The sequence below is a fragment of the Enterococcus mundtii genome, assembly GCF_002813755.1.
Taxonomy (GTDB): Bacteria; Bacillota; Bacilli; order Lactobacillales; family Enterococcaceae; genus Enterococcus_B; species Enterococcus_B mundtii.
Genome location: NZ_CP018061.1, coordinates 2,015,758 through 2,131,100, shown reverse-complemented (window position 1 = coordinate 2,131,100; position 115,343 = coordinate 2,015,758). Strand labels below are relative to the sequence as shown.

General features: G+C 39.1%; 112 protein-coding genes, 3 tRNA genes, 1 pseudogene, 1 riboswitch and 1 other annotated feature (2 of these 118 only partly in view). Of the genes and pseudogenes, 98 read left to right on the top strand and 18 right to left on the bottom strand.

All coding sequences use genetic code 11. From position 1 onward, the window contains the following. A protein-coding gene (locus tag EM4838_RS10075; RefSeq protein ID WP_071867323.1) for an ABC transporter permease crosses the window boundary here: on the top strand, positions 1-646 show its 3' portion. It extends 617 nt beyond the left edge of the window; only the last 646 of its 1,263 coding nucleotides appear in the window; the start codon falls outside the window, past its left edge; the stop codon is at positions 644-646. 253 nt (positions 647-899) lie between these two features. After that, positions 900-2,798, top strand: a complete 1,899-nt coding sequence (locus EM4838_RS10070; RefSeq protein WP_071867324.1) for a fructose-1,6-bisphosphatase — start codon at positions 900-902, stop codon at positions 2,796-2,798. A gap of 95 nt (positions 2,799-2,893) precedes the next feature. On the opposite strand, the gene EM4838_RS10065 is transcribed toward EM4838_RS10070, so the two are convergent. Beyond that, complete coding sequence (locus EM4838_RS10065) at positions 2,894-3,613, bottom strand: gamma-glutamyl-gamma-aminobutyrate hydrolase family protein (RefSeq protein WP_071867325.1); 720 nt, start codon at positions 3,611-3,613, stop codon at positions 2,894-2,896. A 218-nt stretch (positions 3,614-3,831) separates the two neighbouring features. Continuing rightward, positions 3,832-3,879, top strand: a sequence feature (sodium ion sensor (DUF1646 type); this cis-regulatory element may regulate processes involved in with the transportation of sodium ions). Between the two features lie 100 nt (positions 3,880-3,979). Between EM4838_RS10065 and EM4838_RS10060 the strand changes: the two genes are divergently transcribed. The 10 genes from EM4838_RS10060 to EM4838_RS10015 all read left to right on the top strand — a co-directional run bounded on the left by EM4838_RS10060 (position 3,980) and on the right by EM4838_RS10015 (position 14,225). Then, the gene (locus EM4838_RS10060) at positions 3,980-4,312 is read left to right on the top strand and encodes a hypothetical protein (protein ID WP_233433731.1); all 333 of its coding nucleotides are present in this window, start codon (positions 3,980-3,982) and stop codon (positions 4,310-4,312) included. Continuing rightward, on the top strand, positions 4,299-6,293 hold the full coding sequence (locus tag EM4838_RS10055; protein ID WP_071867327.1) for a V-type ATP synthase subunit I: 1,995 nt from the start codon (positions 4,299-4,301) through the stop codon (positions 6,291-6,293). Before EM4838_RS10060 ends, EM4838_RS10055 begins: the two co-directional genes overlap by 14 nt. A gap of 23 nt (positions 6,294-6,316) precedes the next feature. Then, positions 6,317-6,787: a V-type ATP synthase subunit K gene (locus tag EM4838_RS10050; RefSeq protein ID WP_010734843.1), complete on the top strand. Its 471-nt coding sequence runs from the start codon at positions 6,317-6,319 to the stop codon at positions 6,785-6,787. A gap of 16 nt (positions 6,788-6,803) precedes the next feature. Then, a complete protein-coding gene (locus tag EM4838_RS10045; RefSeq protein ID WP_071867328.1) occupies positions 6,804-7,388 on the top strand; it encodes a V-type ATP synthase subunit E in 585 nt (194 codons plus the stop codon). 14 nt (positions 7,389-7,402) lie between these two features. After that, a complete protein-coding gene (locus EM4838_RS10040) occupies positions 7,403-8,389 on the top strand; it encodes a V-type ATPase subunit (RefSeq protein ID WP_071867329.1) in 987 nt (328 codons plus the stop codon). Further along, positions 8,379-8,690: a V-type ATP synthase subunit F gene (locus EM4838_RS10035; RefSeq protein WP_071867330.1), complete on the top strand. Its 312-nt coding sequence runs from the start codon at positions 8,379-8,381 to the stop codon at positions 8,688-8,690. Before EM4838_RS10040 ends, EM4838_RS10035 begins: the two co-directional genes overlap by 11 nt. Positions 8,691-8,710: 20 nt before the next feature. Then, the gene (locus EM4838_RS10030) at positions 8,711-10,492 is read left to right on the top strand and encodes a V-type ATP synthase subunit A (RefSeq protein ID WP_071867331.1); all 1,782 of its coding nucleotides are present in this window, start codon (positions 8,711-8,713) and stop codon (positions 10,490-10,492) included. After that, on the top strand, positions 10,485-11,861 hold the full coding sequence (locus EM4838_RS10025; RefSeq protein WP_010734848.1) for a V-type ATP synthase subunit B: 1,377 nt from the start codon (positions 10,485-10,487) through the stop codon (positions 11,859-11,861). The genes EM4838_RS10030 and EM4838_RS10025 overlap by 8 nt, the downstream gene beginning before the upstream one ends. A gap of 7 nt (positions 11,862-11,868) precedes the next feature. Further along, complete coding sequence (locus tag EM4838_RS10020; protein ID WP_071867332.1) at positions 11,869-12,504, top strand: V-type ATP synthase subunit D; 636 nt, start codon at positions 11,869-11,871, stop codon at positions 12,502-12,504. 374 nt (positions 12,505-12,878) lie between these two features. Continuing rightward, on the top strand, positions 12,879-14,225 hold the full coding sequence (locus EM4838_RS10015) for a TrkH family potassium uptake protein (RefSeq protein WP_019723165.1): 1,347 nt from the start codon (positions 12,879-12,881) through the stop codon (positions 14,223-14,225). An 83-nt stretch (positions 14,226-14,308) separates the two neighbouring features. Here the strand turns inward: EM4838_RS10015 and gloA are convergent, their stop codons facing one another. Then, positions 14,309-14,683: a lactoylglutathione lyase gene (gloA, locus tag EM4838_RS10010; protein WP_071867333.1), complete on the bottom strand. Its 375-nt coding sequence runs from the start codon at positions 14,681-14,683 to the stop codon at positions 14,309-14,311. A gap of 133 nt (positions 14,684-14,816) precedes the next feature. Between gloA and EM4838_RS10005 the strand changes: the two genes are divergently transcribed. Continuing rightward, on the top strand, positions 14,817-15,260 hold the full coding sequence (locus EM4838_RS10005; protein ID WP_071867334.1) for an NUDIX hydrolase: 444 nt from the start codon (positions 14,817-14,819) through the stop codon (positions 15,258-15,260). 73 nt (positions 15,261-15,333) lie between these two features. On the opposite strand, the gene yidA is transcribed toward EM4838_RS10005, so the two are convergent. From yidA to EM4838_RS09980, 5 genes and pseudogenes are all read right to left on the bottom strand, one after another. Beyond that, positions 15,334-16,143 carry a sugar-phosphatase gene (gene yidA / locus EM4838_RS10000; RefSeq protein ID WP_071867335.1) on the bottom strand — a complete coding sequence of 270 codons (810 nt, stop codon included), beginning with the start codon at positions 16,141-16,143 and terminating at the stop codon, positions 15,334-15,336. 14 nt (positions 16,144-16,157) lie between these two features. Further along, the gene (locus EM4838_RS09995) at positions 16,158-17,528 is read right to left on the bottom strand and encodes an HD domain-containing protein (protein WP_071867336.1); all 1,371 of its coding nucleotides are present in this window, start codon (positions 17,526-17,528) and stop codon (positions 16,158-16,160) included. A 184-nt stretch (positions 17,529-17,712) separates the two neighbouring features. Further along, positions 17,713-18,912, bottom strand: a complete 1,200-nt coding sequence (locus EM4838_RS09990) for an RNA-guided endonuclease InsQ/TnpB family protein (RefSeq protein WP_179948062.1) — start codon at positions 18,910-18,912, stop codon at positions 17,713-17,715. Then, positions 18,848-19,010, bottom strand: a pseudogene (locus tag EM4838_RS17165) (IS607 family transposase); the annotation flags it as partial. The pseudogene EM4838_RS17165 and the gene EM4838_RS09990, both read right to left, overlap by 65 nt. A 364-nt stretch (positions 19,011-19,374) precedes the next feature. Next, entirely contained in the window at positions 19,375-20,187 is an 813-nt protein-coding gene (locus EM4838_RS09980) for a lipoate--protein ligase family protein (protein WP_071866724.1), read from the bottom strand. A 207-nt stretch (positions 20,188-20,394) separates the two neighbouring features. On the opposite strand from EM4838_RS09980, the gene EM4838_RS09975 reads away from it, so the two are divergent. From EM4838_RS09975 to EM4838_RS09960, 4 genes are all read left to right on the top strand, one after another. Continuing rightward, a complete protein-coding gene (locus EM4838_RS09975) occupies positions 20,395-20,826 on the top strand; it encodes a YwiB family protein (protein ID WP_071866725.1) in 432 nt (143 codons plus the stop codon). A 75-nt stretch (positions 20,827-20,901) separates the two neighbouring features. Then, a complete protein-coding gene (gene rpoE, locus EM4838_RS09970; protein ID WP_071866726.1) occupies positions 20,902-21,516 on the top strand; it encodes a DNA-directed RNA polymerase subunit delta in 615 nt (204 codons plus the stop codon). Between the two features lie 283 nt (positions 21,517-21,799). Next, positions 21,800-22,198, top strand: coding sequence for a hypothetical protein (locus EM4838_RS09965; protein ID WP_081367424.1), 399 nt, complete (start codon positions 21,800-21,802; stop codon positions 22,196-22,198). 304 nt (positions 22,199-22,502) lie between these two features. Next, on the top strand, positions 22,503-23,132 hold the full coding sequence (locus EM4838_RS09960; RefSeq protein WP_071866727.1) for a hypothetical protein: 630 nt from the start codon (positions 22,503-22,505) through the stop codon (positions 23,130-23,132). Positions 23,133-23,240: 108 nt separating this feature from the next. Here EM4838_RS09960 and EM4838_RS09955 read toward each other — a convergent pair. Beyond that, positions 23,241-23,312 (bottom strand) — tRNA-Arg (locus tag EM4838_RS09955). 59 nt (positions 23,313-23,371) lie between these two features. On the opposite strand from EM4838_RS09955, the gene rpoN reads away from it, so the two are divergent. From rpoN to EM4838_RS09910, 9 genes are all read left to right on the top strand, one after another. Next, on the top strand, positions 23,372-24,700 hold the full coding sequence (gene rpoN, locus EM4838_RS09950; RefSeq protein WP_071866728.1) for an RNA polymerase factor sigma-54: 1,329 nt from the start codon (positions 23,372-23,374) through the stop codon (positions 24,698-24,700). 152 nt (positions 24,701-24,852) lie between these two features. Beyond that, the gene (locus tag EM4838_RS09945) at positions 24,853-25,944 is read left to right on the top strand and encodes a sugar-binding transcriptional regulator (protein WP_171844984.1); all 1,092 of its coding nucleotides are present in this window, start codon (positions 24,853-24,855) and stop codon (positions 25,942-25,944) included. A gap of 40 nt (positions 25,945-25,984) precedes the next feature. Further along, positions 25,985-26,986, top strand: a complete 1,002-nt coding sequence (gene gap, locus EM4838_RS09940) for a type I glyceraldehyde-3-phosphate dehydrogenase (RefSeq protein ID WP_010734862.1) — start codon at positions 25,985-25,987, stop codon at positions 26,984-26,986. 105 nt (positions 26,987-27,091) lie between these two features. Continuing rightward, entirely contained in the window at positions 27,092-28,282 is a 1,191-nt protein-coding gene (locus tag EM4838_RS09935; RefSeq protein WP_065095695.1) for a phosphoglycerate kinase, read from the top strand. Positions 28,283-28,376: 94 nt separating this feature from the next. Further along, on the top strand, positions 28,377-29,132 hold the full coding sequence (gene tpiA / locus EM4838_RS09930) for a triose-phosphate isomerase (RefSeq protein ID WP_019723102.1): 756 nt from the start codon (positions 28,377-28,379) through the stop codon (positions 29,130-29,132). Between the two features lie 116 nt (positions 29,133-29,248). Continuing rightward, positions 29,249-30,547, top strand: coding sequence for a phosphopyruvate hydratase (gene eno, locus EM4838_RS09925; RefSeq protein WP_010734865.1), 1,299 nt, complete (start codon positions 29,249-29,251; stop codon positions 30,545-30,547). 803 nt (positions 30,548-31,350) lie between these two features. Further along, positions 31,351-31,845, top strand: a complete 495-nt coding sequence (locus tag EM4838_RS09920; RefSeq protein ID WP_071866729.1) for a hypothetical protein — start codon at positions 31,351-31,353, stop codon at positions 31,843-31,845. A 544-nt stretch (positions 31,846-32,389) separates the two neighbouring features. Next, positions 32,390-33,853, top strand: a complete 1,464-nt coding sequence (locus EM4838_RS09915; protein WP_065095697.1) for a helix-turn-helix domain-containing protein — start codon at positions 32,390-32,392, stop codon at positions 33,851-33,853. 205 nt (positions 33,854-34,058) lie between these two features. Next, positions 34,059-35,126 carry a WxL protein peptidoglycan domain-containing protein gene (locus tag EM4838_RS09910; RefSeq protein WP_071866730.1) on the top strand — a complete coding sequence of 356 codons (1,068 nt, stop codon included), beginning with the start codon at positions 34,059-34,061 and terminating at the stop codon, positions 35,124-35,126. Positions 35,127-35,172: 46 nt separating this feature from the next. Here the strand turns inward: EM4838_RS09910 and EM4838_RS09905 are convergent, their stop codons facing one another. Both EM4838_RS09905 and EM4838_RS16615 read right to left on the bottom strand, forming a co-directional pair. Then, positions 35,173-35,580, bottom strand: a complete 408-nt coding sequence (locus EM4838_RS09905; RefSeq protein ID WP_071866731.1) for a hypothetical protein — start codon at positions 35,578-35,580, stop codon at positions 35,173-35,175. A gap of 209 nt (positions 35,581-35,789) precedes the next feature. Next, a complete protein-coding gene (locus tag EM4838_RS16615; RefSeq protein WP_169823217.1) occupies positions 35,790-35,966 on the bottom strand; it encodes a hypothetical protein in 177 nt (58 codons plus the stop codon). Between the two features lie 322 nt (positions 35,967-36,288). Here EM4838_RS16615 and EM4838_RS09900 point away from each other — a divergent pair, with 322 nt between their 5' ends. The 10 genes from EM4838_RS09900 to EM4838_RS09855 all read left to right on the top strand — a co-directional run bounded on the left by EM4838_RS09900 (position 36,289) and on the right by EM4838_RS09855 (position 42,459). Continuing rightward, on the top strand, positions 36,289-36,654 hold the full coding sequence (locus tag EM4838_RS09900; RefSeq protein ID WP_373865793.1) for a hypothetical protein: 366 nt from the start codon (positions 36,289-36,291) through the stop codon (positions 36,652-36,654). Continuing rightward, on the top strand, positions 36,651-37,034 hold the full coding sequence (locus tag EM4838_RS09895) for a hypothetical protein (protein WP_071866733.1): 384 nt from the start codon (positions 36,651-36,653) through the stop codon (positions 37,032-37,034). The genes EM4838_RS09900 and EM4838_RS09895 overlap by 4 nt, the downstream gene beginning before the upstream one ends. Positions 37,035-37,172: 138 nt before the next feature. Further along, positions 37,173-37,577 carry a hypothetical protein gene (locus EM4838_RS09890; RefSeq protein WP_071866734.1) on the top strand — a complete coding sequence of 135 codons (405 nt, stop codon included), beginning with the start codon at positions 37,173-37,175 and terminating at the stop codon, positions 37,575-37,577. A gap of 250 nt (positions 37,578-37,827) precedes the next feature. Further along, the gene (locus EM4838_RS09885; protein ID WP_019723974.1) at positions 37,828-38,202 is read left to right on the top strand and encodes a hypothetical protein; all 375 of its coding nucleotides are present in this window, start codon (positions 37,828-37,830) and stop codon (positions 38,200-38,202) included. 139 nt (positions 38,203-38,341) lie between these two features. After that, positions 38,342-38,734, top strand: a complete 393-nt coding sequence (locus EM4838_RS09880) for a hypothetical protein (protein ID WP_071866735.1) — start codon at positions 38,342-38,344, stop codon at positions 38,732-38,734. Positions 38,735-39,135: 401 nt separating this feature from the next. Continuing rightward, a complete protein-coding gene (locus EM4838_RS09875; RefSeq protein ID WP_081367425.1) occupies positions 39,136-39,534 on the top strand; it encodes a hypothetical protein in 399 nt (132 codons plus the stop codon). Next, entirely contained in the window at positions 39,527-41,101 is a 1,575-nt protein-coding gene (locus EM4838_RS09870; protein ID WP_071866736.1) for a cutinase family protein, read from the top strand. The genes EM4838_RS09875 and EM4838_RS09870 overlap by 8 nt, the downstream gene beginning before the upstream one ends. Positions 41,102-41,114: 13 nt before the next feature. Next, positions 41,115-41,408, top strand: coding sequence for a hypothetical protein (locus EM4838_RS09865; RefSeq protein ID WP_071866737.1), 294 nt, complete (start codon positions 41,115-41,117; stop codon positions 41,406-41,408). 3 nt (positions 41,409-41,411) lie between these two features. Then, entirely contained in the window at positions 41,412-41,738 is a 327-nt protein-coding gene (locus tag EM4838_RS09860; protein WP_071866738.1) for a hypothetical protein, read from the top strand. 100 nt (positions 41,739-41,838) lie between these two features. Then, positions 41,839-42,459: a sugar O-acetyltransferase gene (locus EM4838_RS09855; protein WP_071866739.1), complete on the top strand. Its 621-nt coding sequence runs from the start codon at positions 41,839-41,841 to the stop codon at positions 42,457-42,459. Between the two features lie 164 nt (positions 42,460-42,623). Here EM4838_RS09855 and EM4838_RS09850 read toward each other — a convergent pair whose 3' ends face one another. Both EM4838_RS09850 and EM4838_RS09845 read right to left on the bottom strand, forming a co-directional pair. Then, positions 42,624-43,202, bottom strand: a complete 579-nt coding sequence (locus tag EM4838_RS09850) for an ECF transporter S component (protein WP_071866740.1) — start codon at positions 43,200-43,202, stop codon at positions 42,624-42,626. Between the two features lie 6 nt (positions 43,203-43,208). After that, the gene (locus EM4838_RS09845; RefSeq protein WP_071866741.1) at positions 43,209-44,183 is read right to left on the bottom strand and encodes a nucleoside hydrolase; all 975 of its coding nucleotides are present in this window, start codon (positions 44,181-44,183) and stop codon (positions 43,209-43,211) included. Positions 44,184-44,206: 23 nt separating this feature from the next. Further along, a riboswitch (PreQ1 riboswitch) is annotated at positions 44,207-44,251 on the bottom strand. 291 nt (positions 44,252-44,542) lie between these two features. On the opposite strand from EM4838_RS09845, the gene EM4838_RS09840 reads away from it, so the two are divergent. The 24 genes from EM4838_RS09840 (at position 44,543) to EM4838_RS16610 (ending at position 62,043) form a co-directional block, all read left to right on the top strand. Beyond that, entirely contained in the window at positions 44,543-45,508 is a 966-nt protein-coding gene (locus EM4838_RS09840; RefSeq protein WP_177187660.1) for an alpha/beta hydrolase, read from the top strand. A gap of 90 nt (positions 45,509-45,598) precedes the next feature. Continuing rightward, positions 45,599-45,874: a GNAT family N-acetyltransferase gene (locus EM4838_RS09835; RefSeq protein ID WP_019724263.1), complete on the top strand. Its 276-nt coding sequence runs from the start codon at positions 45,599-45,601 to the stop codon at positions 45,872-45,874. Positions 45,875-46,074: 200 nt separating this feature from the next. After that, on the top strand, positions 46,075-46,311 hold the full coding sequence (gene secG / locus EM4838_RS09830) for a preprotein translocase subunit SecG (protein ID WP_010734881.1): 237 nt from the start codon (positions 46,075-46,077) through the stop codon (positions 46,309-46,311). A 202-nt stretch (positions 46,312-46,513) separates the two neighbouring features. Then, positions 46,514-47,260 carry an alpha/beta hydrolase gene (locus EM4838_RS09825; RefSeq protein ID WP_071866743.1) on the top strand — a complete coding sequence of 249 codons (747 nt, stop codon included), beginning with the start codon at positions 46,514-46,516 and terminating at the stop codon, positions 47,258-47,260. Positions 47,261-47,262: 2 nt separating this feature from the next. Continuing rightward, positions 47,263-49,626 carry a ribonuclease R gene (gene rnr, locus EM4838_RS09820; RefSeq protein ID WP_071866744.1) on the top strand — a complete coding sequence of 788 codons (2,364 nt, stop codon included), beginning with the start codon at positions 47,263-47,265 and terminating at the stop codon, positions 49,624-49,626. Between the two features lie 33 nt (positions 49,627-49,659). Then, positions 49,660-50,124, top strand: coding sequence for an SsrA-binding protein SmpB (smpB, locus tag EM4838_RS09815; RefSeq protein WP_071866745.1), 465 nt, complete (start codon positions 49,660-49,662; stop codon positions 50,122-50,124). A 301-nt stretch (positions 50,125-50,425) separates the two neighbouring features. Further along, positions 50,426-51,145, top strand: coding sequence for a F0F1 ATP synthase subunit A (gene atpB, locus EM4838_RS09810; protein ID WP_010734885.1), 720 nt, complete (start codon positions 50,426-50,428; stop codon positions 51,143-51,145). 49 nt (positions 51,146-51,194) lie between these two features. Next, positions 51,195-51,410, top strand: a complete 216-nt coding sequence (gene atpE / locus EM4838_RS09805; RefSeq protein ID WP_010734886.1) for an ATP synthase F0 subunit C — start codon at positions 51,195-51,197, stop codon at positions 51,408-51,410. 101 nt (positions 51,411-51,511) lie between these two features. Further along, positions 51,512-52,036 carry a F0F1 ATP synthase subunit B gene (gene atpF / locus EM4838_RS09800; protein WP_010734887.1) on the top strand — a complete coding sequence of 175 codons (525 nt, stop codon included), beginning with the start codon at positions 51,512-51,514 and terminating at the stop codon, positions 52,034-52,036. Then, positions 52,023-52,565: an ATP synthase F1 subunit delta gene (gene atpH / locus EM4838_RS09795; RefSeq protein WP_010734888.1), complete on the top strand. Its 543-nt coding sequence runs from the start codon at positions 52,023-52,025 to the stop codon at positions 52,563-52,565. The genes atpF and atpH overlap by 14 nt, the downstream gene beginning before the upstream one ends. Positions 52,566-52,587: 22 nt before the next feature. Then, positions 52,588-54,144 (top strand): F0F1 ATP synthase subunit alpha, encoded by a 1,557-nt coding sequence (gene atpA, locus EM4838_RS09790; RefSeq protein WP_010734889.1) that lies wholly within the window; start codon positions 52,588-52,590, stop codon positions 54,142-54,144. Positions 54,145-54,157: 13 nt separating this feature from the next. Continuing rightward, on the top strand, positions 54,158-55,060 hold the full coding sequence (locus EM4838_RS09785) for a F0F1 ATP synthase subunit gamma (protein WP_010734890.1): 903 nt from the start codon (positions 54,158-54,160) through the stop codon (positions 55,058-55,060). 22 nt (positions 55,061-55,082) lie between these two features. Further along, positions 55,083-56,489 (top strand): F0F1 ATP synthase subunit beta, encoded by a 1,407-nt coding sequence (gene atpD, locus EM4838_RS09780; RefSeq protein WP_010734891.1) that lies wholly within the window; start codon positions 55,083-55,085, stop codon positions 56,487-56,489. Positions 56,490-56,502: 13 nt separating this feature from the next. After that, positions 56,503-56,925, top strand: a complete 423-nt coding sequence (locus EM4838_RS09775) for a F0F1 ATP synthase subunit epsilon (RefSeq protein WP_010734892.1) — start codon at positions 56,503-56,505, stop codon at positions 56,923-56,925. A gap of 536 nt (positions 56,926-57,461) precedes the next feature. Next, entirely contained in the window at positions 57,462-57,692 is a 231-nt protein-coding gene (locus EM4838_RS09770) for a DUF1146 family protein (protein WP_029594144.1), read from the top strand. A gap of 95 nt (positions 57,693-57,787) precedes the next feature. Further along, on the top strand, positions 57,788-59,089 hold the full coding sequence (gene murA / locus EM4838_RS09765) for a UDP-N-acetylglucosamine 1-carboxyvinyltransferase (protein ID WP_010734894.1): 1,302 nt from the start codon (positions 57,788-57,790) through the stop codon (positions 59,087-59,089). A gap of 14 nt (positions 59,090-59,103) precedes the next feature. Further along, a complete protein-coding gene (locus EM4838_RS09760) occupies positions 59,104-59,280 on the top strand; it encodes a DNA-directed RNA polymerase subunit beta (protein WP_010734895.1) in 177 nt (58 codons plus the stop codon). 213 nt (positions 59,281-59,493) lie between these two features. Continuing rightward, positions 59,494-59,769 carry a membrane protein insertion efficiency factor YidD gene (gene yidD / locus EM4838_RS09755; protein ID WP_071866746.1) on the top strand — a complete coding sequence of 92 codons (276 nt, stop codon included), beginning with the start codon at positions 59,494-59,496 and terminating at the stop codon, positions 59,767-59,769. Between the two features lie 32 nt (positions 59,770-59,801). Further along, entirely contained in the window at positions 59,802-60,251 is a 450-nt protein-coding gene (locus EM4838_RS09750) for a GNAT family N-acetyltransferase (protein WP_071866747.1), read from the top strand. A gap of 65 nt (positions 60,252-60,316) precedes the next feature. After that, positions 60,317-61,201, top strand: coding sequence for an ROK family protein (locus tag EM4838_RS09745; protein ID WP_071866748.1), 885 nt, complete (start codon positions 60,317-60,319; stop codon positions 61,199-61,201). 74 nt (positions 61,202-61,275) lie between these two features. Continuing rightward, positions 61,276-61,509, top strand: a complete 234-nt coding sequence (locus EM4838_RS09740; RefSeq protein WP_071866749.1) for a DUF2969 domain-containing protein — start codon at positions 61,276-61,278, stop codon at positions 61,507-61,509. An 87-nt stretch (positions 61,510-61,596) separates the two neighbouring features. Next, positions 61,597-61,677: transfer RNA gene (locus EM4838_RS09735), tRNA-Tyr, on the top strand. A gap of 6 nt (positions 61,678-61,683) precedes the next feature. Then, positions 61,684-61,755: transfer RNA gene (locus tag EM4838_RS09730), tRNA-Gln, on the top strand. Between the two features lie 117 nt (positions 61,756-61,872). Then, positions 61,873-62,043 carry a hypothetical protein gene (locus EM4838_RS16610; RefSeq protein ID WP_010734900.1) on the top strand — a complete coding sequence of 57 codons (171 nt, stop codon included), beginning with the start codon at positions 61,873-61,875 and terminating at the stop codon, positions 62,041-62,043. A 52-nt stretch (positions 62,044-62,095) separates the two neighbouring features. Here the strand turns inward: EM4838_RS16610 and EM4838_RS09725 are convergent, their stop codons facing one another. Next, positions 62,096-62,704, bottom strand: a complete 609-nt coding sequence (locus tag EM4838_RS09725; RefSeq protein ID WP_081355916.1) for a TetR/AcrR family transcriptional regulator — start codon at positions 62,702-62,704, stop codon at positions 62,096-62,098. Between the two features lie 173 nt (positions 62,705-62,877). Between EM4838_RS09725 and EM4838_RS09720 the strand changes: the two genes are divergently transcribed. Next, positions 62,878-67,107 (top strand): 2-hydroxyacyl-CoA dehydratase, encoded by a 4,230-nt coding sequence (locus EM4838_RS09720; protein WP_071866751.1) that lies wholly within the window; start codon positions 62,878-62,880, stop codon positions 67,105-67,107. Positions 67,108-67,345: 238 nt separating this feature from the next. Continuing rightward, positions 67,346-68,053 (top strand): GntR family transcriptional regulator, encoded by a 708-nt coding sequence (locus tag EM4838_RS09715; RefSeq protein ID WP_010734905.1) that lies wholly within the window; start codon positions 67,346-67,348, stop codon positions 68,051-68,053. A gap of 83 nt (positions 68,054-68,136) precedes the next feature. Here EM4838_RS09715 and EM4838_RS09710 read toward each other — a convergent pair whose 3' ends face one another. Next, positions 68,137-68,781: a YigZ family protein gene (locus tag EM4838_RS09710; protein WP_071866783.1), complete on the bottom strand. Its 645-nt coding sequence runs from the start codon at positions 68,779-68,781 to the stop codon at positions 68,137-68,139. Between the two features lie 131 nt (positions 68,782-68,912). Between EM4838_RS09710 and EM4838_RS09705 the strand changes: the two genes are divergently transcribed. From EM4838_RS09705 to EM4838_RS09570, 27 genes are all read left to right on the top strand, one after another. Continuing rightward, positions 68,913-69,203: a DUF7662 domain-containing protein gene (locus EM4838_RS09705; protein WP_010734907.1), complete on the top strand. Its 291-nt coding sequence runs from the start codon at positions 68,913-68,915 to the stop codon at positions 69,201-69,203. Between the two features lie 263 nt (positions 69,204-69,466). Next, positions 69,467-70,792: a DEAD/DEAH box helicase gene (locus tag EM4838_RS09695; RefSeq protein ID WP_071866753.1), complete on the top strand. Its 1,326-nt coding sequence runs from the start codon at positions 69,467-69,469 to the stop codon at positions 70,790-70,792. Next, the gene (locus EM4838_RS09690; protein ID WP_071866754.1) at positions 70,773-71,474 is read left to right on the top strand and encodes a ComF family protein; all 702 of its coding nucleotides are present in this window, start codon (positions 70,773-70,775) and stop codon (positions 71,472-71,474) included. Before EM4838_RS09695 ends, EM4838_RS09690 begins: the two co-directional genes overlap by 20 nt. Positions 71,475-71,610: 136 nt before the next feature. Then, the gene (gene hpf, locus EM4838_RS09685; protein WP_010734910.1) at positions 71,611-72,162 is read left to right on the top strand and encodes a ribosome hibernation-promoting factor, HPF/YfiA family; all 552 of its coding nucleotides are present in this window, start codon (positions 71,611-71,613) and stop codon (positions 72,160-72,162) included. Positions 72,163-72,378: 216 nt separating this feature from the next. Further along, on the top strand, positions 72,379-74,913 hold the full coding sequence (gene secA, locus EM4838_RS09680) for a preprotein translocase subunit SecA (protein WP_071866755.1): 2,535 nt from the start codon (positions 72,379-72,381) through the stop codon (positions 74,911-74,913). Positions 74,914-75,300: 387 nt separating this feature from the next. Continuing rightward, a protein-coding gene (prfB, locus tag EM4838_RS09675; protein WP_179948045.1) for a peptide chain release factor 2 occupies positions 75,301-76,399 on the top strand; the annotation gives its coding sequence in 2 pieces (ribosomal slippage) (positions 75,301-75,372 and positions 75,374-76,399; 1,098 coding nt in all). Between the two features lie 110 nt (positions 76,400-76,509). Then, positions 76,510-77,196 (top strand): cell division ATP-binding protein FtsE, encoded by a 687-nt coding sequence (ftsE, locus tag EM4838_RS09670; protein WP_071866757.1) that lies wholly within the window; start codon positions 76,510-76,512, stop codon positions 77,194-77,196. After that, on the top strand, positions 77,189-78,073 hold the full coding sequence (gene ftsX / locus EM4838_RS09665) for a permease-like cell division protein FtsX (RefSeq protein ID WP_307725285.1): 885 nt from the start codon (positions 77,189-77,191) through the stop codon (positions 78,071-78,073). The genes ftsE and ftsX overlap by 8 nt, the downstream gene beginning before the upstream one ends. A 224-nt stretch (positions 78,074-78,297) precedes the next feature. Further along, positions 78,298-79,746, top strand: coding sequence for a cardiolipin synthase (cls, locus tag EM4838_RS09660; protein WP_071866759.1), 1,449 nt, complete (start codon positions 78,298-78,300; stop codon positions 79,744-79,746). Positions 79,747-80,093: 347 nt separating this feature from the next. After that, the gene (locus EM4838_RS09655) at positions 80,094-80,948 is read left to right on the top strand and encodes a phosphate ABC transporter substrate-binding protein PstS (RefSeq protein WP_071866760.1); all 855 of its coding nucleotides are present in this window, start codon (positions 80,094-80,096) and stop codon (positions 80,946-80,948) included. Between the two features lie 115 nt (positions 80,949-81,063). Next, positions 81,064-81,984 (top strand): phosphate ABC transporter permease subunit PstC, encoded by a 921-nt coding sequence (gene pstC / locus EM4838_RS09650; protein WP_034687410.1) that lies wholly within the window; start codon positions 81,064-81,066, stop codon positions 81,982-81,984. After that, positions 81,984-82,868, top strand: coding sequence for a phosphate ABC transporter permease PstA (pstA, locus tag EM4838_RS09645; RefSeq protein ID WP_071866761.1), 885 nt, complete (start codon positions 81,984-81,986; stop codon positions 82,866-82,868). Before pstC ends, pstA begins: the two co-directional genes overlap by 1 nt. A 14-nt stretch (positions 82,869-82,882) precedes the next feature. Beyond that, positions 82,883-83,689: a phosphate ABC transporter ATP-binding protein PstB gene (gene pstB / locus EM4838_RS09640; protein WP_071866762.1), complete on the top strand. Its 807-nt coding sequence runs from the start codon at positions 82,883-82,885 to the stop codon at positions 83,687-83,689. A 15-nt stretch (positions 83,690-83,704) separates the two neighbouring features. Continuing rightward, entirely contained in the window at positions 83,705-84,463 is a 759-nt protein-coding gene (pstB, locus tag EM4838_RS09635; protein ID WP_010734920.1) for a phosphate ABC transporter ATP-binding protein PstB, read from the top strand. A 12-nt stretch (positions 84,464-84,475) separates the two neighbouring features. Continuing rightward, positions 84,476-85,162 carry a phosphate signaling complex protein PhoU gene (phoU, locus tag EM4838_RS09630; RefSeq protein WP_010734921.1) on the top strand — a complete coding sequence of 229 codons (687 nt, stop codon included), beginning with the start codon at positions 84,476-84,478 and terminating at the stop codon, positions 85,160-85,162. A 347-nt stretch (positions 85,163-85,509) separates the two neighbouring features. After that, positions 85,510-86,556 (top strand): YibE/F family protein, encoded by a 1,047-nt coding sequence (locus tag EM4838_RS09625; protein ID WP_071866763.1) that lies wholly within the window; start codon positions 85,510-85,512, stop codon positions 86,554-86,556. Further along, positions 86,556-87,314 (top strand): YibE/F family protein, encoded by a 759-nt coding sequence (locus EM4838_RS09620; protein ID WP_071866764.1) that lies wholly within the window; start codon positions 86,556-86,558, stop codon positions 87,312-87,314. Before EM4838_RS09625 ends, EM4838_RS09620 begins: the two co-directional genes overlap by 1 nt. A 111-nt stretch (positions 87,315-87,425) precedes the next feature. Then, positions 87,426-88,997 (top strand): daptomycin-sensing surface protein LiaX, encoded by a 1,572-nt coding sequence (gene liaX, locus EM4838_RS09615; RefSeq protein WP_071866765.1) that lies wholly within the window; start codon positions 87,426-87,428, stop codon positions 88,995-88,997. A 153-nt stretch (positions 88,998-89,150) separates the two neighbouring features. Continuing rightward, positions 89,151-89,456, top strand: a complete 306-nt coding sequence (locus EM4838_RS09610) for a PspC domain-containing protein (protein ID WP_010734926.1) — start codon at positions 89,151-89,153, stop codon at positions 89,454-89,456. Further along, positions 89,456-89,812, top strand: coding sequence for a phage holin family protein (locus EM4838_RS09605; RefSeq protein WP_010734927.1), 357 nt, complete (start codon positions 89,456-89,458; stop codon positions 89,810-89,812). The genes EM4838_RS09610 and EM4838_RS09605 overlap by 1 nt, the downstream gene beginning before the upstream one ends. Before the next feature lie 229 nt (positions 89,813-90,041). Continuing rightward, complete coding sequence (hprK, locus tag EM4838_RS09600; protein WP_010734928.1) at positions 90,042-90,980, top strand: HPr(Ser) kinase/phosphatase; 939 nt, start codon at positions 90,042-90,044, stop codon at positions 90,978-90,980. Positions 90,981-90,994: 14 nt separating this feature from the next. Continuing rightward, the gene (gene lgt / locus EM4838_RS09595; RefSeq protein WP_071866766.1) at positions 90,995-91,825 is read left to right on the top strand and encodes a prolipoprotein diacylglyceryl transferase; all 831 of its coding nucleotides are present in this window, start codon (positions 90,995-90,997) and stop codon (positions 91,823-91,825) included. 43 nt (positions 91,826-91,868) lie between these two features. Further along, complete coding sequence (locus tag EM4838_RS09590; RefSeq protein ID WP_071866767.1) at positions 91,869-92,882, top strand: NAD(P)H-dependent glycerol-3-phosphate dehydrogenase; 1,014 nt, start codon at positions 91,869-91,871, stop codon at positions 92,880-92,882. A 22-nt stretch (positions 92,883-92,904) separates the two neighbouring features. Further along, positions 92,905-93,837 (top strand): UTP--glucose-1-phosphate uridylyltransferase GalU, encoded by a 933-nt coding sequence (galU, locus tag EM4838_RS09585; RefSeq protein WP_010734931.1) that lies wholly within the window; start codon positions 92,905-92,907, stop codon positions 93,835-93,837. 124 nt (positions 93,838-93,961) lie between these two features. Further along, a complete protein-coding gene (locus EM4838_RS09580; protein WP_071866768.1) occupies positions 93,962-94,405 on the top strand; it encodes a DUF948 domain-containing protein in 444 nt (147 codons plus the stop codon). Between the two features lie 2 nt (positions 94,406-94,407). Next, positions 94,408-94,971: a YtxH domain-containing protein gene (locus EM4838_RS09575; protein WP_019724317.1), complete on the top strand. Its 564-nt coding sequence runs from the start codon at positions 94,408-94,410 to the stop codon at positions 94,969-94,971. A gap of 94 nt (positions 94,972-95,065) precedes the next feature. Then, positions 95,066-95,494 (top strand): GNAT family N-acetyltransferase, encoded by a 429-nt coding sequence (locus EM4838_RS09570; protein WP_071866769.1) that lies wholly within the window; start codon positions 95,066-95,068, stop codon positions 95,492-95,494. A 597-nt stretch (positions 95,495-96,091) separates the two neighbouring features. On the opposite strand, the gene EM4838_RS09565 is transcribed toward EM4838_RS09570, so the two are convergent. Beyond that, a complete protein-coding gene (locus EM4838_RS09565) occupies positions 96,092-97,195 on the bottom strand; it encodes an aminopeptidase P family protein (protein WP_066026353.1) in 1,104 nt (367 codons plus the stop codon). A 213-nt stretch (positions 97,196-97,408) separates the two neighbouring features. On the opposite strand from EM4838_RS09565, the gene ccpA reads away from it, so the two are divergent. Next, positions 97,409-98,410: a catabolite control protein A gene (gene ccpA, locus EM4838_RS09560; protein WP_023520019.1), complete on the top strand. Its 1,002-nt coding sequence runs from the start codon at positions 97,409-97,411 to the stop codon at positions 98,408-98,410. Between the two features lie 225 nt (positions 98,411-98,635). Here ccpA and EM4838_RS09555 read toward each other — a convergent pair whose 3' ends face one another. Continuing rightward, a complete protein-coding gene (locus EM4838_RS09555) occupies positions 98,636-100,981 on the bottom strand; it encodes a transglycosylase domain-containing protein (protein ID WP_065096318.1) in 2,346 nt (781 codons plus the stop codon). A 261-nt stretch (positions 100,982-101,242) separates the two neighbouring features. On the opposite strand from EM4838_RS09555, the gene EM4838_RS09550 reads away from it, so the two are divergent. Next, on the top strand, positions 101,243-102,142 hold the full coding sequence (locus EM4838_RS09550) for a deoxyribonuclease IV (protein ID WP_019723118.1): 900 nt from the start codon (positions 101,243-101,245) through the stop codon (positions 102,140-102,142). 106 nt (positions 102,143-102,248) lie between these two features. On the opposite strand, the gene EM4838_RS09545 is transcribed toward EM4838_RS09550, so the two are convergent. Further along, a complete protein-coding gene (locus tag EM4838_RS09545; RefSeq protein ID WP_023520012.1) occupies positions 102,249-103,811 on the bottom strand; it encodes an Nramp family divalent metal transporter in 1,563 nt (520 codons plus the stop codon). Positions 103,812-104,055: 244 nt separating this feature from the next. Between EM4838_RS09545 and EM4838_RS09540 the strand changes: the two genes are divergently transcribed. The 5 genes from EM4838_RS09540 to EM4838_RS09520 all read left to right on the top strand — a co-directional run bounded on the left by EM4838_RS09540 (position 104,056) and on the right by EM4838_RS09520 (position 111,305). Next, positions 104,056-104,280 carry a YneF family protein gene (locus EM4838_RS09540; RefSeq protein WP_010734944.1) on the top strand — a complete coding sequence of 75 codons (225 nt, stop codon included), beginning with the start codon at positions 104,056-104,058 and terminating at the stop codon, positions 104,278-104,280. A 214-nt stretch (positions 104,281-104,494) separates the two neighbouring features. Further along, a complete protein-coding gene (locus EM4838_RS09535; protein WP_071866770.1) occupies positions 104,495-106,246 on the top strand; it encodes an ABC transporter ATP-binding protein in 1,752 nt (583 codons plus the stop codon). Further along, a complete protein-coding gene (locus EM4838_RS09530; protein ID WP_071866771.1) occupies positions 106,246-108,024 on the top strand; it encodes an ABC transporter ATP-binding protein in 1,779 nt (592 codons plus the stop codon). The genes EM4838_RS09535 and EM4838_RS09530 overlap by 1 nt, the downstream gene beginning before the upstream one ends. Before the next feature lie 446 nt (positions 108,025-108,470). Further along, the gene (gene licT / locus EM4838_RS09525) at positions 108,471-109,328 is read left to right on the top strand and encodes a BglG family transcription antiterminator LicT (RefSeq protein ID WP_019723114.1); all 858 of its coding nucleotides are present in this window, start codon (positions 108,471-108,473) and stop codon (positions 109,326-109,328) included. Positions 109,329-109,418: 90 nt separating this feature from the next. Beyond that, positions 109,419-111,305, top strand: a complete 1,887-nt coding sequence (locus tag EM4838_RS09520; protein ID WP_071866772.1) for a beta-glucoside-specific PTS transporter subunit IIABC — start codon at positions 109,419-109,421, stop codon at positions 111,303-111,305. Between the two features lie 246 nt (positions 111,306-111,551). On the opposite strand, the gene EM4838_RS09515 is transcribed toward EM4838_RS09520, so the two are convergent. Continuing rightward, the gene (locus EM4838_RS09515) at positions 111,552-112,457 is read right to left on the bottom strand and encodes a MurR/RpiR family transcriptional regulator (RefSeq protein WP_071866773.1); all 906 of its coding nucleotides are present in this window, start codon (positions 112,455-112,457) and stop codon (positions 111,552-111,554) included. 305 nt (positions 112,458-112,762) lie between these two features. Here EM4838_RS09515 and EM4838_RS09510 point away from each other — a divergent pair, with 305 nt between their 5' ends. Together EM4838_RS09510 and EM4838_RS09505 are read left to right on the top strand one after the other, a co-directional pair. Next, positions 112,763-114,163, top strand: coding sequence for a 6-phospho-beta-glucosidase (locus EM4838_RS09510; protein WP_071866774.1), 1,401 nt, complete (start codon positions 112,763-112,765; stop codon positions 114,161-114,163). A gap of 5 nt (positions 114,164-114,168) precedes the next feature. Then, a protein-coding gene (locus EM4838_RS09505) for a 6-phospho-beta-glucosidase (protein WP_019724140.1) crosses the window boundary here: on the top strand, positions 114,169-115,343 show its 5' portion. Its footprint extends 259 nt past the window's final position; 1,175 of the gene's 1,434 nt are visible here — the first part of the coding sequence; it begins with the start codon at positions 114,169-114,171; the stop codon falls past the right edge of the window.

The following is a 115,343-nucleotide window of genomic DNA, read 5'->3' as shown; positions in this document are numbered from 1 at the left end:
AGAAAAAGGGACAAGAATCATGGAAGTGATTTTGTCTAGTACCACTGCACAAAAACATTTTTATGGAAAATTGACAGGGGTACTGCTAGTGGCAGTCACTCAAATGGCTTTATATGGCATCATCTTTGCAATAGGATTCAATCAGTTCAAAGATATGGAAATCGTTAAAAGTGTACTGGATGGGATTTCTTTAGATAGTATTTTCGGCCCATTCTTATGGTACTCTTTACTATTTATGTTCTTTGGTATTTTGATCTACGCGGTATTAGCTGCCTTATGTGGCTCATTGGTCAACAAAGCCGAAGATACAGCAAAAGCGATTTTACCAGTGACGTACCTTTCTTTAGGGGGTTATATGTTAGGATTGATCCTTGGTGCATCTGATCCGAATAATATCGTGATCCGCATCACTTCATATATACCGTTCCTATCTTCATATATCATGCCGATCCGCTTGGCAAATGAAACAGTTGAAATGAGTGGCGCATTGATTTCTTTGGTCGTCTTAGTGATCATCACATTCGTATTGATGTTCATGTCCGCAAATATGTACAAATCAAACGTGCTTGTTTACAGTGAAGGTGGTATTTGGACGTCATTGAAACAATCAATTTCAATCATGAGAAATGAACGCAAAAAGAAATAAAGGTTGAAGTTGTCACAGAAATATTCAACTCTGAGAAATAAGCCGAGACACCCGAAAATTGTTCTTCAAATTTTGGGTGTCTCGGCTTATTTTCATAAGAGTTGCTTTTGGTCGTATACCTAGAGCGCTTTTGTTTGATTTAAAAAATTCACGATTATATATGTACCTATTTTCGAATAGGTAAAGTAATTTTGTTGTAAATATCCATTGTGTGTCCTATAATTTTAGGTATACCAATTTTGGAGGCGTTTGGATGGATCAATATTTAGAATTATTGTCAGAAAAATTCCCAACAAAAGAAGAAGTCATTACGGAGATCATCAACTTAGAAGCAATTCTACAACTACCAAAAGGAACCGAATTATTTTTAAGTGATATCCATGGCGAGTTTCCAGCATTTGATCATATATTGAGAAATGGTTCAGGGAATCTACGAGAGAAAATCAAAGATTTATTTCAAGAATGTTTAAGTGAAGAAGAGATCAAGCGATTAACGATTTTTGTTGCCTATCCGGAATACGCATTAGCGACTGACTGGTACAAGAAACAAGACAAAACAACGTTGATCCATCAATTGATTGAGTTGCTGCGATTCACTTCTGTCAAGTATACGAGATCAAAAGTAAGAAAAGCCTTACCTAAAGAATATAGTTATATCATTGAGGAATTATTGTATGTTGATGATCGTGTGCAAGGGAAAAAATCTTATGTGAGTAAAATCGTTGATCAGTTGCTTGAGATGAATGAAGAAGAGCGCTTTTTAAAAAAGTTAGCGCAGACGATTCAACGAATGGTGATCGATCATGTCCACGTAGTCGGAGACATCTTTGATCGGGGGACACAAGCCGCCAAAGTGATGGACCGCTTGATGGAGATCCATTCAATCGATATCCAATGGGGCAATCATGATATTTTATGGCTTGGGGCGTATTGTGGCTCGGAAACTTGTTTGTTGACCTTATTGCGTATCGCTGCGCGGTATAATTATTTATTCGAGTTGGAAAAAGAATACGCGTTGAATCTGCGTTCCCTTTGTTCGTTTGCGACAGAAACTTATCAGACAAACCCTTTGTTTACACCTAAGAATAGCCAAGACGCGACAGAACGCGAGAGAGAAGAGATGGAGAAGATCCATCAGGCGCTTGCGATCATGCAGTTCAAACTAGAATCCCAATTACTGAAACGACGACCGGAATTTGAGATGGCGGATCGGGATATCTTAGCGAATATCGATTATGAAAAAAATGAGTTATTTCTGGATGGTCAAAAGTATACGATCCATCACCCATGTTTTCAGACGATTTCTACGCAGGAACCGGATCGTTTATCGGCAGACGAACGACGAGTGATCGATATGTTGCTGTATTCTTTTCAACATTCACTCCGAATGCAAAAACATATGGATTTCCTTTTAGAAAAAGGTAGGATGTATCTTGTCACGAACCAAAGTATCTTGTTTCATGGCTGTATGCCAGTAGATGAACATGGTGAGTTTCTAAGTTTTAAACTTGGGAGTGAGACGTATCAAGGGAAGCAATTGATGGCATTCTTTGAAGAACAGATTCGTGAAAGTGCTAAATCACTAAAGAAAAAAGAAGACTTAGCGACTGATTTGATTTGGTATGCATGGAGTGGGCCTTACTCGCCGTTGTTTGGTAAAAGTAAGATGGCGACGTTTGAGCGTTATTATTTAGCAGAAAAAGAAACGCATGTGGAAGTCAGCAATGCTTACTATCGATTACGAGACAAAGAATGGTTGAGTCAAAAAGTAAGGCGTGAGTTCGGTGTACCGGTTTATGGTTCAGTGATCATCAATGGACATACACCAGTCAAAGTGAAAAAAGGGGAATCCCCAATCAAAGCAGACGGAACAGTTTTCGTGATTGACGGTGGTTTATCAAAGGCCTATCAACGAACAACAGGTATTGCAGGGTATTCGTTGCTATGTAACTCTTATGGCTTTCAAATCGTGACCCACTATCCATTTCTAGGCATCGAGGAACAATTTGAAACAGCCAATGGCTTGGCAGAAGTGAAAAAGGTCATTGATCAACAGTTGCCACGAAAATTAAATCGTGATACGACAAAAGGGAGCGAATTACAGCGACAAATCCAGCAATTGAAACAGTTGCTTGAGTATCGTAGAAGTTAACTGCTGGTCGATGTGCCTTGCATAAAATGAATGAAGCCCGTCTAGCAGAAACAACATGTTTCTGCTAGACGGGCTTTTCATTTCGTTTGTAACGATCATAACGATTGTACAAAATAATCAAATAATTTTTGATCGAGTGGATTTTTTTGATGAATAAGCTCAGGATGCCATTGAACACCAAGTATTCGTTGGTCGGATCCTCTACTTTCAACAGCTTCCACCAATCCATCAGGAGAATACGCTGTCGCTTTTAGTGTGGGAGCAAGATCTCTGATTGCTTGGTGATGATAAGAATTCACAAAATAAGAAGTAGGTAATATTTCGTGGAGTCTACTATCTGGTTCGACTGTGATTTCATGCGTAGCAAATTGCGGTGGGGTTGGTTGTTGTTCATGTTTGACTGACCAATTTGGATATAACGTAAGGTCTTGGTAGAGATTCCCACCTAACGTTACATTCAATAATTGCATCCCACGACACACAGCTAAGATCGGTTTGTTTTGCTTCAATGCTTCATGGATCAACGCCTGTTCAAACAAATCTCGATCGAGGTTTGTTTCTGTCAATTTAGGGTGAGGCGCTTCGTTGTAGAGCGAAGGACTGACATCCTGACCACCAGCAAGGAGTAGCTTATCGACGAGCTGAATGTAGTCACGAGCGCTTTCTGTGGAAGAAATAGGGAAAAGCAAAGGCAAGCCCCCTGCTTGCTGTACCGCATTAACAAAACCTTGCGGGGTGTAAGTGACTTGATTTCCTTGAAATGTTTCTGTAGCCCGCAGTAATTGATTGGCCGCGATACCAATTTTTTGATGCATACGATTTCCTCCATTCATTAACTACTTCTATTTTAGCAATAGTTTAAAAAAAATTAAAATATTTGTTTTGGAAAACGTACGTAATTATATAATAGGTAGAATGTTTATCTAAAGTTGCTCATTTACTGTCAGTTGTGAACTTTCTGAAAGGAAAAAGGGATCTGTTAGTTGAAATTTTACCTGAATTTGTTATACTTGTAAGTAAGAAATATATAAATGGTTGGGCGCAAGCTTCAAGGATCTAGTTCTTCAAGGGGTGAGAAGAACATTTTTTTGAAAGTGCCTAAATTATCTGAAGTTATTTTTAGAGGGACATACTTTCAATGAAAAAAGAAAGGATGTCCCTCTTTTTTTTAGAGAAAGGAAGTGGGGAATGTGCTAGAAGCCTTAGAAAAAATCAAACAAGCTGAAAAAGAAAATGAACAAGCGATGAAAAAGCTTCAGCAAGAGTTAAAAGATTATAAAGAAGCAAAAGATGTCGAATTGGATCAACTTCGTGCAAGTCAAAAACAACATTTGGAACAGTTGTTTGAAGAAAAAAAACGAGCGGAACAGCAAAAAGCGATTGCTGAAAAAAATAAATTGAACGAAGACGCTAGACGATTGCAATCTATCGTACAAGAACAATATGAGAAGCAACGTCAGCAAGCGGTTGACGCGATCATTGAAAGGGTGAAAGAAACCTATGGCCGTCACTAAGATGGAAAAAGTGACTCTCATTTCCGATAAACAAAATCAGGATGCCTTATTACAAGCAATCCAAGGTATCCAAAATGTAGAGATTCGCGATCTTTTTCAAGAAACGACAAATAATCAATGGGTGGATACTTATTTTCCTAAAGCAGCGATTTTCGAAAAAGAACCGATCGTCAATGCGCTTACTAGTCGGATCATGCAAACAAGAGAAGCTGTTCAATTCATTGATCATCACGGGGACAAGCAACAAAAGAAACAACACCTCAAACGAAGAGAAGTGACCTTGCAGGAACTAGAAGCAAATTATTCGGAAGAAGATTTTACGAAGCGTTTAACTGAAATATTAGGGTTAAAGAAACAATGGGAAACATTGGCAGAACAACGAGAACAACTGTCAGAGCAGGAAGACTGGTTGACACATTGGGCAAATCTGGATGTTATACCGCAAAGCTTTCGTAGTCACCAAACAACAGTTGAGATGGGAACGATCAGTGTTGCTAATGCGATAGAATTTCGAGAAGCATTAGCAAAAGTACCAGAGGTCTACGTGGAAGAAGTTAGCGAAACAGACCACTTCGTTTACTTGACTTACGTGGTGCTCAAAACTTCAGCATCTATTGTCGATGAGATTGCTACTCGTTATGGTTTTGTCAAAGAAGCATATCCTTATAAGCAGACGCCAAAAGAACAGCTACAGGAAATCAAACAAGAGTTGCAAGCTTGTTACGAAGCACAAAAACAATTAGCGATCAAAATTGGTCGTTGTAGCAGTTACATCCAAGAATTGGAATGGGCAGAAGAAATCCTCTTGGCAATGGCAGAACGAGAAGCAGTGAAGGATCGATTTGTCATGGCGCCTTACCTGATCGTTGTCCAAGGCTGGGTCGGCGAGGACGAAAAGCAAGAATTGATCCAGCAGGTAGAAAATACGTTGTCTGCTGATGAAGTCTTTCTTAGCTTTGAAGCGCCCACCGAAGAAGAGATCGATCAAGAAGTACCAACGAAATTGAAGAACCATCCAATAGTGGCACCTTTTGAAATGCTGACGGAAATGTATAGTTTACCTAAGTATCATGAAATTGATCCGACACCATGGATGACGCCATTTTATCTTGTCTTTTTCGGGATGATGGTGGCTGATATTGGTTATGGTTTACTCATGCTTATAGGCGCAATCATTGCGCAAAAATTGTTGGTATTGCCTCGAGGGATGCAGCGATTTGCTAAGTTTTTCGAGATCTTAGCCATTCCGTCGATCATCTGGGGATTTATTTACAGTTCCTTCTTTGGCCAAGCGTTACCGACAGAAGTGTTAGGTATCCACTTACCCTTCCCATTGTTGTCTACAACAGATGATGTCAATACGATTTTAGTCTTGTCTGTCATATTTGGGCTTATCCAAATCTTAGTTGGGTTGTTTCTTGCAGCAAAAGAGCATATCAAGCGCAAAGATTACGTGGATGCGATCAATGATGGATTTGCTTGGCAAGGGATTTTAGTGGGAGTCGTCCTTTTATTGCTTGGTAGTATGATCGTCAAGAACCCGATTTTTGTTTATCTAGGTGCAGGATTAGCGATTTTATCAGCGCTATGTATTTTGGTCATTCCGATTTTCCAATCTTCATCTAAAGCCAAAGGTGCTGCAAAAGGAGCCTATAATTTGTATGGTTTGACTGGTTATATCGGTGATCTAGTGAGTTATACACGATTGATGGCTTTGGGGATCTCTGGCGGGAGTATCGGGGCTGCCTTCAATATGTTGGTTGCTTTCATGCCGCCAGCCGCACGTTTTAGTGTCGGGATCTTATTGATCATCGCTTTACATGCGTTGAATATGTTCTTGACCTTGCTTAGTGCCTACGTGCATGGCGCGAGATTGCAATATGTCGAATTTTTCGGCAAGTTTTATACCGGAGGCGGACGGGCCTTCGATCCACTGAAAACAGCGGAAAAATATGTCAATATCAATCATAAGAAAAAGTAAAAAAATTGGAGGAATTTTAAAAAATGATGGATTACTTAATTGCTCAAAATGGTGGAATGGTGTTTGCGGTATTAGCGATGGCAACAGCCACGATCTTTTCAGGGATCGGATCAGCGAAAGGTGTGGGGATGACCGGTGAAGCCGCAGCTGCATTGACGACAAGTCAACCGGAAAAATTCGGACAAGCGTTGATTTTACAATTACTTCCCGGAACACAGGGACTTTATGGCTTCGTAATCGCCTTCTTGATCTTTATCAATTTAAATGCAGATATGTCGGTTGTCCAAGGGCTGAATTTTTTAGGCGCATCTTTACCGATTGCCTTTACTGGATTGTTTTCTGGGATTGCTCAGGGGAAAGTATCTGCTGCAGGTATCCAAATCTTAGCGAAAAAACCAGAACACGCAACTAAAGGAATTATCTTTGCCGCAATGGTTGAAACTTACGCAATCTTAGGCTTCGTTATTTCTTTCTTATTAGTATTGAATGCTTAAACAAGGAGGAAAAACAATGAACGCCATTGATAATATCATTCGTCAAATGAATGAAACAGCTGAAGCAGAACGAGCGGCGTTTGAAAAAGCAGAACGTGAAAAAATCGATCAGCAGTTCAAAATCGAGCGTGCGCGTTTAGAAGCAGACGATGAAAAGCAAAAATCTAAAGAACTTGAAGAAATCGAAAAGAGTTACCGTCAATTAAGAAATCGCCAACAGGTGGAAGTGCGTCAAGCAACACTCAATGAAAAACAAGAATTTTTACATCGTTTGTTTGCTGAAGCACGTCAAGAATTAGAAAGTTGGCCAGCAGAAGATCAACTTTCCTTCATGTTCAATATGGTGCAGAATTTATCCTTATCTGGTGATGTTACTTTATTAGCCGGAGAAAAATCTGCTGCCATTTTAACTAATGAAGTAGTGACAAAGTGGAATCAACAGCTGCCTTTTACCTTGCATCTCAGTGATCGAAGGATTGCCAAAGAAGCAGGATTTTTGATTGATGACCAAGGCGTACAATACAACTTTGTCTATCGTGATCTAGTACAAGAAGTGCAAGAACAAATGCGCTTTGAAATTGCGAAGCAACTATTCGAGTAAGGAGGGATCGGTGAATGGAGTATCATGAATTAAATCCCTTGATTCGTGGAAGAGAATTAGAACTTTTATCAAAAGAAGACTTTGATCGCATGATCCAGACGAAATCATTGGACGCATTAGGCGAAATGTTAAAAACAACGATTTATCATCCTTATATCTACGAAGGTTTTGAACGGGACTTTGAGGAAAATCTGTTGGCTGAATCGGGCAAACTATTTACCTGGTTGAAAGAGTCGGCGCCAGAACCTGAAGTCGTTTGGGTCTATACGATGCGTTATACGTTCCATAATTTAAAAGTATTGACAAAAGCTGAGATGACGGGCAAAAATCTGGATCACCTGTACCGTAACGATGGGTTTTATTCATGCGAAGCGTTAAAGCAAGCAATCCATACACAAGCCTCTACAGAATTGCCTTCGCAGTTGATGGATAGTATTCGTGAAGTCCATGAATACTGCGAAGAATCCTCTGTGTTACAAGGAATCGATGTTATCTATGATCGCTATTTCTTGACAGAGCAACGCCGTCTTGGAGAGAAACTTGGGTATCCGGAATTACTGGAAGAAATCATTGCGTTTATTGATTTGACTAATATCACGACGATGGCACGCGGTATCTTGCAACAACGATCCAGCGGATTTATGACCGCAGTACTTTCAAGTTCTGGCAGTATCCCGAAAGAAACGTTTTTGAGTTTCGTCAAAAGCGAGTTGGATACCTATTTGAACTTTCTGCAAACAACAGATTATCGTCAATTGATCGAACCTGCAATCCATGAAGGAGAACTAGATTTTGTTCGATTAGAACAAATCAAAGACGATTACTTATCTTCGCTGTATGAAGCCGCACAAACGCAGGCTTTTGGCCCGTTGCCTTTACTTGCTTTCTTGAATGCAAAAGAAATTGAGAGTAAAAATCTTCGGTTATTAGTGATCGGTAAGAAAAATCACTTTGATAATGAAACGATCAGAGAAAGGGTGAGACAAGTCTATGACGCATAAAATCGGTGTCGTTGGCGACAAAGATTCTGTTTTACCATTTAAATTATTTGGGTTTGATGTGCACTATGCGACAGAGCCACAAGAAGTGAGACGCGCAATCGAACAAATGGCAAAAAGCGCCTATGGAGTGATCTATGTCACAGAACAATCGGCGGCAATGACGCCTGAAACGATTGAACGCTATAAAGAATCGATGACACCAGCAATCGTCCTTATCCCTAGCCATCAAGGAACGATGGGGATCGGCGTGACAGAGATCCAAAAGAGTGTGGAAAAAGCAGTTGGACAAAATATCTTATAGAATGTAAAGGAGATAGTGCCTTGCAAATTGGAAAAATCATAAAAGTCTCCGGCCCTCTCGTGATGGCAAAAAATATGTCAGATGCAAGTATCCAAGATATGTGCTTAGTGGGAGAGTTAGGAGTTATCGGCGAAATCATTGAGATGCGCGGAGATGTCGCATCAATACAAGTATATGAAGAAACTTCGGGGATCGGCCCTGGTGAACCCGTTCGTTCAACAGGTGAAGCGTTATCTGTCGAGTTAGCGCCTGGGATCATTTCACAAATGTTTGATGGGATCCAACGGCCATTGGATACGTTCATGGAGATCACGCAAAGCAACTTTTTAAGTCGTGGTGTCCAATTACCCGCATTAGATCACGAGAAAAAATGGTGGTTTGAAGCAACTGCTGAAGTCGGGCAAGAAGTCAGTACCGGAGATGTTCTAGGCGTGGTGGGTGAAACAAAGATCATTCAACACAAAATCATGGTACCTCATGGTGTCAAAGGAAAAATCAAAAAAATCGAAGCCGGATCATTTACGATCGATGAAGTGGTTTGTGTCATCGAAACAGAAGATGGTTTGCGAGAATTGACGATGTTACAAAAATGGCCTGTTAGACGTAGTCGTCCGATCAAAGCAAAATTGAATCCGGACGCGCCAATGATTACTGGGCAACGTGTTATCGATACCTTTTTCCCAGTGACAAAAGGCGGAGCTGCCGCTGTACCTGGCCCTTTTGGTGCCGGTAAAACAGTTGTTCAGCATCAAATTGCTAAATGGGCGGATGTCGATATGGTCGTTTACGTTGGTTGTGGTGAACGCGGCAATGAGATGACGGACGTACTGAATGAGTTTCCGGAATTGATCGATCCTAATACAGGTGAATCATTGATGGAACGTACCGTATTGATTGCCAATACATCGAATATGCCAGTAGCCGCACGGGAAGCATCGATCTATACAGGGATCACCATTGCGGAATATTTCCGTGATATGGGCTATGATGTGGCGATCATGGCAGATTCGACCTCTCGTTGGGCAGAGGCATTGCGAGAAATGAGTGGACGTTTAGAAGAAATGCCTGGTGATGAAGGCTATCCTGCTTATTTAGGTTCTCGTTTAGCAGAATACTATGAGCGTTCAGGACGTGTCATTGCTTTAGGTAATGAAGAACGTGAAGGAAGTATTACAGCGATCAGTGCGGTTTCACCATCTGGTGGAGACGTTTCTGAGCCAGTGACTCAAAATACGTTACGTGTGGTGAAAGTTTTCTGGGGATTAGACTCCAGTTTGGCGCAAAAACGTCATTTCCCATCCATCAACTGGATTCAAAGCTATTCTCTTTATTCGTCAGAAGTGGGACGTTACATGGATCAGATCCTACGAGAGAATTGGGCAGAGATGGTGGCAGAAGGAATGCGTATCTTGCAACAAGAAGAGCAATTGAATGAAATCGTGCGTCTTGTTGGTGTCGATTCACTTTCAGATAATGATCGCTTGACGCTTGAAGTAGCAAAATCCATTCGTGAAGATTACTTACAACAAAATGCGTTTGATGAGGTGGATACATTTACTTCTAGAGAAAAACAATTCAAGATGTTGAAATTGATCCTATCTTTTGGTGAAGAAGCACGTCAGGCGATTTCATTAGGTGCTTATCTCAGTGAGATCATGAAAGGAACTGTGGGATTGAGAGAACGAATCGGTCGTAGTAAATTCGTGCCAGAAACAGAATTAGAGAAATTAGATGAAATCCAAGCGAATATCAAACCAACGATCCAAGCAATCGTTTCAGAAGGAGGAATGACCGATGATTAAAGAATATCGAACAATTGGTGAAGTGGTCGGTCCTTTGATGGCGGTCGAGAAAGTCGCTGGGGTGAAATATGAAGAATTGATCGAAGTTCGTATGCAAAATGGCGAGATTCGTCGTGGACAAGTACTTGAAGTACAAGAAGACAAAGCGATGGTCCAAATCTTTGAAGGAACTAGTGGGATCAATCTTAGAGATTCAACGGTCCGCTTTTTAGGGCATCCATTAGAGCTAGGGGTTTCTGAGGATATGATCGGTCGTGTATTTGACGGGTTAGGTCGACCAAAAGACAATGGGCCAGAAATCCTACCAGAAAAATACTTGGACATCAATGGAGAAGTCATCAACCCGGTGGCTCGTGATTATCCTGATGAGTTTATCCAAACAGGTATCTCAGCAATCGATCACCTGAACACTCTAGTCAGAGGACAAAAATTGCCGGTATTTTCCGGCTCTGGTTTGCCACACAAAGAATTAGCTGCTCAAATTGCGAGACAAGCGACGGTATTAGACTCTTCTGATGATTTTGCAGTTGTTTTTGCTGCCATTGGAATCACCTTTGAAGAAGCAGAATTCTTTATGGAAGACTTCCGCCAGACGGGAGCGATCGATCGTTCGGTGATGTTCATGAACTTAGCAAATGATCCAGCCATCGAACGGATCGCAACGCCTCGTATGGCATTGACTGCGGCTGAATATCTCGCCTATGAAAAAGGGATGCACGTGTTAGTCATCATGACAGATATGACCAACTATGCCGAAGCATTACGAGAAATCTCTGCTGCCCGTCGTGAAGTACCAGGTCGTCGCGGCTATCCAGGGTATCTTTATACGAATTTAGCGACTTTATATGAACGTGCTGGTCGAATCCGTGGGTTGAAGGGTTCTGTTACACAGATCCCGATCTTGACCATGCCAGAAGATGATAAGACACATCCCATCCCTGATTTGACCGGCTATATCACAGAAGGACAAATCATTTTGACAAGGGAATTGTATAAGAGCGGCATCCAACCACCGATCGATGTCTTGCCTTCACTTTCACGTTTGAAAGATAAAGGGACAGGTGAAGGGAAAACTAGAAAAGATCATGCAGCAACGATGAACCAATTGTTTGCGGCGTATGCTCAAGGAAAGCAAGCCAAAGAATTAGCTGTTGTCTTAGGGGAATCGGCGTTGTCAGATGTGGACAAAATCTATGCTAAGTTTGCGGAACGTTTTGAAAAAGAATATGTCAATCAAGGTTTTTATACCAACCGCTCGATCACTGAAACGCTGGATCTAGGATGGGAACTTTTAGCCATGCTTCCACGAACAGAATTAAAACGGATCAAAGACGATCTGCTTGACCAGTACCTGCCAGAAGGGGAGTGAGTGTCTGATGGTTCGATTAAATGTTAATCCGACACGAATGGAATTGACACGACTCAAAAAACAATTGACGACTGCAACAAGAGGACACAAATTGTTGAAGGATAAGCAGGATGAATTGATGCGTCAATTCATCCTACTGATCCGTAAGAACAATGAACTGCGCCAAGTAGTAGAAAAAGAAATGACAGCAGCTATGAGCGATTTTGTCCTTGCGAAAGCTTCATTACCTGAAGCTTTCATTGATGAATTGTTTGTACTACCGTCTGAAAATGTCGAGTTAGCTGTTATCGAAAAAAACATCATGAGCGTCAAAGTACCGATCATGAATTTTGAATATGACGAACAGCTAGGCGAAGCGCCGGTGGATTATGGCTATTTGAATTCCAATGCAGAATTAGACCGTTCGATCGATCGTTTTACCTCATTTCTTCCTAAGCTCCTTGAGTTGACAGAAATCGAGAAAACCTGTCAACTGATGGCCGGTGAGATCGAAAAAACACGGCGTAGAGTGAATGCGTTAGAGTACATGACGATCCCACAACTAGAAGAAACGATCTATTATATCAAGATGAAGTTAGAAGAAAATGAACGTGCGGAAGTTACTCGCTTGATCAAAGTGAAAAATATGGGGAACGCTGATTAGCTAAGTCATCCGTGCAAATTAGTAACGTTGTTCGTTCATCCGAGCTACAGTTCTAAGCTCCGAAGAATAGGCCGTAAATGTCGGAAAATATCTTTAACTAATTTCGGACGTTTATGGCTTATTATCAGGAGTTTTTTCTTTTTGTAGAACTCATTTGAGCATGCCTATTGTTTGTTCGAAAGCATGTGTATCAAACGAACAGGTATAAGGGAGGAAAAAGACTCAAATTCTTTGCTGGAAGAAGAAAAACAGGGTAAGATAAGGGATGAAAAGAGAGCGAGCGTTTGGCGGACTTACTTTTACATCCGTGAGAGCAATAGCTACTTCATTTGTTCGTTGCGAAGGTAGCTAACGGTCTTAGAGGAGTGATTCGAATGAAACAGAGGATAACAAAACAACTGTCACCAGTTCAATTGATTGCTGTTGGCTTTTTTCTTTTGATCTTAGTTGGTGGCAGTTTACTTACTTTGCCTTTCTTTAGTAAAAGCGGCGAACCGACGAATTATATTGATGCATTATTTACTGCAACTTCAGCCGTCTGTGTCACTGGTTTGACTACGTTGAACACTGCGGCGCATTGGAATGAAGCCGGTCAGTTTCTGATCATGGTTTTGATCGAGATCGGTGGTTTAGGTTTTATGATGATCCCCATTATTTTCTTTGCAGTAGCGAAGAAAAAAGTCAGCTTTAGTATGCGGATCTTACTAAAAGAAGCATTGAATCTTGAAATCATGTCAGGTGTTATGAGTTTGATGCTCTATATCTTGAAATTCGCAATGGTCATCCAAGGGCTGGGAGCACTTGCCTTGAGTTTTACATTTGTGCCGACTTACGGATGGACAAAAGGGATTTGGTACAGCATCTTCCATGCCGTATCAAGTTTTTGTAATGCTGGGTTTGATTTGTTAGGGGATAGCTTAGCAAATGATCAGCCAAACATCTATCTCTTAATGGTGGTCTCTGCGCTGATCATTGCTGGTGGGTTAGGTTTCATTGTTTGGCGGGATCTACTTAGTTATCATAAAGTAAAGAAAATCACTCTCCACTCAAAAATTGCATTGATTGTCACTGGTGGCTTATTGGTGGGCGGTTTTATCGTCTTTTTCTTTACCGAACAAAATGCGATCCATCTAGTTGAAGGAACTTATCTTGAACGTTTAGCAAATACGTTCTTCATGAGTGTCACACCAAGAACAGCTGGTTACTACTCCATCGACTATTTACAAATGAGTCATGCCGGCTTGATGTTGACAATGATCTTGATGTATATCGGTGGAACATCCGGTTCAACAGCAGGTGGGTTAAAAACCACCACTTTAGGAATCCTCTTGATCCAAATGCACGCAACATTTAACGGGAAAACCAGAGCTGAAGCCTTTGGGCGGACGATCCGTCCAGCAGCGGTTCTTCGCGCGTTAACATTGTTTTTCGTTACATTGTCTTTATGTATGTTAGCAATCATGGTTTTATCCGTGACTGAGACGATCCCAGAAACTTCAGGTATCGAATATATTGCTTTTGAAGTGTTCTCAGCGTTTGGAACAGTTGGTTTGACAATGGGGTTGACACCAGATCTGACAGAAGTCGGGAAACTGATTATCATGTCATTGATGTATATCGGACGTGTAGGGATTTTAACCGTCTTTTTCTCTATCCTTGTAAAAGGAAATCAAGTAGGGACGAAGTACAAATATCCAGAAGAGAGCGTATTGATCGGTTAACAGTAAGAGGTTTTAAGAACAGAAAAAAACAGAGGAAGTTGACACGCGGTGTTCACATCCTCTGTTTTTTAGTATTGCTCTATTTATTTTGTACGAATGACTTCGATTTTGTAACCATCAGGATCGACAACGAAGTAATAAGACGGAGCTGTTCCTGGCAGTCCTTTCAAGTCAGTCACGTTGAAGCCTGCTGCTTGATGTTTTTCATGAAGTGCTTCTAAGTCTTCAACTGAAATAGCGATATGACCGTAGCCGTTTCCTAAATCATAGCCTTCATGATCATAGTTGTAAGTCAACTCTAATTCGTAGTCATCTCCTGGTAAAGTCAAGTAAACTAGCGTGAACTTGTTTTCTGGAAAATCGCGACGACGACTTTCTTCAAAGCCGAATGCTGTTTGATAGAATTTTAAAGAAGCCTCAAGATCTTTAACACGGACGCAAGTGTGAGCCATTTTCATAAGTATATCTTCCTTTCTATTTTACCTTTTCCACATTATCATATCAAAAATTTCAAGTACGCTATGGGTTTGTGCTTGTTTATGAGAAAACTCTCATGTAGAATAGAAAGAAAAAGATGAAGGGACAAAACCTATGGAAAACCCAATGTTTGGCGAAAAAGACGAGTCTGCAAATTACCAAGACCGTTACGCAGCGTATATCATTGTCGAAACACATGGGAAAATCGCAATGATCGAAGCGCCAAATGGTGCCTTTTTTTTGCCAGGTGGTGAAAAAGAGGGACAGGAAACAAATGAAGAAGCGATTTCTCGTGAATTACTGGAGGAAATGGGGATCAGCGCAGAGATTGCTTGTTATCTAGGGGAAGCAGCGGAATATTTTTACTCAAATCATCGAAAAACTTACTTCCACAATCCTGGCTTTTTTTATGTAGCAAAGAGTTGGCAAAAGGTAGGGGAACCCACCGAAAAAGACCAATCGATCTGGTGGGTCACTCCTGAAACTGCCTTAGAAAAATTAAAACGAGGAAGTCATCGTTGGGCAGTGGAAAAATGGCTAGCGATGAAAGAAAATTGAACAAAAAAACAGCTCATAAGAAAGAGCCGATACTTCGGTTTTCGAAATGAGCTGTTTTTTTGTTCATTGCTTTTTATAAAACAAATTTTTTGATTGCTTCGGCCACACCGTGTTCATCGTTGGTTGCAGTAACCACATTAGCCGCTTCTTTTATCAACGGAACGGCATTTCCCATCGCCACGCCTAATCCAGCGTATTCGATCATCGACAAATCATTTTCGTTATCACCGATTGCCATGATCTCCTCTTGTTTGATTCCAAGATGTTGGGCTAAGTTAGCAACAGCAGCGCCTTTACTTGCTTCTTTGTTCAAGATTTCAAAGTAGAAAGGTGAACTCTTGACAGTCGTATATTTGTCGCGGAAAGTTTGTGGTAAACGAGCGATTGCAGCATCTAGGATCGCTGGTTCATCGATCATCATCATCTTCACGATACTCATATCAGGTGTCATTTCATCAGCTGTCCGATATTTCAATGGCATGTTGACTAAAAAAGCTTCATGGACAGTATAGGGACTGATATCACGATTCGTTGTATAGATCGTTTGATCATCGATCGAATGCAAATGACTCCCCACACGTCTTGCCATGACTTCGATCTCCAAGAAATCTTCATAAGTCAAGCCATGACGAGCAATGATCTTGCCGGATTTTGTTTGCTGGACTAACGCACCGTTATAAGTGATCACGTAATCGTTGTCTTGGTATAATCCCAATTCATTCAATTGGTTTTTGACTCCTGGAAGCGGACGACCTGTACATAGTACGATTGCCACGTTTTTTTTCACAGCGCTTGCAATTGCTTCTTTTACTTCTTGTGTGATTTCTCTTTTTTCGTTTAAAAGGGTGCCATCGATATCGATAGCGACTAATTTGATAGACATAAAATTCTCCTTAGTTAGTTTATTTCTTCAATCAATGCGCCATTATGGATATGACGCGCAAATTCTTGGTAGGTTTCATCAAAAAGATCATAGTGATTACGCAAGGTAGGATCGACCATTTCTTTCGGAAAGAAGAAGCGTTCATCTCCTTGTTCTTGCCCTGCGAGTGCAGCAACTAATTGACTGACCTCTGATAATTCTACCAAAGTTCCGTCATTTCGCAAGATTTCGATTTGTGTGCGATGTCTGCCTTCTTCTGGACGGTAAAAATCATAAGGCAGGTCGTAGCTTGAATTGATGGCTGTATAATAGTTTGGATTGTAGCCAACTTTTTCGACCAAAGAGGTCAATTCAGCAATCAGTGGTGACTGACGATCACCAGAAAACATCGCTGATTTCAATGGTTTACGATTTAAGAAGCGTTTGGCTAAGTCACTAAGGATTGGATCAGATGAATCCGTCCATTGACTGAAACACGTATTCAAGACGCCATCATCCAGCTTTAAGTACTCATCTAAACTAAATGTGCCATCTAAAAATGGCAACAGTAACTGTGAATGACGTGCAAAACTATCATCATCTTGGTGATAAAGTTCATGGGCACGATGTAGCAGATGCTCCAAAACGACTTCCATTCCCCGAGAAACTGGATGAAAGTAGACTTGGACATACATCTGATAGCGACTGACGATATAATCCTCTACTGCGTGCATCCCATTCATGGAAAAGGCGATTCCACCTTGATAGGGACGAATCACACGTAAAATCCTTGTCAAATCGAACGTACCATATTCTGTACCTGTAAAGTAGGCATCACGTAAAAGGTAATCCATGCGATCAGCATCGATTTGGCTAGAGATCATTTGGACGACTTGTGGATTTGGATACGTTTTTTTGATCACACTAGCCACTTTCTCAGGAAAACCTTCTTCCACGCGATTCAAAATCTTATAGACTTCCGTTTCTGGCGAAGTAATGATCTCTACAGTGATTGCTTCATGATTGGTTTGGAAAATATGTTCAAAGGTATGTGAATAAGGCCCATGGCCAATATCATGGAGTAAGGCGGCACATAAAGTCACGAGACGTTCCCGATCATCCCAACCAGAAGGGCCGATTTTTTCAATGGAGAAATTTCTTGAAAAAATATCACAGATGCGTCGGGAGATTTCGTATACACCGAGTGAATGAGTGAAACGGCTATGTTCTGCGCCATGGAAAGTAAATGACGAAGTACCGAGTTGTTTGATCCGCCGTAATCGCTGGACTTCTTTCGAATTGATCAAGTCTAAAATCACTTGATGTTGCACGTGGATGTAGTTATGCACCGGATCTCTAAAGACTTTTTCCATTGGTAAAAGTTTGTATTTATAAGGTTTTGTCATAAGCCAGCTGCTACTCAAAATATAGACAAAAATATCTATATCGAGATTTCTCTACCACTCACGTAGGTAGAATTACTGTTTCATCGAACGCCGCCTCGTCACTTACACACTACTACGGTTTGTCTCGTTCTCTACAGTCGTTGATTCCCGACTAAGCCATCGGTACATATACAAAGTTGCGTGCTTATGCAATTACTTTGTATTCCTTCACATCTTTCAAATTCATACTCGCATTATAATCCCTATCTGCTACATATCCACAGTTCTCACAGCGATAGGTACGCTCAGATAGCTTTAAATCCACTTTCTTATGCCCACAATCATGACATCGTTTCGAGCTAGGATAGAATCGATCGACTAGTCTTAACTCAATATGATAGACTTTACATTTATCTGCTAATTTTTTACGAAAAGCATAGAAAGATTGCTCTCTCTCAGCTTTTGAAAGATGCCGGTTTTTCATCATCCCATTGACATTCAAATCTTCAATTGTGATATAAGCTGGTTTGGTTTTTACTAGCTCTGACACAATTTTATTCACTCTGTCCCTACGGATATCTGTCAACCGTTTATGAAGTTTTTGTACTTTCAAGACTTGTTTTTCAATATTTTTGCGAGTAGCTTCTCCTCTCTTTGATTGTTTTTCGTTGACACGCTTTTTTTCGCTTTCGTATTTCCTCGACAGCTTGCGTTGTTGTCGTTTTATTTGTTTTTCGATTTTACGAATTTTTCCTGATTTATTGATATTTTTATAGGTTTTCCCCGTGGAAAGAATCGCAAAATCTTTTAATCCTAAGTCGATACCCATGCCTTCGGTAGGAGTATCGTTCAGTACTTGAGCGGTACAGTCCTGTTCCACGATGACCGACAGGTAGTACCGGTTTGCTTGTTGGCTGATCGTGCCACTCTTTATGCTATGTTTGTCATCGTGTTTAGGAATATAGCCTTTTTCTTTCAGTTTTACCCAATTCAAAGAGGGAACTTTTATCCGATGACGCTCACAACGGATGATTGTCTTTTTATCGTTCTTCACGAAATACATCGATACATCTTGGTGATTCTTTTTTTTAAATTTAGGAAAATTAGCTTTTCCTTGAAAAAACTTTCTAAAGGCTTTTTCTGTCTCCATAATCGCGTGTTTCGTTGACTTCGCATAAACAGCTTTGATCCACAGCTTGTCTGGATGGTTCGGAATGTAGTCGTTATTCAACCACTTTGAAAAATCCATACCTGAGACAAATTTCCCACCTGATTTATAGACTTCTTGGTTGTGGTAAATATAAAAGTTCTTTACAAAACGAGCAACACCAATGGTTCGATTAATGATTTCTTTTTGTTCTTCTGTTGGAAGAATTTCTGTTTTGTACGCCACTAACAACTTCATCACCTTCAATCTCATCTTTATACTTACGTAGTTCCATAAATACGGAAACTAAAAACGTGAATGATTGAAATTAAATCTTCAACTAATTCCTGTTGTGGCTATAAATCTAGGTTATTCCATAAAATAATCGTTGGAGTGAACTTTGAGCATGATTTCTTAAAAACTCCACTTGATTGTTCAAGTCATCTTTTTGTCCGACACTAGACAATTGAGCGTAAGCAATGTTCTTTTTGCCACTTGTTTTATCGCCTTTGATGTAAGTTAAATTATACTATCTTCGAATTTTTGGTGTCCGATGTACTTTGAACGTGCCATCGTTAGCCAACGTTGTAGCGTTCGCACAGAAAAACCTAATCTTTTTGCTATATTCTTTAGGTTCATCGGGATTTCTCATCTCATGGAAACCATTGCACGTATAACTACTTTTATATATATTTGTGTGTAAAAATCACTGATGTTTAGTTAGTCCTTTAGTGCATTTCGTTGGGTCATACGTTCAATTTGTCCGTGCCATTCATCTGGCGAAACATTCGCTTCTTGCCAAATGTCAGACCCCATAGAAATACTTGTTGGATAAGATGTAGTGAACGCTTGGATAAATGAATCTTTTACTTGAGCAACGGTCAACGGTGTATCGAATAACTTTTCTAGTGTCGCCATGCTTGTGGGTGTCACCGCAGGATAGCCGTTTGTACCGAATTGTTCTTTCAATGCTTGTTGATAAAATTGCCGCATCAGTTCGCCTCGTTTTTCTTGATCCCCGTTCACGCTCAGATACATCATCACAGAGATTCCATTTTTGATCCGACGTTGGGCGATTCCGGCAAATTTTTTGCCATTGATACTGAGATCGTAGGTACCAGGACAATAAGAATCTTTGATTTCATAGGCTTCTATTTTGTCTGCATAAACAGGAAAAGCCTGACGTGTCAGAGCGAGCATCTTTTCATATCCTTGATCGATCGAGATTTTGTTCTCATCTTCTTGTGGGAAGATCAACGAGATATTCAAAATCCCTTGGTCTGAAACGATCCCAAGCCCACCGGCATTGCGAATCACCGGTGCAAATCCCGCATCTTGGATGACTTTGATCCCTTCAGATAAAAAAGGGGTTCGGGTATCCTTCATACCGAGGATGATCGTCTGTTCATATTGCCAAAAATGTAGAAAAGTTTGTTGATTTTTTTTGGCATACTCTGTTAAAATATCCGTTAAAGCAAACGGAGAAAAATCATTTGTTTGGTAGACTTCTTGATCCAAAATGATGGACGTCATGCACTCAACTCCTATTTAAATCTGCTTGAGCAGTGATTGTCACAACCTCAACTCATTCTAATATACAGGAGTATCACTCCTTCTTTCTTCATTATACTCCAAAATAAGAAAGAAGAGATGAAAAAAGTTATCTGTTCTCTATACCTGTCGGTTGACAAATCAGTGGAAAGTGGGAACAATGTAGCTATGAGAAAAGGAGAATGTCAAATGGAACGATCTGGATTACCGATTTCGATACAATTACGTACAAAAGTGAAACAACAAGGAGAGCAACAAGATTTTTATTTTGATCTGAAAGGACAGATGGTCAAAATTGGCGATACCTTATACATACGCTATAAAGAGATCCAAGAAGGACAAGAAGAAATTCCTGTCACAATCAAGATCATGCCAGATGGTCACGTGCAATTGATCCGTGCTGGTGAAATGCGTATGCGTCTAAAATTTGCCTATCGGGAGCGTCTAGAAACCCATTACCGCACGCCTTATGGAATGATCCAAGTCGACACATTCACAAAAGAACTACATGTTAGTCTAAAAGATCGTCCAACGGCTGGCAAAGTCATGATCGATTACGATTTGTTCATGGGTGTCGAAAAAATAGGCGAATATGAGATGGTCTTAGATTTTACTGCATAAATAGCAAAGAAACGTTTGATTTTTTACCTGTGATTTTGTATGATAAGGAGTAGACTGTGAAAGGACGTGTCCTGATTGGAAATTAGTGTATTTGAAGGTGCAAACAAAAACGAATTATCAATGATCGAAGTCGCACACGCGATCTTAGAGCAGCGTGGTGATGTGATGGACTTTTCTGATTTAGCAAATGAGATTCAAACATATCTTGGCAAATCAGATAGTGACATTCGTGATTCACTCGCACAATTTTATACTGACTTAAATATCGACGGTAGCTTTATTTCATTAGGCGACAATCGTTGGGGCTTGCGTTCATGGTATGCCATCGATTCGATCGATGAAGAAGTCAACCATGGAATCGACGAAGAAGACGAGGATACACCACGTCGTCGTAAACGCAAAAAAGTCAATGCCTTTATCAATGATGACGAAGATGCCATCGATTATAACGATGATGACCCAGAAGATACTGATCTGTCTGACGAAGACGATGATGATCTTTTTGAAGATGAAGATGACGATGATGAAGAAATCGCTGCATACAATTCAGACTTACAAGAAATTGGTGCAGATACTGGAGACGACGAAGAAGAAATCCCAGGAAACATCGAAGAAGATCTAAGCATTATCGAAGACGATGACGAAGAAGAAGACGAAGAATTTGAAGACGAAGATTTCCCAGAAGAATAAGTAAGAGAAATCACATAGAACTGCAAGTTACTTGTAAAAGTAGCCTTGCAGTTTTTTTTGTCTTCGAACAAAAGAAAAAAGTTCTAGAGAGTAAGGCAGAACGTCAACTAGAAAACCAAAAGTGTTTCTCCTTAAGGACGAAGGCATATTTTTGTGGCTTATAGAAATGCTTCAGAGAAAAGCATTAGGGATGTCAGCGAATCTTTTTTCATTTGTTCTAAAAAAGAGTATGATGAAAGTGAAACTGAGACATGACAATCAAATATAAAAGGAGACGATCGATATGTTAGATGATCAATTAAAATGTCCCAATTGTCAGACCAAATTCTATTATAATGAAGTACGTCACATTGTGAAGCATCGAGAAAAAGAAATGCCGATCCGCTGTCCTGAATGCAATGAAGTAGTCGAACGGAAACTCTCTCATGGCTATTTCGTGTCATACAAAGAAACAGATTTTTCAAAGTTGGATCAGGAAGTGGAGGAAACACCGAAGCAATACAAGAGCTTGAAAACCGGTGCGGTGATCAGTGCAGATGAATACCGGGAAATGATTGAACGTCATGATTTATCTTTAAACGGACCAATGAGTTCGGAATTGATGGGCGGTATGAACTATTTTATTGAAAATGAAGCATTGAATAACGAAGAAAGTTACGAAGATTATGTTCCTTATGATTGATAAAAAAATGAAAAAGAATGGGACTTGAGTCCTCTTACACCACCTAAAATCGAATAAACGGCGGAAACAGAAGTAAACTCTTCGAAAAATAAGACGCCATCCACCAAAATTTGAAAAATAATTTTCGTGGATGGCGCCTTAATTTTTGAGGCTAAACACTACTGTAGTGACTTCTTGAGGAAACAGGTTATAGAATCAAGTTTGAAAATAAAAAACGGTTGTTTTTTATAAAAACTCTTTGCTTCATTGGCTATTTCCGATTATGATTATAGACAGAAGAATAACAAATAAATAGGAGTAATCAATGAAAAAGTCAATACGAATAAAAGTAATCGGTTTTCTTGTGATTTTATTTGGGGTGTTTCTCTTAGTCCATTCATCACCAAAAGAGCAAACCTCTTTAAATCTTTCAACGAAAAATGAAGAAAATACATATCGCACCATGTCCAGTAAGTTGGACTTTCAGCAACTGCTTCGTGTCATTTCGAGAGAATATCAACTAACCGAAGAAGAAGCTAAAAAACAGCTCGGCTATACTGAGCAAATGGTGCAAGGCGCAATACATAATGGGGCAATCTACCGTATCTTTTCTCAAAACATAACAGTCAATAGAGTATACCAACCAACTTTATTGCTATACTGTGAAACGAGTGAAAGTGGAAATTTCCGAGCAATCAAGTCGATTTTATCCGTTCAGTTGAAATCCGCTGATCAAGGATTGGAAAAACATTTTACAGGGGATGTATTTGCTTATTTAGAGGACCCTAACCGAATATTTTATCTCATCAATGGTGATTTTTATGATCAAAAAACAGCCACTTTAAGAAACGGTTTAACGCTTCGTCAAGGGGATGGTGTGACAGAGCGCTATAATCATGGACCTTTAACGAATCATTTCTACTATAGTTACATTGAAGATCGGTTTACTTTTTAAAATTCCATGAAAAAATCAAAAAAAGCAGTTTTCCTAGATAGGAAAACCGCTTTTTTTCTTAGAAATTTGAAAGCAAAATCTTCACAAATATGCTAAGATAACAATAGACGCGTCCTGAGGGAATCGAACCCCCGTCTCAAGAACCGGAATCTTACGTGATATCCACTACACTAAGGACGCAAGCACTGCAACAATTGTATCGAAATCAAAAATAAATTACAAGGGGAATGGACAAAAAAATGAAATTTGAACAAAATTTTTCACAAAAACAACAACAAACACAAAAACTTGCCATGACACAACAGCTCCAACAGTCCATCCAAGTCTTGCAGTATAACAGCGAAGAGCTACTGGCTTTTGTTGAAAATCAGGCGTTGGAAAACCCCTTAGTAGAAGTGATCGAACCGGATTGGCAACCCGATTACCAAAAACGTAATGCCAGTTATGAGGGAGAAGAGACGAGCTACTTGAATCAAATTCCTGATACAACAGGCTCACTTTTTGAATCATTGATCGAACAAGTCCATTTGAATTACCGAGATACTTTCTTACGTAAATTGATTTTATATTTGATCGAATATATCGACCTGAATGGTTTTTTGACTATTTCTTTAGAAGACGCCATCCAACAAACGAATGCGACGCCGATCCAAATGCTTGACGCATTGACACTGATCCAGCAGTTAGAGCCAGCAGGTGTAGGGGCGCGAAGTTTACAAGAATGTTTGATGTTACAAACTGAAAGAGACGACTATGCGCCCGAATTGGCTTACATCGTCTTGGAAGAATGGTTTGATCAATTAGTCGAACGCAAATGGAAAGAGATCGCCCAACATTTTGCGATTCCATTAAGCGACGTACAACGAATCTTTGATTATATCCAAACCCTTAGCCCAAGTCCTGGACGAGTCTTTGACCATAGTAGCGGTTTGTATATCATCCCCGATGTCAAAGTTGTCGTAACAGGTGAAGAAGTCCAAGTCATCTCAAATCGAGGCAACCAGCCGAATGTACGTTTTCAAGAAGCTTATTTTCAACAGATGCAAAAAAAAGCAGATAAAGAGACTCAAGCCTATTTGAAAGAACGAAAACAAGAATTTGAATGGCTGCAAAAAACGATTTTGCAACGTGGTGATACGATCATGCGCGTGGCGCAAATCATTGTTTCTCGGCAAAAAGAATTCTTTACAAATGTCGCACGACCGATCCGCCCATTGACCTTAAAAGAAGTCGCAGAAGAAATCGACGTCCACGAATCAACGGTCAGTCGAGCAGTCAATGGCAAGTATCTTGAAACCGATTTTGGTGTCTTCGAATTGAAAAAGTTCTTTACGACGAGACTCAAACCTACAAATGCAGAGAGTACTGAAGATCTATCAGCAGATACCGCAAAGAAAAAAGTCCAAGAACTAGTAGATGCGGAAGATAAAAGCAAACCATTATCTGATCAAAAATTAGTAGAACTACTGAAAAATGACAAAATTTCGATTTCTCGACGAACAGTTGCCAAATATCGTGACTTGTTAGGAATCCCTAGTTCATCGAAAAGAAAACGGTATGATAAATAATTGAATGGAAGACTGGAAGAATCTTAAACATTTTTCTAGTCTTTTTTTGTTGATAAATACGGACAAAACTGTTAGACTATATCATGTGAGGTTGAGATTTTCCTAGTAGAAAACGTACAAGTTGGAAAGTCCGATTTATTTTTTTAGATCACATGGGTCGTTTTGAGTCTACATTGGACGAAAAATGTCCAACTAAGGAGATCGCTATGTTAGATGAATTGAAACTGATTGAAGCTGTTGCGCCAGACATCATGGATGTTTTGCAAGAACGCTATAAGATTTTGCGCAATATTTACTGGATGCAGCCAATTGGTCGTCGTAGTTTATCGGAAAGCATGGGTATGACCGAACGTGTCTTACGAACAGAAACGGATCTGCTCAAACAACTTGAACTGATCAACGCCTCTAAAAGTGGTATGACGCTGACGAAAAAAGGAGAGGAAGTCTATCAAAGCCTCGAAGGCTTTATGGACCAACTTTTAGGAATGCATCAGATTGAAATGAAACTATCTGAGTATTTTGGAAACCAGCGCTGTATCGTTGTTTCTGGAAACAGTGAACAACAACCAAAAGTAGCAGATGCTTTTGGCGAAGCCTTAGACGAGTCACTGAATCTACTACTTCCGGAAGGCGATAATATCATCGCAGTCATGGGAGGAACGACGATGGCGATCGTTGCAGAGCAACTGACTAGCTTAGAAAATAGCAAGCGCCATAACTTGTTTGTTCCTGCGCGAGGTGGGATCGGCGAGGCGATTACTGTACAAGCGAACTCAGTCAGTGCTAGAATGGCTACAAAGGCAAATGGAAAACACCGAGCATTATATGTGCCGGAACAATTAAGCTTGGCTACTTACAATTCATTACTCAATGAGCCGTCTATACAAGAAGTTTTAAACTTGATAAGTCAGGCGAATTGTGTTATTCATAGTATTGGACGGGCGTTGCATATGGCAGCGCGACGAAAGATGAATGAAGAAGAATTGCTGATGTTGAAACAAGCCAATGCCGTTGCGGAATCTTTTGGCTATTTCTTCAATGAAAAAGGAGAAGTCGTTTATAAAGTCCCACGAATCGGCATCGAATTAAAAGACTTAGCTAAGGTCCCGATCATTCTTGCAGTTGCAGGGGGGAAAGCCAAAGCCAAAGCAATTCGAGCGTATATGAATAATGCACCAAAACAAACGTGGCTCATCACAGATGAAGCCGCTGCTAATGAGATTTTAAAAGGGGTATCCCTTTAAAATAAATATTTTTTTGATTTTCATAAGGAGGAAATCTTAAATGACAGTTAAAGTAGGTATTAATGGTTTTGGACGTATTGGACGTCTAGCGTTCCGTCGTATCCAAGATGTAGATGGAATCGAAGTAGTAGCAATCAACGATTTGACAGATGCTAAAATGTTGGCACACTTGTTAAAATACGATACAACTCAAGGACGTTTCAACGGAACAGTTGAAGTTCACGAAGGTTCATTCAACGTAAACGGAAAAGAAGTTAAAGTATTAGCTAACCGTAACCCTGAAGAATTACCTTGGGGCGAACTAGGCGTAGACATCGTTCTAGAATGTACTGGTTTCTTCACTTCAAAATCAGCTGCTGAAAAACATTTAACAGCTGGTGCTAAACGTGTTGTTATCTCAGCTCCTGGTGGAGACGATGTACCAACAATCGTTTACAACACAAACCATGAAACATTAACTGGTAAAGAAACAGTTATCTCTGGTGCTTCATGTACAACTAACTGTTTAGCTCCTATGGCTAAAACATTGAACGACAAATTTGGTGTTGTTGAAGGATTAATGACAACTATCCACGCTTACACAGGTGACCAAATGACTCTTGACGGACCTCATCCTAAAGGTGACTTCCGCCGTGCACGCGCTGCTGCTGCAAACATCGTTCCTAACTCAACAGGTGCTGCTAAAGCAATCGGTTTAGTAATCCCTGAATTGAACGGTAAATTAGACGGAGCTGCTCAACGTGTACCAATCGCAACTGGTTCATTAACAGAATTAGTTACAGTTCTTGATAAAAACGTAACAGTTGATGAAGTAAATGCTGCAATGGAAGAAGCAGCTAACGAATCTTACGGTTACAACACAGACGAAATCGTTTCTTCAGATATCGTTGGTATGACTTACGGTTCATTATTTGATGCTACTCAAACAAAAGTAATGACTGTTGGCGACAAACAATTAGTTAAAACTGTTGCTTGGTACGACAACGAAATGTCATACACTGCACAATTAGTACGTACTTTAGAATACTTCGCTAACTTATAAGATAAATCGTACAAGTGTAACCTATATCCATGTACACTTAAAAGCGGGGAAGCAATCGCGCTTCTCCGCTTTTTTTGATAAGATGTTTATTTAGGAGGAAATCAAATGGCTAAGAAAACAGTCAAAGATATTGATTTAAAAGATAAAAAAGTCCTTGTCCGTGTTGACTTCAACGTTCCTTTGAAAGACGGCGTCATCACTGATGATACACGTATCAAAGCTGCGTTACCAACAATCAATTATGTGTTGGAGCAAGGCGGAAAAGCGATTCTTTTCTCTCACCTTGGACGTGTGAAAACAGAAGAAGACAAAGAAGGAAAATCTTTGGCACCAGTTGCAAAACGTTTAGGCGAATTGCTAGGTAAAGAAGTAACTTTCGTTCCTGAAACTCGTGGTTCAGAATTAGAAACAGCAATTGCTGACATGAAAGACGGAGACGTAGTTGTTTTTGAAAACACTCGTTTTGAAGACATCGACGGCAAAAAAGAAAGCAAAAATGATGCTGAATTAGGTAAATACTGGGCTTCTTTAGGCGATGTATTTGTCAATGATGCGTTTGGTACAGCTCACCGTGCCCATGCTTCTAACGTAGGGATCGCTTCAACAGGTATCCCAACAGTTGCTGGATTCTTGATGGATAAAGAAATCAAGTTCATCGGCGAAGCAGTTGAAGAACCAAAACGTCCGATGATCGCGATCTTAGGTGGAGCGAAAGTTTCAGATAAAATCGGTGTCATCGAAAACTTGATTCCTAAAGCAGACAAAATCTTGATCGGCGGCGGAATGACTTACACATTCTACGAAGCAAAAGGCATCAAGATCGGTAACTCTTTAGTTGAAGCAGATAAAGTAGCTTTAGCAAAAGAATTGATCGAAAAAGCAGGCGACAAATTAGTTTTACCAATCGACAACGTTTGTGCCCCTGAATTTTCAAATGATGTAGAAACACAAGTCATCGAAGGAGATATTCCTGAAGGCTTGATGGCATTAGACATCGGTCCTGCTTCAGTTAAATTATTTGCTGATACATTACAAGGTGCAAAAACAGTTGTATGGAACGGACCAATGGGTGTATTCGAAATGAGTAACTTCGCTAAAGGTACGATCGGTGTTTGTGAAGCAATCGCTAACCTTGAAGATGCTACAACGATCATCGGTGGCGGTGACTCTGCAGCTGCTGCGGAACAATTAGGTTTTGCAGACAAATTCACTCACATCTCAACAGGTGGCGGTGCAAGCTTAGAGTTGCTTGAAGGGAAAGAATTACCTGGACTAGCTGCAATCAACGACAAATAAGCATAAAATCGACGAATAAATAAAATGGTGAGAGGACCATCTACAGATTGCTCAAATCTGTAGTCCTCTTACATTCTGAATAGGAGTGCATATCATGCGTAAACCAATTATCGCTGGTAACTGGAAAATGAACAAAACTGCATCTGAAGCAAAAGATTTTGCAGAAGCAGTAAAAAACAAGATCCCTTCAAATGATAAAGTAGATTCAGTGATTGGATCTCCTGCATTATTCTTACAAGAATTAATGGCTTCAGCTGAAGGTACAGAATTGAAAATCGCTGCACAAAACTCTTACTGGGAAAACTCAGGTGCATTCACTGGTGAAACATCACCAGCAGCTTTAGCTGATCTAGGTGTACAATATGTGATCATCGGTCACTCTGAGCGTCGTGAATACTTCCACGAAACTGACGAAGATATCAACAAAAAAGCGAAAGCAATCTTCGCAAACGGTATGATCCCAATTCTTTGCTGTGGTGAGTCATTAGAAACATATGAAGCAGGCAAAACTGCTGAGTGGATCGAAGGACAAATCACTGCTGGTCTTGAAGGCTTAACAGAAGGTCAAGTAAGTAATCTAGTTATTGCTTACGAACCAATCTGGGCAATCGGTACAGGTAAATCAGCAGATGCTGAAATCGCTGACGAAATCTGTGGCGTGGTACGTCAAACAGTTGAAAAACTTTACGGCAAAGAAGTATCAGAAGCAGTTCGTATCCAATATGGTGGTTCTGTAAAACCTGAGAACATTGCTGAGTATATGGCAAAAGAAAATGTGGATGGCGCATTAGTTGGCGGAGCTAGCTTAGAAGCGGATTCATTCTTAGCATTACTTGATGCTGTAAAATAATTATTGAAAATTTGTGAAAAATGCAAGAAATGTTTGCACAAAGACACAAAATTAACTAAAATCGTATATGAGGGAAATCCCTTAGGAAAAAACCAAACTCAAAGGAGAGACAAAACATGTCAATTATTACTGATGTTTACGCTCGCGAGATTCTAGACTCACGCGGTAACCCAACAATCGAAGTAGAAGTATACACAGAAAGCGGTGCTTTCGGCCGTGGAATGGTTCCTTCAGGTGCTTCAACTGGTGAATACGAAGCAGTTGAATTACGTGACGGAGACAAATCTCGTTATGGCGGTAAAGGTGTAATCAAAGCTGTTGACAACGTAAACAACATCATTGCTGAAGCAATCATTGGCTACGATGTACGTGACCAAATGGCTATCGACAAAGCAATGATCGCTTTAGACGGAACTCCTAACAAAGGTAAATTAGGTGCGAACGCTATTCTTGGTGTTTCAATCGCTGTTGCTCGTGCAGCTGCTGACTACCTAGAAGTACCTTTATACCACTACCTAGGCGGATTCAACACAAAAGTATTACCAACTCCAATGATGAACATCATCAACGGTGGATCACATGCGGATAACTCAATCGACTTCCAAGAATTCATGATCATGCCTGTTGGCGCGCCAACATTCAAAGAAGCACTACGTATGGGTGCGGAAGTATTCCATGCATTAGCTGCAATCTTGAAATCTCGTGGATTAGCAACTTCAGTTGGTGACGAAGGTGGATTCGCTCCTAACCTTGGTTCAAACGAAGAAGGTTTCGAAGTAATCATCGAAGCAATCGAAAAAGCTGGCTATGTTCCTGGTAAAGACGTTGTTCTTGCAATGGACGCTGCTTCTTCAGAATTCTACGACAAAGAAAAAGGTGTTTACGTATTAGCTGATTCAGGCGAAGGCGAAAAAACAACTGACGAAATGATCAAATTCTACGAAGAATTAGTATCTAAATACCCAATCATCTCTATTGAAGATGGATTAGACGAAAACGACTGGGATGGATTCAAGAAATTGACAGAAGTTCTAGGCGACAAAGTTCAATTAGTGGGTGACGACTTGTTCGTAACAAACACTGAAAAACTTGCTGAAGGTATCGAAAAAGGAATTGCTAACTCAATCCTTATCAAAGTTAACCAAATCGGTACTTTGACAGAAACTTTCGAAGCAATCGAAATGGCTAAAGAAGCTGGTTACACTGCAGTAGTTTCTCACCGTTCTGGTGAAACAGAAGATTCAACAATCTCTGATATCGCAGTTGCAACAAACGCTGGCCAAATCAAAACAGGTTCTCTTTCACGTACTGACCGTGTTGCGAAATACAACCAATTATTACGTATCGAAGACCAACTTGGTGAAGTTGCAGAGTACAAAGGTTTGAAATCTTTCTACAACTTAAAAAACAAATAATCAAATGATTGTAAGAATGCCCTTCTTGTGTCGTATGACATGAGAGGGGTATTTTTTTAGGCAGACGATTAATCAGAAAAAATATTTTTAGTACTTAAAGAAACGAATGATAGAAACAAATCATAGATTCTTATGAATATAAATAAAGATCATCATTCCTCATATTTTATTAGGCACAAAATAGATTAATTAGCTTTAACCAAGCTGTTCTTAATTCATCGCGTCTTTATCATGGATGATGAAAACGAGACGATTGAGAACAAGTTTGTACCTCCTATAAACTTGAAGATCGACAACTATGTGGGGTTTCTTTTTATTATATAGTGTGTTATAGTCTATTGATTATCTAAACAACGAACGATTCCGAAGAATTTCTTCTTTATCATTTGCTTCTCTTACTTCCTCAACCTAACCACCAAGTCTTTTGACGTCATCATCATATGTTGCCATATAAACAAAACCCGCATAGTGTTCGGTTCCAATATAAATAAGTTGATTTTTGATGAATGTAAGAGAATAAGTTCTCATGGAAATTTTTTTGATAACCGGATACGGATTTGGTCGAAATATCACGCCTAAAAGGTCTAATAACTCTGATCAAAGGACAAATAGGGAGCTTTTATAGAGGTAAGGAGTGAGCCTAGTCCATCTTTCCGGACAAGTTTCTATCATGTAGCAAAGAACGTAGTGAAAGATTATCCTGTTTTTAAAAAAAGAGTTGAATGTTCGGATAAACCCTATAAGGAAATTTAATGTAAACTGATTTTGTGAAAAAAATATTAAATTCCGGAGGCTATCCAACAATGAAAAAAAAGGTATCCACAACAGTTATGCTATCAACTTTGTTGTTAGTAGGTAGTAACCCAAGCTTAGTAAACGCATCCGAGGCAGTCAGTGAAAAACAAATACCGATTGAAGTCCAAGATGGAAAACTAGATATCACTTTCAATGAAGGAACAACAAGCAAAGTCGATTTCAAATTATCTGATTTTGACTTAAACTCAGATATGCGTAAACAAACGAAGGTCTTGAAAGCAACTGCTACAGTAAATAATACAAAATCACAGGATGTTTTTGTGAATATTTTTGCAAAACTTGACCAATATGGAAATGGACTAGACATTCAACCTTCAAACCCACATCTTCAAGCACAACAGGTAATGCGAATGAGTTCGGTACAGATCGAAAAAGATTTCGATGTCATTTTAGATGCAAATGATTACGTATGGCGATCAAACAGAGATGATAGCGCCAAAATCATCTTGACAGCACAAGAAGTAAATAATCCTTGGGGATAATACTCCGGACTAAAAAATAGTTATTTTCAGTTGTGAAAGGCTTGCCAGATAAAAAGAGTTAAGTGTGCGAAGATTGACAGAATACGATGGATCATAATATAGAATACGTAGATCTATCCGTCTGTCCTATAGAATATTCAAAGAAGAAATGCTGATCCAATCAATGAAAACTACTCTTGTTGATTGCCTGATCAGTGTTCCTTCTTTTATTCTTTCGTGTAGTTGCAAGCTTCTACTGTCGCTGGTTGGTCCATCAGATTTATGAATCTAGTAATACAAACAGAGAAAATTTTAATCAATAGAAATTTATTAGAAATAAGTGAAGGTGTTTAGATAATAATTCCGTAGAAAGACAAATATACATGATCAAAGCTTCACTACCTTAGTAATCAAGTCAAAATGTACAGGCAAGACCAATACAACAGCCATGCAAGTTGAACTAGGAGACATCGGTATAGTTCGCTGAAAATAAAAAATGAAACATTCTGACTAAATGAATTCTTCTTAGTATAGAATCCTCTAAAAATGAAGGTTGGTAGAAGAAATGGAATATATAATGGATACGTTTAGTAGCCGTTACTTAACAAAAAAGCAAAACGAAATGTTGCAACTGTTTACGGTTCTAGTGACAGAAAAATATTTGTCATTGAATAAATTAAGTGAGCGGTTAAACTTAACGATGTATCAAACGAAAATATTACTGGTTGAACTCGAAGAAAACTTCGAACAATTGAATTTTACATTTTCATCTTTCTTTTTACTAGAAAAGGGGACGATTGGTTTAATCGAAGGTGTTAATCAGGAACTGTTGCTTCAAGTATTTGTTAATTTGAAAAAAAAGTTTTTTAATGAATCACCTTATTTTCAATTATTGCTCTATCTCTTGAAACACCGAAAAACTCGTGTAGTCGATATTTCCGAAAAGTTGATGTTTAGTAAGTCTTATAGTTATAAATTGATCAGTCGGCTGAAAGATATCTTTCATTATCAAAAAATACCAATAACTATTAATAGTAATTTTGAATCAATTTCTTTGGAAGGCAATGAGATGTCTATCAGAACATATCATTACCTGGTACAAATCATGGCCTATAATGTTTTCGCAGATAGCCAAACAAGAGTGAATATTGACCTAGTAGGTGGACACTATGAGAGGTTGAAGACAACAAAAGCAAAGCATGACATTCTATTCTCGATACTTGAAAATGCTGTGTCACGTGGGTATATCATACAAGATTTGGACAAAACAGCGATAGAACTATTCGCTGATATGAAAGAACTGTATGAAGAGGACTCGCTAACAAAGTTGATACCAACGCGAAACATGGAAGATAGAGAAAAAGAAGTTGCATTCTTTTATTTTTGTAGACAACTTCTCATCCCTGAAACGACAAGCAAGCAGGACAAGATAGTCTTAGGCAAAAAATTCAAAGAGCATAAACAGAACGAAATCGTTGATTTTTCTATGAATGTCGTCGAAACATTATCAGAAAAATATAAGATAAATTCCGATGTGGAACATGTGATTTTATATGAAAGTGTCATCAATAGTTGGGCATACAAAAATATTTATTTCGAGAATTTAAAGGGAGTGGCTAATCAAAATAGTCCTAATAGTAGAATCCATGAAGTGAAGCAGCTACTATTGGAAATAGTCAAAAATAGGAATTTTCAAGTTGGGGATAGACAAATATTTGCGAACAAGTTAGCACATATCCTTTCGTATTATTTGCCTATCCAAAACAATGAAAGAGTGACTATTGCTATATCGATGTTGCATCATCCGGAATATGTACCAGTTATCGAAAGTAAATTACTAACGATATTTAATAAAAAAATCATTCATTTCACTTCTGACTTTACTGATGCAGATATTTTGGTGTCTGATGGGATTGTGTACCACGAAGAGTCCCAAGATTTTGCTTTTTTTAGAGACATTCACAATAAGGATCATTGGGACAATTTAAACGCGATCGTCCAAGCAAGAATTATCTTAAAGTTAGAGTAATGAATTTAATAAATATAGATAATAAAAAAATCTCGAAGGAAACTTATTCTTTTCAATTTGATCAGGGAAAAGTGAAACATTCTGATGAATCAAAATACAAAGTATGATGACAGGATAACTACTGTTGTGAAAAAGAGGAATAAGAATGATCAAGAAAAAATATAGAGATTTAAGATACTTGATAGGAAAATGAATAGGAGAAATAATGACAAAAAATAGCCAAGCCAAAGAATACAAGTTAGTTGACTTCTGTTCGCTTATTTTCGTTTTATTGATGGGATGTTTTTTTTACATACAACCAGTAGAGGCGTCCGAGGAAGATACTGCATCGATCCTAGTGGATGTGCAACCCAAAGAATATGAGATCAGAAATAGCTATCTGCAGTTTACTCCAGAACTTAATAAGAACTATGAGTTCACTGCTACGATTACAAATATAGGTGACAAAGACTTAGATGTTACTGTCTATCCATCGGTTGCTATATCAACGATGGGAAGTGTCACTTATGTTGAAAATACAGAAAATCTTTTAGATGAAAAGTATGACTTTAGTAAATACGTGAAGATAACTGATGCTAATGGCGAACTAGAAGACGGGAAAATCAAAGTTGAAGCGAAACAAAGTGAAACGATAGCAATTTTGATCAATGTGACTGAGGAACTTAATGGAGAAGTTTTAGGTGGGGTGAATTTCTCTCAGACATTAAGTGAAGAAAGTCATGAAGATGCTGTAGATATCGTTCATGTCTATGAGAAAGTGATCCTATTTCATCTCAAGATGGATGAAATAGAGGCTGAAAAAGAACAAACTTATGATGAGTTTGAGTTTGTGAGCTCACAGGATGCGATAAGGCTTGATTACTATATAGTCAACAATGATCCTGCAGTAACTTTTGCGGAAAGCGGCTCATACAAAGTAATCAATCCAAACGGGGATATCATTTCTGAAGGAGAAATTGAAGAAAGCTCAATTGCATTGACGCCAATGACTAAAACAAAGCTAAATCTACCGTTAGTTAGTGATGCAGAATTGATGTTTGGGGAATATCAGTTTATCCTAACTGTTGATGGCAAAGAAAAAGTAACTAAATTTAATTATACAAAAGAAGAGCTGGAAGGATTGATAGAGCAAACAGGTGGTTCAAACAAGATTATCGTCAATCAAGGCAGTAATATCTGGGTGATTGGTTTGTTGCTTGTTTTTTCTGCTCTGTTGATCATCACAAGTGTAATACTTTATCTTAAATATAAGAAAACGAGAATCGATAGCTAAGGCTTCGATTCTCGTTTTTCATTTCAGCCAGATGATTTTTGAAAAATTATGTGGTTTCTTTATTAGGTAAAAGTCCGAATGTATGAATGATTAACAATGTCAGGAAAGAAATTCCAGTACCAACAAAGCCAAAACACATATCAATAAGATCAGGTGTGTTTATGAATCCTAAGACAGTTTCACAGAGCGCATTTACTACGAGTAAGAGTAAAGAAAAGATGACTACATAATTGAATTTTACACCCATCAATAACCAAAAATATGGAATCAAACCTAAAATCAAACTAATTGAAAAGTTTGAGATATGAAGATAAAAATCAGGATAGATAGAGGTGAAAATCGTAACATTCCAATACTTTGATAAATACATGAATGAGCCAATAGCAATCACCACAAGATATAAAATAGAAGTCCATAACTTGGGTAAAAATTTAAAAGCGAGTTGGTTTTTCATGATAGGTCATCTCCGAATGATGTTTGAGTAATGAATATAGTGAGTTTTAATATGTATACACAGGCTTTTTATTGTTAAAAAAGAGGTGGTCAACTTCATTATAGCCTATTTACTTTATTATGTAATACATCAAACAGTAAAGGACACATCCATATCAAAAAAGACAATACCAAGACATGTCTGGTATCGTCCACAAAACAAACAATGCTTTATTCTTTTTGATTTTCCCAAATAAACAGAGGCTCTTCTGACCGATCATAATACTTTGGGTTTAATTTGATATCTCCATTGGCGTTGTTTTTCTGAACGACCGATAATAGCATCGGACTAAAACCTAAAATTGATAGAACAATAGAACCAACTACTAGTCTTGTTTTTCTTAGCATAATTATCCTCCCCCAGTAGAATGATTTGACGAAGTAAGCATTTTTTTATGATCGTATAAGACTAAAACTAACCGTATACGACGTATATGCGTCTTATCCAGTAAATTTTAATTTAAATAGGCAAAAATTACGTATAGTAATAATGAACGAAGCAGATGAGTAAATAGTAGTACAAGTAGCAAATACTAGAAAGTATTGATGTGCTGACAGAACATACACAAAAAGTATCCGAGAATTTGAAGAGTAAGGAATGAGGGATAATCAATTGGGAAAGAAAAAGTGGCTGATTCTAGTAAGTATAGGTGTAGTATTAGTTCTTTTAATGACGATAGAAGTGAAGAAGATGAGCGAACCAACAGAAAGAGAGAAACAAGTAGCTTTTTTAATTGAACACGAGGAAGAAATGGCGGAATTTGTAAAGCAGCAAAATGAAAAAGTTGATAAAGTTGTGTTTGATTGGAATTCACTAGAGCAAGAGATAGTAGGGAATGGACTTCCGCAAGGTGCCGGTGAGGTTTTTATTATTCGAATACAAATTATTGATAAGAAGGACAAGGAAATAAATTCATTTGGTTTTGCTATAGATCCTGATAATATTAATAGACCTAAGAAGATAGAAAAAATGTATACGATCAATGCTAACTATGATTACTATAGTTGCAGCCACAGAAGGGAGAAATCCTTGTGAGGAAAAAGAAGAAAATTATTGTAGTTAGTTTGACTATTACTCTAGTTCTTTTAGGAACGTTAGGAATGAAAAAAATAATGGAACCGACGGAAAAAGAAAAACAAATCGCTTTTTTAAAAGAACAGGAAGAAATAATGTCTAAGTATATAAAACAAGAAAGTCATTCAGAAATCGAAATCAAATATGATTGGGATTCAGTAGAATGTAGTCAAAGTATGGCACTCACAAGTCCAATGTTAGCGATCAAATTTGATGTTATAGATAAGAAAAAAAGTAGTGAAGAAAACTACTTTTATAAAGGAAATACTCTGATCATTGATGTAAATAAAGAGTATTCTACTATAAATGATATGTGGACTACGAATGTTATTCTAGAATAAACACTTTGAATGATGTAAATAAATCACAAATCTCGAAATCAATTTAAATGTTTATGTAAATTGATTTCGAAGGTTGCACAAAGTAAAACTAAATAGTTTTGCTTATGAATCTTTATAAAAAAATGAGGGGATAATCTATTGGGAAGAAAGAAAAAATGGTTGATTCTGGTGAGTGTAAGTTTACTATTAACACTTTTTACAACAATAGGTATGAATAAAATGAATGCGCCAACAGAAAAAGAAAAACAGCTTGCTTTTTTGAAAGAGCATGAAGAAGACTTAACCAAGTACATTAAAGAGAGAAACTCACAAATCAAGATAGCCATTATTAAATATGATTGGGAATCATTTAGGATAGAGGATAGCGGAGCTTTTACCCCAAAAATGTACATAGTTGATATTGAATTATATAGTATTGATAAAAATGAAATAGATGGCGGAGCAATTCAAGTTTTACCAAATAACTTAAAAAAACCTACTAAGATAGAAGAGATAGCGACCAATGATTTTGAAGAAGCAATGGAGGAACTAGATGATGGCTAACTTAGATAATTCATATACCATTCATGCTAATTTTGTAAATGCAAAAGATGGTTATGAAAAACCTGTTTATGAAAAACCTGTAAGCACAGTTTCCCTCTAACCCGATGCTAATGTGTGAAAGGAGTTAAAGAATTTGGAGCAATACCAGTATCAAAAGTAATGGGAAGATATGAAGTATAAATTTACGTGAAAATCCATACCAAAAAAGATTTCAAAAACTTGGACGACCAAGAGATGAGAGGATAATGAATTGGTAAAGAAAAAATGGCTGATTCCAGTAAGTATTGGCATACTATTAGCCCTTTTTACAACAATAGGTGTGAATAAAATAGATGAGCCAACAGAAAAAGCAAGACAAATCGCTTTTTTGAAAGAGCACGAGAAAAAAATAACGGAATATGTGAAAGAAAGAAATGATTACGTAATTTTAAAAAAATATCAAATTAAAAATATTGAGTATGATTGGGAAACAGTTCGAGTTGTACAGGGCATGGCGTTTAGTCGTAAGTCAATCGCTGTTACTATCTATCTTTTTGATGAAACAGATAAAAAGGTTGATGGATTTGAAATATATATTTATCCCGATAATATTTCAAATCCTACTAAAATAAAAAGCTTTGAGTAAGGTGAAATACAAATGAACATTTAATTTGGTATAGTCAGCACACTTAATCGACCATTAAGAAGAGAAATTAAGATCAAAAATATAAGTATGCTTGTAACTATTGATTCACAAAGGTAAAAGCATAAAGGAGAAAAAATATGTGAGGAAAAAGAAGAAAATTATTGTAATAAGTTTGACTATTATCTTAGTACCTTTAGGCATGTTAGGGATGAAAAAAATAATGGAACCGACGGAAAAAGAAAAACAAATCGCTTTTTTGAAAGAACATGAAAAAGAAATGACCGTATATGTAAAGTCACAAAATGATAAAATCACAAGCGTTCAATATATCTGGGAAAGTGTAGAAGTTATTACGATTGGAAATGGACTTCCTTTTGGGGCAGGAGAAGCAATCACAATTGAAGGAAAATTCAATCATATTCCTGACTCCAGTTTTTATTTACAATTCAGTCTTGAAAAAACAAATAGAATGCCAGTGATAGAAAGCATGACTGCTTTTAATTCTTTTAGAATTAAGGGAATGCTTCTATGAGAAATGTAGAGAATATCAACAATATTTATACCAATTTAGCCGGAAGCAGCTATAATAGTTCGCCTAATTCAATTTAAAAATATTTAACTAGTATGAACTAAATGGAATTTGATTATGCTATTAAAGAGATTGATTAATATAGGGATGTAACTAATGAGGAAGCAAAGCTACCCAATAACGGTAAGATGCTACCGTAAAAACAGTCAAAGAGTTAGGGAAATATGTGGTCCAAAAGTAAACAGAGGAATAAAGTACATACCAATAAATGTACACGAATAAATGATATTGCTAAAATCGATAAAGTTGTTTTGTTTTAAGGACCTGTTTAGGTAAAGTTTCGAGAGTTTGTCAGAAAGAACATAGACATAAATTAGGAGAGCTAGGAATGAGGGGATAATCAATTGGGAAAGAAGAAAAAATGGTTGATTTCAGTAAGTATAGGTGTATTATTAGTGCTTTTGATAACGATAGGAGTGAATAGAATGAGCCAACCAACAGAAAAAGAGAACCAAATTGCTTTTTTGAAAGAGCATGAAAGTAAAATGACAGAATATATTAACCAATCTGAAGGTAAAAAAGTAACAGCGATTGATTATGATTGGAACAATGTTAATCAAGTGGTTATCGGAAATGGTCTTCCTAGTGGTGCAGGTAAAAAAATTCAAATTTTTGGATTCGTAAATAATAAGCCAAATATGGATTTCAGGCTTGATATAAAATTAAATAAAAACAATATACCTGATATGTCAACTTTACATTATGGTCAAAAAATAAATTATGAGGGAGAACATCATGTCTGATTTAGAAAATACAAATAATATATATGCTAATTTTGCACAAAGATCTTATACAGGTCGTGAGATTAACTTTCCTTATGAAGAGCTTAGCTTTAGTAAAAAAAAGAAACTAGACAATAATAATTCTGTTAAATTCAATTTCCCAAATGCAAAAGATGGTCATGGAAATGATTTAAGTACAGTCTACCTCCAACCCGATACCACCGTCAAAACAGTCAAGGAGTTAGGAAACATCCGAGTCCCGAAAGTAAACGGAGGCTATGAAATACAGAGCTATGTAAAAAACACATATAAGCAAGGTCTATTAACGGATGAAAAAGCTGGATTCAATGCTTATTATGTGACGGATACGCCTAAGTTGTCGATAGAGACTAAGCATACTTATTTTGTTACTAGAGGCAGTGATGGTATTTCTTCAAGTAATTTGAATCTTAATGACTGGTGGCATAATAACCAGGCATTTACAACAAAAAATGCTTATATTCCGCAAGCAAAATTAGCAAATCAAGCCATGCACCAGAAGATAACGGAAATGACCACACAAGCACCTCATGCTACAATGTCTGTCACAGGTCATTCTCTGGGAACGATGGTGTCGATTCAGGCTGTGGCGAATCTTCCTGAAAAAGATATTGCGAAAATCGACAAAGTGGTTTTGTTTCAAGGCCCTGATGCACGTGAAAGTATCAATAGAATGTCGGAACAGGCACAAAAAAATATCCAGAAGTTGGAAGAGCATGGGAAAATCGACTATTACGTCAATGCTTTTGATATTGTTTCCATGTTGAATAGAAATAAGTCTGGGGTAGATGAAATCGGGAATGTTCGTTACTTACTACCGAAATCTTTTAACACGACGTTTGATATGGAAGATCAAAACGGTTCTAGCCATGACTTTGGACAGTTTCAAATAAATCCCGATGGTACACTTCAGGAAGCTAATTTGAAGGAACATGGCTACATTTTTGCTGCGGGGATCAAGGTTTCCCATTTGATCGATAAATATTTGACTCGTGTAGTAAAAGAAAAACCAGAAGGTGGGTTATCTTTTACCGAAGTTATAAAACTATTGCTATCTGGAGAATATAAAGATTTCGAAAAAGAATATGCCAAGATTATTGCAGAGGCAAAAGTTGCTAGTGAATGGAACGAGACGGTCAACGAATTACATAAAAGAATTTCTAATGCTTCAGGTTCTAAAAAAATCACTTTACAATCGGAGTTAGTTCAATCGATCATCCAAAAAGCGAAAAATATAGGCGAAGAGTACGAGATCATCTTTAAAAATGCACAAAAAGAATCTGAAGATGAGATTACGGCAATATCAAAAGAACTATTGGCTGGTGCGGGAGCAATCAAAAACTATTTGACTTATTGGGAAGTACAAGAGATGGTTTCACCATATGAAATAAATAATTTATGGGATAGCGGGCAAGCCGCATTAAATACGAATCAAGTGAAACAATATAAAGAGAAGCTGGAGGAGTTTAGTAATAAACTGGCGGTAGTAGCAAATCATCTTACAGAGTATGACAGACAAGCAGGAAATAATTTGTTCAAAAACAAGTGAAAGGAGTTTATCCATGGAAGATAGAGAATTACAAGAATTTCTTGAAAGACTTGGACAAGAACAAAAGGAACGGGAACGAGTAGCCATACAAGCACTGATCCTTGCAAAGGAAAGTCGCATCGCTCAGACCAAGTTAACTTCGATCGAATCCCTAAAAGAGATCTCAGAAGGAATGTATCAACAAACAAATAATGGCTTACCGTCTACTTTAAAAGGTGCTTTAGAAGGGGAAAGTGCCGTTGCAGCAGAACAGTATGTCAAACAAATGAAACAACCAACATTGGTCACACCTGTGAAAAGGGGGTAAAGAATGGGGACAGTAGAGAAACAACGTAAACTACAAGATTTAGAGGCGCAATTCTATCAAAACAAACGTCAGATACACGGTCAACAAGAAGAAATCGATCATCAGTTAGTAAACTTTAGGAAAGAAACAGGTCAATTGGTACAAAAAATCATGTATTTGACGAAGAACGATCATTGGGATAACCGACAATTCTTTCATCAAATGGAGGCAATAGATCGTAAACTGATCCATACGGCTCAAAACTATGCACGACAATTAGAAGAAAAAGAGCAAGAATTAACAAGATCCTATCGAAAAGAGATAGAGCGAATTCAGGAAAACAATTACTAGAAAAAACACCGTCACGATCTTTCACAAATCTCTCTTCCTTATAGAAAATAGACTCTCTGTTATAATACATGTAAGCAAATAAGATAATAGGGGGAGAAAGATGAGCGAAGATGATGTGAAACAGATAACTAATACAGGATTACCATACGATGATATGGACTCTAAAGTAGTACACGCACGAAATCATGCGTTGAGACAATGCAGGAGATACAATTTTCTCGTGAATTCAGAAAATCATTATAAACACCCCATTTTGCGGGCGCTATTCGCTTCAATGGGTGAGAATGTCTATATCGAGTCGAATTTTCAATGTGAGTTTGGTTTCAACATTTCTATAGGAAATAATGTTTATTTGAACCATGATATGATCATTCTTGATTGTCATGAGGTGACGATCGGAAATGATGTTTATGTAGGGCCGAGGGTTGGTTTGTATGCAGCCAATCATGCAGAAGATCCATTTGAACGTGCTGATCATGTCGTTTATGCGAAGCCGATCCATATTGGCGATAAAGTTTGGTTAGGAGCGGGAGTCCATGTTCTTCAAGGGGTGACGATTGGTGCAAATAGCATCATTGGGGCAGGAAGTGTCGTAACAAAAGATATACCAGAAAATGTGATCGCGGCAGGGAATCCGTGTAAAGTGATCCGACCGATTACGTATAAAGATCGAGAAAAAAATATTAAAGTCCAGGATAGTGCCTTGTTGATGGAACGATAGCATGCTGGCTTTAGGAAAGTTTCTTTCAGTCAAACAAGAGACAAAAACTTTTGGATAAAAAACAATACCCGAACGATGGATCAGTTCCTTCTCATAGAGATGAGAGAAACTGATTCGACGTTCGGGTTTTTGCATTTAGTGATTAGCTATAGTACAAATATTCATCAACGATTTCTTGTCTTTGCCACTACTTGGTTTGGTAATTTCAACACAACGAGTGAAACGACAAGGACCGATAGCAGCCGATCTAAATAATCTGTCGCTGCTTGAACAATCGTGACACTTACAGCTTGGTTTAGTCCTAATCCATAAAGAAGTTGGACAATGGTACTTGAACCTGATGAAGTGATACCACCAAATAATTGGATCGTGATGATCGAGGATAGTATGGTTCCAGGAGCTGAAAGGACAAACGTCCATGCCAATAATGAAAGTCTACTCTTCAAACCTTGGGCCTGTAATTTCTGTGGTAAAATCAACCCCGCTAATAACCCAGTGATGATTTGTATCGGGGAATAATACAAAGAGAACATATCCATCGTCACGCCACTAAGTAAGCTACTACTTAATCCTGTCAAAACCCCAGGAATTGGTCCGAGTAAAGCTCCTGCAAAAATCGTACCGATCGAATCAAGATAAATCGGTAAACGGAGCCATAAAGCAATCGTTCCACCGAGAAAGTTGATTCCGATACTTAGTGCCATGATTGTGATCATTCTTGTCGTGATTTTCTTTTGTGTCATCTTTTTTCATCCTATCTTTAATCTTTCCAGATCATTTTTTATCAATTCTTCTTGTGCATGTAAAAGAACGGCTAAAAACTTCCGGAAAAAAAGAGAGGTGTCGACATCTGTCATGATTAGACTGTTTGGTTTTTTCTGCCAAAAATCATAACGATCAACCAAGGTTTGTCCGCGGCTGATGCCTTGTGTTTCAACAGCAGTATAGCTAGTGAATCCTTGGCATAGTTGTTCATCGATGAAATACGCAACTGCCAAAGGGTCATTGATGACACAACCTAGGACGCGTTCTTGTTGCCAATGAAAGTCAAAGTAAAAGCGTGTGATTGCTTTTAAATAATTGCCTTCTTCGGGCGCGAGTTGGCAACAATATTCTAGGATCGTTGGTGTAAAGACGATTTCTCGTGTCACGTCTAAACCAACCATCTCAATCATTTGACCAAGATGTTCAAATACATAAGCTGCGGCATCAGGGTCACACCAGTAATTGTATTCTGCTACAGGTGAACAATTGCCGTGGCTTTTATACGTGCCACCCATCGAAACAAATCGATCCATGTGTTTGCCTATTTGTGGATTCTTTTGTAAAGCAGAAGCGATATTTGTTAGTGGCCCTAACGCGATCAGTGAAGTATCTTTTTGTTCAGCAAAATAACTCGCTAAAAAATCAACAGCGTGGATCGTTTCGGCTTGTTTGTCTGTTACTAATGGGAAGTTCGTTTCCCCTAGACCGTCCATGCCATGAGTATCTTGAGCGCTGATAAATGGCGTGTTGAGTGGTGTTGCAGAACCTTGATAGACAGGGATGTCTAAACGGTCACAACGTTCCAAACAACGGATCACATTTTCAGTTCCCAAATGTACGGGGACGTTTCCACAAACGGTGGTGATTGCGACAACTTCGATTTCTGGTGATTTTAATGCAAACAATAGCGCTAATGTATCATCGATACCGGGATCGCAATCAATAATAACTTTTCGCATTATTTCCAATCTCCTTTCTTTAGAGACACTTAGTTTTTTATCCTGGGAAGTTTCCGAACCAGTCCAAGGGGTCAACCCTTGATTCCAATGCACGGCATTAGTATACTTATTTTTATGAAGAATGTAAATGTTATGCAAACAATTCATTATCTCTTATGAGTGTTAGAAGTAGGAAAAAAAGATCGTTTGTAAGGAATAAGGTCTTTAAAATTACAGCAGATCAATGGTTCACTGTCTGTCTCTTTGATAGAACGTGGTACAATAGAAATGAACGTTGAAATACGTAGGAGAAAGATAGAGCACCATTTAGCATACTTGAATTTTTGTTTCAATCACCAAGTAGAAAGTGTGGGATGCAAGTGATTGTTTTTTATAGTTTATTAATTATGTTATTAATGATCGGTAGTTATCATTTTATTGCTTATCTGTACGCAAAGAAGTTGATCAAAACTGGATTACAACGTGGTTATGCTTGGTATGAAGAAACAGGCCATCAACTCATGGACCCTGCCTCTTTGACGACAGTCGAAGAACAACGCCAACGTTTAGAAGATCTAGCAGAAGATTTTTGGCAACAAGGAGAACCCATAACGACCAAAAGTCAAGAGGGGTTAAAATTGAAGGGTAGAATGTTCTCTACTTATTCGAACAAAGGTAAATGGGTAGTCTGTGTCCATGACTATCGCAGCACAGGGAAAAAAGACATGTCTTATATCGGGAAAAAGTATGCAGAAAAAGGCTTCAATGTCTTGATCCCTGATTTGCGTGCTCATGGAGAAAGTGAAGGGGAGATCATTGGGATGGGGTGGTTGGATCGGTTAGATTTGATACTCTGGATCAATGAGATCTTGCAACGAGAGCCAGAGGCTAAGATCATCTTACATGGAGGCTCAATGGGTGCTTCTACGATCATGATGGCTAGTGGAGAGAAGTTGCCGAGTGCTGTCAAAGGATTGATTCTTGATAGCGGCTTTGTATCCGTTTATTCAGAATTTCGTTATATGTTAAGCAAATTGACGGTTTTTCCAAAAAAAATCATTATGCGACATGCGAATCGTTACGCGCAAAAATATGCAGGTTATTCTTTGAAACAGGCATCAGCAACGAGACAGTTAGGGAGCAATCATTTACCCGTTCTGATCATCCATGGTGAACATGATCATTTTGTCCCGATGGAAGCAGCTTATACGATCCAAAATGCCACGGCAGGAGATAAAGCTTTACTGCTAGTGCCTGGAGCAGAACATTTAGAAGCAGTAAGTAAAGATCCAGAGACCTACTGGACAGTGATTTTTTCATTCATTAAGCAAAGAGTGGGTCTATAAGTACAAATGATTGTTTGAAAAAAATAGGACTGGTAAAATCAAATTGAATAAAGAAACTGTTCGTTATTTTAGGGTTGGGAGAGTGAAATGATGGAAATCAAAGAAGAAAAGAATCGCTTAGTGTTATTGGACGATGAACAAAACGAAATAGGAGAAATGACGTGGTCGGATGCTGGTCCTGATATTATGATCATTGATCATACATTTGTTGATCCTGCATTTCGTGGACAGAAATTAGCAGAAAAATTGGTTGCTACAGGAGTGGAAGTAGCCAGACGTACTGGCAGAAAAGTGATTCCGTTATGTCCCTACGCAAAAGCGGAGTTTGAGAGAAAAGCTGAATATCATGATGTTTGGCGTAAATAAGCGCCAATGGTTATCAAATAAGCATTGATTTTAGACGAGGATACAGGGGTATCGTTTGTCACAGAACCTGCAAAAAAATCGATGTGAAAAAGCCAAGAAATGTTCTTTAAAACATCGGCCATCTTATGAAACACTGTTGTCACAAGACGTGTTATGTGATAAAGTTAGAAGGACGATATTTTGAGAAAGGAGGCTGTTTGATGTATAATATTATTTTAGGGATCGTCATTGTCATCTCGATTATGATGGTCATTGCGATCATGATGCAACCAAGCAAACAAAATAGTGCAGCAAGTGCATTTACAGGTGGCGCAGATCAATTATTCGGAAAGCAAAAAGCACGTGGATTTGAAGCAGTAATGCAACGCTCGACAGCTGTTATGGGCGCTGTATGGATGATTCTGTTATTCGTACTTGCATTTTTATCTTCTAAATAAATCGTTCGAAACCAATGATCAGAAGTGATCATTTGCTTCATTTAGATTTTGAGGATACACGGATGGTTCATCGATTGTTCAAAAAAATAGAAGGTCTGGGAAACGAAATGCTCCCAGACCTTTTTTGTTGAATAGAAAAAGAACCGTTATATAAGAAGGTATTTGCTAACTATGGTAAAATAAGGCTAATGAGGTGAATAAAATGAAAAGTCTACCACAACCTATTTATGAAAAACATGGGAAGCGTGCAATCCTCTTACTGCATGCGTATTCAGGTAGTCCAAATGATGTACGGATGTTAGCCCGTTTTTTAGAGAAATCAAACTATTCGGTCTATGCCCCAATGTTTACAGGACATGGCACGCTTGCTCCAAATGAGATCTTAGAACAGGACGCTGAGACGTGGTGGCAAGATACGAAACAAGCGATCCAGTTTCTCTACGATGAGGGATTTTCTGACATCGCCGTATTAGGATTATCGATGGGCGGGATTTTTGCAGTCCGAGCATTATCAGAATTTCCGATGATAGGAGGCGGATTTTTTTGTTCGCCAATTTCTCCAGTAGAAAATCATGTGCCGGAGAATTTTGAGAATTATGTACGCCAGATCTTGAAAATTGCCGGTGAATCGGAGTCGATGATCGAACAACAAGTCGAAAGCTTTCGGCCACGAGTACAGCAACAATTAACAGATATTCAAGAACAAGCAGCAATAACAGAAAGTAAGTTATCAGATATCCAAAAACCAGTATTCATGGCTCAAGCGGGTCAAGATGAAATGATTGATCCTTATGGTGTCTACGAGACAGCAAAAAAACTTGCGCATACTGACATTTCCTTACACTGGTATCCAGAAAGTAAGCATGTGATCACAGTAGGAATAGCAAGAAAAGTGTTTGAAAAGGATGTATTGGATTTTCTAGAGAACTTACCTTGGAATGAGGAATAATAATGACAAAAGAAACATTAAAAGAAAAAATCATTTTTTTTATTGAAAGCAGTCGTAAGAAAAGTTTTTCGATGGAAGAAATCGCTGAAGGTCTTGGCTTTCAAAAAAGCGAAGATTTTAAATTACTAGTGCAAACTATCGCACAGATGGAAAGAGAACAAAGTATCGTATTTACCAAAAAAGGAAAAATCAAACTGCCACTTCAACCCATTTTGATTGAAGGAACGTTCCGCGCAAATGAGCGAGGATTTGGGTTTGTCACAATCGATCCTGAAGAAGATGATGTGTATATCCCCAAAGAAGCGACTGGCTATGCGATGGACGGGGATACTGTTGCAATCGATATCGTCAAAACGGCGGATGCCTTTTCGGATCGTGGAGCCGAAGGAAAGGTCGTTGAGATTCGTCAACGCGCAACCACACAAATTGCCGGAGAGTTCATCGCCTATACAGAAGATGAAATGGCAGAAACGGATCTTTATGGAGTAGTCATTCCAAAAGATAAAAAAATGAATCAATTCAAAGTGTACGCCGCAGCAGAAGGCGTTCGTCCAGTAGACGGAAGTATCGTGTTGATCGAGTTGACCCATTATCCAGAAAAAAGCTATGCAACGAGTTTAGAAGGAATCATCAAACAAGTCATTGGTCATAAGAATGATCCTGGCATGGATATTTTATCGATTGTCGTAGCCAATGGGATACCGACCAAGTTTCCGGATGATGTATTAAGCGAAGCAGATGCTGTACCGGATAGTATCAGCGACAAAGATTTGATTGGTCGCAGGGATCTACGTGACCAGTTGATCGTGACGATCGATGGCGAAGATGCCAAAGATTTAGATGATGCAGTCACAGTTAGAAAGTTAGATAATGGAAATTACTTTTTAGGCGTCCACATTGCCGATGTTTCATACTATGTGACAGAAGGTAGCCAATTAGATCGTGAAGCCTATGAGCGGGGAACAAGTGTGTATTTGACTGATCGTGTGATTCCGATGATCCCGCAACGTTTATCAAATGGGATTTGTTCGTTGAATCCTAAAGTTCCGCGGTTAACAATGAGTTGTGAAATGGAGATCGACCCAACAGGGAAAATCATTTCTCATGAGATTTTTCCAAGTGTGATCCAAACAACAGAGCGAATGACTTACACAGCAGTCAATCAGATCTTAGAAGAGCAAGATGAAGAAACTATGGCTCGCTATGACTCATTGGTTCCTATGTTTCAAGCGATGGGTGAGTTGCATGAGATCTTAGAGACGATGCGTATTCGTCGTGGTGCAATCTCTTTTGAAGATCGTGAAGCCAAAATCATGGTTGATCCAGAAGGTCACCCTCAAGATATCCTCTTGCGGAGTCGTGGTGTAGGAGAACGTTTGATCGAATCCTTTATGTTGGCAGCCAATGAAACGGTGGCAGAACATTATTCACGTGCGAATTTCCCTTTTATTTATCGTATCCATGAGCAACCAAAAGAAGAGAAAATGCAACGCTTCTTTGATTTTGCATCTGCTTTAGGGATTTTAGTCAAAGGAACGAAGGGCACGATCACACCTAAGGACTTACAAAAAGTGATCGAAGATGTTGAAGAAAAACCGGAGTCAGCAGTGATCAATACCATGTTGTTAAGAAGTATGCAACAAGCGCGTTATTCTGAGGATAATTTTGGCCATTACGGATTAGCAGCAGAGTACTATACACATTTCACGTCACCGATCCGTCGTTATCCAGACTTGATCGTGCATCGTTTAATTCGTTCATATGGTCAAGATCCAAGTGAAAGCAATCAGACGCATTGGGAAAATGCACTGCCTGATATTGCCGATCATAGCTCGAAAATGGAGCGACGTGCAGTTGAAACAGAACGTGAAGTGGACTCAATGAAGAAAGCCGAGTTTATGATGGATAAAGTGGGAGAAGAATTTGATGGGATCATCAGCTCTGTGGTGAAATTCGGGTTATTCATCGAACTGCCAAATACAGTAGAAGGTTTGATCCATATCAATGAATTGAAACAAGATTACTTCCACTACATTGAAAACCATCTAGCGCTCGTTGGTGAGCGGACAGGATTAACATTCAAGATCGGACAAAAAGTACGAGTGAAAGTAGTCAAGGCTGATCCTACTGAGCGAGCAGTTGATTTCGAATTAGTCTCCGCAGAGGAATTGGCACCGCTGGAAGCGCCAAAAGGAAGAAGAAAAGAAGCAAATAGAGGTTCTTCAAAACATTCAAATGGACGGCAAACGGACAAGAAAAAACGTCCGAAAAAAGCCGATAGTAAATATGGTCCAAAAAAAGAAAATGGGAAAAAAGGGAAAAAACCTTTTTACAAAGGCGTCACCAAGAAGAAAAAGAAAAAATAAATAAAAAATGGAAATGAATTGGGGGAATGTCCAATGCCAAAAGGCGAGGGAAAACTGATTGCGCAAAATAAAAAAGCTCGCCATGATTATTCGATCATCGACACAATGGAAGCAGGAATGGTTTTACAAGGTACAGAGATCAAATCTATTCGCAATAGTCGTATCAACTTAAAAGATGGATTTGTTCGTGTGAGAAACGGCGAAGCTTTTTTGCATAATGTCCATGTCAGCCCTTATGAACAAGGGAATATCTTTAATCATGATCCACTAAGAACTAGAAAGTTGTTATTGCATAAAAAGCAAATTGCGCGTTTATTGAATGAAACAAAAAATACCGGAATCACGATTGTTCCTTTGAAAGTCTATATCCGAAATGGCTATGCGAAAGTCTTGATCGGATTGGCCAAAGGGAAAAAATCGTATGATAAGCGAGAAGATCTGAAGCGAAAAGATGTGGATCGACAAATTGATCGTACATTAAAAAATTTCTCTAGATAATTTCATTATCCTTTTTCGCATATTCGGTGCTTTTAGATTTACTTAATGATAAAATTTGTTAGCATTTAATCTGATGAAACATGATTATCACAGGTTTTTTCTGAGTTTCCAGGCATCATATCATCCATGTTTTTGCTGATTTTTAGACTGAAATAAAAAAGTGTCTAATTTTCATGAAAATCCTTTGAAATTTCTATTTCGTGGTGGTATGATACCGTTTGGTTAGAAACCGATAAAGAAAAACCAGATACACACATGAAATTGATTTTATGTGAAATTCGGGGAAAAGAGGTGAAATGGATTGGATGAACGCTCGCTAACGTTCCACATTGGACCGGTTTGGTTTGATGGGACTGTTTGTTTGATGGTGTTGTTAACTTGTTTGATCGTTTTCTTTTTAGTTTACTTCTTTACAAGAAATCTAAAGATGAAGCCAACTGGAAAGCAAAATGCACTTGAATGGGTCATTGATTTTACACGAGGGATCGTTACAGATAATGTGCCTAGAAAAGAATTGAATAATTTTCATTTATTGGCATTTACCTTGTTTCTCTTCGTTTTTGTTGCGAACAATATCGGTTTAGTTACAAAAATCGTCTTACCTAGCGAAACGACACTTTGGAAAAGTCCGACAGCAGACCCGTTTGTAACTTTAACATTGGCATTTATTATGATCACACTTACTCATCTATTCGGGGTGAAGAAGCTCGGTTTCAAAGGTTACTTTGTCAACTCGTTCCTAAAACCTTATAGTTTTATGTTTCCAATGAAGGTGATCGAAGAGTTCACAAACTTGTTAACACTTGCTTTACGTCTTTATGGGAATATTTATGCGGGAGAAGTATTGCTAACTTTAATCGCAAAAATGATGACAAGTTTAGGCTGGTTCTCATTGCCTTTAGCAATTCCGTTAGAGATGGTTTGGATCGCGTTCTCATTATTTATCGGAAGCATCCAAGCATTTGTCTTTGTCACTTTATCAATGGTATATATGAGTCACAAAATCGAAGTAGAAGAGTAAAACAACTAGATTTAATTACTATTTAAACTATTTTAGGAGGAAGTAAATTATGAATTATATCGCAGCAGCAATCGCAATCTTAGGGGCAGCTATCGGAGCTGGTTACGGTAATGGTCAAGTAATTTCTAAAACAATCGAATCAATGGCACGCCAACCTGAAATGTCAGGTCAATTACGTACAACGATGTTTATTGGGGTAGCCTTAGTCGAAGCCGTTCCTATTCTAGGTGTTGTTATCGCCTTGATCCTAGTTTTTGGTGTGTAATAAAAATGCTCAGGTTGCGCGATAGTCAAAAAAGCTATCTATTATTTTATTAAATACGCAATCTAAGAAAACTGGATTCTCAGAGAAAGGAAGGCTAACCTATGCTGAATCAATTGGCAATTGCAGAAGTTGGCAATCCGATGTTAGGTAATATCATCGTTGTCAGCGGCTCATTTTTGATATTAATGGTCCTATTAAAACACTTTGCGTGGGGACCGATCAGCGATATTTTGAAAAAACGTGAAGATAAGATCGCCAATGATTTAGATTCTGCAGAACAATCTCGCATCAAATCAGCAAAATTAGAACAAGAACGTGAGCAACAATTGTTGGCTTCTCGCTCTGATGCTGCGGATATCATCAAACATGCGAAAGAAAGTGGAGAATTAAGCCGCCAAAATATTTTGAAGGAGACGCAAGAAGAAGTTGCTCGTCTAAAAAGTAAAGCCCAATCGGATATCACGATGGAACGTGATACGGCATTGAACTCAGTGAAAGACGATGTAGCTGAACTTTCTCTTCAAATCGCGGAAAAAATCTTGAATAAAGAATTATCTCCAGAAATGCACGAATCTTTAATCAATCAATATATCGAAGGTCTAGGTTCGTCAAATGAAACTAGATAAATATACAGTAGGTAGACGTTACGGAAAAGCATTATTTGAACTGGCGATCGATTCAAATAATACAGAAGAAATTTACCAAGAACTTCTTAGTCTACGTAAAATCTATGCGGATGTTCCTGAATTAGGGAGTATCCTTAGTGATGTTCGGTTGGAACCGCATGAAAAGCGATTGATCATGGACAAATTAGTCAGTGGTTATCAAGGAATCGTAAAAAACTTTTTAGAAGTCGTGTTCATGTACAATCGGATGAACGATCTACCTTTGATGATCGACGAATATGAACATCGTTACAATGAAAATAATGGTTTGTTACTAGGAAGTGTGACTACAGCAGTCCCACTTTCAGCGGAACAATTGACTAGACTTGAAGAAAATGTCGCTAAAACAATGAACTATCAAACGGTCGAATTGAAGCAACAAGTTGATTCTACGATCATTGGTGGGGCAATTGTAGAAGCAGATCATCAAGTGATCGACGGAAGCATTCGGACGCAGTTGGAAAAATTGCGTAATCAATTAAATAGATAGTACAAAGAGGTAGGTGAATCGAATGGCTATCAAAGCAGAAGAAATTAGTGCCTTGATTAAAGAACAAATTGAACATTATGAAAACGTGCTTTCAGTCGAAGAAATCGGTACAGTCACTTATGTTGGTGACGGAATCGCACGTGCGCATGGACTTGAAAATGCCATGAGTGGTGAACTACTTGAATTTTCGAACGGTTCATATGGTATGGCACAAAACTTGGAATCAAATGATGTCGGAATCATTATCTTAGGAGATTTTGAATCCATTCGTGAAGGGGATAAAGTAAAACGCACAGGAAAGATCATGGAAGTACCTGTAGGGGACGCAATGATCGGACGTGTCGTCAATCCATTAGGACAACCCATTGACGGGCTAGGAGAAATCGTAACGGACAAAACACGTCCAGTTGAAGCGATGGCACCTGGTGTTATGCAACGTAAATCAGTCAACGAACCAATGCAAACAGGGTTGAAAGCGATCGATGCGTTAGTACCGATCGGACGTGGACAACGTGAATTAGTTATCGGTGACCGTAAAACAGGGAAAACATCGATTGCAATCGATACGATCATCAACCAAAAAGGTCAAGATATGATTTGTATCTATGTAGCCATTGGACAAAAAGATTCAACGGTACGTACACAAGTAGAAACATTGAAAAAATATGGCGCAATGGATTATACGATCGTAGTCAATGCGGGAGCTTCTCAACCTGCACCATTGCTATACATCGCACCTTATGCTGGAACAGCTATGGGTGAAGAATTCATGTATAACGGCAAACATGTATTGATCATTTTTGATGATCTATCTAAACAAGCTGTTGCCTATCGTGAGCTTTCTTTATTACTTCGTCGCCCACCAGGCCGCGAAGCCTATCCAGGGGATGTTTTCTACTTGCACTCACGTTTATTAGAACGTGCAGCAAAATTAAGTGATGATCTAGGTGGAGGGTCAATGACTGCTTTACCATTTGTTGAAACACAAGCTGGGGATATCTCTGCTTATATTCCAACAAACGTCATTTCGATCACTGATGGACAAATCTTCTTAGAAAGTGATTTGTTCTATGCGGGAACTCGTCCAGCCGTAGATGCAGGGTTATCAGTTTCTCGTGTTGGTGGTTCAGCACAGATCAAAGCAATGAAAAAAGTTGCCGGAACATTGCGTCTAGACTTAGCAAGTTACCGTGAGTTAGAAGCATTTACCCAATTTGGTTCTGATTTAGATGCGGCGACACAAGCGAAATTGAATCGTGGTCGTCGTACAGTAGAAATCTTGAAGCAAAAATTACATGCACCTCTTGCAGTGGAAAAACAAGTAGTCATCTTATATGCATTGACACACGGTTACTTAGACAGTATCCCTGTAGATAGCATCTTAGATTTTGAACATGAGTTATTTGAATATCTTGAGACAAATCATGCAGATCTCTTTGAAACGATCCGTACAACGAAAGATCTTCCTGAAGAAGAAGCGTTGAACCAAGCAATTCAAGAGTACAAAGATATCTTTATGGCAACAAAAGGAAATAATTCTTCAACAGAAGACAAATTGAAATCCATTCAAAATGCATAGTGAGGTGAGATGAATGGGCGCTTCATTAAATGAAATCAAGACACGAATCGCGTCAACGAAAAAAACGAGCCAAATCACTCGTGCCATGCAAATGGTCTCAGCCTCTAAATTGACAAAATCTGAAGCTTCTTCACAGAAGTTCCAGATTTATGCCAATAAGGTGAGAGAAATCGTTACGCATCTAACAGCAACACAATTAACTGACATTGCTTCGGCTAATCCAAGAGGGGATGTCAATTATAATAGTATGCTGATCAGTCGACCAGTTAAAAAAACCGGTTATATCGTGATCACAGCTGATGGTGGGTTAGTCGGTGGCTACAATAGTTCCATATTGAAACAGACCATGTCCATCTTGGAAGAAGACCATCAATCACCAGATGAATATGTCATGATCGCCATTGGTGGTACCGGAGCGGATTTCTTTAAAGCTCGTGACATCAACTTAGCGTATGAACTGCGCAATTTGTCTGATCAACCTAGCTTTGATGAAGTTCGTAAAATCGTGAACATGGCAACGACCATGTATCAAAATGAAGTATTTGACGAATTGTATGTATGTTATAACCATCATATCAATTCATTGACTAGTCAATTTCGTGTAGAAAAAATGTTACCTATTTCAGATTTAGATCCGGGAGAAGCGAAAAGCTTTGAGCAAGAATATATTTTTGAACCTTCAAAAGAAGAAATCTTGACTCAACTGTTGCCGCAATATGCCGAAAGTTTGATTTATGGTGCGATCGTCGATGCGAAAACGGCAGAACATGCCGCGGGAATGACTGCAATGAAAACCGCAACAGATAATGCTGCGAACATCATCGATGATCTGACGGTTTCTTATAACCGTGCAAGACAAGGGGCGATCACCCAAGAAATTACCGAAATTGTTGCCGGAGCATCGGCACTAGAATAGCAAGGAGATTGGAGGAAAAAAGATGAGTTCAGGCAAGATTGTTCAAGTAATCGGTCCCGTTGTCGACGTGGAATTTTCTTTAGACCAATCCTTACCAGATATCAACAACGCATTAGTTGTTTATAAAAATGATGAGCAAAAATCAAAAGTTGTTCTTGAAGCAGCATTAGAATTAGGTGACGGTGTGATCCGTACGATCGCAATGGAATCGACGGATGGACTACAACGTGGAATGGAAGTCATCGACACAAGCAAAGCGATCTCTGTACCAGTTGGAACAGAAACATTAGGTCGTGTGTTCAACGTGTTAGGTGAAACAATCGATTTGGAAGCACCATTTCCAGAGGATGCCCAAAGAAGCGAGATCCACAAGAAAGCACCAAATTTTGATGAATTAAGCACAAGTACAGAGATTCTTGAAACTGGGATCAAAGTCATTGACTTATTAGCACCTTATTTAAAAGGTGGGAAAGTTGGATTGTTTGGGGGTGCCGGTGTTGGTAAAACCGTACTGATCCAAGAATTGATCCATAATATCGCCCAAGAACATGGGGGAATCTCAGTGTTTACCGGTGTAGGGGAACGTACCCGTGAAGGAAACGATCTGTATTACGAAATGAAAGATTCAGGCGTAATCGAAAAAACAGCGATGGTGTTTGGACAAATGAATGAGCCACCAGGTGCTCGTATGCGTGTCGCACTAACTGGATTGACGATTGCGGAATATTTCCGTGATGTCGAAGGACAAGACGTGCTCTTATTTATTGATAATATTTTCCGTTTCACCCAAGCAGGTTCAGAAGTATCTGCCTTACTAGGACGTATGCCATCAGCGGTTGGTTATCAACCAACCTTAGCGACTGAAATGGGACAACTCCAAGAACGGATCACTTCAACGAAAAAAGGTTCGATCACTTCGATCCAAGCAATCTACGTGCCAGCGGATGACTATACTGACCCAGCGCCAGCAACGACATTTGCCCATTTAGATGCAACGACAAACTTGGAACGTAAATTGACCGAACAAGGGATCTATCCAGCCGTTGACCCACTTGCTTCTTCATCAAGTGCGTTATCTCCTGAAATCGTAGGAGAAGAACACTACAAAGTAGCGACTGAAGTACAACACGTATTACAACGTTACCGTGAATTGCAAGACATCATCGCTATTTTAGGGATGGATGAATTATCAGATCAAGAAAAAATATTGGTTTCACGCGCTCGTCGAATCCAATTCTTCTTATCACAAAACTTCAATGTAGCTGAACAATTCACAGGTCTTCCAGGTTCTTACGTACCAGTTGAAGAAACTGTCAAAGGCTTCCGTGAGATTCTTGAAGGTAAATACGACGACCTTCCTGAAGAAGCATTCCGCAGTGTCGGCCGAATCGAAGACGTTGTCGAAAAAGCGAAAAAACTAGGCTACTAGAAAGGGGTGCCCCATGGATCAATATTTAACTGTAAATGTGGTTACTCCCGATGGTTTAGTTTATGATCACCATGCGGCAATCGTTGTTGCACGAACTACTGCTGGCGAACTTGGTATTTTACCACAGCATGCACCCATCATCGTGCCTTTAACAATCGATGAAGTTCGTGTGAAGCGGACAGATTCAGATACACACGTTGACTGGATCGCTGTGAACGGCGGCATCATGGAAGTTCGCGATAACTTAGTTTCAATTGTCGCAGATAGTGCGGAACGTGAACGAGATATCGACGTCACTCGAGCAGAACGTGCAAAACAACGTGCTGAACGCCAAATCGAAGAAGCCAAACAAAAAGAAGATAAGAATGAACTGAAACGGGCAACTGTTGCGTTACACCGAGCAGTGAACCGTATCAATGTATCAAAACATAAGTGATTACTATAATTAACAAGTAATTGAATTATGGAGGGAGAACCACTCCAAAAAGAAGAGATCAGGACAAACACTTATGGGTGCTAATGCAGCCACGTGTGTTTCCTGATCTCTTTTTTTTATAAACGGTCAACAGTGATGATACGGTAGGTCATCGAATAAACGGTGTTCCAGAAGCAACAATTCAGTGCTGATCGCTTCTGTCACAACCTCTGTCAGAATAACCAAGTGAAGCTAAAATGAGATTCTTCAACTAAGCGTACCCTTTAACGTATACGGTCACAGATTTAGTATACTATGTTAAAACGTTTGAGATTTTTTCCGTTAACGAAGCGTCTCTTCATTAATATTCATTCGATGTCAGAATAAAAATTATTTTTTTAGTGGAAAGAAATGATATTTTTCATCCATTTTTCAGAGTTTGTCAAGAAAATTACAGAGATTTATCATTTTTACAACCAATAATTTCTACTTTTATAAAATTTATGGTATCATCAGTGTGTTAGTTATCAAAAACATTTGTTAGAAAGGGCGTAATGATGCAAGTATATGGTATTGATGCAATCATTCGGATCGTTAGTCATTTGGCATTTATTTACTTAGCCTTTTGGTCTTTGCGTTCTTTACGCGTTGACGCTTTTTTTCGTTCAATGCATACGACACAAATTAGAATGGCAATTGTCCTTTTTTCAATTTTTTTAGGGTATACAGCGAGCAGTTTTTTCTTAGAGATCATTGCGCTATGTCGAAATCTTTTCGTCAGCCTATAATTTTAAAAAAAGGTACTATTTTAAAACAAGAAGTGATATAATAAAAAAGATTTTGAGCGAATGTATACTCAACGGATTTTTTTGGGGGGAACAACATGGAAGAGATCATCGTAAAAGGTGGCAATCAATTAAAAGGAACAGTAAAGATCGAAGGAGCAAAGAATGCGGTATTGCCGATTTTAGCCGCAAGTTTATTGGCTGAAGAAGGAACGACCGTTTTAGATAATGTGCCAATTCTTTCTGACGTGTTCACTATGAATCAAGTGATCCGTCATTTGAACGTAGATGTAGCGTTTGATGAAGAGAATAATCGTGTGACACTTGATGCATCGAGAGAATTAGAAATTGAAGCACCTTATGAATACGTAAGCCAAATGCGTGCGTCAATCGTTGTGATGGGACCATTATTGGCTAGAAATGGTCATGCAAAAGTTGCAATGCCTGGTGGATGTGCGATTGGAAAACGTCCGATCGATTTACACCTAAAAGGTTTTCAAGCCTTGGGTGCAAAAATCATTCAAAAGAATGGTTATATCGAAGCAATCGCCGATCAACTGATCGGAAATACGATCTATTTAGATTTTCCAAGTGTTGGTGCGACACAAAACATCATGATGGCTGCTGTCAAAGCAAAAGGCACGACGATCATTGAAAACGTCGCACGTGAACCTGAAATCGTTGATTTAGCGAATATCTTAAATAAAATGGGTGCGAATGTTTATGGCGCTGGTACAGAAACGATGCGTATCGAAGGCGTTGATCATTTGCATGCAGTCAACCATTCAATCGTCCAAGACCGTATCGAAGCCGGTACTTTCATGGTAGCAGCAGCGATGACTGAAGGCAATCTATTGATCGCTGATGCGATTTCTGAGCATAATCGTCCATTGATCTCTAAATTGATCGAAATGGGTGCAACGATCACTGAAGAAGACGGTGGCGTTCGTGTCATCGGACCAAAACATATTTTACCAACAGATGTAAAAACGATGCCACATCCTGGTTTCCCAACGGATATGCAAGCACAAATGACTGCTATCCAGTTGGTTGCAGAAGGTACAAGTGTTGTGACCGAAACAGTCTTTGAGAACCGTTTCCAACATCTTGAAGAAATGCGCAGAATGAATGCACATGTAAAAATCGATGGCAACATTGCAATCATGGATGGTAATCACGAATTACAAGGTGCTGAAGTCTATGCAACAGATCTAAGAGCAGCAGCAGCGCTCGTATTAGCTGGTTTGAAAGCAAATGGAATCACACGCGTTCGTAACCTAAAATATTTAGATCGTGGCTATTATAATTTCCATATTAAATTGCAACAATTAGGTGCAGATGTGGAACGTGTAAATGTAGAAGAAACACCAGTCGAAAAAACACCACAAACAATCGCTTAAGGATGTGACGAGAGATGACGAGTCCACGCTATATTTTGATAAGTTTGGTAAAAATTTTAGCTGTCATTTTACTTGTACTCCTATTATTCATCATTGGAACAATGATCGGATATGGTTTGATTGGCGGTGGAAGTCCATTCAAGGTCTTTCAACCGAGCTTATGGTTGCATATCTTCGATTTCTTTAGTTAAGTGTGTACACTAGGTAACAGATAAGAGAAGAAGAGGTTGTGGCAAAAGCGTACAGCTCCGAGAAATAAGCGCCAAAATCCGAAAATAGCTTTTCATATTTTTGGGTTTTGGCGCTTATTTCTGTAGGAGTTGCTTTTAGAACACCGTTTATCCGGTTATAGGGGATGGTAAGTGGATGTATGACCAATCCTTTTTTTATATGGAGATGAAAACATGAAAAAATTTTTGATTTATTTAGTTCGCGGATACCAGCGATTTATTTCACCTGCGTTCCCACCAAGTTGTCGGTATTATCCAACTTGTTCCAATTACATGATCCAAGCCATCCAAGTACATGGTGCGCTCAAAGGAACCCTAATGGGAACAGCACGCATCTTTCGTTGCCATCCATTTGTGAAAGGCGGTATCGATTATGTGCCTCGTCACTTTCGTTTGACGCGTAATAAAGAAGATCAATCGATGCCAGACTATAAAAAATACAAAAAATAGAGTCATTGATTTTTATCAGATAGGAGAAAGCGATGTTTCAACAATTGAACAAAAGTGACTTACCATGGGCGTTATTATTAGAAGCCGATCCTGATAAAGACAAAGTGATCGCTTATGTGACCAATGGCGATGGGTTTATCTGGAAAGAGCATGATGAAGTGATCGGTGTGCTTGTTTATGTAATCAGAGAAACGGAATGTGAGATCATGAATGTTTCTGTTGCTGCTGCACATCAAGGAAGAGGAATCGGTGGCAAGCTGATTGATCATGCACTTGAAGAGTTGAGCAAAGAATGCAAACAACCAACAAAAATATTGATCCGTACAGGAAGTATTACGAATCCAGCGTTACATCTTTATCAGAAAAAAGGCTTTAAAGAAGTATCGAGAGAAAAGGATTACTTTATCAATAATTACGCAGAACCAATCTATGAAGAGGGGATACTTCTTAGAGATCAAGTAACCTTAGCCAAAGAATTATAGGATGGAACGAAAGCGTTTTATAATAAAAATATTGTTGAAAAACTATTGAGGAGGAACAAATAATTATGGGGATTTTAGCATTCGATTTTGGCGGTTCAGCTGTCAAATATGGTTATTGGGAACTAGAAACACTAACACATAAAGGTCAGTTCACAACACCAGCTACATGGATAGAAATGAAAGCGCAATTATCATCGGTATTCCAACAATTATCACAAGAAGTAGCAATCAATGGGGTTGCCTTTAGTGCACCAGGTGTTGTGAATAGCCAACGACAAGTGATTGAAGGCATCAGCGCGATTCCTTATATCCATGGGTTTGATATTTATACTGAATTAGAGGAATTGTTTGGTCTGCCAGTCGCTATGGAAAATGATGCGAATTGCGCGGGAATGGCTGAGTTTTATGAAGGTGCTGCTCGTGGCTATCAAAATGTTGCTTTTGTAGTGATTGGTACAGGCGTGGGTGGTGCGATGTTCACTAATGGTGAATTGAATAAAGGCGCTCATCTTTATGGCGGAGAATTTGGCTTGATGTTTCTTAATGGGGAGCATACATTCAGTACATTAGGAACGGCAGTCCAAATGGCGTGGCGATACTGTGAACGCAAAGGATTAGATAAAAATACCTTTAGTGGAAAAGAAGTCTTTGAATTAGCAGAAAATGGCGATCCTCTCGCACAAGAAGAAGTTGAATCTTTTTATGATTATTTAACAAAAGGGTTATTTAGTATTCAATTTTCATTTGATCCAGAAGTGATCGTATTGGGTGGTGGAATTTCTGCAAAAGAGGGATTACTGACAGAAATCAATCAACGGATGAAAAAATTGACGAGTCATTTTGGGTTGAATGATTTTGATCCATTGATCACCTTGTGTGAGTATCGCAATGATGCGAACCTGATAGGGGCAGCCGCAAATTATCTAGCGCAACAAGAAGCAGGAAAATAAATTATCAAATAGAAGACACACAGTGAATGTTTTCTGCCGTTAAATGTGATAAACTATTGAGGAGGTGGGAAATAATGTCAAAAAAGAATAAAGATATTGAAGTGCGTACCGAAGAGATCAAAAAAACGATCAAAGGGAACACATATGATGTAACGCAGTTATTTATTGGTAAAAAAATGATCGGTGAAATTTTAGCGTATGGACCAAAAGAATTTGAGATTTTCTTGGGAGAAGAAGACTTTGGCAAAGAAAAAAGTCTTGAAAATGCGATAGAAACAGTGATTCGTCATTGGAATTTACACGAATAAAAAAATATCAAAAAAATTTTCAATAAAGGGTTGCAATCACTTGGAAAATTAGGTATTATAACTAAGTCAGGTTGATACAAACCTTTCGGAGGAGTAGCGAAGTGGCTAAACGCGACGGACTGTAAATCCGTTCCTTAGGGTTCAGTGGTTCGAATCCACTCTCCTCCATTTCATTGGGGTATAGCCAAGCGGTAAGGCAAGGGACTTTGACTCCCTCATGCGTTGGTTCGAATCCAGCTACCCCAGTTCCTAGAGTGATCAGTTGAAGATCACTCTTTTTTTTGTGTAAAACACCTTGTTTCTTGCTGATTTTGCTATTATAGGCTAGAGTAGATATAAGAAGAAAAAAAGGAGGCGGCACAAATGAAGTGGAAACAAAAAGTAGATGAAACAGCAGAAAAAATTTACGATATGATCAAATCGGAGAAGTACAATGTAGAGATCCATGTACCGAAAAAATCAGAAAAATTTGTCCAAATCAAAGCGAAACGTCCAACGAATCATACTAAAAAATGGTTGTCTAAAAATCGTTAAGAATAACAAAAGCTCTGAAGTTCACATAATCTTGTGTTCTTCAGAGCTTTTGTTATTTTTCAATCTCGATCCCTAAGACGGTCAAGTGACCATTTCCCACTAATTTGATGACTAAAGTAGCTAATTGCTTTGGTGTCATCTCGGTATCGCTGGTGACCCACCAATGTAAAGTACCGGTAAAAATGGCAGTTATGTATTCTGTGATAAAATCGATAGGTACTTCTAGTTCGTTCTCTGTGATTTTTAGACGATCAAAAATAGTTGCGTATTTTTCAGATAAGAAAATTTTCAATTTTTTCCTGAAAAATTCGATCGAAGTGCCGTCCAAAGTCGTAATAAATATAGCTTTGTTCTCAGCAACCAATTGGTAAATTTGAGTTAAGGCACGGTTGACCCGTTTCAGCTTCAATTTATTACCTTCCATCAAGGGTTCCAAATCTAAGATCGAGGTAAATGTCTGGATAGCGATATGGAATAAATGCTCATAAAGATCTTGTTTGTCTTTGAAATGTGCATAAAAAGTCGCACGATTGATCATTGCTTCATCGGCGATTTCTTGGATCGTGATTCGCTCCATACTTTTTGTTTCTAGTAAACGTAAGAACGCTTCAATAATCATTTTGTTGGTACGTTTCACTCGAAGATCGTTTTTCTTCATCATAAAAATCTCCTTACTTTTGGTCGACAAATCGCTCACGATTGTTGTTTATCTCACAAACTGACAATTATTGCTTATTGCAATCGCTCTAAATCGTTTTAGAATAGATATATGTAGTATAACAGACGCTTTGTTCAATGTTCAACAAAGCGTCTTTTTAAGAAGGTGGCGAGACGATGAAAATGTACGGAGGTATCGATGTAGGTTCAACGACAGTCAAATTAGTGATTCTTGATAACCATGGCGAAACTCTTTTTGCTAAATACGAACGACATTATGCAGATATCAGAAAAGCAACCATCAACATATTAGAAGAAGCCAAAACAACTTTACAAGATCAGGCGATTGCTTTTGCAATCACTGGTTCTGGCGGGATGGGATTAGCGGAACATCTACAATTGCCTTTTATCCAAGAAGTGATTGCATGTACAAAAACGATCGAAGAAAGGATTCCCGAAACAGATGTAGCGATTGAATTAGGAGGAGAAGATGCCAAAATCACCTTTTTTGGTTCTTCTTTAGAACAACGAATGAACGGTAGCTGCGCGGGAGGGACAGGCGCATTTATTGATCAGATGGCAGCACTATTGAAAACCGATGCAAATGGGTTGAATGAACTAGCCAAAGCGTATCAACAGCTTTATCCAATTGCCTCTCGCTGTGGTGTATTCGCTAAAACGGATGTACAACCACTGATCAACGAAGGAGCGGCGAAAGCCGATATTGCTGCTAGTATTTTTCAAGCCGTCGTCAATCAAACGATCGCTGGTTTAGCAGCAGGAAGAAAGATCAAAGGAAAGGTCGCCTTTTTAGGTGGCCCACTTTACTTTATGTCCGAATTGCGCCAACGCTTTATTGAAACCCTTGGCTTATCGACAGAAGAAGTGGTTTTTCCAGAAAATCCGCAACTATTCGTGGCATTAGGGGCAGCTTATCACGCAAAAGCTTCAAAGGAAAAGACACTCGGTGAATTAATCCAGAAATTGGAAAGCCAAGAACAAGAGTTGCTTCATCATTCTCGTTCTTTAGCGCCACTTTTTCAGAACGATCAAGAGTTAGCTGATTTTCGCAGCCGACACGAAAAAGCGAAGGTGCAAGAATGCGCTCTAGCTACCCATCAGGGGGTGGCTTTTCTAGGTATTGATGCTGGTTCAACGACGACGAAAGTCACCTTGATCAATCAATCAGGAGAGCTATTATTCTCATTTTATGGAAACAATGAAGGACAGCCTTTAGAAACAACCATCAACGTATTGAAAAATATGTATCAGCAAATGCCCAAAGACTGCTTTATCGGTAAAGCGGTAGTGACTGGCTATGGTGAAGCGTTGATCAAGAGTGCGTTGAAAATCGATATTGGCGAAGTCGAAACGATGGCGCATTATAAAGCAGCAAATTTTTTTCAACCAGGTGTCGATTTTATTTTAGATATTGGCGGACAAGACATGAAGGCAATGACGATCAAGGACGGTGCATTGTCCTCGATTCAATTGAACGAAGCCTGTTCTTCAGGTTGTGGTTCATTTATCGAAACATTTGCTAAGTCATTAGGTTATGGAATCCAAGATTTTGCGGTTGCTGCTATTTCAGCCAAGAACCCTGTGGACTTAGGTTCCAGGTGTACGGTCTTCATGAATTCAAAGGTCAAGCAAGTCCAAAAAGAAGGTGCTTCTGTTGGAGACATCTCGGCTGGTTTATCTTATTCTGTGATCAAAAATGCGATCTACAAAGTAATCAAAATCAGAAAACCAGAAGATCTAGGCAATAAGATCGTGTGTCAAGGTGGAACCTTTTACAACGATGCAGTCTTGCGAGCATTTGAAAAAATCAGTGGAAGAGAAGTTGTTCGTCCTTCTATCTCAGGATTGATGGGTGCATATGGCGCTTCTTTGATTGCTCTGGAAGAATATCAAAAAGGGGAAATAAGTGAACTACTCTCCTTCGAAGAATTGTCTCAGCTGACGACAGAAAAAGAACTGACGCACTGTGGGTTGTGTGAGAACAATTGCCTGTTGACGGTCACTTTATTTTCTGATGGTCGGAAACTGATTTCTGGTAATCGTTGTGAACGTGGGGCGCAGATCAAAATCAAAAAAGCCGATAAGAAAATCAATTTAGTGGCTGAAAAATCTCGGCAATTATTCCGTTACCGCCCATTACGAAAAACAGAAGCTGTCAACGGTGAAATCGGGATTCCAAGAGTATTGAATATGTATGAAAACTTTCCACTTTGGCAGACTTTCTTTCGTTCTTTAGGTTTTCGAGTAGTCTTATCCCCTCGATCGAGTAAGGAAATCTACGAACAAGGGATCGACACGATTTCAAGTGATACCGTCTGTTATCCAGCGAAGCTGGTGCATGGCCATATCCAGTCACTGATCGATGCTGGTGTTTCCTGCATTTTTTATCCTGGCGTGATCTTTGAGCAGAAAGAGAATAACCAAGCGGACAATCATTTTAATTGTCCCATCGTTCAAAGTTATCCAGATGTCATTAAAAACAATGTTGATGCGATTCGGGAAGGACGGATCGATTACCGTCAGCCGTTTTTGAATCTAGCGAACGAAGCATCAGTGGCAAAGACGTTACACCAAACATTTTCTGACTATGGGTTTTCAGAAGATCAAATAAAAGAAGCTTTACACCAAGGATATGAAGCATTAGCTGATTTTAAAAAAGAGATCCAACAAAAAGGAGAAGAAACCTTAAGGATGCTACATCAGAATAATGAACGTGGCATCGTCCTTGCAGGTCGACCTTACCATCTAGATCCGGAAATCAACCATGGGATTGCAGAATTAATCACACAAGAAGGCTTCCATGTGTTGACAGAAGATAGCATCGCTCATCTAGGAGATGTGGGGCAATTACGAGTAGTGAATCAATGGGTCTATCAATCAAGATTATATGCTGCTGCCCGAGTCGTCGCAAAATCTAAGGAGTTAGAACTAGTTCAATTAAACTCTTTCGGGTGTGGTATCGATGCGGTGACAACTGATCAAGTGGAAGAAATCATGGCGCAATATGGCAAGTTATACACTGTACTAAAAATCGATGAAGGCGCAAATTTAGGTGCTATCAGGATACGCTTGCGCTCATTAAAAGCGGCAGTCAATGCACGAACCAAACAACAATTTCGCCCAACGAAACAATTTCATACACCAGATAAAATCACCTTTACCAAAGAAATGAAGAAAACACATACCTTGTTATTGCCAATGTTGAGTCCTATCCATCAATCTGGTTTAGTTGATGTTGCTTTAAAAGCCTCAGGATATCAAGTTGTTTGTTTGCCAAGAAACAGTGGAAGTGCCATTGATGTCGGGTTAAAGTACGTCAATAATGACGCGTGTTATCCAGCAATCATCTCGATCGGGCAAATAGTCGAGGCATTGGAAAGTGGCACATATGACTTAAATCATACCAGTGTGATGATGACCCAAACGGGAGGTGGATGCCGAGCGACTAATTATATCCCACTGCTTCGAAAGGCGCTTGATGAAGCTGGCTTCCCACAGATACCCGTAGTTTCTGTGTCTTTCGGCAATCAAGGGGTAGAATCTTCTCCTGGTTTTACGTTCACATTGCCATTATTGAAACGTTTAGCGGTTGCTTTTTTATATGGTGATCTTTTTGAACGGGTCATTTACCGTACTCGACCATATGAGATAGAAAAAGGCGCGATTGATGAAATGCACCATCAATGGCTTGAACGAGTGGAACGCAATGTCAAAAATGGTTCTTTGACAAACTTCAACCGAAATATGGCGAAAATCATCCATGATTTTGACACGGTTCCGCTAACGAATCAAAGGAAACCTAAAGTAGGAATTGTTGGAGAGATTCTAGTCAAGTATTCACCTACGGCCAATAATGATATCGTCCGATTATTAGAAGAAGAAGGCGCTGAAGTCGTTGTTCCTGATATCATGGGGTTTATGAATTATTCGATATACAACCAAATCTGGAAATACGAACACTTAGGTCATTCAAAAAAAAGTAAATGGGTCGCACAATTTCTTATCCGCTTGATTGAATATGTTGTAAAGCCAATGGATAAAGCCTTAAGGAAATCACAACGTTTTGATGGAATAACACCAATTCATCAATTAGCAGATGAAGCAAGCCAGATTCTATCAATTGGCAATCAGACCGGTGAAGGCTGGTTTTTAACCGGTGAGATGATTGAATTGTTAGAGAATGATGTCCCTAATATCGTTTGCATGCAACCATTTGGCTGTCTACCAAATCATGTCGTTGGAAAAGGGGTATTCAAAGAGCTGCGTCATCGTTACCCAAAAGCCAACATTACTGCAATCGATTATGATCCAGGTGCTTCCGTAGTCAATCAATTGAATCGCATCCGTTTGATGATGGCAACGGCCATGAAAACATTGAATCCATAATTTGTCGGTTGAGTTTAGCAAGAAAGCCTTTTTGATTTTATCATTTACGAGTAAGAATAGGCATACTTGTTACTTTAAGTACTCATTGAACAAGAGCTAAGATAAAAAAGAATCTTTCTAAAGGTTATTGTGTCAGAGGGTAAGGCAGTGGAATGAACAGCATGGTGGGCTCTTTTTTGTTGAGAATTAGGTATATACCAGTTATAATAAAATAGAAATGAAAGGACGGGTAGATGTTATGTCGAATCAATTACCGGTATATATACAAATTCACGATCAAATCAAAAGTGAAATCGAGCAAGGCGTCTGGAAAATCGGAGATCGTCTTCCTTCAGAAAGAGAATTAGCCATCAAGTTCAATGTTAGTCGAATGACTTTAAGACAAGCGATCCAAAACCTAGCCGACGAAGGAATCCTTGAAAGAAAAATTGGATCAGGTACCTACGTGGCACGAGAAAAGGTCCAAGAAAAAATGTCTGGTGCAACCAGTTTTACCGAAATCATGGAATCACAAAATCGTGTGCCATCCAGTCGAACGATTTCTTATTTTCTCACGTCACCGAGTTCGAGTGAAATGGAGAAATTGCAACTAAAAAAAGATGATACCATCTTACGAATGGAACGTATTCGTTTTGCTGATGATATCCCTATTTGTTTTGAGATTGCGAGTATTCCGCAAAAAATCATCGACGGATACAGCAAAGCAGAAATTACGGAGTCACTGTATCGAACACTCGAAGAAAAAAGAGGGAACAAGATCGGTGCGGCGAAACAAACAATTTCAGCAGTCTTAGCTTCAGAAAAAATTGCTGAATATTTAGAGGTCAAGCGAGGAGATGCCGTTTTACGTTTAAGACAGATTTCTTACTTTGAAGATGGCACGCCATTTGAATACGTACGTACCCAATATGTCGGCGACCGTTTTGAGTTTTATTTAGAAAGATGATCGTTCATATTGAATAAAAAGACCAGAGAATAGTCATCGGCATAACTGCCTCCTATTCTTTGGTCTTTTCGATATGATCCGGCTCAGTCTCTTGTTTGAATGAGTTGTTCATAATAAGAAACAGCTCCTTCAGTAAATGTCACTTGACCGCTCAAAAGTTCAATGATAGCTTCTTGGAACGCAGTGACCTCTTTTTCATTGATCATGCAAACAACGATGACTTTTTCTGTATAGCGGATTTCTTTCACATTCACCTGCTGAAGTGCCAAGAAGTTTTCTATTTTTCCTAGTTGGGGATAGGCAATATGAATCGATAGTTCTTGTTGTAATGTCCCTTCAACAATGCCGATTTCTTGTAATGCGTGGGAAACCGAATGCGCATATGCACGAATCAAGCCACCTGCACCTAACTTGATCCCGCCGAAATAACGAGTCACAACAGCAGCCACATTGATCAGTTCATTTTTTTTGATGACTTCTAACATCGGTACACCGGCAGTTCCACTTGGTTCACCATCATCACTGCTTCGTTGGATCTCATTTTTTTCACCAATCACGAACGCACTGCAATTATGATTGGCTTTCCAATGTTCTTTTTTCGTTTCTTGGATAAATTGTTTTGCTTCTGCTTCGGTTTCTACTCGTTTCAGTGAGCAGATAAAACGTGATTTTTTTATTTCAAGCTCACTTTGACCATTTTCTTTGATCGTGTAATAACGTTCTAACATCTGTTTCACTACTTTCATTGTTTGTTCTCGTCTCTTTTCAAGTATAGAGAATTTTTTTCTGCATGACAATTATGTTAATAGTTGCTTAACGAAGGGAATATGGGATAATAAAGAAAAGTGAGGTGCGTAACATGAAAGAACGAGTCAAAAAGTATGATGCCATCACTCATTATTTAAAGACAAATGGTGGCTCTCAAATCACGCTGACATTTACTCAAATCGATGAGTTGCTTTTTCCAAGTAGTGCCTTGCCCCGTTCTGCACGAGAAAGTACTGATTGGTGGGCGAACGACTATAAACATCCTGAAAAAGGCGCCTATGGCTGGATCAATGCTGGCTATGAAGTGGTGGTCATCAATTTAGAAAAAGAATTTATCGTATTCAATCAATTAGTCAAATCCAGTTGGTTGTTTGACGAATAACTATTTTTCTAGCTGTTGATCTAATCTCCCGATTCAAGTCCAATTTTAGGTCTAGCTACATATATCAGTATGATCTGAGTCCGAAAGTTTCTGTTAAAGAAATGGTCCGCGGATTCAGTTTCATACTTTTTTTGTTTTCCATTGAAATCATCGCGTTCGTTCGTCCGCTGATTAGCTGATTTTCTAATTGGATCAATCCGATTGATTCTGCATGAAGGATTTCTTTTTTTGCGTATCTATTTTGCGAAGGGAGAGAAGTACACATGCACGCGGAAGATTTTTTTGGCAGACGATTATTAACTAGAGAAGTATATGGGAATGAACATTCTTATAAAAAATTGAACTATGAAGTGGTCGATGCAGTCACAGTAAAAAAGAAGCAGCTTTATTGCAATCGTTGCAGTCAAACTACCCCTTTGAAATCAGCAAGGCTCAATGTGTCTACCTACTACTGTCCCCACTGTCTGTTTTTGGGGCGTTGCGATACCCTGCAACAGCTCTACTTATTCGAACAACCAAATGGAAAGAAGCGTCATGTAAATCACTATTGGGAAGGTCAATTAACAACACTACAACAGCAAATTTCAGATGATCTATGTGAACGATCGGGTGAGCATTTGGTTTGGGCAGTTACAGGCTCAGGCAAGACAGAGATGCTTTACGCCAGTATCCACGCTACCTTAGCTAAAGGTGGGAGAGTTGCTATCGCCTCACCAAGGATCGATGTTTGTCAGGAATTATACCTACGACTTAGCCAGGTCTTCCCAGAAGAAACGATCCGCTTGCTTCATGGGAAATCAGAAGGACCTGATCGCTATGGTTCTTTAGTGATTTGTACAACGCATCAGTTGTATCGTTTTTACCGAGCATTTGCTCTTTTAGTAGTAGATGAAGTGGATGCTTTTCCATTTGTTGGGGATCAAGGGTTAGCTTATGCAGTGGCAACCGCGCTACAAAGAAATGGACAACTGATATATTTAAGTGCGACACCCGATGACCAGTTATTGAAAAAAAGCCGAACAGCTATGAGTGTTCATCAGTTGGCTTTACGCTTTCATCAGCGATTATTGCCAGAACCGAAACTGCTTTTTTGGGATCAGTGGGCAAATCGCTGTTTGCACCCAAAAAAGAATCAACGATTGTGTCGCTTGATCCAAGAGCTAGTCAAAGAAAACCATGTGCTATTGTTTTGCCCAAGTATCTCTTTAATGGAGCAATTGGAGAAACAATTAAAAAAACAATTGTCTTGTCGTATGACATCCGCCTCTTCAAAAGATGAAGCACGTAGTAGCAAAGTCCAAAATATGAGAGAGCAACACTACGATGTGTTTTTGACCACGATGATCTTAGAGCGTGGGGTGACTTTTGAACGGATCTCAGTCATTGTTTTAGGCGCCGACCATCCGGTATTCAGCAAATCATCACTGGTCCAAATTGCTGGACGTGCCGATCGAAAGGGAGGATTCACGAATAGTCAGGTCTATTTTTTCTATGAAGAAAAGACGCGTGCTATCGTAAAAGCGTGTAAAGAAATCAAACAAATGAATAAAAAAGGAAAAGAGCAACGAGATGAAATGCGTATATTGTAAGAAAATATTTAGCAGAAATATAACAATCGGTGAATTGCTTGGACTGAAAAAAGTAGCGAGATGTTGCCAGGAATGTCAATTCTTATTTCAACGAATACGACAGAAGAGTCGCCACCAGTGTGAAGGCTGCCAAAAAGTATTGAATAAACAAGCGATTGATCAACATGACTATTGCCGAGATTGCTTGAATTGGCAGGCACGTTACCCTGACTATCGTTTTTGTCATCGTGCGTTCTTCCGCTACGATCAAGCGTTCCGTACTTGGCTCAAACAATATAAATTCATGGGGGATATCCTGTTGGCACATACATTTAGTGTAGAGTTGCAAGAATTGCGAAAACAATACAAGTCATTTGTTTTTTGTCCGATTCCATTGTCTACAGAAAGGATCAACGAAAGAGGATTTAACCAAGTGAGTGAACTATTGAGAGCTGCTGGGCTTCCTTTTCAAGAATTGCTGATCAGAGAAAAACACCATATACCACAATCCAAGAAAACAAGAGTGCAACGTTTGATTACGACCCAACCATTTGTTTATCAGCCATCTACACCTACAATCAAAGGGGAAAATATCTTGCTGATCGATGATGTTTATACGACTGGCCAAACGATGTTCCATGCAGCGTCCTGCCTTTTGGCGCAGTCACCCAATAAAGTACAGACGTTCTCACTTGCTAGATAAGCTTTTTGTAGAAACAGTAGTAAAATGACAGCGATTTAGTTTGCAAATGCTTACGAGTTCGATATAATAGAAGTAAGAAGAGGGAAAGAGTGGTCCTTCTCCTTCTTGATTGTGGTAGATGAAAGGGGTAGTTTTTATGTTTAGATATAATGTACGCGGCGAAAATATCGAAGTAACTGAAGCGATTCGTGACTACGTAGAGAAAAAAGTAGGAAAATTAGAACGTTATTTCAGCGATGCTCCCGATGCTACGGCGCATGTGAATTTAAAAGTTTATACTGAAAAAACAGCAAAAGTGGAAGTTACGATTCCATTACCTTATCTCGTATTACGTGCCGAAGAAACTTCACCTGATCTATATGCAAGTATTGATTTGGTTGTTGATAAATTGGAACGTCAAATCCGCAAATTCAAAACAAAAATCAATCGTAAATCTCGCGAAACTGGTTTGAATACAGCAAATGCGGCGGTTATGTTCAATAATGAAGACGAAGAAGAAAATGAGTCTGAATTAGATATCGTTCGTACAAAACGCTTGTCATTGAAACCAATGGACAGCGAAGAAGCTGTTTTACAAATGAATATGTTAGGCCATAACTTTTTCATCTTTGAAGATGCAGAAACGAATGGTACAAGCATTGTTTACCGTCGTAAAGATGGCAAATATGGATTGATCGAAACTGATTGATAAATAACGAAATAATAACATGAAAAAAACTTGCAGTGGTCTCGAATGACTACTGCAAGCTTTTTTTTCGGATTGGATAGATAAAAAGAATATGAAATAATTATGAAGATATCACTTTAATTGACTTAAGTTATTTCATTTATCCACAACTAATGATAAAATAAGAAACAGAGTCTACATAGTTTGGATATTATATAAAAGGAGATTAAACAACGCATGGCCAATTTTATTCGTTCGATTATCGAAAATGATAAGAAAGAACTAAAACGTTTAGAAAGTATTGTAAAGAAAATCGAAGCTCATGCTGATGATATGGCAGCATTAACAGATGAACAATTACAAGCAAAGACAACAGAATTTAAAGAAAGATATAAAAAAGGGGAAACATTAGATCAACTTTTACCAGAAGCTTTCGCAGTCGTTCGTGAAGCAGCAAAACGCGTATTAGGGTTGTACCCTTACCCTGTGCAGTTGATGGGGGGGATCGTCCTTCATGATGGAAATATTCCAGAGATGCGTACCGGTGAAGGGAAAACCTTGACTGCTACGATGCCTGTTTATTTAAATGCTTTGACAGGAGAAGGCGTTCACGTAGTTACTGTCAATGAATACTTGTCTACTCGTGACTCCAATGAGATGGGTGAGTTATACAACTTCTTAGGTTTGACAGTTGGTTTGAATATCAATTCAAAATCAGCAGATGAAAAACGTGAAGCCTACAATTGTGACATTACGTATAGTACAAACAATGAGCTAGGGTTTGACTATTTGAGAGACAACATGGTCGTTTATCGTCATCAAATGGTACAACGTCCATTGAACTATGCGATCGTCGATGAAGTCGATTCGATCTTGATCGATGAAGCAAGAACGCCATTGATCATTTCTGGACAAGCAGAAAAGTCAACTGCGTTATATACGCGTGCTGATAACTTTGTCAAACGATTGAAAGAAGAAGAAGATTATAAAATCGATGTTCAATCAAAAACGATCAGCTTGACTGAAGCTGGAATTGAAAAAGCGGAAGAAACTTTCGGTTTAGATAACTTATATGACATCGAAAATTCTGCTTTAACGCATCATATCGATCAATCATTACGCGCAAACTATATCATGATTTTAGATATCGACTATGTGGTCCAAGATGGAAAAGTAATGATCGTTGACCAATTTACTGGTCGTATCATGGATGGACGCCGTTATTCTGATGGTTTGCACCAAGCGATTGAAGCCAAAGAAGGCGTGGAGATCGAAGATGAAACAAAAACGATGGCATCGATCACATTCCAAAACTATTTCCGTATGTACAAGAAATTATCTGGTATGACAGGGACAGCGAAGACAGAAGAAGAAGAGTTTAGAGAAATCTACAACATCCAAGTCATTCAAATCCCTACAAATCGTCCGGTCATTCGTGATGATCGTCCAGATTTGTTATATCCGACATTGACAAGCAAGTTCAATGCAGTCGTTCAAGATATCAAAGATCGTTACCGTAAAGGACAACCTGTTCTTGTAGGTACCGTCGCTGTTGAAACGTCTGAATTGCTTTCTGATTTATTGAACCGAGAACGCGTACCTCATGAAGTACTAAATGCCAAAAACCATTTTAAAGAAGCCGAGATCATCATGAATGCTGGTCAAAAAGGAGCAGTTACGATTGCAACGAACATGGCTGGTCGTGGTACGGATATCAAGTTAGGTCTAGGTGTTCGTGAGTTGGGTGGATTAGCTGTTATTGGTACAGAACGTCACGAATCAAGACGTATCGATAACCAGTTACGTGGACGTGCAGGTCGTCAAGGAGATCCAGGGATGTCACAATTCTACTTGTCTCTTGAAGATGACTTGATGAAACGATTCGGTTCAGAACGAATCAAAGCTTTCTTGGAACGCATGAAGATCGGTGAAGAGGATGCAGTGATCCAAAGTAAGATGTTGTCGAAACAAGTTGAATCAGCGCAAAAACGTGTAGAAGGAAACAACTACGACACACGTAAAAACGTTCTTCAATACGATGATGTGATGCGTGAACAACGTGAAGTCATCTATAAACAACGTCAAGACGTGATCATGGAAGAAACAAGTCTATCTGAACCATTAATGAATATGGTCAAACGAACAATCAGTCGAGTAGTGGATGCCCATACGCAACTTGAGAAAGAAAACTGGAACCTTGAAGGAATCGTCGACTTTGCTGGTAGTACACTTGTCCATGAAGACAGTATTTCAATGGCTGATCTAGAAGGCAAGACACCACAACAAATCAAAGATTTCTTAAATGAAAAAGCACAAGAAATCTTTAATACGAAATCTTCACAATTAAATGGTCCTGAGCAATTGCTTGAGTTTGAAAAAGTCGTGATCTTACGTGTTGTCGATTCAAAATGGACAGACCACATCGATGCAATGGATCAATTACGTCAATCGATCGGACTACGTGCCTACGGACAAAACAATCCGCTTGTCGAATACCAAACAGAAGGCTACAAAATGTTTGAAGACATGATTGGTGCAATCGAATACGAAGTAACACGTATCTTTATGAAAGCTGAGATCCGTCAAAACGTCCAACGTGAACAAGTGTCTCAAGGGCAACCTGTTCAACCAACAGAAGGTGGCGCGAAAGAAAACAGCCGATTGAATGTGAAATCACAGCCTGTCAGTGTAAATAAAGTTGGACGTAATGACCCATGTCCATGTGGCAGTGGTAAAAAATTCAAAAATTGTCATGGCAAGAATGAGATGTAATCTTTCCTATTGAAAGAAATCGTTCATACCGAGCAATGAGACTTGATCAATTCAGAAAAGGAACTCACTTCATATGAGAGTGCTCGTTCCTTTTCACAAACTAAAATAGATAGGGAATCTTAACGAAACATTTTTTTGTTTTATGACTTCCCTGAGGTCAAGAAGTGCTAAGCCTCAAGAAATAAGGTGGAATCCGCAAAAATTGTTCGTTGAATTTTTGTGGATTCCACCTTATTTCCGAAGAGGTTCCTTTTGGCACATATACGACTACCATTAAGATCAGAATGAAAAGGGAAAGGAGCGACCATGTCGCATCTTATTCTTTCTGTTCGTTCAAGATTCTGGTAGACTAAACAATGAAGATTAGACAGAAAGAAGGAAATCGAAATGGAAATTTCTGAAATTCGAAACCTCCTAACCGAAATGCAAGAGAAAGTCACAAGTTTTAGGGGGTCTCTTTGACTTAGATCAGCTGGAAGAAGATATTGCTGAAGCAGAAGCAAAAATGGCTGAACCAGGTTTTTGGGATGATAGTGAAGCTGCACAAAAAGTGATCAATGAAAATAATGCAAACAAAGAAACCTATGATCAGTTCAATGAACTCGCACAAGAGCTAGAAGAACTAGAATTGATGGTGGAAATGTTACAAGAAGAGCCAGATGCGCAAATGCAAGAAGAAGCACAAGAGCGAATCAGTGCTTTAGCTGAAAAAATGGCAACTTACGAATTAGCCATGTTACTAGATGGACCTTATGACCGCAATAACGCCATCGTTGAGCTGCATCCAGGTGCAGGGGGAACAGAATCTCAGGATTGGGGAAGTATGTTGTTACGAATGTACACACGTTGGTCAGAACAACACAATTACCAAGTGGAAATGTTAGATTACCAAGCCGGTGATGAAGCTGGTATCAAAAGTGTGACATTATTGATCAAAGGACATAATGCCTATGGTTATTTGAAATCAGAAAAAGGCGTACATCGCCTTGTTCGGATCTCGCCATTTGATTCGGCGAAACGCCGACATACGTCATTTTGTTCAGTCGATGTCATGCCAGAATTAGATGACATGATCGATATCGAGGTCAATCCTGATGATTTGAAGATCGACACTTACCGAGCAAGTGGAGCGGGTGGACAGCATATCAATAAAACAGAGTCTGCTGTACGGATCACGCATTTGCCAACAGGAACAGTCGTTGCCAGTCAGGCACAACGCTCACAATTAAAAAACCGTGAACAAGCGATGGGGATGCTGAAAGCGAAACTTTATCAATTGGAAGTTGAAAAGAAAGAACAAGAAGCAGCAGCACTACGTGGGGAACAAATGGAAATTGGCTGGGGCTCACAAATCCGTTCTTATGTTTTCCATCCTTATTCGATGGTCAAAGATCATCGGACCAATGTAGAAACAGGAAATGTCCAAGCAGTGATGGATGGCGAGTTAGACCCATTCATCGATGGCTATTTAAAAATGCACATGTAGCTTACTCACGATTAATAGTAAATTGAAATAAAATTGTAAGATTTCGAAAGCAAGCTGAAACATTCCCATGCTATAATGACTAAAGACTGAAAAGATATGGAGAGAACGCCATGATTGAAATGAAGGATGTAATGAAGAAGTACTCAAATGGTACCACAGCTATCCGAAATCTCTCGATCGTCATTGACCAAGGAGAGTTTGTCTATGTAGTAGGACCATCTGGTGCTGGTAAATCTACATTCATCAAGTTGATGTACCGAGAAGAAAAAGCAACGAAGGGCACGCTGAACGTTGCTGGCCATGATCTGATAGATATCAAGGATCGTGAAGTACCTTATTTACGTAGAGAAATCGGAGTAGTTTTCCAAGACTATAAATTGTTACCTCGAAAAACAGTATATGAAAATGTCGCGTATGCGATGCAAGTCATCGGCAGAAAACCTCGTGACATAAAAAAACGTGTCATGGAAGTTTTAGATTTAGTCGGCTTGAAACATAAAGTACGTGTTTTCCCAAGTGAATTGTCAGGTGGGGAACAACAACGTGTTTCGATTGCCCGGGCAATTGTGAATACACCAAAAGTATTGATTGCAGATGAACCGACAGGAAACTTAGACCCGGAAAACTCATGGGAAATCATGAAGTTGTTGGATCGAATCAATGCCCAAGGAACGACTGTTGTTATGGCTACACATAATAGTACGATTGTTAATACAATTCGTCACCGCGTAATCGCCATTGAAAATGGCCGGATTATTCGTGACCAAGCGGAAGGGGAATATGGATACGATGATTAGAACCTTTTTCCGCCATTTATTAGAAAGTATCAAAAGTTTAAAACGTAACGGTTGGATGACTGTCGCATCAATCAGTGCAGTAACGATCACATTGACATTAGTTGGAGTATTTATGGCAATCATCATGAATGCGACTAAATTAGCTGAAGACATCGAAGGTAACGTGGATGTTTCTGTGTTCGTTGATATCGGAACGAATGAGAAAGATATGGAAACGCTCGAAAAGGAATTGAATGAGCTTGATCATGTCAATAAAGTTGAATTTTCAAGTAAAGACCAAGAATTAAAGAAAATCCAGGATCAAATGGGTGATTCTTGGAGTTTATTTGAAGGAGACGGTAATCCGTTATACGATGTGTATGTTGTAACAACGACACAACCTTCTTATACAAAAGAAGTTTCTGAAGAAGCTGCGAAGTTAAAAAATGTTTTCCGTTCGGATTATGGTGGTACTTCGTCTGACCGAATCTTTAATATTGCTGCGGCAGTGCGTACATGGGGATTAGCAGCAGCTGCCTTGTTATTGTTTGTCGCGATGTTCTTGATCTCAAATACGATTCGTATCACGATCATTTCACGGCAAAGAGAGATCCAGATCATGCGTTTAGTTGGTGCCAAGAATGGCTATATCCGTTGGCCTTTCTTCCTTGAAGGTGGTTGGATCGGTTTGATCGGAGCCATTATTCCTGTATTGATCCTCACTTTTGGGTATCAGGAAGTATACAGATTGCTCAATCCAACCTTGTTGCGCTCAAATTATTCATTGATACAGCCACAGGATATCGTTTGGAAAATTGACGCATTGATGGCCGGTATTGGTATCATTATTGGTTCATTAGGTTCGATTATTTCAATGAGAAGATTTTTGAAATTTTAAACAAAGATATAAAGCAGACCAGTGGGAGCGATCCTGCTGGTTTTTTTTATAAAATTTTTTTTATACGTAAAATCTATTTTATAGAAAAATATACTTACTCTATCCTGTCTATCTATAGTATTCTAAGAAAGTCGGTTTTTCTGATAGACAAATCAGTGGTTTTTCTTTACTTTAAAAAACAACTTCGCTATCCTAAGGAGGATAGCCGGATAAGAGGTGAGGCAATGGATATTATTTTTGACAATTTTTCGACGATCTTACTACTTACGAATACATTATTATCTTTAGTGATCGTTTTTACCGAAAGAAAAGAAACTGCTCAAACTTGGGCATGGTTACTTGTACTGACTTTTATCCCGATCCTAGGGTTTTTCCTTTACATTTTCTTTGGACGTGGGATTTCAAAAGATAAGATTTTTGATTTGAAGATCCAAGGAAAGATCGGTAAGAACTTAGAAATCGAAGAGGATCGACAGGCATTGATGCGGGGATTATATCCACATCCTCCGACTGGGCAAGTGGATGTCAAACAGTTGATTTATATGTTAACTGTTGGAGAAAGCACACTGTATACCACAAGCAATGACGTTACGCTGTTCACCGATGGAAGAGAAAAATTTGATCGTTTGATCGAGGACATTGAACAGGCAACTGATCATATCCATCTACAATATTATATTTATCGTAGCGATAGCTTAGGGATCGAGGTATGCCAAGCATTGACTTCTGCTGTCCGCAGAGGGGTGCAAGTAAGAGTTTTACTGGATGCATGGGGATCGACGGAAGTTTCAACCAAATTTTTCCATGAGTTAAAAGAAGCTGGTGGAGAAGTTGCTTTCTTTTTTCCGCTTTTTGTTCCTTATCTGAACCCGCGAATCAATTATCGAAATCATCGAAAGATCGTAGTAATCGATGGGAAAATTGGTTATACGGGTGGATTCAATGTGGGAAATGAGTATTTGGGTCTCGTGCAAAAATTTGGTTATTGGCGAGATAATCATTTGCGTATCTATGGTGAAGGAGTCTATGCGTTACAAAATCGCTTCTTGATGGATTGGAATTCTCAACATACAAAAGAAGTAAACTATGCGGCGCGCTTTTTCCCAAGTATTGCATCAACTGGTGAGATTGCCTTACAGGTCGTGACGAGTGGACCTGATTCAGAACATGAACAAATCAAAATGACGTACCTTAAAATGATCTCATTGGCTAAGCGGGAGATTTTGATCCAAACGCCTTATTATATTCCAGATGAATCAATCCATGAAGCGTTGAAATTGGCATTGTTATCCGGTGTAAAGGTCCATTTGCAGATCCCAAATAAACCAGATCATCCATTAGTCTATTGGGCAACGTATTCTTTTGCCGCTGAATTGATCGAATATGGTGCTGTCATTGAAACATATGAGAATGGATTCATCCATGCGAAAACAATGATCATCGATAGCGGGATCGTTTCTGTAGGTTCAGCAAATATCGACGTTCGTTCTTTCCGGTTAGATTTTGAGGTCAATACACTGATCTATGACGAACGGATCGCTACCCAAGTGCGAGGGGCATTTTTTGAAGATTCAAAGGTTTCTGATCGTTTGACAAAAGAACGTTACGAGGCTCGGGGCTGGATGATCAAGCTAAAAGAAGGATTGGCTCGACTTGTTTCGCCACTCTTGTAAAAAACTGAACAAAAAAGGACATGAAATACACTCATAAGAGCAGACTTTCATGTCCTTTTCTATCGGGGCCATTTCTGTAGTTTTATTACAAGAAATGGAGAAAGCGTCTCGCAAGAGCGGGAATTAACTTTTGGGGTATTTCTTGTTTTTTGGGGAAAGCAAGAAATAAGTTAATGCTTGCTTGATACAGAGACACATTTCAATGCCAGTATAGCATAGAAAAATTTATTGAGATAGTATTTTTTTTAATTAAATTAAATTATTTGTTATTTAATAAAATCAATTGATTTTCAAGTAATAGTGAAAATGTTAAAATGGAAATACTTTAGGATTGAAGGAGATTTCTAATGAAAAAATTACGATTAATAATACCAATGATAGCACTATTTATAACAATGTCTGGGTGTTCAAACCTGGTCGACCAAGGAGAATCGATCACAGCGGTGGGATCATCCGCTTTACAACCTTTAGTTGAAACGGTTGCTGAGACATATCAATCAGAAAATCCCGGCAAATTTGTTAATGTACAAGGTGGCGGAAGTGGTACTGGTTTATCGCAAGTCCAATCAGGCGCTGTTGAGATTGGTAATTCCGATTTGTTCGCAGAGGAGAAATCAGGGATCGATGCGTCCGCACTGATCGACCATCGAGTAGCAGTAGTGGGCATCACACCAATTGTCAATAAAGAGGTCGGCATCGAAAACATTTCGATGGAAGATTTGAAAAAAGTATTTACTGGTGAACTGACGAACTGGAAACAACTAGGTGGAAAAGATCAGCCAATCGTGATCTTGAACCGTGCAGCAGGTAGTGGAACGAGAGCTACTTTTGAAAAATGGGTCTTAGACGGTGAAACAGCGATTCGTTCCCAGGAGCAAGATTCTAGTGGAATGGTCCGTCAAATCGTTGCTGATACGCCAGGAGCAATCAGCTATGTCGCATTCTCTTACGTATCAAAAGATGTGGATACACTGAAAATCGACGGAGTTGAGCCAACAGACGAGAATGTCACAACGAATGATTGGACGATTTGGGCATATGAGCATATGTATACGCGAAAAGACACAAGTCAATTAACGAAAGACTTTTTAGCCTATATCTTATCAGATGAAGTGCAAAAAAATATTGTCGGTGATTTAGGCTATATTCCAGTGTCGAGTATGAAAGTTGAACGCGATTGGGAAGGTAATGTGGTGAATTAACCATCTTTACACAAAATTTACAAAGTTAGCAAAAAATTTACATGTTATTAAAATCAAATTGATATTCGCTTAGTAGACTGTATAGGTATGTTAAAGGACCAAGGAGGAATCATCTGTGGAAGATGTAAAAAAAGCACTAGTAACTAAATCCAAGCGCTCGAAAATGGAACAACGTGGAAAGTTTATCAGCTTTTTATGTATTGCATTGATTGTAGTGGTTGTTTTAGCAATATTTTATTTTGTTGCCAGCAAAGGGTTAGCGACCTTTTTTGTTGATAAAATCAATGTTTTTGATTTCTTATTTGGAACAAATTGGAATCCGAGCGCACTCGGACCTGATGGAAAACCAATGGTAGGAGCCCTACCAATGATCGCGGGTTCGTTTATCGTTACTTTTTTATCTGCGATCATTGCAACACCTTTTGCCATCGGAGCAGCTGTGTTCATGACAGAAATCTCTCCGAAAAACGGAACAAAGATTTTACAACCGGTCATTGAACTGCTTGTAGGTATTCCTTCAGTTGTTTATGGTTTTATCGGTCTATCCGTCATCGTTCCATTCATTCGTGGCATTTTTGGCGGAACTGGTTTTGGTATTTTAGCCGGAACATTTGTGTTGTTCGTAATGATCTTACCAACGGTTACGACGATGACAGTCGATGCGTTAAAAGCCGTACCAAGACACTATCGTGAAGCTTCCCTTGCGTTGGGCGCAACGAGATGGCAAACCACATATAAAGTAGTCTTACGTGCAGCAATTCCTGGGATCTTGACAGCTATCGTCTTTGGGATGGCTCGTGCCTTTGGTGAAGCCTTAGCGATCCAAATGGTTATCGGTAATGCGGCATTGATGCCAACAAGCTTTACCACTCCAGCTGCAACGCTGACATCGATCTTGACGATGGGTATCGGTAATACGATCATGGGTACCGTTGAAAACAACGTGTTATGGTCTTTAGCCTTGATCCTACTCTTGATGTCATTATTCTTTAATATCGTTATCCGCTTGATTGGTAAGAAGGGAGAATTGAAATAATGAATGCAAAACGTTCTGATAAAATAGCAACAGGTGTCTTATATGTGATTTCAGGCATCATCGTCCTGATCCTCGCTGCGTTGCTTCTTTATATTTTAGTTCGCGGTATCCCGCATATCTCATGGTCATTCTTGACTGAACCATCAAAAGCGTATCAAGAAGGTGGCGGGATCGGTATCCAATTATTCAACTCCATCTATTTACTGATCATCACGATGATCATCAGTTTTCCGATTTCACTCGGTGCAGGGATCTATTTATCTGAATATGCAGGGAAGAACTGGTTGACAGATGTGATCCGCACATCCATTGAGATTCTTAGCTCATTGCCTTCTGTCGTTGTCGGTCTCTTTGGTTTCTTGGTTTTCGTTATCCAATTCCAATATGGGTTCTCGATCATTTCAGGTGCCTTGGCATTAACCGTATTCAACTTGCCTTTATTGACTCGGACAGTCGAAGAATCTTTACAAGCTGTTCATTATACACAACGTGAAGCTGGTTTAGCTCTAGGATTGTCTCGTTGGGAAACAGTGCTTCGTGTCGTTGTTCCTGAAGCGACACCAGGTATTTTGACGGGGGTCATCTTGAGTTCTGGCCGTATTTTCGGTGAGGCCGCAGCGTTGATCTATACCGCTGGTCAAAGTGCGCCAGCCTTAGATTTTACTAACTGGAATCCATTTAGCATTTCCAGCCCGATCGGTATCTTCCGACAAGCTGAAACACTAGCTGTCCACATTTGGAAAATCAATACAGAAGGAACGATGCCCGATGGGGTTTCCGTTTCGGCAGGAGCTTCTGCAGTATTGATCATCGCTGTGTTACTATTCAACTTTGGTGCTCGAGCAATTGGAAAACGTCTGCACCGTAAAATGACTTCAGCTTAAGGAGAAGAAGCAGAATGAAAGAATATAATATGAATGAAACCAACATCATCAAAATGGGCGCTGAAAAAGATATCGCGCTATATACAGATGATTTGCATGTATGGTATGGCGATAACGAAGCCATTAAAGGTGTCAATCTTGAATTTGAAAAGAATAAAATCACTGCATTGATCGGACCATCAGGGTGTGGGAAGTCCACTTATCTACGTTCATTGAATCGAATGAACGATGGGATCGCAAATACGAAGATCACTGGAAAGATCATGTATAAAGATGTCGATGTCAATGCACCACAAATCGACGTTTACGAAATGCGCAAACGAATCGGCATGGTGTTCCAACGTCCGAATCCTTTTAGTAAATCAATCTATGACAATATTACGTTTGCCTTGAAACAGCATGGTGAGAAAAACAAACAAAAACTAGATGAGATCGTCGAAACTAGTTTGAAGCAAGCGGCATTATGGGATCAAGTCAAAGATAGTTTGAATAAAAGTGCTTTGGCGTTATCAGGTGGACAACAGCAACGTCTTTGTATCGCTCGTGCAATTGCGATGAAACCAGATATTTTATTGCTTGATGAACCAGCGAGTGCGTTAGACCCGATTTCAACTGGGACTGTTGAAGAAACGTTAGTCAACTTAAAAGAAGATTATACGATTATTATTGTGACTCACAATATGCAACAAGCTGCCCGGATCAGCGATTACACTGCGTTCTTCTATCTTGGAAATGTGATCGAGTATGACAAGACGAATAAGATATTTACTAGACCTAAGATTCAGGCGACTGAAGACTATGTGTCCGGTCATTTTGGTTAAGACGGAGGACTTGCTATGACAAAAGAAATTATCTCATCAAAAGATCTTCATCTGTATTATGGGGAAAAAGAAGCCTTGAAAGGCATTGATCTAAGTTTCAATAAAGGCGAGATCACTGCAATGATCGGACCATCTGGTTGTGGGAAATCTACTTATTTACGTTCATTGAATCGTATGAATGATTTGATCCCAGGTGTAACGATCACTGGTAGTGTCGTTTACAAGGGCAATGATATTTACAGTCCTAAAACGGATATCGTTGGACTACGTAAAGAAATCGGTATGGTGTTCCAACAACCAAATCCTTTTCCATTCTCCATCTATGAAAATGTCATTTATGGGTTGAAAATCAAAGGTGAAAAAGACAAAAAAGTGTTAGACCAAGTAGTAGAAGAGAGCTTGAAAGCAGCATCTGTTTGGGAAGATGTCAAAGATAAATTGCATAAAAGTGCGTTGTCTTTATCAGGTGGACAACAACAGCGAGTGTGTATTGCCCGTGTGTTAGCTGTCAATCCAGAAATTATTTTATTAGATGAGCCAACTAGTGCCTTAGATCCAGTCTCTACTGGTAAAATAGAAAGTATGTTATTAGAGTTAAGAGAACGCTATACGATGATCATTGTGACTCACAATATGTCACAAGCATCACGTATCTCAGACAAAACAGCTTTCTTCTTAGATGGCAATTTGATCGAGTTCAACAATACGAAAAAAATATTTATGAATCCTGATAAAAAAGAAACGGAAGATTATATCTCAGGACGATTCGGATAAGGAGGAAAGAGGATGTTACGAACACAATTTGAAGAAGAATTATTGAACCTTCATAATCAATTTTACGAAATGGGAATGATGGTTAGCAATGCCGTGCATAAATCAGTGCGCTCTTATACAAAACACGACAAAGTTCTTGCAAAAGAAGTAATTGAAAATGACATTACAATCAATGATATGGAAACACGATTAGAGAAAAAAAGTTTTGAAATGATTGCTTTGCAACAACCGGTGACAACTGATCTACGAACGATCATCACAGTCATGAAAGCAAGTTCAGATTTAGAGCGTATGGCTGACCACGCAGTATCAATCGCCAAGTCAACGATTCGTCTTAAAGGAGAAACAAGAATTCCTGAAATCGAAAAAGAAATCTCTGATATGTCTGATTATGTCAAAAAAATGGTAGATAATGTCTTAGTCGCTTACGTTAAAACAGATGAAAAGGACGCACGTACGATTGCAAACATGGACCATCGTGTCAATGAATCCTTCAATCGGATCTACAATGCAACGATCAAAAATATGCAAGCAAATCCCGAAACTGTTATCAGTGGAACGGACTATGTCAACGTAGCAAGTTATTTAGAGCGAATTGGTGATTACGTAACAAATATCTGTGAATGGATCGTGTATCTAGCTACAGGTAAAATCACTGAGTTGAACACAAATCATAACGAAGAGACTAATCAAAGATAAAAATCATTCGCTGATTTTTGTCAAATGCTGATCAGTATTTCTGAGAAATAAGCGCCAACTTCCGAAAAAGAGATATATTTTTGGAAGTTGGCTTTTTTATTAATATAGAAGACAATTATTCGAGATTTGGTGATGATTAATTGTTTGTTGTTATCCATTTCATAAATTTTAAGGATCGGGTACATTAGTAGATATCCTGTTCCTTCTAAAAACGAATAGACGGTGTTCAAGAAGCTGATCTTCAACACTAAGCTAAAAAATTTTAAAATATGAAAAACTATTTTTCAATTTTCTATCTTACTGCTCAGGTCAAGTCGCTTCTTTCACAACCTCTGAAAGGAAGGCGTATGTACAAAAAAAATCGATTATTGATCAAATGTTTGATTCTTTGTAGTTGTTTTGTAGCCGCATGGGTAATCCAACATGCCACTGAATGGTACGAAGACCCAATCATGCAAGTACAGCAAGTATCGCTAGAAAATGAACAACAAGTAATCAAAGGAGAATTGATGAATACGCAAGCGAAAGGAACAGAACTCACTCTGTTTATTCCGCACCAAGAAAATCAGATCGAACATGCAAAAGTTAAGACGAATCAACTTTATCTCGTACGAAAAATCGGGGATGAATGGCAGATACTCAGCAAAAAGAATGACGGATGGTTATTCCTTTTTACAAGTTTATTTATCTGCGCGCTCTTATTCGTAGGCGGAAAAGCAGGCATATTCACTTTGATCAGTGTAGGGCTCAATCTCTTGTTATTGATTTTACTTCTTCAAGGTTTCACGCAGATCCAAGGGATATCTTTGGTGATGACGAGTGTGCTTTTTGTCTTTCTAGGAACGATCATTTGCGTTTTTGCCTTAGATGGTTGGCAACAAGGTGGACTGATAAAAATCGTCGCAACCATGACGAGTGTAGGTGTAGCTTTTCTAATTTGTTTGTTCGCAATGGATTATTTGAACGATCAAGGATTACGTTATGAGGAAATGAGTTACTTGACTCGACCGTATCGTTCCGTTTTTTTAGCTAGTTTATTAGTAGGGATGACAGGTGGGGTATTGGATACAGTTGTCACAGTCACGACAACTTTAGATGAGTTGGTGAGTAAACAACCAAAAATAACGATGAAACGATTATGGCAGTCTGGTCAAATGGTAGGACAAGATGTAATTGGCTCCATGACGAATATCTTACTATTCGTATACGTCAGTGGAACGATCCCGATGTTACTTGTTTACTTTAACAATGGTTGGCCCTTGAGAGATGCGATTGAGCTACATCTCTCGTTGGAATTGCTACGTGTGATCAGCGGAAGTCTAGGCATTGTCCTTTCGATTCCCATTACACTTTTATGCTATTTAGGCCATTTGAAGTATCGGAGGGCGATTTGATGAATGTACTTTTGCTCTTAGCACTTCTCTTAGTGCTATTGATTTTACTGGTTGGTGGAAAAAATGGGCTCTATACGATCTTAGGTCTGTTCATCAACGTCCTGTTGTTTTTCCTTCTATTACTCCTCTATCATTTTCGGTTGCCAATATTACCAAGTGCCATCGTGATCTTTTTACTGATCACTAGTGTCACATTGTTTTTTGTTAATGGCTATAATCTCAAGATGAAAGCAGCTTTTCTTAGTGTATTACTTTTTTTAGTGGTTTTCTTAGTGGTGACGCCGTTTCTTTCTGAATTAGCGATCCAAGGGTTTACAAGGATTGAATTAGATGAACTGACAGGATTCGATTTGCATGTACCCTTGGATTTTTTCGCATTGACACGAGCAATTTTATTGATCAGTGTGAGTGGAGCCGTGTTAGACGCAAGTGTATCTATCGCTAGTGCGACCTATGAAGTATACGCCACAGATCCATTACAAAGCTATCGTGAATTAATAAAATCGAGTATACGGATCGGTAGAAAAATTTTAGCTACAACCGTAACGACCTTGGTTTTTGCTTTTATGGGAAATTGTTTAGCCCTGATATTATGGTTTATTGATCTAGAGTTGTCTTTTGGCCAGTTGATCAACGAAAAAACTTTCGTTTTGGAGTATGTGACTGTAGTGGTCACGACAAGTGCAGCGATCCTTGTTTTACCGATAACATCAGTCATTTCTTCAATTTTATTCACTCGACAGAAAAAATCATCCTAAGAATGAGAGAAAGTTACAACTTAAGTCCTATGACTTTTTCTTCAAATCATTGCATAATGTGTATGTAAGGAAAAGCTTGCAAATAATTTTTGCTATAAGGAGGCAATTTCCATGAAAGAAAGAGAACGTATTTTAGAATTAGTTAAAAAAGGCATCCTTTCAACTGAAGAAGGTTTAGACCTATTGGAGAGTATGGCAACTGAAAAAGATGAAAAGCAAATCGCAAAAGAGGCAGATCGTGTACATGCTGATCGTAAAGAAAAAGATCAAGCAAGCCGTTTGATCGATGAACTTGAAAATGGTCAAGCTGAACGTGAAGCAGTAGAACCAGATCCGAGACAAAAAGAACAAGAAGACAAAGAGAATCTAGAAAAAATCTTAGATGAATTGGCGACTGAAGCGAACAAAACTTCTGCGCATTTAGATGAGGTCAACGCAAAACTTTTTGAAAATAAAATTGCACGCAATGAAAAACAGGAAACATTGATGCAATTGAATACAAAAGAAGAGTTGGATCAACTAACAGAAGAAGAATTGACACAACGTCAACAATTGGAGCAAGAAGTCAAAGAACTTGAAGAAGCTGGAGATCTCTTATCTGAAGAACGGATCAAGCTTGAAGCTGAATTAAAAGATATCCGTAAAAACCAATGGTCTGAGAAAAAAGACACCTTTGCTGAGAAATTTGACTTGCCAGAAGATTGGAAAGAACAAGCAAATGACACATTGAACCAAGTCGGCGAAAAAATGACTGAAGCTGGAAGTCAACTAGGTAAATTCTTAAAGAAAACCTTCCAAAATGTTTCTGTCACAGTGAATGACAATATGGAATGGAAAGATGTCAGCTTGCGAGTACCTGGCATCGCTACAACTAAATTTGAACACGAATTTTACTATAGCGCACCACAAGCAAGTATTATCGACATCAAAGCGGCAAATGGGAATGTAACCTTGAAAACTTGGGATAGCGAAGACGTAAAAGTCGAAGCGAAAATCAAGCTTTATGGAAAAATGGGTGCAGAGCCTTATGAAGCATTTGCTGAACGCAGCCAGATCGAAGTCAATGAAGAACATATTTCTTTCCAAATCCCGAACAAACGTGTACGTGCCGATTTAGTCTTCTACTTACCAAAACGCACGTATGACCATACAGCAATCAAATTACTCAATGGTAATATTGTAGTTGAAGACTTAGATGTAAAAGATATTTACATGAAATCAACAAACGGCAATATCTTGGTTGACCAAATGGCTGCAACGATGCTTGAGATTGGTGGAGTCAACGGGAATATCGATGTCCGTAATGGAGATATTTTAGATTCAATCATTGAAACAGTCAACGGTACAGTTACTTTTGGCGCAACACCAGAAAACTTAGCGATTTCATTAGTCAATGGGGATGTTCGTCTGACAGTGAAAGAAGATCGTTTGAAGAAAATCGAAGCAAGCTCAGTCAATGGTAACGTAAAAGTTGCATTGCCAACAACCATCGGTATGGACGGTCATGCAAAAACAAGTTTAGGTAGTATCAATAGCCGCCTGTCTGATTATGAAGTGATCCGTGAAAAGAAAGAGCGCACGAATCAAATGTTAGAATTCCGTCGCGTTTCTGAAAATGAAATGGCGAAAATCGAATTGTCTACTACAACAGGTAGTATCTATTTAAAAGATACAGATAAATAATTTTTTCGCTTCGACCTTCTGAAAGAAGAAGGCGAAGCGAAAATCATACTTATAAGAAACAAACAATAGGTTTATTATTCCAATAAATCTTCCGGAGTAAGATTGTTTTAGCATCTTTCTTCCATTAAAATAGGAGAACAGAGGTGAAAGAAAATGAAAAAAAAGTTGACAAAATCAAATAAAAATATTGTATTGACTGGTACTTTAGCCGGGATTGCTGAATATCTTGGGATTGATCCAACAGTTGTTCGTGTCATTTACGTCTTCTTGAGTTTAGTTGCATTCGGAAGCCCAATTATTTTATACATTCTGTTGGCTTTACTTGTGCCTTCAGGAAAGAATAATCAACGTCGTTATGGACATGACAACGACTATTATCAAAAAAACAACTACAGAGAACAAACGAATAAACGAAAAGAGGCAGAGAAAATCAACGATGACGAATGGAGTGACTTTTAATGTCTTATCTTCAACGTATTGTTGTTAGTACGCTGACGTTTATCTCTCTGGCAGTTATTTTTCCAAATATGATATTTGTGAATAGTATTTGGACCGCAGTTGTGGCGAGTTTTGTTCTTTCTGTGCTGAATCTATTAGTCAAGCCATTCATTATGTTTTTATCGATCCCCTTTACCTTGTTGACGTTTGGATTATTCACTTTTGTGATCAACGCATTGATTTTACAAATGACCTCCTTCTTTGTCGGAGCAGCTAATTTTAGCTTTTCATCATTTGGATCAGCTATAATGATTGCAGTGATCATGTCATTTGTAAACATCATCGTTAGCAATCGTAATATGAACAGGAATCGTTAGAAAACAATGCAAAGGACAATAAAGCACAATCAAATAAGTGGAAAGAGGAAGTGGCAATTGTCGCTTCCTCTTCTTATTTCTAAAGAAATGATAGCGATTTCTTGATCGGTGCTTGCCATAAAAAACGAGTGTAATGAAAAGGATATCCCTTGTTTTTTTTATTGGTAGTACTTTTATCGATAGAATGATAAAATAAAAGAGAACAGTTTAATAGAAATGAGGTATACGAATGGCAGAAATGGTAAAAGTTAGCCAATTAGTAGAAAAACTATCATTAGAAATCGTCACTGGTGACGAACAAAGTTTAAATCGTGTCATCGTAACTGGTGATATCTCCAGACCTGGACTGGAATTGACCGGTTATTTTAATTATTATTCTCATGATCGACTACAATTATTTGGAAGCAAAGAAATCAGCTTCGCAGAGCGGATGATGCCAGAAGAGCGTTTGATGATCATGCGTCGTTTATGCAGTGAAGACATGCCAGCCTTTATCATCTCTAGAGGTTTAGCTGCACCGGAAGAAATGATTCAAGCTGCGAATGAACATGGCATGGCTGTCTTGAGGTCGCCGATCTCAACCTCACGTTTACTTGGTGAATTATCGAGTTATTTAGATGGACGATTAGCACCTAGGACAAGTGTTCACGGCGTCTTAGTCGATGTCTATGGATTAGGTGTCTTGATCCAAGGAGATAGTGGGATCGGTAAAAGTGAAACAGCATTAGAACTGATCAAAAGAGGCCACCGATTGATTGCAGATGATCGAGTGGATGTATATCAACAAGATGAGCTAACCGTTATTGGTGAACCACCGAAAATCCTTGAACATCTGATTGAGATTCGCGGAATCGGGATCATTGATGTGATGAATCTTTTTGGTGCCAGTGCAGTCAGAGGATCGATGCAAGTCCAATTAGCTGTCTACTTAGAAGCTTGGGCAAAAGAGAAAAAATACGATCGCTTAGGATCTGAAGATACTTCTGTTGAAATTGCGGAAGTAGGTATTCCGCAAATCAAAATACCTGTGAAAACTGGACGAAATGTCGCGATCATCATTGAAGTTGCTGCGATGAATTTCCGTGCGAAAACGATGGGATTCGATGCAACGAAGACATTTGAAGAAAGATTGAGCCGTTTGATCGAAGAAAATTCAAACGGACAATAGCTAGGAGTGAAAGTATGATTGCACAAATCAATCGGGTCGCTTTTGACCTTTTAGGCGTTCCTATTTACTGGTACGCATTGATCATTGTTTCAGGCATTATCATCGCCATGTGGTTAAGTAGTCGAGAAGCAGTAAGAGTAGGAATGAAAGCAGAAGACGTCACTGACTTTATGTTATGGGGATTACCGCTATCGATCATTGGCGCACGCTTGTATTACATCTTGTTCGATTTACCACAGTATATTGCAAATCCGATCCAAATATTCAATATCCGTTCAGGCGGACTAGCGATTTATGGTGGTCTGATTGCAGGAGGTATCACATTATATTTTTACACGAAATATCACTTCATTGATGCCTGGACGTTCTTGGACATTGCTGCACCTAGTGTTTTATTAGCACAAGCAATTGGGCGCTGGGGAAATTTCATGAACCATGAAGCATTTGGACCAGATACAACAAGGAGTTTCTTAGAAAGTCTATATTTACCGAATTTTATTATTGATAATATGTATATCGATGGGATCTATCGACAGCCAACTTTCCTTTATGAATCGGTGTGGAGCCTTATTGGCGTGATCATCCTCTTATCACTACGGAAAAAAACGCATCTTTTGAAAAAAGGGGAAATCGCACTGATTTACTTGATATGGTATAGTTTTGGTCGTTTCTTCATCGAAGGAATGAGAACGGATAGTCTTTACCTTTTAGATACGATCCGTGTGTCACAGCTTTTATCTGCTGTGCTATTCATTGGAGCAATCGTTCTATTCATCTGGCGTCGGAAAAAAGGCAACTTACCAGATTACGACCGATCTTTAGGAAAAAATCAATTCATTATCTAAAGTCCAAGTCGAAAAAAATGAAAAAATTTGCAGGAGTGGTAAAATGAAATATAGGGTAGCGGTTTTAGGTGCTGGCTCGTGGGGAACAGCATTAGCACAAGTGCTTGCTGAAAATGGTCATGACGTTCGACTCTGGAGTCACCGTGCTTCACAGGTTAATGAAATCAACCAAAAGCATACCAATGAGCGTTATTTACCAAAACACCAATTACCCAAAATGATCATCGCATATTCGGACATGGCGAAGGCTGTTTCTGATGTAGATGCTGTTTTGTTCGTAGTACCGACTAAGGCGATTCGTTCTGTATGTCAAGAACTCGTTGAGGTCTTACAAACAAAACCAGTGATCATCCATGCAAGTAAAGGCTTAGAACAAGGAACACACAAGCGGATCTCAGAAGTCCTAGCAGAAGAGATCCCAGCAGAAAAGAGACAAGCAATCGCTGTTTTATCGGGTCCAAGTCATGCAGAAGAAGTGGCTCGTCACGATATTACGACGATCACTGCTGCGAGTACGGAGGCAGATGCTGCTAAATTTGTTCAAACACTATTTTTGAATCATTATTTCCGAATCTATACGAATCCTGATGTCATTGGGGTTGAAATGGGTGCCGCTTTAAAAAACATTATTGCAATCGGTGCAGGTGCAATCCATGGCTTAGGGTTTGGGGACAATGCAAAGGCAGCTATCATGACAAGAGGATTAGCAGAAATCAGCCGGTTAGGTGTTGCTATGGGAGCAAACCCGTTGACCTTCATCGGACTGAGCGGTGTCGGTGATTTGATTGTCACTTGTACAAGTATCCACTCGAGAAATTGGCGTACCGGTAATCTGCTTGGACAAGGCCATGAATTAAGCGAAGTCTTGGATAATATGGGCATGGTCGTGGAAGGTGTCCAGACGACACGTGCCGCTAAAGAGTTAGCTGAGACCATGGGGATCGAGATGCCGATCACTCAAACGATTTATGAAGTGCTATATGAGCACAAGAACATAAATGAAGCAGCGACAGAGATCATGTTGCGCGATGGTAAAAAAGAGAATGAATTTCACTAACATTTTTAAGGGAGAGAAAAAAATGAAAGTAAAAAAAGCAGTGATTCCAGCAGCAGGTTTAGGAACAAGATTTTTACCTGCAACAAAAGCGATGGCAAAAGAAATGTTGCCAATCGTTGATAAACCAACGATTCAATTTATCGTAGAAGAAGCGTTAAAATCAGGGATTGAAGACATTTTGATCGTGACAGGGAAAGCAAAACGCCCAATTGAAGATCACTTTGACTCAAATATCGAATTAGAAACGAACTTAGGCGAAAAAGGAAAAACTGAATTACTGAAATTAGTAGAAGAAACAACGGATGTAAACCTTCATTTTATTCGTCAATCACATCCTAAAGGGTTAGGACACGCGGTTTTACAAGCAAGAGCATTTATCGGCAATGAACCGTTTGTTGTCATGTTAGGCGATGACATCATGGAAGATGAAATCCCATTGACACAACAACTGATCGACGATTATGAGCGTACACATGCTTCAACGATCGCCGTGATGCAAGTACCACACAAAGATACATCTAAATATGGAATCATCAATCCAGGGGAAGAATTAGAAGACGGCTTATTCAATGTCAAAGATTTTGTTGAAAAGCCTGAACCAAGTAAAGCACCAAGTGATTTAGCAATTATTGGACGCTATTTATTGACACCCGAGATCTTTGATGTCTTAGCAGAGCAAAAACCAGGTGCAGGTAATGAGATCCAATTGACCGATGCAATCGATACATTGAATAAGACACAACGCGTATTCGCACGTAAATTTACGGGTAAACGTTACGATGTCGGCGACAAATTTGGTTTTATGAAAACAAGTATCGAATATGGATTGACGCATCCAGAAGTGGGTGGCCCATTAAGAGAATATATTCTATCATTAGGCAAGTCTTTAGCAGCAGAGACGCCTTCATCTTTCAATCAATCAACAGAAACTTCTGAACCAACTAACAAAAAGTAAACAAGCGAGATGCTTCAGCTGCTGATCAAAATGTAGGTAGTTGAAGCTTTTTGCTATTTTTTATTTGTTTAAAAAATATGAAAATGCTATCCTTATAGCAAGAAGAGGAGAAGGAGGCTTGATTATGACAGTTGGAGAAATTGCTGGCTTGATTGCAGCAATTGCTTTTGCAATACTTGTGGTCTTTCTAGTACGTGTATTGATTCGATTAGCAAAAACGATTGAAAAAGCAGAACAAACAGTAACAGAAGCAAACACAACGATTGAAGTCGTTACAAAAGATGTTGATCTTTTATCGAGACAAGTCGAAGGCTTGTTAGTGAAAAGCAACGAATTATTGAATGATATCAACGGAAAAGTAGCAACGATCGATCCTTTATTTACAGCTGTCGCTGATTTGAGCGAGAGTGTATCAGAATTGAATTCTTCAAGCAAACACATCGTTACAAAAGTTGGTGGCATCGGTAAAACAACAGCAAAAGCAACTGTTGCCAGCAAAGTCGGTGGGACTGCAGTGAAATTCTTTAAACATAAAAAAACAACAACAGATACGACAGGAGGAAAATAATCATGGCAAAAAAAGGTGGATTTTTACTAGGTGCAGTGATTGGTGGTACAGCCGCAGCAGTGGCAGCATTACTACTTGCACCAAAATCAGGTAAAGAATTACGTGATGAACTAGCAGCACAAGCGGATGATTTTCTAGATATGGCTTCTGATTATACAGAGATGGCAAAAGAAAAATCAACTGAATTGACAAGTATCGCAAAAGACAAAGCACATGATCTTTCACAACAAGCAGGCGATTTAGCTGGTAATGTCAAACAAACAGTCTCAGACGCAACAGCTGATGCAGGAGATGAATCAGAAGATATTTTAGTGACATTGAAAGAACAATCAGCTGATTTATCTGATCGTTTCAAAAAATCTGCTGCTGATTTAGGCGACACAGCAGCAGCTGCGAAAGAAGACATCATGATCGACATCAAAGATACAGCAGACCAAGCAGGTAGCACTGTAAAAGAAGGCATCGACGAGGCAAAACCAGTTGCTGAAGATGCAAAAATCTTGTCTGAAATGGCAAAAGAAGATGCAGCTACTGCGAAAGAAGATCTAAAAGATACATTTAAATAAGCAACACTAAAAAGTGAGCAAGAAAAGGCACGATCAGGAAACAACCTGATTCGTGTCCTTTTTTCTCTAATCTTACGAGGAGAGGATAGTGTAAATGATTGAGATCAAGAAAAGCGATTCCGAAGAAACAGAAAAGAAAATCATTGGTCTGCTGAACGAACAATATATGCAATCATTTTCTACAAATGAACACTTAACAACTCAAACCATTTCAATCAGTGCATCTAAGGATGAGAAGTGGATCGGTGGCGCAGTGGCATCTTTATTTGGAAATACCTTGCATCTATCATTGCTCGGCGTAGATCAATCGTACCGTCACGAAGGCATCGGATCGCGATTAATCGAAGCGGTTCAACAAACAGCATTGGAAAATCAGTGCTTATATATGACCGTCAATACTCAAGACTATCAAGCTCGAAAATTCTATGAAAGACATGGTTTTGAAGTATTTGCTTCGGTGGAAAACATGCCTTTTGTTGGGACGACTAAATTCTATTTGAAGAAGCAATTAACAAATGAATAGGTATCGACAACTAACTGATGCCAGAGAAGCAACTCAAAAAATAAGCGATAACCCGAAAATAGTTCTCTACTTTGGGGTTATCGCTTATTTACAGGTCAAAACGCTTCTTTCACAATCTCGATAAATGGTGTTCAAGAAGCTGACCTTCAACATTAAGCTGAGAAATCAAAAAATATGGAAAGCTATTTTCTGATTTCCCAGCTTACTGCTCAGGTCAAAACACTTCTTTCACAACCTAGATAAACGGTGTTCGAAAGCCAGCTCCTTCAATATTAAGTCAAAACTTGAAAAAATATGAGAAGCTATTTTCCCAAGTTCTGCCTTAATACTCGGAGCAGAACGGCTTTCTCACAACCTCGACAAACGGTGTTCAAGAAGCAACACTTCAATAATAAGTCAAAAAAACCCAAAATGAAAAAAGCCATTTTGGATTTTTCTGCCCTTATTACTCAGTGTTGAGCGCTTCTTTCACAACCTATGATAAACGGTGTTCGAAAGCCAGCTCCTTCAATATTAAGTCAAAACTTGAAAAAATATGAGAAGCTATTTTCCCAAGTTCTGCCTTAATACTCGGAGCAGAACGGCTTTCTCACAACCTTACTCCACCACTAATAATTCTTTTGGTGTTGTTGTAAATGGGATACAACTGTCACTTGTGACATAAACGCAATCTTCGATTCTTACGCCAACTTGATCAGGGATATAAATACCTGGTTCTAATGAGAAGCACATGCCTTCTTCGATCACTAGATCATTGCCTGCAACTAGTGAGGGATATTCATGGACCGTCGTACCAATACCATGACCTAGACGATGATTGAAGTATTCGCCGTAGCCGTAACTTTCAATGACGTTACGTGCGACTTGATCAAGTTCAGCGGCTGTGACGCCTGGACGCACGGCTTCTTGAGCTGCTAATTGGGCTTCAAGCGTGATTTGGTAGATTTTCTCTTGAAATTCTGTCGGTTTTTGGAAGGCAACTGTTCGTGTCGCATCACTACAATAGCCATCCCATACGACGCCTAGATCGAACAAGACAAGTTCATTTGGTTGGATCGTAGTACTTCCAGGTGTTCCATGAGGGCTTGCTGCATTTGTCCCCGCTAAAACTAGCGTGTCAAAAGACATTTGAGATACCCCTTGTTTTTTTAGTTGATATTCGATTTCAGCAATAATTGCTTGTTCCGTTACGCCTTCTTTGATGGAGCGAAAACCAATTTCAAAAGCTACATCTGCCCATTTTCCTGCCGCAATCAATTGCTCTTTTTCTTTTGTTGTTTTGATTAATTGCAGACGTTGGATGACTGGAGTCAGGTCAGCAAATCGGACACTGCTTGTCATTTGTTGCGATAACGCGTCAAAGCGATCAACCGTCAACGCATTTTTTTCGATCCCGATCGTTTTTATTTGTGGATAACGGGTGCGGATCTCTTGCCCGATCAATAGCCAAGGATCTTCACTATCAAGATAACCTCGGACATCATAGGCCCAAGGACTATTTTGTGCATCTTCTACTTCTAGCGCTGGTGTAAACAAGAAAGGATCTTGATCAAGTGGAAGAAATAGAGCTAGTACACGTTCGTGGGGTTCACTTTCATAACCAGCAAAATAGGCGATATGACCTGGATCACTGATATAAGCAAGGTCGATTTCTTTTTGAGCCATCCATTGGCGTAATTCATTGATTTTTTCAAGATTCATTTGGACATCCTTCTTTCGCATTTATGGCATGTTTCGATAATTCATTGTACCACTCTTGTAAAAAAAGACCAATTGACTAAAAGTGAAAAAGGTGATTTTTTTCATGAAAACGCTAGTAAAACGGTTGCAATTTCTGTCAATCTTTGATATCCTGTTTTAGAAATGTAAATCGTATTTTCAGAAAAGATATAAAAACAGAATAGGAGAACAACGATGGAAAAACAAACTATCACTATTTATGACGTAGCGAGAGAGGCAAATGTTTCGATGGCTACTGTTTCACGTGTTGTCAATGGGAATCCAAATGTAAAACCAGCTACAAGAAAAAAAGTATTGGAAGTCATTGACCGCTTAGATTATCGCCCAAATGCTGTAGCTCGTGGTCTTGCAAGTAAAAAAACAACGACGGTTGGGGTTATCATCCCAGATGTCAGCAATATGTTCTTTGCTTCATTAGCACGTGGGATCGATGATGTGGCAACGATGTACAAATATAATATCATTTTGGCAAATTCAGACGGAAATGACCAAAAAGAAGTCAACGTACTGAACAATCTTTTAGCCAAACAAGTTGACGGTGTGATTTTCATGGGGCATCATATCACAGATGAAATCCGTGGCGAATTCTCACGTTCAAAAACTCCAGTTGTTTTAGCTGGTTCGATCGATCCAGACGAACAAGTAGGAAGTGTCAACATCGACTATACTTCAGCGACAAAAGATGCAGTAACTAAATTAGCTAAAAACGGCAATAAAAAAATTGCCTTTGTAAGTGGTGCATTGATTGACCCGATCAATGGCCAAAACCGTTTGAAAGGCTACAAAGAAGCGTTGAAAGAAAACGGACTGACTTATAGTGAAGGTTTGATCTTTGAATCAAGCTATAATTTTAGAGATGGCTTGTCATTAGTAGAACGTATCCACAATAGTGGAGCAACTGCTGTTTATGTAACGGATGATGAACTAGCAATCGGTATTTTAGATGGCTTGATTGACCGTGGTGTCAAAGTACCAGAAGAATTTGAGATCATCACAAGCAACAATTCTTTATTGACTGAAGTTGCTCGCCCACGCTTGACAAGTATTACGCAACCATTATATGACTTAGGTGCGGTATCAATGCGTCTATTGACAAAAATGATGAACAAAGAAGAAGTAGAAGAAAAAACAATCATCTTACCTTATGGAATTGAAGAAAAAGGTTCAACGAAATAAATCGATTGAGATAAACATCAAGCGATTGATCAAATAAAACGATAACTAAAAGTAGCTGAAATGACAAAGAATCGTCGTTTCAGCTACTTTTTTATGGAAATAACAGGGGCAAAGCTTCACCAAAGATAAGTAAAAACGAATAAAAAATGAGCCTGACCTTGATATCATTTATCAAGATCAGGCTCATTTTATTGTGAGAAAGAGTAGTGGACTCAGATTGTTTTGTTAATCGTCGTCTTTGTCATCCTCTTTGTTCTGTGGATTTTCACGTTCGAATGTTCCGACAGTATTCCAATAATCTTTGTAATTTTCATCTGTTCCACCTACACCAAATTTGAAGGTGCTTTTCTCAGGACCATTTTTTGCCCAAAGTGACTCGACAGTTTTGCTAGGTGTATTGATCGATCTTCGGTCAACGGTCACTTTTCCAGGTAATTGTCCTGTGAAGGCAGAAACGTCTTCTTTCTTCACATCAGAAGCAAGTGTGAATTTCTGATCGGTACCAAAAATCGTTGGGTTTACTTGATACACTTGATTGATTAAATTCGCTAAATATTTGGATGAACGCAATCTTGCTTGGGCATCCATTCCGGTATTATCATCGTGTCCTGCCCAACTACTGATCGTGACAGAGGGTGTGGAGACAACTAACCATGAATCTCGGTAATCATTCGTTGAACCAGTTTTACCGATCCAGTCCGCTTGACCTAAGCTGCCATTGAGACTAGTGATATCATCTTTGAATGGTGTGGTGATCTTTTCATTGATAACGCTACGTAACATATCATTGACGATCGAAGCTGCGGCTTCGGAAAAGACGCGCACTGGTTTAACTTCGTGTTGATAAATGACATTCCCCTCGTTGTCAGTGATTGCATCAATGATATACGCTTGCTGGAATTCGCCATTATTTGCTAATGCCTGGAAGCCATTGGTTTGTTGAAGAGTGGTGACATCGACTGTTCCCAGTGGTGCCGATTCAACGCCCCAGTTAGCATTTGCAGGATAGTTCATTTTTGATAGATACGTTTCGTAGGCGTATTGTTTTGAGCCGCCATTGTTCAAAACATCTTGATATAAATGGTAAGCAGGGATATTGTTCGACCATTCCAATGATTCACGAACTGTTTGGAAGGTATTTGATCCTTTATTCGTCGCATTGACGATGTCTTCTCCGGCATTTGAGCCTTCTTGCCAAGTAGTTGCATAATCAGAAACACGTGATTCTGAACCAACTAAGCCCATATCGATCGCTGGGCCATAAACTAACATCGGCTTGATCGATGACCCGGCTTGTCTTTGAGTATCAAAGGCATGATTATTTTGGTTCAGCGCATAATTACGACCACCGACAAATCCATAAACTCGACCGGTTTTATTATCCATCAGAACGTTACCAGTCTCAACAGGTGTGCCTTTTCCGTCATCAAGTAAGTAACCATAATTGGCAACACCTGCTTGCATCGCATCATAGATGCCTTTGTCGATCGTTGAATGAATCGTGTAGCCTTGATTTTGGATCGTTTGTTCTGCACGTTGATAGTAGGCATTGTAGACGTCTGTATCGGATAGATCTGCGTTATCTTTTTCTCCCAATTGTCTAGCAATGATATCGGTCGCGGCATTCATGACCGTGTAATATAAGAAGTCACGGTCAGTTTGTTCTGCCACTTGTTGACCTAAGAAATCTTTTGTTAAGTCATAGGCTTTTGCTTCTTCATATTGTTCTTTTGTGATTTGGTGTTCACGGTACATGCTAAATAGCACGATGTCTTTTCTTTCTAAGCCGGCAGTAAGGTCTTCTTTCAATGCACCTGTATTGGTATAAGGGCTATAAGTGATCGGACTTTGTGGTAAACCTGCGATAAATGCCGCTTGTGGTAAGGATAAATCGCTCGCATTGACTCCGAAGATCCCTTGCGCGGCTTCTTGGACACCGGCAATATTTTGGCCTTTATTGTTTCTTCCGAAAGGTGAAACATTCAAATAAGTGGAGATGATTTCGTCTTTTGTAAAATGTTTTTCGACTTGAGCAGCCAATAAGATCTCATTTGCTTTACGCTTAAAGGTTGTTTCATCGGTCAAAATCTGTTGCTTGACTAACTGCTGTGTCAGTGTTGATCCTCCAGATGAGCCGATCCCAGTTGCTTCAGAGAAAAGTGCTCGGATCACCGCTTTAGGAACATAGCCTTTATGTTCTTCAAAATATTCATCCTCTGTGCTGATGATCGCAGATTTTAAATAAGGCGACATTTGATCTGAAGGGACGGTTGTCCGCATCAAATCAGTTTGGATCGTCGAGATCTCTGTATTATCGGCATAAACAAGTTTTGATGTTTCGGTTATATTGCCTAACTCAGATTGTAACTCAGATTTGGAAGGTAGCTTTGTATCTTCAACTAGATACGCAAAATAGCCGGCACCGACTCCCACACCTAATGCAGCGAATAGAATGATAAGAACCATGATAAAAACGGTTAATGATTGAAAAACGCGAAAAATGACCTTAGGAACAAACCACTTTTCTTTTGTTCGTCGTGCTTGTTTTCTTCGTGTATTATTACGTGGCAAAGGTTTCACCTCAACTAATGGTTTTATTTCGCTAATTATAGCAAATAATAGAACAAAAAAACAGACATGGCTTTTTTTGTGTCTTTTTTGACCTTTGGTTTGGAGAAAACATTAAAAATTCCTCTAGTTATTTTGTATCTGTTCGGATCATTGGACAGATTTCAAACTTTTCTTTCAAATCCGTTTCAGTTAAGATAAAAGGAGAGTGAACAAATCCATTCACTGAGTGACTAGCCGAGAAGGCTTTATAGGAGGAGTACGATGTTATTAGGTTCACATGTCAGTATGAGCGGTAAAAAGATGTTACTAGGTGCAGCAGAAGAAGCAGCCAGCTATGGTGCTTCTACCTTTATGATCTATACGGGCGCACCACAAAATACCCGTAGAAAACCAATTGAAGAAATGAATATTGAAGCTGGAAAACAATATATGGAAGAAAATGGACTGAAAAATATAGTGGTCCATGCACCGTATATCATTAATTTAGGAAATACAACGAAACCAGAGATGTTTCCTTTTGCTGTGCAGTTTTTAAGAGAAGAAATCGTTCGAGCGGAAGCATTAGGAGCAACTCAGATCACATTGCATCCAGGCGCACATGTCGGTGCTGGAGCAGAGGCAGGGATCGCAAGGATCATTGAAGGGCTAAATGAAGTCTTGACGAAAGAACAGACCGCACAAATCGCCTTAGAGACAATGGCAGGAAAAGGTACAGAGATCGGCAGAACGTTCGAAGAGTTGGCACAGATCATTGATGGGGTGACATTGAATGAAAAGCTATCAGTCACCTTTGACACGTGCCACACGAACGATGCCGGCTATGATGTAGCGAATGATTTTTATGGCGTGATTGAAACGTTTGATAAAGTGATTGGTTTAGATCGCTTAAAAGTACTACACATCAATGATTCCAAAAATCCACAAGGTTCACATAAAGACCGCCACGCCAATATCGGCTTTGGTACGATCGGTTTTGATGCATTGAATAAAATCGTCCATGAACCAATGTTCAAAGATGTTTCAAAGATTCTTGAAACACCATATGTCGGAAAAGATAAAAAATTGGCTTATGCCCCTTACGGGAAAGAAATCGCGATGTTCAAAGCTGAAACCTTTGATCCAGAAGTATTTCCAGAATTATTAGTAGATGTAGAAGCCTGAATAATCTGTAAAGGTTATTAGATAAAGAAAAAAGCCTAGATCACAAAAATATGTAAAAATATTTTTTGTTCATCTAAGCTTTTTTTGTTTAGTTTAAAACCTTTGATCAAGACAACTCTTGTAAACGTTGTTCATAGCGTTTATTTCCCTTATAAAGATCAACGATTGTCCAAGCGAGTAAGGCGAGAACTGCAACGATGATGATGTAAGCGATCCGATCAGCAAGGGCGATTGACGCAGTGGAAGCTTGATCGCCGAAGAAAGCTTCGATTTGTCCTGGGAGTCCGCGCAAGTTTAAATACGTCAAACTGATGACAGAAAACCAACCAAGTATTTTGACGATCAGTGAATTTTTGAAACGGGCGCCCATTTCTGCTTGGCTGTTGGTCATCATCAATAAAGGAATCATTGAAAAAGGCAAGGCAAAAGCTAAGAATACTTGGGACTCATTCATTAGATTATTAAGTGCTGTATGTTCTTCGATCGTGCCTTTGGAGCTAGTGAACAAGACACAAAGTAATACTGGAATGACGGACAATAGTCGAGTGACTAAACGGCGTAACCAGATCGGCATGCGCATATGGATGAAGCCTTCCATAATGACTTGTCCAGTCAATGTACCGGTAATCGTTGAATTTTGACCAGAAGCAAGCAGTGCTACTGCAAATAAGGTTGATAAAATGCCTGATTTTGCTACGGCGATCAAGACGCCGTTACTCATCGCAGATGGATCGGAAAGTGCTTCATACAAACCAAAGAAAGAGGGATCTTGAACTGCACCAGTTTTAAAGACGGCAACCCCCATGATCAATAGAAGTGCATTGACAACGAAAGCCATCGTTAATTGGATATTGGAATCCCATGTCGAGAAACGCACCGCTCTTGCAATATCTTCTGGATCTTTTCGATCGATCTCGCGGGTTTGGGAAACAGCAGAGTGCAAATAGAGATTATGGGGCATCACAGTTGCACCAATGATCCCTAAAGCTCCAGTCAATGGGGTCTCTCCGCCGATTTTTGGTTCTTCAGCAAATGTTTGACTATTAGGGATAAAGCCTTTGAATAGACTGCTCCAATCAGGATTTGAAAGCGCCACTTGGTAGACAAAGACAAATAGGATAACGAAAATCAAACAGACGACTAATGCTTCGATTTTACGAAAACCGATCTTTGTCAAAAGAAGTAAAACAAATACATCCAAGACAGTAATAAAGACAGCTATTGCCAAAGGAATATCAAATAATAAATATAGAGCAATCGCTGCACCAATGACTTCAGCGATGTCTGTGGCCATGATCGCTAATTCGGTCAAGATCCAAAGAATGACCCCTAACGTTTTACTCGTACGAGCACGAATCGCCTGTGCCAGATCCATTTGGCTGACGATCCCAAGTTTGGCAGCCATATATTGTAGTAACATAGCAATCAAGCTGGACATCAGAATAACTGACATCAATAAGTATTGGAAATTTTGCCCACCGGTGATCGATGTTGACCAATTACCTGGGTCCATATAGCCGACTGCTACGAGTGCACCAGGTCCGGAATAGGCTAGTAAGGTGCGAAAGAAACTTTTTCCTTTTGGTACTTTGACCGTACCGTTTACTTCTGAAAGGGATAACCCATTAGTGTGTTCAATCCATTTATGTTTATTTTCGTGATTATTCAAATGAAAACCACCCTTCTATTTCTTTTCGAATTCATTCTACACCCAGAGACGAAAAAATAAAAGAAAAAAATTCGGCTAACCTAAAAATTAAATGTGGCTTACTTTCTAAATGGGTGTATTTGTATAATCATGAAATAAAAATGACTTTTTTTACATATTCTTAAGAAAACGCCTTTCTTTTTTTTGTAAGTTTTAGTAAAATGAATCATTGAGAGCAATTAGGAAAAGGAAAGGAGAGATTTACATGGTATCAAACGGAATCGTTGTACTTATTGCAGTTATTGCATTGTTAATCGGCGCAGTCGGTGGATTCTTTCTTGCGCGTAAATATATGAAAGATTACTTAGAAAAAAATCCTCCCGTTAATGAGGAAATGTTAAGATCAATGATGATGTCTATGGGGCAAAAACCATCTGAAAAGAAAATTCGTCAGATGATGCAACAGATGAAGAACCAAGGGAAGAAGTAGGTTCTTATTCGACAACATCAAAAAGCGGGCTGATTGATTTCAGCTCGCTTTTTTCTTTTTCTTCATTTGAGAAAAGCGCATTCATGCCGATCAACGATTATTTTTTATAAATGGTATGACGATCATATTTTTTCGATTGTGATCAACGATATCTGAGGATACAATTCAACCTCGGAAATAAAGGAAATTTTTAGGAGTTAGAAGGAGGAAATATATGTCGATTTTCAGAAAATTGGGTTGGTTTTTTAAACAAGAGAAAAAGCACTATTTGATTGGCGTATTTTCTTTGTTCGCGGTGGCATTAGTGCAGTTGATCCCACCTAAAGTCATCGGGATCATTATCGATGAAATCGCCGATCAAAACATCTCGATGCAAATCATTGCATTGTGGATAGGCGTATTGATCATTGCGGCCTTTTTGCAATATCTTTTTCGCTATATTTGGCGAATGAACATTTGGGGCAGTGCAGCTAGGCTTGAAAAAGAATTACGCCAGCGTCTATTTGCTCATTTTACGCGAATGGATAGTTTGTTCTATCAAAAATACCGGACGGGTGATTTGATGGCTCATGCAACGAATGATTTGAACGCCATCCAAAATGTAGCTGGTGCAGGAATTTTAACATTTGCAGATTCAGTGATCACTGGAGGCACGACGATCATTGCGATGGTTCTATTCATTGATTGGCGCTTGACATTGATTGCATTGATCCCATTGCCATTATTAGCAGTTACTTCAAGGATCTTAGGCTCAAAATTACATGATGCGTTTCGTGATTCACAAGAAGCCTTTTCAAGTATCAACGATAAAACGCAAGAAAGTATCACAGGTATCAAAGTCATCAAAACATTTGGTCAAGAAAAACAAGACTTGGAAGATTTCCAAGAAAAGATCGATGATGCCATTGAGAAAAATAAGCGAGTAAACTTTTTAGATGCGCTTTTTGATCCATTCATCACATTGATCATTGGCTTGTCATATGTGGCAACCATTATTTTAGGTGGACGTTATGTCTTGGATGGTACGATCTCAATTGGACAGATGGTTTCCTTTATCAGTTATATCGGCATGCTTGTCTGGCCAATGTTTGCGATTGGACGTCTGTTCAATGTACTAGAGAGAGGGAATGCTTCGTATGATCGTGTCAATGAACTATTGCATGAGAAAACACATATCGTCGAAAAAGTAGGAGCAGAAATGACACCAGCAAAAGGTGAGTTGAATGTGGCAATCACACAATTTACCTATCCAGACGATGAACAGCCAGCGTTAGAACACATCAAATTTGCGATCAATGAAGGTGATACGTTAGGCATCGTTGGTAAAACAGGTGCCGGTAAGACGACGATCATCAAATTATTGATGCGTGAGTATGACCATTATCAAGGAGAAATCCAATTTGGCGGACGAACGATCAGAGACTACTCACTAGATGCCTTGTTGCGCTCGATTGGTTATGTGCCACAAGATCATTTCTTGTTTTCGATGACGATCCTAGATAATATTCGCTTCTCCAATCCACAGAAATCACCAGAAGAAGTGGAAGAAGCAGCGGAATTGGCGTATATCAACAAAGAAATCAAAGGACTGCCAGAAGGGTACCAGACAATGGTCGGTGAACGTGGGGTCTCCCTTTCTGGTGGACAGAAGCAACGGTTGTCGATTGCTCGTGCATTGATCCAAAGTCCCGAATTATTGATTTTGGATGACGCATTATCCGCTGTTGATGCTAAGACAGAAGAAGCAATCTTACGGAACCTTAAAGCAGAACGGAAAAACAAAACCACGATCATTGCTGCCCATCGTTTAAGTAGTGTCATGCACGCCAATGAAATCATCGTCATCGATCATGGTCGGATCATTGAACGTGGCACACATCAAGAGTTGTTAGCTCTTGGTGGTTGGTACGAACAAATGTGGCAGAAACAACAATTAGAAGCAAAAATTGAAGGAGGTGGCGAATAATGGAAGATCAATATCAGTCGGAATGGTCAAAATCCATGACCTATAAAGAACAAGCTTCGATCATTAAACGGTTGATGCAATTTGCTAAACCCTTTCGCTCGACATTCATCATTGCGATTTTATTTGCTTTAGTATTATCAGTCATCAATGTGCTATTGCCAAGGATCATCCAAACATTCATGGATGAGCATCTAGCGAAGCAGTCAGCAACGACACAAGTCATCCTTTTCTTTGCAGGGCTTTATCTATTTGGAGTCATCATCAAAAGTATCATCTGGTTTTTCCAATGGTATCTCTATTCGATGGCGTCATTGAAGACCTACCAACATATCCGTGTAAAGTTGTTTGAGAAACTGCATACACTAGGAATGCGGTACTTTGACCAAACGCCAGCTGGATCAACTGTTTCTCGTGTGACCAATGACACAGAAACACTGTTTGAATTTTGGTATGTCTTTCTGATGGTTTTAACAGGAATTTTTGCCGTGATTTCTTCATTTATTGCGATGTTTCAAATCAATCAAAAAATCGCGCTATGGTGTCTGATCTTTTTACCGATTTTAGGAGTAGTGATCTGGTATTATCAAAAATTCAGTTCAAGGATCTATCGAAATATGCGTGAACGCTTGAGTCAATTGAACACAAAACTAAATGAATCGATTTCTGGGATGCGGATCATCCAACAATTTCGTCAAGAATCGCGTTTAGCAAAAGAATTTGAGGAAGTCAATGAAGAGTATCTAGCGACTCGCTATGCCATGATCAAGACAAATTCGATTCTTTTGAGTCCAATCATCAGTTTTTTATATGCTTTAGCAATTGCCTTGACTTTGACATTGTTCGGACTCGATGCGTTACATTCACCAGTTGAAGTCGGTTTGATTTTTGCTTTCACCACCTATGTTCAAGGATTCTTTAATCCGATGTCACAAATGATGGACTTCTTGAGTGTCTTTACGGATGGAACAGTCGCAGGTAGCCGTATCTTGAAAATCATGGATACGGAAGAATATGCACCACAGCAAAAGGAATCAGCGGATCGGACGATCACTGCTGGAAAAATCGAATTTCGCAATGTCAGCTTCTCTTATGATGGAAAAAACAATGTATTGAACAATATTTCATTTGTTGCTAATCCAGGAGAAACTGTCGCATTAGTCGGACATACAGGAAGTGGAAAAAGTTCGATCATCAATGTGTTGATGCGTTTTTATGAGTTTTATGAAGGACAGATCTTGATTGATGATCACGACATTCGTGAGTATCCAATTGCTGAATTACGCAATAAAATGGGCCTAGTGTTACAGGATGCGTTCTTATTTTACGGGGATATCGCTGGAAACATCCGAATGATGAATCCTGAGATCACAGATGAACAAATACGTGAAGCCGCTGAGTTTGTCCAAGCGAATCAGTTCATCGAAGACTTACCGAAAGGGTATCATTCAAAAGTGATTGAAAGAGGGGCAAGCTATTCGAGTGGGCAACGCCAATTGATCACGTTTGCTCGAACAATTGTAACGGATCCTAAAATCTTAGTTCTGGATGAAGCAACGGCGAATATCGACACAGAAACAGAAGTGTTGATCCAAGAAGGACTTGCGAAGATGCGTCAAGGTCGGACAACGATTGCTATTGCTCATCGTCTGTCGACGATCCGCGATGCAGAGTTGATCCTCGTATTAGATAAAGGACATATCGTTGAGCGAGGCAACCATGAAACACTATTAGCCGAAGAAGGGCTATACGCAGATATGTACAAATTACAAAGTGAGTAACAGGGAAGAATAAAGGTATCTGTTTTTGAAACACTTGTATCGTAAACCGTGATAAAAATAGTTAGCCTCAACTCATAAGTCTTGAATCCCCAAAAACGTGCCAACTTTTGGGGATCAAGGCTTATTTTTTATGACTTGATTGCCAGCAGTGTGATTCAAATCAAAAAAGTCCATCGGCTATTCTTACTATCCGGTTAATGGCTGTTCTGGGGGAGTGGTAGTTTCCATGTTAACGTGAAAGAATTTTTTTTAGAAATATAGGAATAATACAAAAGAAAGCGTTGACATTTTAAAATTGTTTCGCTACTATGAAGAAAAGAACATACTGTTGGATAGTGATTGCATCACGCAAGCTAAACCTAATCAGTCACCATGAATCGATTCCATGGCTGACTTTTTGGGTTTTTTTGTTTTTTTAGGAGTGACAATCATAGAAAGGGGATATTATGCGGATTGAAAAAATTCTAAATAATAATGTCGTTGTCACAAGGGACAAATTAAATCGAGAAATGATCGTTATGGGAAAAGGATTAGCATTCAAAAAAAAGATTGGTGATGCTATTTTAGAAGCGGGTGTGGATAAAGAATTTCATTTGACAGATGATCGACTCTCGAGGCATTTTCAAAAATTAGCGGAGGATATCCCGATGGAATACCTCGAACTCTCCTACGAGATCATCGAGTATACGAAAGAAAAGTTAGATGTGACATTGAATGAATCCATTTATATTTCATTGACCGATCATTTATACAATGCGATCAAACGTTATAAAACCGGCGTTGGATTACCTAATGTTTTATTATATGATATCAAGCAATTATTTCCGAGAGAATACCAAATAGGTAAAAAAACGATTGAAAGAGTCCATCATAAATATGGATTTGATTTATCCGAAAATGAAGCTGGATTCATTGCCCTTCATTTAGTCAATGCACAATCAGAACAAGATAGTATGAACAATATGTACCAGTTTACGAAAACCATTCAGGATATTTTGAATATCGTTCGCTATTATTATCAAACACCCTTTGATGAAGAATCGATTTATTTTTTCCGATTTGTCACGCATCTTCGTTTTTTTCTCAGCCGTGTGATGAACACGTCCCTTACCCAAGAAGGTGAGGTCGAGGAAGAACTGATCCAGATGATCCAGCGAAAATACCAAACGGCTTCTGGCTGCGTGGACAAAATCGCTTTATTCTTACAGGAAACATTTAATTATCATATGTCAGACGATGAAATTGTCTACTTAACGATCCATCTGGCTCGTTTGGCAGATAATAATCATTTAAAAAATCACTAAAAGGAGGGCCGTGGGTTCAACGAATGAGTACCAAAGGATAGTGACATTGAGTTGGCTAAACCTTCAATCAAACAATTGGAGGAAAAGAACATGGGAAAATACCAAGATTTAGCAAAAGAAATCGTGAAATATGTTGGCGGAAAAGAAAATATCAGTAGTTTGACGCACTGTGTGACTCGCTTGCGTTTTCGGTTAAAAGACGAAAGTAAAGCAGATGACGAGACATTGAAGAATATGGATGGTGTCGTGACCGTCATGAAAAGCGGTGGGCAATACCAAGTAGTCATTGGTAATCATGTACCAGACGTATATGCAGATGTATTAAGTGTAGCAGGGATTTCAGAAGATGCGGAATTAGCCCCTGCGAAAGGCAATATATTTAATCGTTTGATCGATATTTTAAGTGGTTGTTTCCAGCCTTTCTTAGGAGCTTTAGCAGCTGCCGGGATGGTCAAAGGATTGAATGCATTATTTATCTTTTTAGGATTCTATGAGCAGACTTCCGGAACTTATATCATGTTAAATGGGATCGGTGATTCGATCTTTTATTTCATGCCAGTTATTTTAGGGTATACAGCAGCTAAAAAATTCAAATTGAATCCAATGGTCGGCATCGTCATCGGTGCAGCCCTTGTCTATCCGACCGTACAAGGACCGGCATTACAAAGTGGCTTTGAAGCAGCCAATCAAGGTGCTGCAGCGCCGCTTAGCCTTTTAGGATTGCCCGCGTATGAAAGTTTCTTGGGTATTCCCTGGGTAGGAGCTTCTTATACATCAAGTGTCATTCCTGTCATCTTTATCATTGCTTTTGCCGGACAAGTGCAAAAATTTGCGAAGAAGATCGTTCCAACAGTTGTCCAAACATTTGTTGTTCCTTTTATGGTCTTATTGATTGCTCTACCGATCGGCTTTTTGGCGATTGGCCCAATCGTCAGCTTGTTAACAGAGTGGTTGAGTGCAGGTTTCCAAGCATTGATGGATTTTTCACCAGCATTATATGGTGGGGTCCTAGGTTTCTTCTGGCAAGTATTAGTTATCTTCGGTCTACATTGGAGTATCATTCCTTTGGCGATCATGCAGCTGGCACAAAATGGCTCAAGTCAAATGCTGGTAGGTGTTTTTGGGGCAAGTTTTGCACAAACTGCCGTTGTGTTAGCGATGTACTTCAAGTTTAAAGACAAGAAAATGAAAGCCTTATGTATGCCTGCCTTTATCTCAGGAATCTTTGGCGTAACAGAACCAGCCATCTATGGAATCACTTTACCTAAAAAGACCCCGTTCATTTATTCAATGATTGGTGGCTCGCTCTCTGGTATCTATTTGATGATGAGTGGTACGACAGGTTATACAATGGGTGGACTGGGCATCTTCGGAGTGGTGAACTTCATTAGTGGTAGCGATGCAAGTGGCATGTACAATGCCTTTATCGGTATTGCAATTGCAGCAACGATTGGTTTTACTTTGACTTTCTTGTTATGGAAAGATACGGAAGAAGTAGTACCTGAGAAAAAAGAAAGTAAAATCAAAGAAATCGTCAAAACACCGATCCAAGGCGGTATTGCATCTTTAAGCGAAGCAAAAGACCAAGCATTTGCTAAAGGCGCGTTAGGAAGAGGAATCTTGATCTATCCAGAAAAAGGGGAAGTTGTTGCACCATTCGATGGGACAGTGATGACGCTATTTCCTTCAAAACATGCGATCGGTTTAGTTTCTGAAAGTGGATTGGAACTGTTGATCCATGTTGGTTTAGACACTGTACAATTGCAAGGGAAACATTTTGAATCTTTTGTGAAACAAGGGGATAAAGTGAAACAAGGAGACGTCTTATTGCGATTTGATATCAATGCAATCGAAAGTGAAGGCTATAGCGTAGAAACCCCTGTCATTATTACCAATTCAGCAGATTACCTGGATATCGTCGAGAATCAATCGAAGATCGTGACGAATGGGGATGAGTTGATCACAGCGTTGACTTGATGAGTTTAAATCCTTTAAAATCAAGGTTTTAGAAAGTTAGCTTGGTGTTAAAGAGCATTTTTCCACAGGAGGATGTTTCTAAGTACCTGATTCCAAAAAAAGTCGTAACATCCGAGAATCTCCTCTCATATTTTGGATGTTACGGCTTATTTTCTTAGAAGTTCAGCTATTTAATTAGAGAGTGAATTTCAAGGAGCAACATTGTTCTGAACGAATCTTTCTGATCGTTCCCGCTATAAAAGTAGACTAATCGCCATCTTCGATTGCATCGGTAAATAGTTCTTCTTTCATGATGGATGAACTGATCTGCCGTGTATCGACTTTTTGACCGACTTCGATCAAATAATCAAGGTTCTCACGATAATGTTCAGCAAAGACACAACTATATAAAACATCCAACAAATAGGAGATCGACGTATTGATCGTGAAACTACTGATTTTTGAGTACAATCGTTCACGTGTTGTCAGGCGCAATACCACATCGCTCGCTGTGGACAAACTGGACTCACCGATGCTCGTCAACGATAAAATCGGCACATTTTTTTCTTTCAAAATTTCAGCAGTCCGAAGCATCATCTGGTTTTCTCCCGTATAGGAGATCAAGATTGCACAGTTTTCAGGCTGACAATTGTAGGCATCGTAATAAGACTCACCAGAAGTTGGCACAATGGTCACTTCTTGTTTGATCCGATTCATTTTCAATTTGAAGGATTGAGCGATCAAGGTGTTGGTGTCACTCGAAAATAATACGATTTTATTGGCTCGTAGCAGAAGTTGTTTTGCTTGTTGGAGATCGTCGTGCATCAACAAGGATAACGTATCTTGGATCGTCATACGTTCAAGTGCCGCAATCCGATTAGCGATCGTCATGATGCCTTCATTTTCGGAAAAAGGGAGATTGGCGTCCACTTCTTGAAAGTTGCCTTGCAGATATTCTGTTTCAGCGATGAACGCATCTCTAAAATCCACCCATCCATTAAACCCCATTTTTTTGGCGATCCGAATCAAAGTAGAAGGATGGACATAGCAAGTTGCTGCAATTTGTTGAATCGTTCGATCGGCCAGAGTTGTTTCATTGGCTTGGAGAAAACGGATGACTTCGCTTTCTGAAGGTGAAAAGTTGATTTGTTTAAGCTTTTCCTTTAATAGCATAATTCGATCCTCTTTTTTACGTTTTTAGTTAAAAGTATGTAAAATAATTGTAAACGGTATTATTAAGTGTGTCAATGGAACAAATCAAAGAGAAGTAATTCCTTTACTCGCTAATTTTGATTAAAAGATTAGGCTTTATTTGTTTTTTTTTATTATTTTTCTTTTTGTTATGCGCAATAAATTTACAAAAAATCACAAGAATATCGATCATTTTGTAAATGATTATTCAAAGTAATCAAAAAGTATTGTGACTTTTATTTACAAAAATGATAATAGAGTTGTAAAAAAGACGAAGGAGTGAGTGTATGAATCAAGGAATCAAGATCGCGACAATTGGTGGCGGAAGTAGTTATACACCGGAATTAATGGAAGGTTTTATCAAACGTTACGATGAATTGCCGATTCGTGAAATCTGGTTAGTCGATATCGAAGCTGGGCGTGAAAAACTAGCGATCGTCAGTGAAATGGCCCAACGGATGTGGGATGCTTCTCCATATGACGTGAAAATCTATGCGACCTTGGATCGTGAGGAAGCATTGAAAGATGCGGACTTTGTCACTACACAATTTCGGGTCGGTCAATTGGATGCTCGTGTAAAAGATGAACGTATCCCTGCTTATTACGGTATGTTGGGGCAAGAAACCAATGGTGCTGGTGGGATGTTCAAGGCGTTTCGGACGATCCCAGTCATCTTAGCAGTAGTTGAAGATATGAAACGCCTTTGTCCGAACGCTTGGTTGATCAATTTTGCTAATCCAAGCGGTATGGTGACTGAAGCAGTCGTTCGTTATGGGAAATGGGACAAAGTGATTGGATTGTGCAATGTACCAGTAATGGCAATGATGACAGAGCCAGTCATGATCAGTGAAAAGAAAGAAGAGTTGATTTATAAATTTGCTGGGCTGAACCATTTCCATTGGCACAAAGTAGCGGATGCAAAAGGAAATGATCGTACCGAAGATTTGATCGAACAACTTTATGCGGAAGATAACGGGCTGCCAAAAAACATATTCGATGTGCCATTCTTTAGAGAACAACTCGATCAGATGAAAATGATTCCTTGTGGCTATCACCGCTATTACTATCGTGAAGAAGAAATGTTGGAGCATGCGTTGGAAGAATACCACACGATCGGAACGCGAGCACAACAAGTCAAACAAACAGAAGCGGAATTGTTTGAGCTATACAAAGATCCGCAACTCGATCATAAACCAGAACAATTACAACAACGAGGCGGTGCCTATTATTCGGATGCCGCATGTGAAACGATTGCTTCGATCTATGGCAATAAAGAAACTCAAATCGTTGTCTCAACGAAAAACAATGGGGCTGTGCCTGATCTACCAGCAGACTGTGTCGTTGAAGTAACAGCTTATGTAGGTGCGCAAGGAGCAAGAAGTGTTGCTTTTGGTTCATTACCTGCAGCAGAACGTGGTTGGTTACAAGTGATGAAAAATATGGAGTTATTGACGATCGAAGCAGCTGTCACAGGTGATTATGGGACGGCGTTACAAGCCTTTACGATCAACCCATTAGTTCGTTCTGGTAAAACAGCAAAACGTATGATGGATGAATTATTTATTGCTCATCAAGAGTATTTACCACAATTTAAAGAAGCCATCGATCGCTTAACAGCAGAAGGCATCGAAGTGCAAGATGAATTAGCAAGAGAATTGTCAGAAAAACGTGTAGTGGAAGGAGTATAACAACGATGGGATTTAGAAAAGATTTTTTATGGGGTGGCGCAACAGCTGCCAATCAATGTGAAGGTGGATACGACGAAGGAGGGCGCGGCTTAGCCAATGTAGATGTCGTGCCGATTGGTCCAGATCGTTTTCCAGTGATTACCGGTCAACAAAAAATGTTTGAGTTTGATGACGAACATTTTTATCCAGCAAAAGAAGCCATCGATATGTACCATCACTATAAAGAAGATATCGCCTTATTCGCAGAAATGGGCTTTAAAACATACCGTCTATCGATTGCCTGGAGCCGTATTTTTCCATTAGGTGATGAGAAAGAGCCAAACGAAGAAGGGTTGAAATTCTATGAAGATGTCTTTAAAGAATGTCAAAAGTATGGGATCGAACCCTTAGTAACGATTACTCATTTTGACTGCCCAATGCATTTAGTCAAAGAATACGGGGCATGGCGTTCGCGTGAATTAGTCGGATTTTATGAAAATCTTTGTCACGTGATCTTTAACCGCTATAAAGGATTAGTAAAATACTGGTTGACCTTTAATGAAATCAACATGATTTTACATGCACCGTTCATGGGTGCTGGCTTGTATTTTGAAGAAGGCGACAATGTAGAGCAAGTCAAATATCAAGCAGCTCATCACGAGTTACTAGCGAGTGCGATTGCAACAAAAATCGCGCATGAAGTCGACCCTGAGAATAAAGTCGGCTGTATGTTAGCTGCGGGGGCTTATTATCCTTATTCATGTAAACCAGAAGATGTCTGGGCTTCACGCCAAGCAGACCGCGAAAACTACTTCTTTATCGATGTGCAGTCAAGAGGAGAATACCCAGCATATGCGCTAAAAGAAATGGAACGCCAAGGCATCGAGATCAAAATGGAACCAGGAGACTTAGAATTATTGAAACAACATACCGTTGATTTTATTTCATTCTCGTATTATTCTTCTCGTGTTTCAACAACCGATCCAAAATTATTAGAACAAACCGCAGGAAATATCTTTGAATCAACGAAAAATCCTTATTTAGAAGCAAGTGAATGGGGCTGGCAAATTGACCCATTAGGTTTACGGGTAACCTTGAATGATATTTATGATCGTTATCAAAAGCCATTGTTTATTGTCGAAAATGGGTTGGGCGCGGTAGATACTCCGGATGAGAATGGCTATGTGGAAGATGACTATCG

What these genes read in the sequence shown, in the direction of transcription:
- EM4838_RS10070 (WP_071867324.1), top strand. Translation starts at nt 900, where the DNA reads ATGGATCAATATTTAGAATTATTGTCAGAAAAATTCCCAACAAAAGAA.
- EM4838_RS09515 (WP_071866773.1), bottom strand. Translation starts at nt 112,457, where the DNA reads ATGCTATTAAAGGAAAAGCTTAAACAAATCAACTTTTCACCTTCAGAA.
- EM4838_RS09580 (WP_071866768.1), top strand. Translation starts at nt 93,962, where the DNA reads ATGACAGTTGGAGAAATTGCTGGCTTGATTGCAGCAATTGCTTTTGCA.
- EM4838_RS10015 (WP_019723165.1), top strand. Translation starts at nt 12,879, where the DNA reads ATGAAACAGAGGATAACAAAACAACTGTCACCAGTTCAATTGATTGCT.
- EM4838_RS09850 (WP_071866740.1), bottom strand. Translation starts at nt 43,202, where the DNA reads ATGACACAAAAGAAAATCACGACAAGAATGATCACAATCATGGCACTA.
- EM4838_RS09990 (WP_179948062.1), bottom strand. Translation starts at nt 18,912, where the DNA reads ATGAAGTTGTTAGTGGCGTACAAAACAGAAATTCTTCCAACAGAAGAA.
- EM4838_RS16615 (WP_169823217.1), bottom strand. Translation starts at nt 35,966, where the DNA reads ATGCTAAGAAAAACAAGACTAGTAGTTGGTTCTATTGTTCTATCAATT.
- gap (WP_010734862.1), top strand. Translation starts at nt 25,985, where the DNA reads ATGACAGTTAAAGTAGGTATTAATGGTTTTGGACGTATTGGACGTCTA.
- EM4838_RS09905 (WP_071866731.1), bottom strand. Translation starts at nt 35,580, where the DNA reads ATGAAAAACCAACTCGCTTTTAAATTTTTACCCAAGTTATGGACTTCT.
- EM4838_RS09760 (WP_010734895.1), top strand. Translation starts at nt 59,104, where the DNA reads ATGACGAGTCCACGCTATATTTTGATAAGTTTGGTAAAAATTTTAGCT.
- EM4838_RS09655 (WP_071866760.1), top strand. Translation starts at nt 80,094, where the DNA reads ATGAAAAAATTACGATTAATAATACCAATGATAGCACTATTTATAACA.
- EM4838_RS09825 (WP_071866743.1), top strand. Translation starts at nt 46,514, where the DNA reads ATGAAAAGTCTACCACAACCTATTTATGAAAAACATGGGAAGCGTGCA.
- EM4838_RS09965 (WP_081367424.1), top strand. Translation starts at nt 21,800, where the DNA reads ATGTTAGATGATCAATTAAAATGTCCCAATTGTCAGACCAAATTCTAT.
- EM4838_RS09610 (WP_010734926.1), top strand. Translation starts at nt 89,151, where the DNA reads ATGAAAAAAAAGTTGACAAAATCAAATAAAAATATTGTATTGACTGGT.
- EM4838_RS10020 (WP_071867332.1), top strand. Translation starts at nt 11,869, where the DNA reads ATGGTTCGATTAAATGTTAATCCGACACGAATGGAATTGACACGACTC.
- ftsX (WP_307725285.1), top strand. Translation starts at nt 77,189, where the DNA reads ATGATTAGAACCTTTTTCCGCCATTTATTAGAAAGTATCAAAAGTTTA.
- EM4838_RS09860 (WP_071866738.1), top strand. Translation starts at nt 41,412, where the DNA reads ATGGGGACAGTAGAGAAACAACGTAAACTACAAGATTTAGAGGCGCAA.
- pstA (WP_071866761.1), top strand. Translation starts at nt 81,984, where the DNA reads ATGAATGCAAAACGTTCTGATAAAATAGCAACAGGTGTCTTATATGTG.
- EM4838_RS09575 (WP_019724317.1), top strand. Translation starts at nt 94,408, where the DNA reads ATGGCAAAAAAAGGTGGATTTTTACTAGGTGCAGTGATTGGTGGTACA.
- EM4838_RS09565 (WP_066026353.1), bottom strand. Translation starts at nt 97,195, where the DNA reads ATGAATCTTGAAAAAATCAATGAATTACGCCAATGGATGGCTCAAAAA.
- EM4838_RS09910 (WP_071866730.1), top strand. Translation starts at nt 34,059, where the DNA reads ATGACAAAAAATAGCCAAGCCAAAGAATACAAGTTAGTTGACTTCTGT.
- ccpA (WP_023520019.1), top strand. Translation starts at nt 97,409, where the DNA reads ATGGAAAAACAAACTATCACTATTTATGACGTAGCGAGAGAGGCAAAT.
- EM4838_RS09855 (WP_071866739.1), top strand. Translation starts at nt 41,839, where the DNA reads ATGAGCGAAGATGATGTGAAACAGATAACTAATACAGGATTACCATAC.
- smpB (WP_071866745.1), top strand. Translation starts at nt 49,660, where the DNA reads ATGCCAAAAGGCGAGGGAAAACTGATTGCGCAAAATAAAAAAGCTCGC.
- EM4838_RS09540 (WP_010734944.1), top strand. Translation starts at nt 104,056, where the DNA reads ATGGTATCAAACGGAATCGTTGTACTTATTGCAGTTATTGCATTGTTA.
- hprK (WP_010734928.1), top strand. Translation starts at nt 90,042, where the DNA reads ATGGCAGAAATGGTAAAAGTTAGCCAATTAGTAGAAAAACTATCATTA.
- EM4838_RS09995 (WP_071867336.1), bottom strand. Translation starts at nt 17,528, where the DNA reads ATGACAAAACCTTATAAATACAAACTTTTACCAATGGAAAAAGTCTTT.
- EM4838_RS10025 (WP_010734848.1), top strand. Translation starts at nt 10,485, where the DNA reads ATGATTAAAGAATATCGAACAATTGGTGAAGTGGTCGGTCCTTTGATG.
- EM4838_RS09945 (WP_171844984.1), top strand. Translation starts at nt 24,853, where the DNA reads ATGGGTCGTTTTGAGTCTACATTGGACGAAAAATGTCCAACTAAGGAG.
- phoU (WP_010734921.1), top strand. Translation starts at nt 84,476, where the DNA reads ATGTTACGAACACAATTTGAAGAAGAATTATTGAACCTTCATAATCAA.
- EM4838_RS10005 (WP_071867334.1), top strand. Translation starts at nt 14,817, where the DNA reads ATGGAAAACCCAATGTTTGGCGAAAAAGACGAGTCTGCAAATTACCAA.
- EM4838_RS09550 (WP_019723118.1), top strand. Translation starts at nt 101,243, where the DNA reads ATGTTATTAGGTTCACATGTCAGTATGAGCGGTAAAAAGATGTTACTA.
- ftsE (WP_071866757.1), top strand. Translation starts at nt 76,510, where the DNA reads ATGATTGAAATGAAGGATGTAATGAAGAAGTACTCAAATGGTACCACA.
- EM4838_RS09975 (WP_071866725.1), top strand. Translation starts at nt 20,395, where the DNA reads ATGGAACGATCTGGATTACCGATTTCGATACAATTACGTACAAAAGTG.
- EM4838_RS09845 (WP_071866741.1), bottom strand. Translation starts at nt 44,183, where the DNA reads ATGCGAAAAGTTATTATTGATTGCGATCCCGGTATCGATGATACATTA.
- EM4838_RS09590 (WP_071866767.1), top strand. Translation starts at nt 91,869, where the DNA reads ATGAAATATAGGGTAGCGGTTTTAGGTGCTGGCTCGTGGGGAACAGCA.
- EM4838_RS09870 (WP_071866736.1), top strand. Translation starts at nt 39,527, where the DNA reads ATGTCTGATTTAGAAAATACAAATAATATATATGCTAATTTTGCACAA.
- EM4838_RS09690 (WP_071866754.1), top strand. Translation starts at nt 70,773, where the DNA reads ATGAAATGCGTATATTGTAAGAAAATATTTAGCAGAAATATAACAATC.
- EM4838_RS10055 (WP_071867327.1), top strand. Translation starts at nt 4,299, where the DNA reads ATGGCCGTCACTAAGATGGAAAAAGTGACTCTCATTTCCGATAAACAA.
- EM4838_RS09900 (WP_373865793.1), top strand. Translation starts at nt 36,289, where the DNA reads ATGACGATAGAAGTGAAGAAGATGAGCGAACCAACAGAAAGAGAGAAA.
- EM4838_RS09720 (WP_071866751.1), top strand. Translation starts at nt 62,878, where the DNA reads ATGAAAATGTACGGAGGTATCGATGTAGGTTCAACGACAGTCAAATTA.
- EM4838_RS09535 (WP_071866770.1), top strand. Translation starts at nt 104,495, where the DNA reads ATGTCGATTTTCAGAAAATTGGGTTGGTTTTTTAAACAAGAGAAAAAG.
- EM4838_RS09695 (WP_071866753.1), top strand. Translation starts at nt 69,467, where the DNA reads ATGCACGCGGAAGATTTTTTTGGCAGACGATTATTAACTAGAGAAGTA.
- EM4838_RS10035 (WP_071867330.1), top strand. Translation starts at nt 8,379, where the DNA reads ATGACGCATAAAATCGGTGTCGTTGGCGACAAAGATTCTGTTTTACCA.
- liaX (WP_071866765.1), top strand. Translation starts at nt 87,426, where the DNA reads ATGAAAGAAAGAGAACGTATTTTAGAATTAGTTAAAAAAGGCATCCTT.
- EM4838_RS09785 (WP_010734890.1), top strand. Translation starts at nt 54,158, where the DNA reads ATGGGCGCTTCATTAAATGAAATCAAGACACGAATCGCGTCAACGAAA.
- gloA (WP_071867333.1), bottom strand. Translation starts at nt 14,683, where the DNA reads ATGAAAATGGCTCACACTTGCGTCCGTGTTAAAGATCTTGAGGCTTCT.
- EM4838_RS09960 (WP_071866727.1), top strand. Translation starts at nt 22,503, where the DNA reads ATGAAAAAGTCAATACGAATAAAAGTAATCGGTTTTCTTGTGATTTTA.
- yidD (WP_071866746.1), top strand. Translation starts at nt 59,494, where the DNA reads ATGAAAAAATTTTTGATTTATTTAGTTCGCGGATACCAGCGATTTATT.
- rnr (WP_071866744.1), top strand. Translation starts at nt 47,263, where the DNA reads ATGACAAAAGAAACATTAAAAGAAAAAATCATTTTTTTTATTGAAAGC.
- murA (WP_010734894.1), top strand. Translation starts at nt 57,788, where the DNA reads ATGGAAGAGATCATCGTAAAAGGTGGCAATCAATTAAAAGGAACAGTA.
- EM4838_RS09605 (WP_010734927.1), top strand. Translation starts at nt 89,456, where the DNA reads ATGTCTTATCTTCAACGTATTGTTGTTAGTACGCTGACGTTTATCTCT.
- EM4838_RS09705 (WP_010734907.1), top strand. Translation starts at nt 68,913, where the DNA reads ATGAAAGAACGAGTCAAAAAGTATGATGCCATCACTCATTATTTAAAG.
- hpf (WP_010734910.1), top strand. Translation starts at nt 71,611, where the DNA reads ATGTTTAGATATAATGTACGCGGCGAAAATATCGAAGTAACTGAAGCG.
- pstB (WP_010734920.1), top strand. Translation starts at nt 83,705, where the DNA reads ATGACAAAAGAAATTATCTCATCAAAAGATCTTCATCTGTATTATGGG.
- licT (WP_019723114.1), top strand. Translation starts at nt 108,471, where the DNA reads ATGCGGATTGAAAAAATTCTAAATAATAATGTCGTTGTCACAAGGGAC.
- EM4838_RS09715 (WP_010734905.1), top strand. Translation starts at nt 67,346, where the DNA reads ATGTCGAATCAATTACCGGTATATATACAAATTCACGATCAAATCAAA.
- atpD (WP_010734891.1), top strand. Translation starts at nt 55,083, where the DNA reads ATGAGTTCAGGCAAGATTGTTCAAGTAATCGGTCCCGTTGTCGACGTG.
- EM4838_RS09740 (WP_071866749.1), top strand. Translation starts at nt 61,276, where the DNA reads ATGTCAAAAAAGAATAAAGATATTGAAGTGCGTACCGAAGAGATCAAA.
- EM4838_RS09725 (WP_081355916.1), bottom strand. Translation starts at nt 62,704, where the DNA reads ATGATGAAGAAAAACGATCTTCGAGTGAAACGTACCAACAAAATGATT.
- EM4838_RS09625 (WP_071866763.1), top strand. Translation starts at nt 85,510, where the DNA reads ATGTACAAAAAAAATCGATTATTGATCAAATGTTTGATTCTTTGTAGT.
- EM4838_RS09710 (WP_071866783.1), bottom strand. Translation starts at nt 68,781, where the DNA reads ATGTTAGAACGTTATTACACGATCAAAGAAAATGGTCAAAGTGAGCTT.
- EM4838_RS10045 (WP_071867328.1), top strand. Translation starts at nt 6,804, where the DNA reads ATGAACGCCATTGATAATATCATTCGTCAAATGAATGAAACAGCTGAA.
- EM4838_RS10040 (WP_071867329.1), top strand. Translation starts at nt 7,403, where the DNA reads ATGGAGTATCATGAATTAAATCCCTTGATTCGTGGAAGAGAATTAGAA.
- EM4838_RS09915 (WP_065095697.1), top strand. Translation starts at nt 32,390, where the DNA reads ATGGAATATATAATGGATACGTTTAGTAGCCGTTACTTAACAAAAAAG.
- pstB (WP_071866762.1), top strand. Translation starts at nt 82,883, where the DNA reads ATGAAAGAATATAATATGAATGAAACCAACATCATCAAAATGGGCGCT.
- secA (WP_071866755.1), top strand. Translation starts at nt 72,379, where the DNA reads ATGGCCAATTTTATTCGTTCGATTATCGAAAATGATAAGAAAGAACTA.
- EM4838_RS09750 (WP_071866747.1), top strand. Translation starts at nt 59,802, where the DNA reads ATGTTTCAACAATTGAACAAAAGTGACTTACCATGGGCGTTATTATTA.
- tpiA (WP_019723102.1), top strand. Translation starts at nt 28,377, where the DNA reads ATGCGTAAACCAATTATCGCTGGTAACTGGAAAATGAACAAAACTGCA.
- EM4838_RS09835 (WP_019724263.1), top strand. Translation starts at nt 45,599, where the DNA reads ATGGAAATCAAAGAAGAAAAGAATCGCTTAGTGTTATTGGACGATGAA.
- yidA (WP_071867335.1), bottom strand. Translation starts at nt 16,143, where the DNA reads ATGTCTATCAAATTAGTCGCTATCGATATCGATGGCACCCTTTTAAAC.
- secG (WP_010734881.1), top strand. Translation starts at nt 46,075, where the DNA reads ATGTATAATATTATTTTAGGGATCGTCATTGTCATCTCGATTATGATG.
- EM4838_RS09980 (WP_071866724.1), bottom strand. Translation starts at nt 20,187, where the DNA reads ATGACGTCCATCATTTTGGATCAAGAAGTCTACCAAACAAATGATTTT.
- EM4838_RS09935 (WP_065095695.1), top strand. Translation starts at nt 27,092, where the DNA reads ATGGCTAAGAAAACAGTCAAAGATATTGATTTAAAAGATAAAAAAGTC.
- atpE (WP_010734886.1), top strand. Translation starts at nt 51,195, where the DNA reads ATGAATTATATCGCAGCAGCAATCGCAATCTTAGGGGCAGCTATCGGA.
- EM4838_RS09920 (WP_071866729.1), top strand. Translation starts at nt 31,351, where the DNA reads ATGAAAAAAAAGGTATCCACAACAGTTATGCTATCAACTTTGTTGTTA.
- rpoN (WP_071866728.1), top strand. Translation starts at nt 23,372, where the DNA reads ATGAAATTTGAACAAAATTTTTCACAAAAACAACAACAAACACAAAAA.
- cls (WP_071866759.1), top strand. Translation starts at nt 78,298, where the DNA reads ATGGATATTATTTTTGACAATTTTTCGACGATCTTACTACTTACGAAT.
- atpH (WP_010734888.1), top strand. Translation starts at nt 52,023, where the DNA reads ATGAAACTAGATAAATATACAGTAGGTAGACGTTACGGAAAAGCATTA.
- eno (WP_010734865.1), top strand. Translation starts at nt 29,249, where the DNA reads ATGTCAATTATTACTGATGTTTACGCTCGCGAGATTCTAGACTCACGC.
- EM4838_RS10065 (WP_071867325.1), bottom strand. Translation starts at nt 3,613, where the DNA reads ATGCATCAAAAAATTGGTATCGCGGCCAATCAATTACTGCGGGCTACA.
- EM4838_RS09775 (WP_010734892.1), top strand. Translation starts at nt 56,503, where the DNA reads ATGGATCAATATTTAACTGTAAATGTGGTTACTCCCGATGGTTTAGTT.
- atpA (WP_010734889.1), top strand. Translation starts at nt 52,588, where the DNA reads ATGGCTATCAAAGCAGAAGAAATTAGTGCCTTGATTAAAGAACAAATT.
- atpF (WP_010734887.1), top strand. Translation starts at nt 51,512, where the DNA reads ATGCTGAATCAATTGGCAATTGCAGAAGTTGGCAATCCGATGTTAGGT.
- EM4838_RS09520 (WP_071866772.1), top strand. Translation starts at nt 109,419, where the DNA reads ATGGGAAAATACCAAGATTTAGCAAAAGAAATCGTGAAATATGTTGGC.
- EM4838_RS16610 (WP_010734900.1), top strand. Translation starts at nt 61,873, where the DNA reads ATGAAGTGGAAACAAAAAGTAGATGAAACAGCAGAAAAAATTTACGAT.
- EM4838_RS09865 (WP_071866737.1), top strand. Translation starts at nt 41,115, where the DNA reads ATGGAAGATAGAGAATTACAAGAATTTCTTGAAAGACTTGGACAAGAA.
- EM4838_RS09745 (WP_071866748.1), top strand. Translation starts at nt 60,317, where the DNA reads ATGGGGATTTTAGCATTCGATTTTGGCGGTTCAGCTGTCAAATATGGT.
- EM4838_RS10050 (WP_010734843.1), top strand. Translation starts at nt 6,317, where the DNA reads ATGATGGATTACTTAATTGCTCAAAATGGTGGAATGGTGTTTGCGGTA.
- EM4838_RS09510 (WP_071866774.1), top strand. Translation starts at nt 112,763, where the DNA reads ATGAATCAAGGAATCAAGATCGCGACAATTGGTGGCGGAAGTAGTTAT.
- lgt (WP_071866766.1), top strand. Translation starts at nt 90,995, where the DNA reads ATGATTGCACAAATCAATCGGGTCGCTTTTGACCTTTTAGGCGTTCCT.
- EM4838_RS09530 (WP_071866771.1), top strand. Translation starts at nt 106,246, where the DNA reads ATGGAAGATCAATATCAGTCGGAATGGTCAAAATCCATGACCTATAAA.
- EM4838_RS09770 (WP_029594144.1), top strand. Translation starts at nt 57,462, where the DNA reads ATGCAAGTATATGGTATTGATGCAATCATTCGGATCGTTAGTCATTTG.
- galU (WP_010734931.1), top strand. Translation starts at nt 92,905, where the DNA reads ATGAAAGTAAAAAAAGCAGTGATTCCAGCAGCAGGTTTAGGAACAAGA.
- EM4838_RS09570 (WP_071866769.1), top strand. Translation starts at nt 95,066, where the DNA reads ATGATTGAGATCAAGAAAAGCGATTCCGAAGAAACAGAAAAGAAAATC.
- EM4838_RS09620 (WP_071866764.1), top strand. Translation starts at nt 86,556, where the DNA reads ATGAATGTACTTTTGCTCTTAGCACTTCTCTTAGTGCTATTGATTTTA.